This window comes from Teichococcus wenyumeiae, assembly GCF_003696345.1.
GTDB classification, from domain to species: Bacteria; Pseudomonadota; Alphaproteobacteria; order Acetobacterales; family Acetobacteraceae; genus Pseudoroseomonas; species Pseudoroseomonas wenyumeiae.
This window is the reverse complement of sequence record NZ_RFLX01000011.1, coordinates 57,672-172,171: the sequence shown is the minus strand read 5'-3', so window position 1 is coordinate 172,171 and position 114,500 is coordinate 57,672. Positions and strand designations below refer to the sequence as shown.

Here is a 114,500-nt window from a genome sequence, read left to right as displayed (position 1 = left end):
CACCTGCCGCCGGGTGAGGGCGCGAAGCAGCTCGCCTGGCTCTACGAACTCTTTCCGAAGCTCCAGGCGCGGGAGCGGCAGACGGCCAAGACCATGAGCGGCGGCGAGCAGCAGATGCTGGCCATCGCGCGGGCGCTGATGATGAAGCCACGTCTGCTGATCCTGGACGAGCCGACGCTCGGCCTGGCGCCCGTGATCATCGAGCAGATCTCGCGGGCGCTGGAAGTGCTGCGCAACACCACGCCGATCACGGTGCTGCTGGGCGAGCAGAACGTCACCTTCGCCCTGCCGCATGCGGACCGCGTCTATGTGCTGGAGCATGGCCGGATGATCTGGGAAGGTCCGCCGGGCCGCTTCGCGGCGGAAGCCGGCGAGGGTTATCTCTGATCGGCGGGCCATGCCGTGACGCGGCATGGCCCATGCTTTCTGGTCCGGTGGCAGCTCCTGCCTCAGAAGTTCACGTCGTGGCCGCCCTTGAGCGACAGCATCTCACGCGCCTCTTCCGGCCGCGCGATCTCCAACCCCAGGCCTTCGACGATCTGCCGGGCAAGGCGCACCTGCTCCGCATTCGTTTCCGCCAGCCGCCCGGCGCCAGCCCAGAGGCTGTCCTCCAGCCCCACACGGATATGCCCCCCCATGGCGGCGGCCATGGCGGCGATGGGCAACTGGTTACGCCCGGCACCCAGCACCGACCAGCGATAGTTGTCGCCGAAGAGCCGGTCCGCCGTCCGCTTCATGTGCATGACCTCGTCCGGATGCGCGCCGATGCCGCCGCGCAGGCCGAAGACCGTCTGGATGAACAGCGGCCCCTTCACGATGCCCTGGTCGAAGAAGTACTTCAGGTTGTGCAGGTGCGCGGTATCGTAGCACTCGAACTCGAAGCGCGTGCCGTTCGCGGCGCAGGTGGTCAGGATGTACTCGATATCCGCGAAGCTGTTGCGGAAGATGATGCTCTTGTCGGAGAGGTAGTCCTTCTCCCACTGATGCTGGAAGTCCTTGAAGCGATCCAGCATGCCGAAGAGGCCGAAATTCATGCTTCCCATGTTCAGGCTGGCGACTTCCGGCCTGTAGGTGGCGGCGGGGCGCACGCGTTCCTCGATCGTCATGGTCGGCGCGCCGCCGGTGGTGATATTCACCACGCAGTCGGAGCGTTGCTTGATGACGCTCAGGAACGGCGCGAAGGCCTCTGGGGACTGGTCCGGCTGGCCATTCTGCGGGTTGCGCGCATGCAGGTGCACGATGGCGGCCCCGGCCTCCGCCGCGCCAATGGCGGCGTCCGCGATCTGTTCCGCCGTGATCGGCAGGTGAGGCGACATGCTGGGGGTGTGGATCGCACCCGTCACGGCGCAGGTGATGATGACCTTCCGCTTCGCGGCCATGGATCAGTCCTCGTTCTTTTGCTGTTTATGGGCGCGCAGCGCGGCCAGACGGCGGTCGCGCCAGCGCATCTTGGCGGCCGGGTCGGCGGCCGGTTGCCATTGCGCCAGGATGGCGTCTGTCGCTGCCTCGCCATAGACGCTGGGCGGGGCGGGGTCGGCCGCCAGGCGCTTGTAGAAGCCGGTGTAGCGCGCGCAGTAATCCGGGATGCCGCCGGGGGCGTTCAACTCGATGGTCTCGAAAGGCCCCATGAAGGACCAGCGCAGGCCGAGCCCGTCCTTCACCGTGTGGTCCAGGTCCTGCGGCGTGACATAGCCTTCCGAGACCAGCCGGAAGGCTTCCGCCAGCAGGGCCCCCTGCAGCCGGTTGAGGATGAAGCCTTCCACCTCCTTCAGCACCGCGATGGGCACCTGCCCGATGGCGGCATAGATGGCGCGGGCCCGCGCGATGGTCTCCGGCGCCGTCCATTCCGCCCCGGAAAGTTCCACCAGCGGGATCAGGTGCGGCGGATTGACCGGATGCCCGATCAGGCAGCGCGCCCGCCCCGGCAGCGCCTCGGTAAAGAGGGAGCAGCGGATGGCGGAGGAGGAGGAGGCCAGGATCGCCTCCGGCGGCGCCGCCGCGTCGAGCGCGGCGAAAAGCGCCTGCTTCACCTCCAGTGCTTCCGGGCCGTTCTCCTGCACGAAGCTGGCTTCCGCCACCGCTTCCTCCAGGCTCGCCGCCGCCGTGATGCGGATGGCGGCCTCCGCCGGGGCAGGGCAGAGCCCGGCCTCGGCCAGATCCTGCAACCCGGTGGCGCAAAGGCCGACGGCGCCCGCCGCCACGCCTTCCACCGGGTCCCAGAGCCGCACCTGCCAGCCGGCGCGGGCAAAGATCATCGCCCAGGCACGGCCGATCAGGCCTGTGCCGATGATGGCAACCGTTTCCGTCACAGCCACAGCACCTTCCGACGCAGTTCCTGATCTTCGCGCAGCGCCCGGCTCTCGCCCGTCCACTGCACCGTGCCGCGCTCCAGCGCCACGGTCCGGTCGGACAGCGCCAGGGCGAGGTCGAGATGGTGGTCCACGATGATGATCGAGACTTCCTGGCGTAGTTGGTCGAAGGTCTCGAACAGTTCCTCCGTCACGGCGGGGGAGAGGCCCTCGAAAGGCTCGTCCAGCAGCAGCAGGCGCGTGTCGCCGGACAGGGCGCGGGCCACCGCGACCATCTGTTGCTCGCCGCCCGAAAGCCGGTCGGCGGCGACGTTCCAGCGCTCCCGCAGCCGGGGGAAGAATTGCAGGATGCGTTCCTCCTCCCAGTGCATCCCGGCGCCGGTGATGCGCTTGAGCCGCCCCAGCCCCAGGTTCTCCGCCACCGTCATGCTGGCGAAGAGCGCGCGGCCCTGCGGCACATAGCCGATGCCGCTGCGGGCGATGCGGTCGGTGCTGAGCCCGACCAACTGCTGCCCGGCCAGCGTGATGCTGCCGGAAGCCGGGCGTGGCGTGCCCATCAGCGTCTTCAGCAAGGTGGACTTGCCGGCGCCGTTGCGGCCGAGCAGGGCGATGATCTCGCCCCGGTCCACCCGCAGCGACACGTCGTTGAGGATGTGGGACTTGCCGTAGAAGGTATTCACCTTCTCCATCGCCAGCAACTGCTCGCCGGTCGCGGCGCTGGGGCGCGGCTTGGCGGCGATGGCCTCGGAGCCGGAGCCGAGATAGACGGCCTGCACCTTCTCGTCGTGGCGCGCCTCGTCCACGGTGCCATCCACCAGCACCTCGCCATCCGCCATCACCGTCACGCGGTCGGCCATGCGGAAGACGCGGTCAATGTCATGCTCCACCAGCAGCACGGGGATATCGGCGGAGAGCGTCTTGATCAGGTCGCCCACCCGCTGCCGCTCGGCGGCGGCGAGGCCGGCCAGCGGCTCATCCAGCAGCAGGATGCGCGGGCGCGTTGCCAGCGCCAGCCCCATGTCCAGCAGCCGCTGGCCGCCATAGGAAAGGCTGCCGGCCTCCGCCTGCTCCACGCCCGCCATGCCGGTCCAGCGCAGCAGCTCGGCGGTATCGTCGCGCAGGTCGCCGATGCGGCGGGCATCGCGGAACAGGCTGAACCGGGCCGGGTGCCGGGCCTGGACGGCAAGGCGGATATTCTCCTCCACCGAGAGCCCGGCAAAGAGATTGGTGATCTGGAAGGAACGGCCCAGGCCAGCCCGGGTAATGGCATGCGGCTCCATGCCATCCACCCGCTGGCCATCCAGCATCACCCGGCCGCTGTCGAGCGGGAACATGCCGGAGAGCAGGTTGAAGGCGGTGGTCTTGCCCGCGCCATTGGGGCCGATCAGGGCATGCAGCTGGCGGTCCTCCACGGCGAAGGAGACGTCGCGAACGGCCCGGACGGCGCCGAAGCTCTTGACCATGTGCTCGGCCACCAGCACCGGGCCGCTGCTATGGCCTTCGCGGATGAAGCGCTCCGGAATACGGCCGCTGTTGCCGGCCTGGCGTGCCGCCATGGCGGCGGCCTCTTCCGGCGGCTTGGGGCGGAAGGGCGCCAGCACGCGCTTGGCCACGCCTACCAGCCCGTCCGGTGAGAAGATGATGAAGCCGACAAAGAGCAGGCCGAAGATCAGCAGCCAGTTTGCCGTATAGGTGGAGAGCAGCTCCCGGAACATGATGTAGAACAGTGCGCCCAGCGCCGGGCCGAGGAAGGAGCGCATGCCGCCGATCACCACCATCGCCAGCAACTCGCCGGAGAAGGGAATGCCCATCGGGTCCGCGGAGGCGAAGCGGTGGTTGAAGACACTCAGCACGCCCGCGAAGCCGGTGATGCTGGCGGAAATGGTGAAGGCCAGCAGCTTGTAGCGGTTGGTGTGGTAGCCGATGAAGCCGGCGCGCTGCTCATTCTCGCGGATCGCGACCAGCACGCTGCCGGCTGGGGAGTTGTGGAAGCGCCACAGCCCGACCAGCACCACGAAGGCCAGGGCGGCGACCACGGTGTAGTAAAGGTTGGCATTGTCCAGCACCGCCCAGCGGCGGACATTGCCCAGCCCGTTCTCGCCGCCCGTCAGCTCCGTCCAGCGGAAGGCGATGGCGAAGAGCATGGCGGTGAAGGCCAGCGTCAGCAGCGAGAAATACACGCCGCGCCGCCGCAGGATCAGCGCCCCGGCCAGAGCCGAGAATGCCGCCACGATGACCACCGCGCCGATGGCCGGCAGCAGCATGTCATTGGGCAGGAAGTGGCGCTGGAGCAGCGCCGCCGCATAGGCGCCGATGCCGAACCAGGCGCCATGGCCGAAGGAGACCAGACCGGTCCAGCCGACGAGGATGTTCAACCCCATCACGGCCAGGGCGAAGACCACCACATCGGTGGCCGTGGTCATGGTCAGGCCGACCAGATCCATCAGGAAGGGCAGCGCCACCAGGCAGGCGAGCACCACCAGCAGGGGGCGGATCTCGCGCAGCAGGGACGGCCGGGGCACCGGAGTCATTGGCGAATCCTCGGCGGGAACGGGGGTTTGGGGGTCGTGATGCACAGGCGTCACTCGAACCTCTGGATGCGTTCACCCAGCAGGCCACGCGGGCGCAGCAGCAGCACCAGGACCATCAGCAGATAGACGGCGGCTTCCGTGGCGGGCGGGAAGGCATAGGCCGCGAGGCCGCGCACCACGCCCACCACGACGGCGGCCAGCACCACGCCCCAGAAGGAGCCCAGCCCGCCGATGACGACTACGACGAAGGCGAAGGTCAGGATCTCGGCGCCCATGGCCGGATGCACGCCGGTGACGGGCGCCATCATGGTGCCGGCGAGGGCGGCGAGGCCCACCGCGATCATCACCACCGCCGTCATGTAGGGCTTCAGCGAGATGCCGAGCGCCGCGACCATGTCGGGGTTCTGCACGCCCGCGCGCACCACGCGCCCGAAGGAGGTGCGGCGCAGCAGCACCCAGAGCGCGGCGACGCAGATCACGGCCACCGCCAGGATGATCAGCCGGTACTGCGAATAGATGAAGTCACCGAGGAAGATCTGCCCACGCAGCCAGAGCGGGATGGAGTAGGGCACCGGCGCCGCGCCGAAGATCATGCGCAGCGTCTGCTCGGCCACCATCGCCAGCCCGAAGGTCAGCAGCAGGCTGAGGATCGGGTCGCCGCGGTAGAAGCGGCGCAGCAGGAAGCGCTCCACCAACAGCCCCAGCAGTGCCACCAGCACAGGGGAGGCGATCAGCGCGCCGCCGAAGCCGATATGCGGAGAGAGTGCCACGGTGAGGTAGGCGCCAATGGCATAGAAGGCGCCATGTGCCAGGTTGACCACGCCGCCGAGGCTGAAGATCAGCGACAGGCCCAGCGCGATCAGCAGGTAATAGGCGCCGATGAGCAGGCCGTTGAGCACCTGCTCCAGAATAAACACGAGTTCCACGATACATGCTCCCGCATCCGGCGCCTCCGCCCCGAAGCGGGGCGGAGGCAGGGACTGGCTCGGCGACGGGCTTCAGCCCGGCGGCGTCAGCTCGGGAAGGTGCAGCTGTTCTCTTCCGGCGTGGAGGCCACGGCCTCCAGCGATTCATCCGCCGAGGGAATGGCGGCGGAGGAGGAGAAGATGTCCCACTGGTTCTTCACCTGCGAGGCCGGCAGCGCGGTGATGGCATAAAGCTCCATCATCAGCTGATGGTCGCGGGCGCGGAAATAGCCTTCGCGGGACTTAGAGATATCGAACTTGGCGCCCTTCTCAAGGTGTTCCACCACCTTGGTGGCATCGACGCTCTTCAGCTCGTTCATCGACTGCGCGATGATCTTGACGGCCGTGTAGTCGCTCCAGCCCTGGTTCTCCGGCGGGCGCTTCCAGCGGGCGCGATAGGCATCGGCGAATTTCTGCGCGGAAGGCGTCTGGATCAGGTGGTGCCAGACCGTCGGCCAAGTGCCGAGGAAGTTGCCGGGGCCCGCGCCCCAGGCCAGCGCCGTGTCGAAGCCGAAGCCCGCGACCGGGAAGCGCAACCCGAATTCGCTGTACTGCTTCAGGAAGTTCGTCACCTGCGCACCGGCGAGGTTCCCGATCACCACATCCGGCCGGGCCTGCCGGATCTTCAGCAGGAAGGGCGAGAAGTCGGTCAGCTCCGTCGGCACCAGGTCCTCGCCGGCCGGCGTGCCGCCATTGGCGCCGAGATAGGCCTTGGCGACACGCGCCAGGTCGTGGCCGAAGGCGTAGTCGGCGTTCAGCGCGTAATACTTCTTGCCCTTCACCAGACCCTGGTCGACCATGGCGCGACCTGCGGTCTTCACCATCATCGAGTTCTGGCTCTCGGTATGGAACATGTAGCGGCGGCAGTCGGAGCCGCGCAGCGCGTCCGAATTCGCGCCGGTATTGATGAACAGCGCCTTCTCCCGCTGCACCACCTGGCCGATGGCCAGCGCGGAGGCGGAATTGATCTCGCCCACGATGCAGGCGACCTTCTCGCGCTGGATATAGCGCTCCGCCTTGGCCGAGGCGGTCTGCGGATTGACGCTGTCCTCGAACAGGATTTCCAGCTTGCGGCCGGCGACACCGCCGGACGCGTTGATCTCTTCCATCGCCAGCGTCGCGGCCTGCACCGCGAATTCGCCCAGCGGGCCGAGGAAGCCGGTGCGCGGCGTCAGGTGGCCGATGCGCAGCACGTCGGACTGGCCCTGCGACAGGGCAGGGCGGGCCAGGGTCGCGGTGCCGAGCAAAGCGGCGCCGCCGGCCATCAGGCCGCGGCGGGTCATGGGAATGGCAGGCGGCATGAGGGGTATTCCTCCCGGTTAACTTCGATCCTGGACGTCGGGCCGCCTTGTGGCAGCTCCTTGTCGTTTCCTGATCCAGACCCCGTGCCGCGCTTCGACGCTTGCCGTAATCTGTGATCACAGCCATGCTGGCCCAGCCTGAAAGACTTTGTCCAGCCCCGAAATGTCCCGCAGCACCGCAGCCCTCGCCGACCTTCCCCAGTTGGAACACCGCACCCTGGCGGTGACGGTGCATGCGCATCTGCGCAGCCTGCTGGTATCCGGCCGTGTGGCGCCCGGGGAGCGGCTGTCGCTGCGCGCGGTGGGGCAGGCGCTGGGTGTGTCGGTGATGCCGGTGCGGGAGGCGGTGCACCGGCTGGTGGCCGATGGCGCGCTGGAAGTGGCGCCGAATCGCGTAGTGCAGGTGCCGGTGATGACCGCGCCCATCTTCCGGCAGATTTCCGAGGTGCGGATCGAGATGGAGGGCTTCGCTGCACAATGCGCGGCGGAGCGGCGCACGCCGGAGCATCTGGCACGGATCGGGGCCGCCGAGGCCGCCTTCCAGGCCGAGGCGGTGCGCCGCGGCCCCGACCCAGGCCGGGCCGTGGCGCTGAACCAGGAACTGCATTCCGCCATCTATGCCGCCGCCGGCCTGCCGGTGCTGGAGGAATTGATCGACCGGCTCTGGCTGAAGGTCGGCCCGGTGCTGAACCTCGACCTGCGTGCCAATCCGGACCGCCTGGCCAGCGGCGGCGCTGTCGGCTTCCACGCCAGGGCGGTCCGCGCGGTGCGGGAGCGGAATGGCGCGGCGGCACGGGCGGCGGTCGCGGAAGATATCGGCAATGCGCGGGACTTCATCCTCGCGCTCGGCGGCTTGCCGCCGGAATAACCGCCGGATTGGGAGGAAACGAGCATGGATCTGGGCATCACGGGGCTACGGGTGCTGGTCACCGCCGGCGCCAATGGCATCGGCCGTGCGGTGGTGGAGGCTTTCCTGGCTGAAGGCGCGCAGGTCTTCACCTGCGACCTGGATGCGGAAGGCCTTGGCACGCTGGACCCGGCGGTGGGCCACATGGTGGCCGATGTGGCGGACCGGGGGCAGGTGGCCGCGCTCTTTGCCCAGGCCACCGAGCGCATGGGCGGGCTGGACGTGCTGGTGAACAATGCCGGCATCGCGGGCCCGACCGGGCGGGTGGAGGAGATCGCGGTGGAGGACTGGGACCGCTGCCTTGATGTCTGCCTGACCAGCCAGTTCAACTGCGCCCGGCTGGCGATCCCGCATCTGCGCCGCAGCGGCAATGCCTCGATCGTCAATCTCTCCTCGGCCGCGGGCAAGTTCGGCTTCGCCATGCGCGCGCCCTATGCGGCGGCGAAGTGGGGCGTCATCGGCTTCACCAAGTCCCTGGCCATCGAGCTGGGCGAGGCGGGCATCCGGGTGAATGCTATCCTGCCCGGGCTGGTGGCGGGCGACCGGCAGCGGCGGGTGCTGGAAGCGAAAGCGCAGCAGCGCGGCATCGGCTTTGCCGAGATGGAGGCCCTGGCCTTCTCCTTCACCTCGATCAAGGACTACGTGACGCCGCAGCAGCTGGCGGACCAGATCCTGTTCCTGTGCAGCCCGCGCGGCCGCACCATTTCCGGCCAGGCCATCAGCATCGATGGCGATACGCGGATGCTGTCGTAACGACCGTGGCGGTTTTTGCGCGCGGCGCCGCCGCCTGCTAGGACAGGAAGCCTGCTGGGCCGCCGGCCCGTGGCGGAGGAGCAGGCATCATGGCCGATCAAGACAAGCCCATCACCCCACCCGCCGTGCCGTCCTCCGTGTTGCGGCTGGCGGCTGGGAAGCTGCCGGCCGAGACCCTGGCACTGATGTCGGGTCCGGTGGGGCAGGCCGTGGCGCAGGCCGCCGGCTATGCCGGCCGCGCCCTGTCCGAGAACACGCGGCGCGTCTATGCCTCCGACTGGAAGGCCTTCACCGCCTGGTGCCGCGACGGCGGCGTCTCGGCCCTGCCGGCGGAGCCGGTGGTGATCGCGGGGCACCTGGCCAGCCTCGCCACCTCGCTGGGCCGCTCCGGCCTCAAGCGGCGGCTGGCGGCCATCGCCCATATGCACCGGCAGGGCGGACACCCCTGGGAGCCCGGGCACCCCGCCATCCGCGCCACCCTCCGCGGCATCCTGGCCAGCCATGCCAAGCCGGTGCGCCCGGCGGCGGCGCTGACCTCCGTCGAGGTCAAGAAGCTGCTGAATGCCTGCGGCACCGACCTCGCCGGGCTGCGGGACCGGGCGATCTTCCTGGTGGGTTTCGCCGGCGCGCTGCGGCGGTCGGAACTGGTGGCGATCGACCGCGAGCATCTGCGCTTCACCACCGAGGGCATGACGATCCACATCCCCCGCTCCAAGCGCGACCAGGAGGGGGAGGGCGCGGACCTCGGCATTCCGCGCGGCTTGAACCCGCTGACCTGCCCGGTGCGCGCCGTGGAGCAATGGCTGCAACGCACCCGCATCGAATACGGCGCCGTCTTCCGCCGCGTCACCGCCGCCGGCACGCTGGAGGACCGGCTGAGCCCGCAGGGCGTCTGGCGCATCCTGCGGCGCCGGGCGGAGGTGGCACGGCTGGTGGTGGATGAGCGGGAGCGCCTGTCGCCCCACGGCCTGCGCGCCGGCTTCATCACCGAGGCCTATCTGAACGGTGCCCGGGACGAGCAGGTGATGCACCATGCCCGGCAGTCCGACTTCGCCACCACCCAGGGCTATCGCCGCCGCGCCAAGATCACCCAGGACAGCCCGGCCCGGCTGCTGGACCTGTAAAAGACGCCGCCGATGATCCTGGCGCCGCCTGCCCCGCCGGATGCCGCACCAGAGGCCCTGGCGCCGGCCCATACCGACTGGCTGCGCCATCTGCTGACCGTCAGCGGCCCGGCGGAGCCCATGGGCCGCTTCCGCGCCGCCGCCGCCGGGCCCGGCATCGTCCCCTGGGTGCTGGACCTCCCCGGCATGGAGGAGGACTGGCTGCTGCAACTGGCGGCGCCGGCGGATGAGAAGCCGGCCATCAGCCTTTCCGGCGCCCGCATCCTGGCGCGGCGGCTGCGGGACGCCACGGCGGCCAGCCACGCCGCCGCCCTGGCGCGGCTGGATACCGACCGCCGCTGCCCCTTCGACCTGCACCGGCTGGTGCCGGTGCCGCCCGCCGTCCTGGTGCTGGGGCCGGAGGATGCCGGGGCGCGTGCCTGGCTCTGGTCGCACTGGGGCACCACGCGGGCGCTGCGGCGGGTGCGGGCGCTGCCGGGCATGGCCGATGGCCGCAGCACCCGCACGGATCGGCTGGATGTCGAGTTCTGGTCGGCCGACTGGTCGCCCTGGCGGGCCCTGGCACGGCTCCGGCGGGACTGGCCCGTGCTGATCTTCGACCTGCGGCCGCAATACGCGGACCTTTCGGCGGAGAAGCAGGAGGCTTCCAGGCCGGCCCGGCGCGCGAGGACGCGGCGTGCCTGAGTCGCCCGCCGACCTTCCTCCGCCCTCGCGCGCGCCGGTGCTGGAGGTGGAGGGCTTCGCCGGGCCGCTGGACTTCCTGGTGGAGATGGTGCGCCGGGAGCGTGTGGACCTCCGCCAGTTGTCGATCCTGGCGCTGATCGACCAGTTCGTCGCGGCGCTGGAAACCAGCGCGGAGCAGGTGCCGCTGGAGCAGCGCGGCAACTGGGTGGTGCTGGCCAGCCAGTTGGTGCTGCTGAAATCCCAGATGCTGGCGCCCGCCAGCCGCGCCGAGGCGGAAGGGGCCGCGCAGGCGGCGCTGCGGCAGTTCGCCCGTCTGGAAGAACTGGCGGCAATGCGCGCGGCGGCGGGCTGGCTCGCCGCCCGGCCGCAACTGGGGCATGAGGTGCATGCACGCGGACAGCGGGAACAGCAGGGCCGCCCCAGGGCAGAGCGGATCCTGGCGTTTCTGGAAGCCACGCTGGTGATGCTGGAGGGCAGGATCGGGCGGGAAGCCGATCCGCCGGTGCCCTACCGCCCGCCCACGGTGGAACTCTTCCGCGTGCCGGAAGCCCTGGCGCGGCTGCGGCAGATGCTGGCCTTGCGGCCGGAGGGCGGCTCCCTCCAGTCCTTTCTGCCCCGGATGGCGGGGCCGCCGGGGTCCATGCGGCTGAAGCGCCGCTCGGCCCTGGCCAGCACCTTCCTGGCGGGGCTGGAACTGGCGCGGGACGGCGATGTGAGGCTGGAGCAGGCGGCGCCGTTCCAGGAGGTCCTGATTACGCCCCGGCCGGCACAAAGCTGAGGAAAGCCTGCGACCACAGGCTGGAACCGCGCCGGCACAATGCCATTATCCATGGCATGACCCAGCCACTGCACCCGCAGCCACCCGCCGCGCCGCTGCTCCGCGCCCTGCAATACGGGCTGCGCGGCGAATGGGAGCGGGCGCATGACATCGTTCAGGCCGAGGACGGGGCCGATGCCGCCTGGGTCCATGCCTGGCTGCACCGGATCGAGGGCGACGAATTCAACGCGGGCTACTGGTACCGCCGCGCTGGCCAGCCGGCCGCCAGCGGCGATACCCAGGAGGAAGGCGAGGCGATCCTGCGCGTCCTGTCCGCGCGCTAACCGCCCTCGCCCCGTCAGTCCAGCGTGGCGCCGGAAACCTCGACCAGCCCTTTCCAGACCTCTTCCTGCGCGCGCAGATAGTTCCCGAAGGCGGCAGGGGATTCGTCCCAGACGGGCGCGAAGCCCAGCGGTTCCATCTTGGCGCGGAAGGCATCCGACTGCGCCACCTGCCGCACGGCGCGGTGCAGGGTCGCGATCCGGTCGGCGGGCGTGCCGGCGGGGGCCATGACCGCGTACCAGGACTGGGCATCGATGCCGGAACCCGGCAGCAGTTCCGCCATGCCCGGCACATCCCGCAGCTCCGGCACATAGGCTACGCGCTCGGCGCTGCCGACCGCCAGGGCACGCATCCGGCCTTCGCGCACATGCGGCATCAGGGCGGGGATGACATCGAACATCATGTCGATATTGCCGGCCAGCAGGTCCTGGATGGCCGGCGCGCCGCCCCGATAGGGCACATGGGTGATCTCGACACCCGCCGCCTTGTTCACCGCCGCCAGGGACAGGTGGCTGACGGCGCCGGTGCCCGAGGAGCCCATGGTGACCCGCCCCGGCTTCTCCTTCGCCGCGGCGATCAGCTCGGCGAAGCTCTTCCAGGGGCGATTGGGATTGACCACCAGCAGCACCGTGCCGGTGGCGACGCGGCAGACCGGCGCGAGATCGGTGATGGGGTCAAAGGGCATCGACTTGCGGAACAGGAACTTGTTGGCCGCCAGGATGGTCGCGGTGCCCAGCAGCAGCGAATAGCCGTCCTTCGGCGCCTTGGCGACATTGTCGCCGCCCAGGTTGCCACCGGCGCCACCACGGTTCTCGACGATCAGGCTCTGCCCCAGGATCGGCGGCAGCATCTCAGCCAGCAGGCGGCCGGTCAGATCCACCGCGCCACCTGGCGTGAAAGGCACCACCAGGCGCAGCGGATGATCCGGGAAGGTTTCCTGCGCGCGCAGTGGTGCGGGCAGGGCGGCGACGAGGCCAGCGGCAAAGGGCGTGGCCAGGAGAGCGCGGCGGCTGGTCATGCGGGATTCCTCGGCGAACAATCAAAACTTGATGATCCAAGCGTTGCAGCAAGAAACGTTTCATGCAACGTTTATTTCATGCCAACGACGCCTCCCCTCGACCTGCTGCGGCGCGCGCTGCCCGATTTGCCGCCGCGGCTGCAGGAGGTCGCCCGCTTCGTCGCGCGGCACGACTTCGATGCCGCCACGCGCTCCATGCGGGATCTGGCCGCCGCCGCCGGGGCGCAGCCCGCCAGCTTCACGCGCCTGGCGCAGGCGCTTGGCTATACCGGCTGGGATGAACTCCGCGCCGCGCTGATCGAAGCGCACCGGCAGGCCGGGCAGGCTGCCGGCGGCCCCTTCTCGGCCCGCATCCGCCCGGTAACGCCTGAGGCGGCCGACCCGGCCACTGCCATGGCGGCGGAGATGCTTGCCGCCGATGCCGCCGGCCTGTCACGGCTGGATGCGCAGCGGATCGGCCCGGCGGCGGAGGCGCTGCACCGCGCGCCGCGCCTCTGGGCCGTGGGCTTCCGCTCCTGCCGCGCCGTGGCGCAGTTGCTGCACTACCAGCTCAGCCTCTTCCGGCCGCATGCGGTGCGGCTGGTCGGCGCCGACCGGCCGGAGGACATGGACCTGGGCGCCTTCCAGGCCGGTGACGCGGTGCTTCTGGTCACCTTCGCGCCCTATTCCCGCGCCAGCCTGCTGGCAGCGCAGGCGGCGCGCGCCGCCGGCTGCGTGGTGATCGCCCTGGCCGACCGCGCCGATGCGCCGGTGGTCGAGGGCGCCGACCATCTTCTGCTCTTCGAGGCCGCCTCGGCGCCCGGTTTCTTCCCCAGCCTGACCGGCGCCCTGGCCACCGCCCAGGCGCTGGTCGCCGCCTCCTTCCTGCTGGGCGGCGAGGCCGCGCTGGCGCGGCTGCGCGAGGCGGAGGAACGGCTGGCCGCCCTGTCCCAGTATCTCCCCAGCGAGGATCTTCCGGCATGACCCGCATCCTGCACCGCAGCTCGCGCAGCGCACCGCCCGTGGCGGTCAGCGCCCAGGGCGCCTGGATCACCCAGGCCGATGGGCGGCGGGTGCTGGACGCCTGCGGTGGTGCCGCCGTTTCCTGCCTCGGGCATGGGCATCCGCGCGTGGTGGAGGCGATCCGCCGGCAGGCCGGGCAACTGGATTACGTGCATTCCGGCGCCTTCTCCAACCAGGCCGCCGAGGAACTGGCGGAAGTGCTGGTGGGGCATGAGCCGGGCGGGCTGGCCGGCGCCTATTTCGTCTCCAGTGGCTCGGAGGCCATGGAGGCGGCGCTGAAGCTGGCGCGGCAATACTTTCTGGAACGTGGGCAGGCGCGGCGGCAGCGCTTCATCGCCCGGCGGCAGAGCTACCACGGCAACACCCTGGGCGCGCTGGCGGCGGGCGGCAATGCGCTGCGCCGCGCGCCCTACGCGCCGCTGCTGGCGGATGCCTTCAGCCATGTCTCGCCCGCCTATGCCTATCGCGGCCAGCAAGCCGGGGAGGGAGAGGCCGCCTATGCCGCCCGCCTCGCCGCCGAGCTGGAAGCGGAATTCCAACGCCTCGGGCCCGATACCGTCGCCGCCTTCATCGCCGAGCCGGTGGTGGGCGCCACCCTCGGCTGCGTGCCCGCCCCGGCCGGCTATTTCCGCGCGGTGCGCGAGGTCTGCGACCGCCACGGCGCCCTGCTGATCCTGGATGAGGTGATGTGCGGCATGGGCCGCACCGGCACCCTGCACGCCTGGGAACAGGAAGGCATCGCACCCGATATCCAGACCGTGGCCAAGGGCCTCGGCGGCGGCTTCCAGCCCATCGGCGGGCTGCTGATCGCCGGACATGTTCTCGATGCCATCCGCGACGGGTCCGGCAGCTTCAAGCACGGCCATACCTATGTCGCGCATCCCATCGCCTGCGCGGCGGCGCTGGCGGTGCAGCACGTCATCCGGGAAGAAGGGCTGCTGGCACAGGTGCAGTCCCTCGGCCAGCGGCTGCGGCAGGGGCTGGAGGCGCGGCTCGGCCAGCACCCGCATGTGGGCGATATCCGTGGGCGTGGGCTGTTCCAGGCGATCGAGCTGGTGGCCGACCGCGACAGCAAGGCCACCTTCGACCCCGCGTTGCAGATCAACCTGCGCGTTCGCGACGCCGCCCTGGAGGCGGGCATGATCTGCTACCCCGGCGGCGGCACCGCCGACGGCCTGCATGGCGACCACGCGCTGCTGGCGCCACCCTATAACGCGAGCTCTGCCGAGATCGACCTGATCGTGGAAAGCATGGCAACCGCCGTGGAAACCGTCACGGCCTCCCTGCCGCGCGAGGCGCGGGCATGACGCGGCTGGCCATCGCCCGGCTCTGGCATGAGGGCAATTCCTTCAGCCCGGCCCCGACCGGCATCGAGGACTTCCTGGCTTCCGAATGGGTTGCCGGAGAAGCGGCGCGCGAGATCTACCGCGATACCGAGACGGAGATCGGCGGCGCGCTGGATTTCCTGGCGGCGCATCCGGACTGGGAGGCGGTGTTCCTGCGCCAGGCCGCCGCCATGCCCAGCGGAATCCTGCGGCGCGATGTCTTCGAGCAGTATTGCGCGGAACTCGTCGGGCAACTGCGGGGCGGCGGCTTCGATGCCGTCTATCTTTCCCTGCATGGTGCCATGGTGGTGGAGGATCTGCCGCTGGCCGATCTTGAACTGATCCGCCGTGTGCGCGCGACCATCGGCCCTGCTGTGAAGCTGGCGGCCAGCTTCGACCTGCATGCCAATATGCACCCCGAGATCGCGCGGCTGATCGATGTCGGCACCGCCTATCGCAGCTATCCGCATATCGACATGCGCCCCACCGGCCGCCGCGCGCTGGACCTGCTGCGGGAGGCGGTGGAAGGCCGCACCCGCCCGGTCGGCACCATCCTGAAGCTCGGCGCCATCCTGCCCAGCATCAACATGCGCACCGCCGCCGGGCCAATGGCCGAAATGGAAGCCGCCGCCCGTGCCGCCGAGGCACTGCCCGGCGTGCTGGATTGCAGCATCTTCGGTGGCTTCACCTATGGCGACACGCCTTCCGCCGGCGCCAGCGTGATGGTCTTCGCCGATGCGGACGCCGCCGTGGCGGAGCAGGCGGCGGCATCGCTGCTCCGCGATTATGCCGCGCGGCGCGACGCTTTCTTCATCCGCCTCCCGAGTGCCGAGGAGGGGCTGAGGCAGGCTCTGGCCGGCGGCCCGCTGCCGGCCGCCATCGTGGATGCCGGCGACAACCCTTATTCCGGCGGCATCGGCGACACGCCGGAACTGATCCGCGCCGTGCTGGCGCACCAGCCGGAAGTACCCACGGTGGTCGCCTTCTACTGCAACCCCGCGCTGGTGCAGCAGGCCGTGGCGGCGGGCCTTGGCGCACCGCTTTCCGGCAGCTTCGGCGCGCGGCTGACGCGCGATTACGGTGAGCCTGTGCCCTTCACCGGCACCGTCTCGCTGCTGACCGACGGCCGCTTCCGCAACCGTGGCCCGGTGCTGGGCGGCATGGCCGTGGAACTGGGCCCCACAGCGGTGATCAGCATTGGCCAGGTGCGGGTGATCGTCACCTCCCGCTGCGTGTCGCCCAGCGACCCGGGCTTCTTCGACCTGCATCAGGTCGATGTGACGCAGCCCGGCCTGCTTTGCGTGAAGGCCAAGAACCACTTCCGCGCGGCCTTCTCGCCGCTGCTGCCGCGCATGATCGACGTGGATGCGCCCGGCCCGGCGGCGCTGGAGATCCGCTCCTTCCGGTTCCGTCACGCCCCCGCGACGCTGTATCCGCTGGACACGCCCTTGCACCGATGACGGGTTTTCCGGAGAGGCCTGGATGGTTCGCAGGCCTGCGGCGGATCCAGGGCAGGGGGATGTTTCCTGTGCCGTGGGGTGGAACAGTGGCCGGCACAGACCTTCCATGTGGTTCAGCCGCCTCCGCCGCCGTCAGGCGACGCGACGCCTGGCTCTTGTATCAGGCGCGCCATCGCAGCGGGTGACCTGGCCCCCCATATGCCAAGGCAGCCGTGGCCTGAGAGCCGCGTCAGCACAGGGAGAGCCAGCCATGACACATGTCGTCACCGGCCTTTTCGACAGGCGCCGTTCGGTGGACGCGGTGGTCGAACACCTGGTCCAGGAGTTCGGCGTCCCGCGGGAGCGCATTCAGGTCCATGGCGCGGACCCTGCCAGTGGGGAAGAGACCCGCTCTCCACAGGATGATGACCAGGAGGTCGCGCTGCCGGACCTGGGTCTGCCGGAGGCAGCCGTGAAGGCTTATGGCGAGGGCATGCGTCGCGGCGGAGTTCTCCTGGTGGCATGGGTGGATGAGGGGCATGTCGACCGTGCCCTGGCCGCCTACCGTGAATACGGTGCCGAGGGCCCTGAGGCCCGCCAGGCGGAAGGCACCGGCCAAGCCGGCTACCCGGAGCACGCCATCCGGACCCGGGCCTATTACCTGTGGGAGCAGGACGGGCGCCCTGAGGGCCGGGACCTTGAGTTCTGGTATCGAGCCTGTGCGGCCGAGGGGGAGCCCAGCGCCAGGGCGCCGCAGGAGTTCGCTGGCGAAACCGGCGCCGCGCCCCTTCCGGAGGGCGATAAGCCCGCCGTTGATTGACCTCCCGAAGCGGAGACACTAGAGCCTCTGCATACGCATGCATGAAGGGGCGGGCCGCCTCGCGAAACCATGCGCGGCGGCCGGATAGCAAGATGAGCAAGGGGCGCGAGATCTTCCGGCGCGTGACGGCAACCGATGTGGCACGCTTGGCGGGAACATCGCAATCCGCGGTCAGCCGCGTCTTTACGCCGGGCGCCAGTGTCTCGCCCGAGACACGGGAGAAGGTGACGGCCGCCGCTGCCCAGCTCGGCTACCGGCCCAATGCCATTGCCCGCTCCTTGATCACCCGCCGCTCCCGCATCGTCGCGGTCGCCATGGCCTACCTGAACAACCAGTTCTATCCCGATGTGCTGGAGGCGCTGTCCGACCGCCTGCAGGCACAGGGCTACCAGATCCTGCTCTTCACCGCCGACCGCCACGCCGCCGCCGACCCGGTGCTGGAACAGGTGATGCGCTATCAGGTGGATGCGATCGTTCTGGCTTCCACCAGCCTGTCCTCCGCCTTCGCGCGGGAATGCCGGCAGGCGGGCGTGCCGGTGGTGATGTTCAACCGCACCACCGACGACCCGGACCTGCTGAGCGTGACCGGGGACAATGAGCAGGGCGGCCACGCCATCGCCCGCTTTCTGGCAGCGGGCGGGCACCGGCGGCCAGCCTTCATCGCCGGGCTGGAAGCCTCCTCCACCAACCGGGACCGGGAACTCGGCTTCACGCGCGGGCTGGCCGAGGCAGGGCAGGCCGCGCCGCTGCGCGCCGTCGGCCACTACTCCTACGAGGGTGCCGTCGAGGCAACGCGCCAACTGCTGCGGCGAGACGACCGGCCGGATGCCATCTTCTGCGCCAACGACCACATGGCCATCGCCTGCATGGACGTGGCACGCCATGAATTCGGGCTTGCGGTGCCGGAGGACCTTTCCGTCATCGGCTTTGACGATGTCGGGCCGGCGCGCTGGCCCAGCTATGACCTGACGTCCTATTCGCAGCCCTTGCTGCCGATGGTGGATGCCACGGTCGAAATCCTGATGGAATGCATGGAAGATCCGTCGCGCCCAGCGCGCGGCGTGGTGCTGAAGGGCAGCCTGATGGTGCGTGGCTCCGCCCGCCGGCCCATGGACTGGGGCGGATAGAAGAACGCCGGGCGCGGCAGCATGCCACGCCCGGCCATGCCGTCAGCCCCGGTCCGGCCGCAGATGCTGCGCCAGGAAGCTGGCGACGCCCAGATAAACACGGCGGCGGTTGTCGCGCTTCAGGAATCCATGGCCTTCGTCGGGGAAGGTCAGGTACTCCACCGGCACGTTGCGGCGCTTCAGCGCCTGCACGATCTGCTCGCTTTCATGCGGCGGCACGCGCGGGTCGGTCATGCCCTGCGCCACCAGCATCGGGCAGCGGATCTCCTCCGTTTTGTGCAGCGGGGAAAGCCGTTCCAGCAGTTCCATGTCCCGCACCGGGTCGCCGTACTCGGCGGCGCGGTGTCCGACACGCCAGGGCCCGGTGCGCTCGAAGAAGGTCTTCCAGCGCGCGATGCCGTAGTAGTCCACGCCCGCCGCCCAGAGTTCCGGATATTCCGTCACGGCGGCCAGCACCATCCAGCCGCCATAGCTCTGGCCCATGATGCCGATGCGCTGGCCGTCGAACTGCTGCTGGCCAGAGAGCCAGGCATGCGCCGCCGCCAGGTCCCGCACGCTGTCCAGCCGCAATTCACGGTCGTCCAGCGCGGCATAGGCGCGGCCATAGCCGGTGGAGCCGCGCACATTCGGCACCAGCACCGCGATGCCGAGGGAGAGCACCATCTGCAGGTCGGGCCGCCAGTTCGGCAGTGCCTGCATGGCCGGGCCGCCATGCACCCAGACCAGCACCGGCCAGCCGCCTGCCGGCGCCGTGCCTTCCGGCAGGGCCAGGAAGCCGGGCAGGTTGCGACCGTCGAAGGTGGGGAAGGAGATCAGCTGCCAATCCCGCAGCACCGCAGGAGGCTCGCTGGCGGCGAAGAGCAGTTCCGCCGCCGCTTCCCCAGGCCGGTAGTGCCAGAGTGTCGAGGGACGGGTGGGGCAGGCGAGGTCGAAGGCCAGGGCGGTGCCGTCCGGGTGCCATGTCAGCTTGGTGATGACGCCCGCCGGGTGCTGCGGCGTATCCAGCACCGCGCCCGTCTCCGCCTCCAGCACATGCAGCCGGGAATAGCCGTCCTGGTTGACCACCACGGCCAGCCGCGTCTGGTCCGGCGAGACTTCCAGCTTCTCGACATCCGCTTCCGGCGCGAAGAGGAAGCGCGGCGCGCCACCCGAGTGCTGGAAGGCGACCCCGAGGAATTCCGAACCTTGGTCGCAGAGCAGCCAGAAGCCCTGGCCGTCGCGGCGCCAGCGCGGGTTCATGTGCCGGCGGTCGCCTTCGTGCGGCGTCAGGTCCGTGCTGCGGCCGGTGAGATCGACGCCGATCAGGTTGCTCTCGAAGGTGCGGGGCGCGGTGGAGAGGATGACGGCGCTGCCACCCGGATACCAGCCCGGCAGTTCGTGCGGCCCCTCCACCTCCAGCAGGCGCGTGAAGGCGCCGGTGGCGATGTCGATGACGCAGGGGTCGGCATGGGCGGGGTTGCGGTCATTGGCGGTGCAGGCCAGCCGCGTGCCATCGGGCGAGAAGGCGCCCCAGGCGTGGATGGTCTTCGGGTCCGCCGTCAGCGCTCGCGGCGCGCCCCGTTCCGGCAGGTGGTAGAACTGGATGCGCTCATCGCCCGCCTGGTCGCGGCCGAAGACGGCGCTGCCATCGGCCGGGCTGCCTGCCACGAAGGAGACGGCATCGCGGTGCTCGCTGCGCGGCCGCGCCGCGCCGCCGCCGGCCGGCAGTTCCCAGACCTGGGCGGAGCCGCCGGCATCGCAGAGGAAATACAGCCGGCCATCGGCGGCATAAGAGGGCCCGCTGGCCGCGGGCGCGGCCAGGAGGGTATCGAGGCGAGTCTCGGTATCGGTCATGGTGCCCATGTCAGCGCCAGCGGGGAAAGGGATCAAGCCGCCGGGCGCTGGCTGCGGCTGGCCGCCAGCAGGGTTCGGCTATAGGGATGCTCGGCGCGGCCGGCGCGCAGGTCCGCCACCGGCAGTTCCTCGACGATCTCGCCCTGGCTCATGATGGCGACGCGGCCGCAGAGATGCGCCACCACCGCGAGATCGTGGCTGACCATGATGTAGGTCAGGTTCCGCTCCTGCCGCAGCCGCGCCAGCAGGTTCAGGATCTCGGCCTGCACGGAGACATCCAGCGCGCTGGTCGGCTCATCCAGCAGCAGGACCTCGGGCTCCAGGATCAGGCAGCGAGCGATGGCGACGCGCTGGCGCTGGCCGCCGGAGAGTTCGTGCGGGTAGCGGTAGCGGAAGGAGGGGCCGAGGCCCACCGCCGTCAGCGCCTCATCCACCCGCTGCTGCGGCCGGTCCAGGCCATGGATGGTCAGGGGCTCCAGCAGCACCTTGTTGACCATCTTGCGCGGATGCAGCGAACCATAGGGGTCCTGAAAGACCATCTGCGTGTGGCGGAAGAAGGCCTTATCGCGCCGGTGCGGCAATTCGCGGCCATGCAGCAGCAGCGAGCCCTCGTAATGCTCGTTGAGGCCCGAAAGCGCCCGCAGCACCGTGGACTTGCCGGAGCCGGATTCACCGATCAGCCCGAAGGCTTCGCCTTGTCCCACGCGGAAGGACGCGTCGCGCACCGCCCGGGTGGTCCGCGCGCCATGCCCGAAGCTGATATTGAGGCCGATCGCCTCGATCGTCGGAGGGTTGCTCACGCCGCCAGTTCTCCGAAGCGGTAGGTGGGACCATCGCGCCAGGAGGGGTCGCGTGTCGGTACGGCGAGGACCTCCGCCGGCTCCTCCAGCCGCGGCAGGCTGCGCAGCAGCGCCTGGGTATAGGGATGCCGTGCCTCATGCAGCGAGGATGCGTGCAGCTCCTCCACCACGCGGCCGGCATACATCACCAGCACGCGGTCGCAGAATTCGGCGACGAGATTGAGGTCGTGGCTGATGAAGACGAGGCCGGCGCCGCGCCGTGTCACCAGTTCATCCAGCACGGAGAGCACTTGGCGGCGCACCGTGACATCCAGCGCCGAGGTCGGCTCATCCGCCACGATCAGGTCGGGTTCCGTCACCAGCATCATGGCGATCATGATGCGCTGGCCCATACCGCCCGAGACCTCGTGCGGGAAGAGGTCGTAGACGCGTGCGGGCTCGCGGATATGCACCGCCTCCAGCATCGCCATGGCCTTGTCGCGGGCCGCTCGCCTGGAGACATTCTGGTGCAGCCGGCAGGATTCCGCGATCTGGGCGCCGACCCGGATCAGCGGGTTCAGCGAGTATTTCGGGTCCTGCAGGATCATGGAGATGCGGGCGCCGCGGATAGCGCGCAGTTTGCGCTCGGAAGCCGCCATCAGGTCGATGCCGTCGAAGCGCATCTCCGCCGCCCGCACCGTGGCGGCACGGGGAGACAGGCGCAGCAGCGCGCGTCCGGTCATGGATTTGCCGGAGCCGCTTTCGCCGACGATGCCGACCTTCTCCCGCCCGATATCGAAGGAGACGCCGCGCACCGCCTCCACCGGGCCACTGGAGGAGGGGAAGGAGACGCGCAGGTCGCGCAGGCGCAGCAGGGGTTCAACCATGGCGCGGGTCCAGGATATCGCGCAGGCCATCACCGAAGAGGTTGAAGGCCAGGCTGGTCAGCAGGATGGCGCAGCCGGGAATGGCGGCGATCCACCAGGCGTTCATGGCGAACTGCCGGCCGGTGGACAGCATCGCCCCCCATTCCGGGCTGGGCGGCTGCGCGCCGAGGCCGAGGAAGCCCAGGCCGGCGGCGGTGAGGATGATGGCCGCCATGTTCAGCGTGATGCGCACGATGACGGAAGGAATGCACATTGGCATGACATGATGCACGATGATGCGCATGCGGGAGGCACCCTGCAGCCGCACGGCGGCGATGTAGTCGGAATTGCGCACCGTCAGCGTCTCCGCCCGCGCCAGCCGCGCGATAGGCGGCCAGGCGGCGAGGGAGATGGCAATGATGGCATTCTCGATGCCCGGGCCAAGCGCCGCGACGAAGGCCAGTGCCAGGATCAGGCTTGGGAAGGACAGGAAGATATCCACCAGCCGCATCAGGATGGTGTCCGTCCAGCCGCCCAGATAGCCCGCCGTGGTGCCGATGATCAGCCCCAGCGGCGCCGCGATCAGCGCCGCCAGGAAGGCGATGTAGAGCGTGATGCGGGAGCCGTAGACGACGCGGCTGAAGATATCGCGCCCAAGGTCGTCGGTGCCCAGCCAGTGCGTCGCGGAAGGCTTCTGCAGACGGGCCGTGAGGTCCTGCGCCAGGATGTCATGCGTGGCGATCAGCGGCGCGAAGATGGCGACCGCCAGCAGCAGCACCAGCAGGATGGCGCCAGCCAGTGCCGGCGGATTGCCGCGCAGCCGCCGCCAGGCCTTCCAGAGCGCCTGCATGCGCGCCTGGAAGGGTGAGGCCGGAACCGGCGCCCGCAGCCAGACGCCGAAAGGAGTTGAGGCGCTCATGCTCAGCGGGTCCGGGGATCGAAGAGGCGGTAGAGAAGGTCGGTCAGCAGGTTGAGCGCGACGAAGATGATGCCGATCAACAGCGTGCAGCCGACCACGGCATTCATGTCGCCGGCCAGCAGCGCATTGGTCAGGTAGCGGCCGAAGCCGGGCCAGGCGAAGACCGTCTCGGTCAGCACGGCGCCTTCCAGCAGGAAGGCATAGGCCAGGGCCACCACGGTTACCACCTGCACCGCCACGTTGCGGAAGGCATGCACCCAGACCGTGCGCATCCAGGACAGGCCCTTCACCCGTGCGGCCACGACATATTCCTGGCTCAACTGCTCCAGCATGAAGGAGCGCGTCATGCGGCTGATATAGGCCAAGGCGCCGAAGCCGAGGATGGAGGCCGGCAGGATGATATGGCCGAAGACATCGCGGAAGATCTCCCACTGCCCTGCCATGGCGGTATCCAGCAGCAGCAGGTCCGTCACCGGCTCGATGTCCCACTGGAAGGCGGTGTCGATGCGCCCCGGGCCACCGACCCAGCCCAGCGTGGCATAGAAGAGCACCAGCCCCATCAGCCCCAGCCAGAAATTCGGGGTGGAATAGCCGAGCAACCCGAAGACGCGGACGAAGTAATCCACCGGCGTGTCGCGATAGGCCGCAGCCATCACACCCAGCGGAATACCAAGTCCGGTGCCGATGATAATGCCGACCGTCGCCAACTCGATGGTGGCGGGGAAGACGCGGGCGATATCCGCCAGCACCGGCTTGCCGGTGGTCAGCGCGGTGCCGAGGTCCAGCCGCACAACATCGCCGACATAGCGCGCGAACTGCACCCAGATCGGCTGATCCAGGCCAAGCTGCGCGCGCATCGCGTCGATGGCTTCCTGCGTGGCATTGTCGCCCAGGATGGCGGCCACGGGGTCCAGCGGCAGCATGCGGCCAATGAAAAAGGTCAATGCCATCAGGCCGAACAGCGTGACAGCGATGGAGACCACGACGCGCAGCGCCGTGCCGCTCCAGGAAGGCAGGCCGGGGGCGGCGACGCCCCCGGAACGCCGGGCGGGAACCGCCGCCTCAGCCATGCCGCTTATTCCTTCGAGACGAGGTCGTAGTAGGCCTGGAAGCCGTGCCAGGTCCAGTTCCGCACATTGCCGCGCAGGCCGGCCAGCATGACGCTCTGGAACATGATGGCGGAGGGGCCGCTCTGCATCATGTCCTTCTGCAGCTGGTGGTACATCTCGACGCGCTTGTCCTCGTCACGCTCCAGCAGGGCAGCCTGCGCCAATTTGTTGGCGGCCTCGGACTGGAAGGCATGGCGCCAGGAGGGGTACTGCGTCAGCTTGGCTTCCGGCCGGTTGTCCGGATTGGCGATCAGGCGCGAGGCATTGCCATGCGCATCCGGCACGCCGGTCTGCCAAGCCAGCATCGCAGTCTGGAATTCCCGCCCGCGATGCCGCGCGAAGAGCTGCGCATTGGCCATCTGTTCCAGCTTGATGCGCACACCGACCTTGGCGGCATTGGCCTGGATATGCTGCGCAATGGGCGGCGCATAGGGCAGGGTGCCGAAGATCAGCGTGGTCTCGAAGCCATCCGGGTAGCCGGCCTCAATCAGAAGCTGCTTGGCGCGGTCGAGGTCGAGCTTGAAGGGCTGGCCTTCCTTCTCATCCAGCGCACCGAAGGCGCCGAGCTGTGCGAAGCTGGCACGCGGCACGCCGTTATAGGCCATGATCGTCTTGCCGAGGCCTTCGTAGTCGATCAGGTAGCGCATCGCCAGGCGCACTTTCTCATTGGCGAAGATCGGGTTGGCGTTGTTGAAGCCCCAATAGACCAACTGCGGCTTCAGCGTACGGGAGAGCGCCAGGCCCTGGGTCTTCTCGACAGCCGCCATATCCTCGGGCGTCAGGTCGCGCGCCACGTCTACATCACCCTTTTCCAGCAGCAGGCGCTGGGTGCCAGCCTCGGCGACATGGCGGACAATGACGCGGCGCAGCTTCGGCGCGGGGCCCCAGTACTTCTCGTTGGCCTCCAGCACCACCGTCTCACCGGCATTCCACTGCCGCAGGCGGTAGGGGCCGACGCATTCGGTATGCGTGGCCAGATACTTGTTGCCCAGGTCGCCATTGACCTCGTTGGCCATGACGGTCTTGCGGTCCAGAACCGTCGCCACGCGGTTGGCCGCGATGGCCTGCAGGATCAGCCCGGTGGGATAGGGCTTGTCGAGCTTCATCACCAGCGTCCGGTCATCCGGCGCGGTGATCATCTGCTCCACATTCTCCTTGGTGAAGCCGTACTCGGTGAGCGATGCGGCGTTGCCGAAGCCCAGCTTCACCACGCGGTGCATGGACCAGGCGAGGTCCTGCGCCGTCGCCTTGTTGCCGGACGGGAACACGAGGTTATCGCGCAGGCGGAAGGTGATCTGCTGCCCGTCCTCGGAGATCTGCCAGCTTTCCGCCAGCCCAGGGATGACCTTCTTCTCGTCCTTGGGGTCGAAGGTCGCCAGCGAGTCACAGGTGTTCTGCAGCAGTTCGCTGGTCACCACCTCGCCGATCTGGGCGGGGTCGAAGGTGCTGATGGCGTCGATGTTCCAGGCCATCACAAGGGCATTCCCCGGCGTGGCCGCCTGCACCGCAGCGGGCAGGGCCAGAGAGGCCAGCAGGGCAGAGACCGTGAAAATACGGCGAGGCCCAGCGGATGAGCGGCGGGATCGGAGCTGGACCATCGTCAGATTTCCTCATCGGTTCGCGCTTGCGGTATTGCCTGGACCAAGCAAACCATGTGCCATTGCTGCCAAGTCTGGTACACCGCGTGAGGATTCGCAACTTGTCTATCGCGCAGAGCGAAACGGCTGATGAGGATTGCGGCAATTGGCCGCGTTGGGAGGCTGCGGCGGAGGCAGGTTGGTCCGCCTCAGGCCTGGAGGCGATGAGGCAGGAAGCCCTGAAGGGCGACACCGCCGCGCTCATGGTCGTGACGCGGGGCCGGGTGCTGCATGCCCAGGGCCATGTCGCCACCCGTTACAATGTCCACTCTATCCGCAAGAGCCTGCTTTCGGCCCTCATCGGCATCCATGTCGCGGAAGGCCGCATCGACCTCGAAGCCTCTCTGGATCAGCTTGGCATCGACGACAAGCTGGGGCTGACAGCGCGGGAGAAGCTGGCGACGGTGCTGGACCTGCTCTGCGCCCGCTCCGGCATCTATCATCCCAGCGGCTATGAATCGCCCTGGATGCTGTCCATCAAGCCGGCGCGGCACAGCGTCGGGCCGGGCACCACCTGGTGCTACAACAACTGGGACTTCAACGCGCTGGGCAGCATCTTCCGGCAACGCACCGGCGCCGACATCTTCACCGATTTCGCGCAGCGCATCGCCGCCCCCTGCGGCATGCAGGATTTCGAGCCTGCGCGTGACGGGCAGATCGTCGATCTGCCCGATTCGCAGCACCCTGCCTATCCCTTCCGCATGACGGCGCGGGACCTGGCCCGCTTCGGCCAGATGTTCCTGGAGGGCGGGCAGGGCATCGTGCCGGCGGACTGGGTGCAGATCAGCACCCTGCCGATCTCGGAAGCCGGGTATCGCGGCGCCTATGGCTACATGTGGTGGGTCTCGCGCGCCGGCATCCTCTTCCCGCAGGTGAAGGTGCCGGAGGGCAGCTACACCGCTTTGGGCGTCGGCGGCCATTTCGTGCTGGTGATGCCGGCGCTGGAGACCGTGGTGGTGCACCGCGTCGATACCGACCAGAAGGGCCGGGCCATCTCCATCGGCCACTTTGGCCGCCTGCTCTCCCTCCTGCTGGCCGCCGCGCCGCGCTGAACCGAAAGCATAGCCGAACCGATGACCAAGCCTCTCCGCATCGCCGTGATGAAGTTCTCGCACGAGACGGTGACCTTCCTGCCCTCAGACACCACGGTGGACGACTTCACCTACCAGGGCTCCCCGGCGCGTGGCGCGGCATTGCTGGCGCATGAGCCGCGCTCCTATGTCGGTGGCTTCGTGAAGGTGGCGCGCGAGTTCCCGGATGTGGAGCTGGTGGGCATCGAATCCCCGCTCGATTCCAAGCGGGGCACCGGCTCCGGCTGGATCACCAACGAGGCTTTCGAGACCTTCGTGGGCCGCATGGTGGAGGAGTTGCGGGAGCAGGGGCCTTTCGACGGTGCCTATCTCTCCTTGCACGGCGCCATGGGTGTGCGCGGCGTGCCGCGACCGGAGGCCGAGATCGCCCGCCGGGTGCGGGAGGCCATCGGGCCGGAGGCGCGCATCGCCGCCACCTTCGACCCGCATGGCAATGAGGACGAGGAGTTCCTCCGCCACGCCGACATGGCCTTCACGGTGAAGTACTACCCGCATTACGACAGCTATCTGCAAGGAGAGCGCGCGGCGCGGATGCTGGTGCGGTCCCTGCGCGGCGACTACGCGCCGGCGCATGTGACGCGGAAGGTACCCGTCATCTCGCCCACCGTGCTGCAATGGACCGGCGCCTCGCCCTGGATGGACCTGATCCAGCGTGCCCTGGTCTGGGAGGCGCGGGAGCCGGATACCTATGTGAATGTCTTCTTCGGCTTTCCGTGGTCGGACGTGCCGGATGTCGGCATCACTATCCAGGTGCTGACCAACGGCAAGCCTGACCTGGCCCAGAGCGTGGCGGAGGACATGGCGCAATTCGCCTGGCGTCAGCGCGAGGCCCTGCTGAACACCGCCAAGGTGCATTCCATGGCAGAGGGCGTGCGGCTGGCGAAGCAGGCCGTGGCGGACGGCGCCACGCCCGTGGTGCTGGCCGACCACAGCGACCGCTCCGGCGCCGCAACCTGGCTGCTGCGGGAGATCCTGGCGCAGAACTGCGCGGATACGCTGGTGGCCACCGTGATGGATGAGGAAGCGGTGGATGGGCTGCTCGCCCGTGGCGTGAAGCCGGGCGATGCCGTCGACATGTCCATCGGCGGCCGCTTCGATGAATCCGCGGGGGAGCCGGTGCGGGTGCAGGGCACCGTGCTGCATGTGAGCGAGGGGCTGCGGCGTGGCGCCGGTCAGAAGTGGGTGGCCGTCCGCTTCGGCGAGGGCAATGTGCTGGTGATCAGTCCGCGCCTGGTGCAGATCATTGAGTTGTCGGAACTGCGAGACCGGGGGCTCGAGCCGGGCGACTTCAAGATCATCGCCATCAAGTCCCGCGTGCATTTCCGCCGCGGCTTCCATGATACCGGCTTCGCGCCGACCATCCTGCTGGTGGAGCCGGACCAGCCCTTCCTCGGCACCGTGCGGCTGGAGGCGCTGCCCTACCAGCATGTGGTGCTGGAGAACTACTATCCCTACGGCCAGCCGGATTTCGCCTGACCGCATGGCCCCGGCACGCGACAGTGGCGCCGGGGCCTCCTGGTTTCAGCCGGTCTTGTTTCCGGCCTGGATGGCCTCTGCGAAGGAGGGGTCGAGCAGGTCCGCCGCCTTCACCGTCGTCCGCACGAGCCGGGCGCGGGTGTAGAGATCGATGTTCTTCTGCTCGTCCGTCACCACGCCATCGTCGATGGGCACGACGCGCGTCTGGGCGCGGCGGAACCAGAGTTCCGCCACCGGCTCAGGGATGTTCATCAGTGCGGACCAGGTGCGGGCATAGCCGGCCGGGTTGGCATTGGCCCAGGCCCGCGCGGTGGCCAGGCGCCGCACGAAATCCGCCAGTTCCGGCCGGCGGCTGGCGATGGCGTCGTTCCGCGCCGCCTGGAAGCCGAGGCCCGGAGTAATGCCGGCACCATTGGCCACGCGGCGGGCGCCATTGGTTACTTCCTCCTGCGCCACATAAGGTTCCCAGGTGGACCAGGCATCCACGGCGCCGCTGGAATAGGCTGCCTTGGCATCCGCCGGCAGCAGGAAGACCATTTGCACCGCGTCCAGCGGCAGCTTCGCATTCTCCAGCGCCGCCAGCACCAGCTGGTGCCCGATGGAGCCCCGCCCGGTGGCGATGCGCTTGCCCTTCAGGTCCTGCAGCGATTGCACCGGGCTGTCCTTCGGCACAAGGATGGCGAGGCCGTCGCGGTTCTCCCGCGTCGCGGCGATGGCCTTGATGGGCACGCCGGCGGCGGCACCAAAGGTGAAGGGCGCGTCGCCCACCAGGCCGGTGTCGATGGCATCGGCGTTCAGCGCCTCCACCAGCGGCGCGGCGGCGGGGAACTCGCTCCAGACAATGCGGCCTTCGAGGTCCTTCAGCACCCCGGCGGCTTCCATCACGGCGCGGGCATTGCCGCGCTGGTCGCCCACGCGCAGCGGCGACTGGGCGCGGGCCAGATGCGGCATGGCCAGCGTGGCGGCGGCGGCGCCCAGCAGCAGCGAGCGGCGGCGGAGGATCAGGGGATTGCTCATTCCGCCGCCACCTTGTGCGCCAACCGCTCGGCCACCAGCCGGCGGGTGAGGGGGAGCAATTCGCGACCGTAATCCACGGCATCCTCCAGCGGGTCGAAGCCACGGATCAGGAAGGTGGTGACGCCCAGCGCATGATATTCAAGAAAAGCCTCCGCCACCTGCTGCGGCGTGCCCACCAGGGCGGTGGTATTGCCCCGCGCGCCGGTTTCACGCGCGATGGCGGTGTAGAGCCGCCCCTCCGGCCGGTCCCCCTGCGCGGCGGCGGCCAGCAGGCGCTGGGAGCCGGTGTTCTGCGGCGAAGGCCCACGGCCCAGCGCCGCCTGCCCGCGCACCTCGCGCACGCGCGCCAGGATGCGTTCGGCCTTGGCCCAGGCGGCTTCCTCGGTTTCCGCCAGGATGGGGCGGAAGCTGAGGGAGAAGCGCACGTCATTCTCCCGGCCGTGCTTCGCGGCCTCGGCCCGCACGCGGGTGACGATCTCGCGCACCTGCGCCTGCGTCTCGCCCCAGAGGGCATAGACATCGGCGTGCTTGCCGGCCACGCGCAGCGCGGCCTCCGAGGCACCGCCGAAATAGATCGGCGGGCGCGGCCGCTGCACCGTCTTCACTTCGGGAGAGGCGCCCTTGATGCGGTAATACTGGCCCTCATGGTCCACCGGCTTCTCGCCGGTCCAGATGGCCTTCAGGATCGAGACGTATTCATCCGTGCGGGCGTAGCGCGCATCCTTGTCCAGCCAGTCGCCATCGCGCGCCTGGTCAGCGTCGTCGCCGCCCGAGATGACGTGGATGGCCGCGCGCCCGTTGGAAAGCTGGTCCAGCGAGGCGAAGGAGCGGGCAGCCGTCGTGGGAGACTGGAAGCCCGGCCGATGCGCCACCAGGAAGCCGACCTTCCTGGTATGCGCCGCCGCATGGGTGGCCAGCAGCAGCCCGTCCGGCCCGTTGCTGTACCAGCCGATCAGGATGCGATCGAAGCCGCCTTCGTCATGCGCCTGGGCGGAGGCCACCAGATAGCCCGGGTCGATCGCCGGTCCCTGCGCCGGATGGATCTCCGACTGCTGGCGCGGCTGGATCATGCCAATGAATTCGATGTTCTGCGATGCGGACATGATGTTTCCTCCTCAGCTCAGGCAGCGTGGCGGAGGACATCGTCCTCGACGCCCAGTTCGGACAGCAGGCGGCGGCGCAGGGTGGCGAAGGCGGGCTCGCCATGGCTGCGCGGGCGCGGCATCTCCACCGCGATGTCAGCGGCGATGCGGCCCTGGTCCAGCACCACTACGCGGTCGGCCAGCAGGATGGCCTCGTCCACGTCATGCGTGACGATCAGCGTGGTCGGGTTGTGGGCGCGCCAGAGGTCCAGCACCAGCGCATGCATCCGGATGCGTGTCAGGGCATCCAGCGCCGCGAAGGGCTCGTCCAGCAGCAGAAGCTGCGGCTCCCGCACCAGGGCGCGGGCGAGGGCTGCGCGCTGCGCCTCGCCGCCTGAGAGCGTAGCGGGCCAGGCTTCGCGGCGGTGGGATAGGCCAACCTCGGCCAGGGCGCGCTCCGCCCGCTCCTGCGCGCCAGCGGCGGGCAGGCCGATGGCGACATTCTGCCAGACCTTCTTCCAGGGCAGCAGGCGCGGCTCCTGGAAGGCGGCGGCCACGGCGGCGGGCAGGGTCAGCCGCGCATCGGCCGGCGCCGGGTCCAGCCCCGCCAGCGTCCGCAGCAGCGTGGTCTTGCCGGAGCCGCTGCGCCCCAGCAGGGCGGTGAAGGAGCCGGGCTCCAGCACAAGGTCGAGGTCGTGCAGCACCGTGTTCTCGCCGAAGCGGCGGGTGAGGCCCTCGATGACGACGTCGCGGGAGGATGTTTTGCTCATGATCCTCAGCCCTTCAGCAGGTTGGGGCGCCAGGCGAGGGCGCGGCGCTCCAGCGCCCGCACCAGGGCATCGGCGCCCAGGCCCAGCAGGGCATAGACCACCAGCCCGACGACGATGATGTCGGTGCGCAGGAAGTCCCGCGCGTCATTGATCAGGAAGCCGATGCCGGAGGTGGCGTTGATCTGCTCGGCGATCACCAGGCTCAGCCAGGCGGTGCCCAGTGCATAGCGCAGCCCCACCAGCGCGGAGGGCAGCGCCCCCGGCAGGATGACGTGCCGCACCAGCCCGCGCCGGTCGAGCCCGAACATCTTGCCGGCTTCCACCAGCTTCGGGTCCACGCCGCGGATGCCGGCGAAGAGCGTCAGGTAGATCGGGAAGGTGGTGCCCAGCGCCACCAGGGCAATCTTGGGCGTCTCGCCAATGCCGAACCACAGGATGAACAGCGGCACCAGCGCCAGGAAGGGCAGGGTGCGCAGCATCTGCAAGGGCGCGTCCACCACTTCCTCGCCAAGGCGGGACAGGCCCGCCACCAGCGCGAAGCCGGTGCCCAGCGCCAGGCCGATGGCGAGGCCGGTGACGACGCGGCTCAGCGACACCATCAGGTGGTGCGGCAATTCGCCCGAGAGCAGCAGCTCCCAGCCGGACAGGATCACCGTGGCCGGGGAGGCCAGGGTACGCGGGGAAATCAGCCCGAGGCTGGAAGCCGCCTGCCAGAGCAGCACCAGCACCACCGGGGAAAGGAAACGGCGCAGCTTGCGCAGGTCCGGCATGGCGCGGCCGGCCAGGGCCTGCCGTGCGCGGGGCAGCGACAAGGACTGCTTGGGAAGGCTGATGGCGTGCGTATCAGGCATGCGGGCTCCTTCACGGCTGGTGCCGTGGGAAGGGCGGACGGGAAGATCAGCGGGTCAGGTCAGCGCCGGCGGCAACATCGGCTGCAAGCGGCAGGGTTCCGGCAGCGGGGGCCGGTGCCGCGCAGGCGATGTCCGGTGCGGTGCGTCATAAAGGCAAAGATACGCAGCCGGAGAGCACTGTTAAATGGTTGTGTTTCCTGAAGTTCTCAGGGGAGGCGAAAGGTCTGTCCTCCCCCGGCCACGCGTGGGAGAAGTTTATTCTTCCTCTTCCGTATCGCTGGCCCGTTCACCCGGCTGGCCACGGTCCCGGAAGGCGCTGCGCTGCAAGGGATAAGCCGTGGTGTGCTTGATTCGCTCCATCGCGAATCGGGACGTCACGTTGCGCAGCGGCACCGCGGCAATGAGGCTTTTGTAGAAGATGTCGAAGGCCGCCATGTCGGCCACCGCCACGCGCAGCATGTAGTCGATCTCGCCAGCCATCCGGTAGACCTCCATCACCTCCGGCATTGCGGCGACGGTGCGGGCAAAGCGGTCCAGCCATTCCGGCGAATGGTCGGCGGCCTCGATGGCGACGAAGACGATCAGCCCGACGCCCACCTTCTCCGGCGCCACCAGGGCCACGCGCCGCGCCAGCACGCCGCGCGCTTCCAGCTTCTGCACCCGCTTCCAGCAGGGCGTGGAGGAAAGGCCGACCCGCTCCGCCAGCTGCGCCAGCGAAAGACTCGCATCCTCCTGCAACAGTGTCAGCAGCTTGCGGTCGATCTCGTCCATCATGGCCTGCGCACCCTGGTTCGGCCGGAAATCTGCGGGCGGGGCCGGGCTCCTGTCCACCCACGGCGGCGCATGAGACGGCTGGCACGGCAGATGCAGGGGGTGCGGCAGGAGCAGGGGCGGCAGCATGCCGCGGGCTCCCGAACCAGATGCGCCGCGGTGGCGCCGCCATTGTTTTGAGCAGGTCGCCGCCCCGCTGGGCGGTGAAGCCGGGAAGGATGTGACGAATGGACCGACGGAGTTTTCTGCGTGGTGCGGCGCTGACAGGCTCGCTGGTGGCGGGCGGCCTGTCCCGGCCGGCCCTGTCGCAGAGCGCGGCATCACGCACGCTGCGTTTCGTGCCCCAGGCCAACCTGGCGAATTTCGACCCGATCTGGGGCACCCAGCTGGTGGTGCGCAATGCTTCCGCGATGGTCTGGGACACGCTCTATGGCGTGGATGAGCATATCGAGCCGCAGCGCCAGATGGTGGAATCGGAGGAGGTCTCCGCCGATGGGCTCGTCTGGACCTTCAGGCTGCGCCCTGGCCTGAAGTTCCATGACAACGAGCCGGTGCGCGCCCGCGACGTGGTGGCCAGCCTGAAACGCTGGGCCGTGCGCGACCCTATGGGCCAGATGATCCGCGCACAGCAAAACGAGCTGGTGGCCGTGGATGACAGCACCTTCCGCTGGTCGCTGAAGAAGCCATACCCGAAGATGCTGCTGGCGCTGGGCAAGACCAACGCGCCTCTGGCCTTCATCATGCCGGAGCGCATCGCGCAGACGGACCCCTTCCAGCAGATCAAGGACTATGTCGGCTCCGGCCCCTACCGCTTCGTGCGGGAGGAATGGGTGCCGGGCGCCAAGGCGGTCTTCACGAAGTTCGACGGCTACGTGCCGCGCGAGGAACCGGCGTCCTGGCTGGCCGGCGGCAAGCGCGCCATGGTGGAGCGGATCGAGTGGGTGGTGATGCCGGACCCGGCGACCGCCGCCGCCTCCTTGCAGAGCGGCGAGATCGACTGGTGGGAGAACCCCATCGTGGACCTGCTGCCGGTGCTGCGGCGCTCACGCGACATCGCCATCGGCATCGCGGACCCCCTGGGCAACATCGGCACGCTGCGGATGAACCATCTGCAGAAGCCCTTCAGCGACGCGCGCGCCCGCCGCGCCCTGATGCTGGGCCTGAGCCAGGAGGACTGCATGACCGCCCTGGTGGGCGAGGACCGCAGCCTGTGGCAGCAGCTCGGCGGCTACTTCACCCCCGGCACGCCCTATTACACCGAGGAAGGCGGCGAGATCCTGAAGGGGCCGCGCGACATGGACAAGGCGCGCTCCATGCTGAAATCCTCGGGCTATGACGGAGAGCCGGTGGTGATGCTGGTGGCGCAGGACCAGCCCATCACCAAGGCCTTCGGCGATGTCACGGCGGAGGCACTGAAGCAGATCGGCTTCAATGTCGATTTCGTGTCCACCGACTGGGGTACCGTGGGCACCCGCCGCACCAGCAAGGCACCGACCTCGGAAGGCGGCTGGTCGATCTTCTTCTCCTGGCACGGCGGCGCCGACTGCGTCACGCCTGCCAGCTACAACGGGCTGCGCGCCCATGGCGACGGCGCCTGGTTCGGCTGGCCCAACCTGCCGGCCGTGGAGCAGGCCCGCGGCGAGTGGTTCGCCGCGCCGGACGAGGCCGCAGCCAAGGCCGCCATGGGCCGCATGAATGCGGCCGCGGTGGAAGGCGGCCTCTTTGCCCCCACCGGCTTCTTCAAGGGCTTCCAGGCCTGGCGCAAGAATGTCTCGGGCGTGGCCTCGGCGCCGCTGCCCCTGTTCTGGGGCGTTTCCAAGGGCTGACGGCCATGGTGCCTTCCCCCGGCTGGCGGCGCCGGGGGAGGGTCGCTCAGCCGCCCAGCCGCTCCCCCTACAGGGTTGAAGGCGTGGCGCCGGAAGCGCCCCGGCCGCGCTCTTCATGCTCGCCCAGCATCGCCACGTCTCTGTGTGCATACGGCTCCTGCATGCCTGCCCCTCCCTTACCAAAGGCATGTTGTTCGCTATTTATCGAACGACTGCCGGCTCAACGCCGGCGCGTGCGTCAGGAGAGTCACAGCCTATGCCGACCCTGTTTGACCCGGCCCGTTTCGGCGCGTTGGAGCTGCCAAACCGCATTGTCATGGCGCCGCTGACCAGGGCCCGTGCCACTGCGGACACCCGCGTGCCCACCCCCATCATGCGCGACTACTATGTCCAGCGTGCCTCCGCCGGCCTCATCATCTCCGAGGCGACCTCGGTGACCCCTATGGGCGTCGGCTATGCCAAGACGCCCGGCATCTGGTCCGCAGAGCAGGTGGAAGGCTGGAAGCGTGTCACCGATGCGGTGCATGCGGCGGGCGGCCGTATCATGCTGCAGCTCTGGCATGTCGGCCGCATCTCCGACCCCATGTTTCTGGACGGCGCGCTGCCGGTGGCGCCCAGCGCCATCGCAGCCAAAGGCCATGTCAGCCTGGTGCGCCCCCAGCGCCCCTATACGACACCCCGCGCGCTGGAAACCTCAGAGATCCCCGGCGTGGTCGAGGCTTTCCGCAAAGGGGCCGAGAATGCGCAGGCTGCCGGCTTCGACGGTGTGGAGGTCCATGGCGCCAATGGCTACCTGCTCGACCAGTTCCTGCAGGATTCCACCAACCTGCGCACGGATGAATATGGCGGGCCGGTAGAGAACCGCGCCAGGCTGATGCTGGATGTGGTGGATGCCGCCATCTCCGTATGGGGTGCCGACCGCGTCGGGCTGCATCTGTCGCCACGCGGTGATTCCCACACCATGGGGGACAGCAACCCGCTGGCCACCTTCTCCTATGTCGCGCGGGAAGCCGGGCGCCGGAAGCTGGCCTTCCTGTTCACGCGCGAACATGTCGGCGCCGACCGCATCAGCCCGCAACTGAAGCAGGCTTTCGGCGGCCCGCTGATCGCCAATGAGCAGTTCTCGGTGGAGGAGGCGGCCGCCGAACTCGCCGCCGGCCGCGCCGATGCCGTCAGCTTCGGCCTGAAGTTCATCGCCAACCCCGACCTGCCGCGCCGTCTGTCTCAGGGCGCGCCGCTGAACGAGGTCAATCCCGCCACCATCTATGGTGATGGCGCGGAGGGTTATACCGACTACCCCGCACTGCAGGCGGCGGCTTGACCCAGATGAGTCCGCGCGTCCCCTTTGGGCGCGCGGGCACAGCCGAGGCAGCCGGACGCTAGCGGAAGCGGGCGGCGGAAAACGGCTCCAACGGGATCTCCGGCGGCTGGCCGGACGACAGTTGCGCCACCACGCGCCCGGTGCGCGCCCCGGCCACCAGCCCGACATGGCCATGGCCGAAGGCATGGATGATGTCCTCCGAGCCACTGGCCCTTCCCAGGCAGGGCATGCCGTCCGGCGTGGCCGGGCGGTGCCCCATCCAGACGCTGACGCGGTCCGGGGGGAAGGGGTCGGGAAGGCCGGGGAAGGCGCGCCGCAGGTGGTCGTGCAGGATCTCCGCTCGCTTCCAGTTGGGCGGGGCGTCCAGCCCGGCGATTTCCACCTGGCCGGCGATGCGCAACCCGTCCCGCATCGGATTCACCACCGCATTGGCCGAGGCCAGCATCATCGAATGCACCGGCCCGAACTGCGTGCCACGCAGCATGACATGGTAGCCGCGCTCGGTTTCCAGCGGCACCGTGTCGCCGGCTTTCGCGGCCAAAGGCGCTGATCGGGCGCCACAGCAGATCACGGCGGCATCACAGTCCAGCAGGTTGCCATCGGCCAGGATAACGCCGCGCAGCCGGCTGCCCTCCAGCCGGAAATCCACCGCGGCTTGGCGCAGCAGCCGCGCACCCTGCCGCTGCGCATAGGCCGCCAGCGCCGCCACGTATTGTCCCGGTGACAGGCAGCGCCCGCCTTCCGGCAGCAGCACGCCGAAGCCGGCGGCGGGGCCGAGATCCGGTTCCACTTCCCGCAGCGCCGCGCCTTCCAGCTCCGTCCAGACAACACCGCAGTCGCGCCGGATGCGCCAGGCCAGCGACTGCGCCTCGAAATGCGCGCGCGAGGCGAAGACATGCATCACGCCCCGATGCTCGATCAGTTCCGGCACGCCGGCTTCCGCCGCCAGCCGCGCGTGCAGGCTCGGCGAATCCAGCAGCAGCGGCCGCAGCGCCTGGGCGATCCGCCGCACCCGCGCCTCGGTCCAGCCGGACAGCAGGTAGCGCGAGAGCCAGGGCAGCGCTTTCGGCAGGTAGCGCCACTGGATGGCCAGCGGCCCCAGCGGGTCGCGCAGATAGCCCGGCACCTGCCGCCAGATTCCGGGCGTGCTGGGCGGGATGATGGACATGGGGGAGAGCCAGCCGGCATTGCCATAGCTGGCCGCCTGCTCGCCTCCCGGCTTCGCCGGGTCCAGCAGGGTAACGCGATGGCCGGTGCGCAGCAGCTCTATGGCGCTGGCCACGCCCTCGATACCGGCGCCGAGGACGGCGACGTGACGCTCACGCGGCGGCATAGCGGCTCCCCGGCAGCCGGAGGCCGAGGTTCTCGCGCAGCGTCGCCCCCGCATAGTCGCTGCGGAAGACGCCGCGCCGCTGCAATTCCGGTATCACCAGCGTGGCGAAATCCTCCAGCCCGATCGGCAGGGCGGCCGGGCAGATATTGAAGCCATCGGCGGCTTCGGCGGCAACCCAGGCCTCCATCTCATCCGCGATCTGCTTCGGCGTGCCGATGACGATGCGGGAGCCGAAGCCGGCTGCGGTCTGGGTATAGAGCTGCCGGATGGTCAGGTTGTCACGCCGCGCCAGGGTCAGCAGGTTCCTGGCGATGCTTTTCACCTCGGCATCCATGGGTTCCGGCACCGGCCCGTCCAGCGGATAGCCGGACAGGTCGCCCATCTGGCCATAAAGGTAGGAGAGGCCGAGCAGCGGATCGACCAGCGCATTGAGCTGGTCGTATTTGTCGCGCGCTTCCTGCTCCGTGCGGCCCACGAAGGGGGTGAAGCCCGGCATCACCAGCAGGTCGCCGGGTGCGCGACCATACCTGGCCAAGCGAGCCTTCAGGTTGGCGTAATAGGCCTTGGCCGTGTCGATGTCGTGCGGCGCGGAATAGACCACATCCGCGCTGGCGGCGGCGATCTCCAGCCCCTGTTCCGAGGCGCCCGCCTGCACCAGCACGGGCCGTGCCTGCGGGCTGCGGGCGACGCTGAGCGGCCCCCGCACCTTGAAGTGCCGCCCCTGGTGGTTCAGCACATGCATCTTGCCGGGATCGAAGAAAATACCGGTGTCCTGGTCCCGCACGAAGGCATCCTCGTCCCAGGAATCCCAAAGGCCCTTGACGACCTCGACGAACTCGGCGGCGCGCTCGTAGCGCGTGTCGTAATCCAGGTGCTGGTCGCGGTTGAAGTTGCGAGCCTCGGCATCGGACCAGGAGGTCACGATGTTCCAGCCGGCACGCCCGCGGCTGATCCGGTCCAGCGAGGCGTATTTCCGCGCCACATGGAAAGGTTCGTTGTAGGTGGTGGAGGCCGTGGCGACGAGGCCGATATGCTTCGTCATCGGCGCGAGTGCGGAGAGCAGCGTCAGCGGTTCCAGCTCCGCTGTCTGGGCGGAACGGCAGAGCGAGCCTTCAGGCTCGTCCTTGGCGCGGATGCCGATGCCGTCGGCCAGAAAGACCATGTCGAACTTCGCGGCCTCGGCCAGCCGCGCCACATTCAGAAAGTGATCGTAGTCCGAGGCGCCGGCGGGATCGACCTGCGGATGCCGCCAGGCTGCGGCATGGTAGCCGAGGTAGCGCATCGACAGCCCGAGGCTCATCTGCTTGCGTGGGGTCATGCCGTGGTTCCTCGGACTGGCAGCAACTCCGCGTGCCGGTCAGCACGCGAAGGCAACGATGGAATGGCTGCTGGAGATCCGCCTGGCGGCCCGATCTCCAGAAGCTGGCCGAAATGTATCATGCCGGTACCGTGCCACAGGAAGCCGGCGGCGTGCAGACCGGGGGCGGTGAAAATGACCGCCGGACGCGGCTGTCGCGGCAAGGCCCGCAGCGAGGTGGGGTATCAACCGATGCGGGTATGGGCTGCAAATTCGTCGCTTCGGGACGCCGGGCGGTGGCCCCCACTCCAGGGATCGCGCTGGCTTGCGGCGGCGCTGGGATGCACGGACTGGTGGAGGAAGCCGCCGGCTGACTATAACCAGGCAGTGCCGCGCCATACGCCCGGGCAGGGCGCGGGCTTGGCGCCTGGAGGCCGGTCTATGCTTCCAAGGGAAATAACATCGGCCGGCTGTTGACCCGGCCGGCGACAGACAGGCCTCCCATGCAACAGCCCCAGTCCGCCCTGCGTGCCGGCTTCCTGACCGAGCTTTCCGTGACCGGGCGAAAGATGCGGACCCTGTTCGACGGTCTGGTGCGACAACAGGGGCTGAACCTCTCTCGCGCCCGGCTGCTGCTGCAACTGGCCAGGAACGAGGCCATCACGCAGAGCGAGCTGGCCGCGCGGCTGGAGCTGGAGCACCCCACCATCGTGCGGCTGCTGGACGGGCTGGAGAAGCAGGGGCTGATCCGCCGCAACACCGTGGATGGCGACCGCCGCGCCAAGCAGGTCAGCCTGACACCTGCGGCCGAGGGACAGGTGGCGGCGCTGGATGAGACGGTCAGCTCCATGCGCGGCCTGCTGCTGCAGGACGTGACGGAGGAGGAACTGGAGGTCGCCAGCCGCGTTCTGCGCAAGCTGGCGCGCAACATCGAAGCCCAGGCCCCCGGCATCCGTGCCGGAGAGGCGCCGCCGGAAGAGCCGGACTGACACCACCCGAGCCAGCCGGGTTGGCGCAGGCTCCGGCACCCTTCAGACTGGCATGCCCTGGCACGCCCAAAGAACCGGAACGCCGCATGAAGAAGCTGATCAACAATCCCCGCCGCGTCGTGCGCGAGATGCTGGAAGGCTTGGCCGACCTCAACCCCGCCCAGGTCCTGCTGGAGGCGGAGGACGTGATCCTGCTGGCGGAACTGCCCCCCGCCGCGAGCCGCCCGGTGGTGGTGCTGTCCGGCGGCGGGGCGGGACATGAGCCCGCCCATGCCGGCTATGTCGGCCCTGGCATGCTGGCAGCCGCTGTGGCCGGCGATGTCTTCACCTCGCCCAGCGTCGATGCGGTGCTGGCTGGCATCCGCGCCGTGGCGGGACCAGCCGGTGCCCTGCTGGTGGTGAAGAACTACACCGGCGATCGGCTGAATTTCGGCCTCGCCGCCGAGCTGGCGGCCGCCGAGGGCATCCCGACCGAGGTCGTGGTGGTCGCCGATGACGTGGCGCTGCGGGACACGGTGGAGCCGGCGCGGCGGCGCGGCATCGCCGGCACCGTGCTGGTCCACAAGGTGGCGGGCGCCGCCGCTGCCGCCGGCAGGCCGCTGGCCGAAGTGGCCCGCCTGGCGCGGGAGGCTGCGGCGGCCCTGGGCACCATGGGCGTCGCGCTCGGCGCCTGCACGGTGCCCGCCGCCGGCAAGCCGGGCTTCGAGCTAGCCCCGGAGGAAATCGAACTCGGCCTCGGCATCCATGGCGAACAGGGCGTGGCGCGGGGTGCCATGCAGGAAGCCAATGCGCTGGCAGCGCTGCTGCTGCGGACGATCGCCGCCGACCTCGACCTGAAGCCGGGCGCCCGTGTGGTGGTGCTGGTCAACGGGCTGGGCGGCACGCCGCCGATGGAACTGGCCATCATCGCCCGCGCCGCCCTGGGGTGGTTGCGGGGGCAGGGGCTGGTGGTGGAGCGTGCCTGGGCGGGCAATTACCTGACCGCGCTGGAAATGCCCGGGTGCTCCCTGTCCCTGATGGTGGTGGACGACGCGCGCCTGGCACTGCTGGACGCACCAGCCGAGGCACCGGCCTGGACCGGCGGCGGCAGGATCGCGCCGGAGCGCCGCGTCATCCCCGCCCCGGCGCCGCAACATGCGGCAGCGGCGCCTGCCAGCGGTCCGCTGGCCGAGACGCTGCGCCAGGCCATCCTGGCCGCCGCCGGTGCCATGGAGCAGAACGAGGCCGAGCTGACCCGCCTCGATAGTCAGGCGGGGGATGGCGACCTCGGCATCAGCATGGCTCGCGGCGCGGCGGCCATCCGCGCCCTGCCGCCCGGCAGCTTCGCCCATCCGGAGGAAGCGCTGCGGCAACTCGGCGATTGCCTGCGGCGGGCGATCGGCGGCAGTTCCGGTCCCTTCTACGCCACGGCGCTGCTGCGGGCCGCCCGCCGGCTGGGTCAGGCGCCGCGCGCGGCGGATTGGGCGGAAGCTTTTTCCCAGGCCGTGCAGGCCATCGGGGATCTCGGCGGCGCCCGGCCCGGAGACCGGACCATGCTGGACGCGCTGCACCCCGCGGCCGAGGCCTTCCAGGCGGCGCTCAAGCGCGGCGAGCCCGCCGCCACGGCCTGGGGCGCAGCGGTGCGGGCCGCCGAGGCCGGCGCGGAGGCCACCACCACCATGCGCCCCCGCCTGGGCCGCGCCAGCTACCTGGGAGATCGCGCCCTCGGCGCGCCGGATGCCGGCGCGGCGGCGGCGGTGATCTGGCTGCGGGCACTCTCGCCCTTCGTGAAATAGGCGCGGCGGCCTTCCGGCTGGAGGGCCGCAACTCCCTGGGCTATCCTGCCGCCAGAGCTGAGTGAAGGATGCGGCATGGCGCGGATTCTTCCGGTGGCATCGTTCGACTGCGTGGTGTTCGGTGCGACGGGCGACCTCACGATGCGGAAGCTGCTGGCGGCGCTGTACCACCGCTACCGCGACCGGCAGTTTCCCGACACCAGCCGCATCATCGCCGTGGCCCGCAGCGCGCTGGAGACCGATGGCTTCCGCATGCGGGCCGAGGCGGCGCTGCGGCAGCATGTGAGCCCCGCCAACCTCGACGAGGAGACCCTGGCCGCCTTCCTGGCCCTGGTGCATTACCGCCAGGTCGATGCCCTGTCGGACGAGGGATGGGAGGCGCTGGTCGCCACGCTCGACGAAAGGCCCGGCCAGGTGCGGCCTTTCTACCTGGCGACCTCTCCCGAGCTTTACGGGCCGATCTGCCAGCGGCTGGCCAGGCATGGCGGCTTCAGTGCCCTGTCCCGCGTGGTGCTGGAAAAGCCGATCGGCCACGACCTCGCCTCCGCCCGCGCCATCAACATGGCGGTGGGAGAGGTGCTGCCGGAATCGCAGATCTTCCGCATCGACCATTACCTGGGCAAGGAGACGGTGCAGAACCTGCTGGCGCTGCGCTTCGCCAACCCGATCTTCGAGCGGCTGTGGAACGCCGATGTCATCGACCATGTGCAGATCACCGTCTCCGAGGTGGTCGGGGCGGAAGGGCGGGTGGGCTATTACGACCGCTCCGGCGCGCTGCGGGACATGGTGCAGAACCACATGCTGCAACTGCTCTGCCTGCTGGCGATGGAAAGCCCGATCTCGCTGGATGCCGATGCGGTGCGCGACGAGAAGCTGAAGGTGCTGCGCGCGCTGCGGCGGTTCGAGCCGCATGAGATCAACAGCTTCTCCGTGCGCGGCCAGTATGTGGCGGGCGCGGCCGAAGGGCGGCCGGTGCCCGGCTACCTGGCCGATATCGGCAGCACCGAACGCAGCATGACGGAAACCTTCGTGGCGCTGAAGGCGCAGGTGAATTCCTGGCGCTGGGCGGGCGTGCCCTTCTACCTGCGCACGGGCAAGCGGCTGCCACGCAAGATGTCCGAGATCGTGGTGCAGTTCCGCAGGCCGCCCTTCAGCGTCTTCCCGCGCGACCAGCATGACCTGCAGCCCAACCGCCTGTTGATCCGCCTGCAGCCGGAAGAAGGCATGCGGCTGGAGATGATGACCAAGGAACCCGGCCCCGGCGGCCTGCACCTGCGCCCCACCGGGCTCGATATCAGTTTCGAGAAAACCTTCGGCCAGCGCTACCCGGATGCCTATGAGCGCCTGCTGATGGATGTGGTGCGCGGCAACCCCACCCTCTTCATGCGGCGCGACGAGGTGGAGGCCGCCTGGGACTGGGTGGAGCCGGTGCTGCATGCCTGGGCCGAGCGGCCGGAGGCGCCGCGCCCCTATGTCGCGGGCAGTTGGGGCCCCACGGCCGCCATCGCCATGATCGAGCGAGACGGCCGCACCTGGTACGAGGGTATCGAGTAGCGCTTACTGGGAGTTCCGGGCCTTCAGCGCCGCCATCAGCATGCGGTCCCGCCAGGCCACGCGCGCCTCCCATCCCTCGGCTGGCATCACAGCGCGGCGCTCGCGTTCCACCTGGGCCACGAGGTCCGGTGTCCAGGGCTCCCGCATTCCACGTTCCGCACCCATGCGGGCATAGGACGGACCCATCTTTTCCGCATGGGCGGCAATGCCGCCGCGCGTGTTCAGGTCCGCTGTCTCGAAGGGGCCAATGTGAGCCCATCTGCGGCCCAGGCCATCGCGCACCACCCGGTCCACGTCATCCACCGAGGCGATGCCGTCGCGCACAAGGCAATAAGCCTCCCGCAGCAGGGCACCCTGCAGGCGGTTGAAGATGAAGCCCTCGACCTCCCGCCGCAGGCGGACCGGCGAGAGGCCAACCTGGGTGAAGAGGGCCTCGGCCTTCGCCGCCGCGCCTTCCTCGGTGAAGGCCGCCGGCACGATCTCGATCACCGGGATGAGGTAAGGCGGGTTGCCAGGATGCGCCACAAGGCAGCGCCCCCGCCCCGGCAGCTCCGCCGCGAAGGCCGAAGCCGGCAGGAAGGAGGAGGAGCTGGCCAGCACCGCATCGGCTGGCGCCAGGCGGTCGAGTTCCGCGAACAGCGCCTGCTTCAGCGGCAGTTGCTCCGGCGCGCATTCCTGCACATGCCGCGCCTGGGCTACCGCCTTCGCCAGATCCTGTGTCACGGAGATGCGCGCGGCGATGTCCTCTGGCGCTTCGTCCAGGAGCCCATAGCTGGCCAGGTCCCGCAGTCGGGACAGGACTTCGCCCTGCACCGCCGCCAGCCGCGTCGGCTCCGGGTCCTGCACTCGCACCGGGAGCCCGGCGCGCGCGAAGACCAGCGCGAAGGCCACGCCAATGCTGCCGGCGCCGATAACGGCGACCGGGCCCTGCGCCTCGTCCATGCCGCTCATGCGCCGGCCGCGCCCACGGTCATGCCGCCGCAGACATACAGAGCCTGCCCGGTGACGAAGCCACTGCGTTCGTCGAGCAGAAAGGAAACAGCCTGCGCCACGTCCTCCGGCGTGCCGAGCCGGCGCACCGGAACAGCGTCGATGATCGCCTGGGTGCGCGGGCTGTTATGCGGATTGGCGCGGTCGAACAATTCGGTGCGGATCGGGCCGGGGCCAATCGCATTGGCGGTGATGCCGAATTCTCCCAGTTCCAGCGCCCACACTTTCGCCATGCCGATCAGCCCGGCCTTGGTGGCGGCATAAACCGTGCGCAGTTCCTTCCCCAGCGCGGCGCGCGAGGCCATGTTGACGACGCGGCCGAAACGCGCGTCCTTCATGCCGGGCAGGGTGGCCTGCAGGCATTGCATCGCGCAGCGCAGGTTCAAGGACACGACAAGATCGAGATCGGCGAAGCTCTGTTCCTCCACCGGACCCGGCCGCACCACCCCGACATTGTTGACGACGCGGGTGATGGGGCCGCCGCGCAGCGCAGCTTCCAGCGCGCGTGCCGTTTCTTCAGGATCGGACAGGTTGGCCTGGATGATGCCGCTGCCGGCGGTAGCCTCACGGTCGATCACCACGGGTTCGTATCCATCCGCGCGGCAGCGTTCCGCCACTGCACGCCCGATGCCAGAGGCACCACCCGTAATCAGAACCCGCTCAACCATGGCTGCAATCCTCCCTATCGGATTGCCTGAATCCGGCGCGCCGCGTCGTGCCTGAGCATTGCGGCGCCAACCATTCAGGCTTCCTCCCAACTGCCCGATCTTCGTGGCTCAGGACGCCGATGACAACCAGCCGCGGAGCGGATGCCATCGCAGGAGCCAGGGATGGAGCGCGGCGATGGCCATGCTGCCATCGCCGCGGCTCCGCCCCATGAAGGGCTCAGTCGATGGTGGCGCCGGCGCGGCGGCCGATCTCGCCCCAGCGCTTGGTTTCCTCCGCGATGAAGCGGCGGAATTCCTCCGGGGACCCGGGGGCCACGCGCGCACCCTGCTGCTCATAGGCCGAGATCAGCTCGGGGTCGCGCAGCGCCTCTGTCGCCGCACCGTGCAGCAGTTGCTGGATCGGCGCCGGCGTCCTGGCCGGAACCGCCAGCCCGTACCAGTTGACCGGCGCCACATCCGGATGGCCGGCCTCGGCGAGGGTCTGCACCTCTGGCAGCAACGGAGAGCGGGCGTCACCGGCGATGGCGATGGGCCGCAGGTCACCCGACTGCACCTGGGCGAGCATGGCCGGCATATCGGCGAACATCATCTGCACCTGTCCCGACATCAGGTCCGTCACCGCCGGCGCCGCGCCGCGATAGGGAACATGGACGATGTCGATGTCGGCGGAGAAGCGCAGGGACTCACCACCCAGATGCGGCATGCTGCCGTTGCCGGAGGAAGCGAAGTTCACCTTGCCCGGGTTCTTCTTGGCATAGGCGATCAGCTCGGCCAGGTTCTTGACCGGCAGCTTCGGGTTGACCGCCAGCAGCTCCGGCATCAGCGCCACGAGTGTGATGGGCGCCAGGTCCTTCTCGACATCATAGGGCATCTTCGGCATCAGCGTCGGAGAGATGGCGATGGCCCCGGCGCTCGTCAGCACCATGCTGGTGCCATCCGCCAGGCCCTTGGCCACCGCATCCGTGCCCACCACGCCGCCGGCGCCGGAGCGGTTCTCGATCACCACGTTGCGCTTCAGGCGCGGGCCCATCTTCTGCGCCAGCAGGCGTGCCAGCAGGTCATTGGGCCCGCCGGGCGGGAAGGGCACCACGAGCCGGAGCGGCACATCCGGCAGCGTGGCGGCGCCCTGCGCCAGCGCGGGGGCGGAGAGGGCAGGCTGCAGCAGCGCCGCCGCGCCGAATGCGGCGCCGAGCGCGGTGAACTGACGACGGTTCATCTTGAGTTTCCTCCTGGAAGCAGCGTGTCGGAATGAAAGGCCCTAGCCGCCCGATACCCCTTGGGTATTGACGTAGAGCGAATAGATGGAACGGCAGGAGGCCATGAACAGGCGGTTCCTGGCGGGGCCGCCGAAGCAAAGATTGGCGCAGCGCTCGGGCAGGGCGATATGGCCGATGGCCTCGCCGGCGGGGGAGAAGATGCGTACCCCGTCCAGCTCCTCGTCGCCCATGCCCCAGCCGCACCAGAGATTGCCATGCACATCGACACGGAAGCCGTCCGGCGTGCCGGGCCCGGCTTCGATCAGCACGCGCCGCGCACCGAGCCTGGTCCCATCCGCCTCAACATCGAAGGCCAGGATGTTGCGCGGGCGCGCACGGGATTCGATGACATAAAGCTGCTTCTCATCCGGCGAGAAGGCGAGGCCGTTGGGGCCGTTCACATCCGCCGCCACCACGGTCGCCTGCCCGGTGGCACCGTCGATGCGATAGATATTGGCCGGAAGTTCCTGCTCCGCTGCGGAGCCCTGGTAATGGCCGATGATGCCGAAGGGCGGGTCGGTGAACCAGATGGAGCCATCCGACTTCACCACCACATCATTGGGCGAGTTCAGGCGCTTGCCCTCGAAGCGGTCCAGCAGCACGGTGATGCTGCCATCGTATTCGGTGCGCGTGACGCGGCGCCCGCCATGCTCGCAGGTTATCAGCCGGCCCTGGCGGTCACGCGTATTGCCGTTGGCGAAGGTGGACGGGCTCCGGAAGGTGCTGACGGCGCCGGTCTCTTCCTCCCACTTCATGATGCGGTTGTTTGGTACGTCGCTCCAGAGCAGGTAGCGGCCATCGCCGAACCAGACCGGCCCTTCCGCCCAGCGGCAACCGGTGGCAAGGCGCTCCACGGCCGCCAGGGGCAGGCGGTAATGCTCGAATTCCGGCCGCAGGACGCGGATGGCCGGGTCCGGGTAGCGCTGGCTCGGTTCCCACATGGTCAGGCCAGCTCCGGCGCGAAAGCCTCGGGCAGGCCGATCTCGAAGGTGTTCAGCGTCATCGAGACCATACCGTAATAGCCCAGAATGCCCACCAGCTCGACCATGCCGCGCGCACCCAGGGCAGCGACACCCTCGGCATAGAGCGCTTCCGGCACGCCGCGCGTCTCCAGCAGGCTGGTGGAAATGGCATAGACGGCGCGTTCCTGCGCATCACGCAGCGGCGGCTCGCGCCGTGCCGCGATGGCGTCGATGGTGGCCGGGTCCATGCCGGCCTTCAGCCCCTCGCGCTTGTGCACCGTCCACTCGTAATGCGAGGTCCAGTAACGGGCGGTGATCAGGATGGCCAGTTCCGACAGGGTGGGCGGCAGCGTCGTCTGGTAGCGCAGCATCTCGCCCAAGCGCTGGCCGCGCCGGGCGAATTCCGGGCTCTGCACCCAGGCGATCATCGGCGCGGGCACACGGCCCCGGATGCCGGAGGCGGCTTCGGCGCAGACTTCCCGCTGCTCCGGCGTCATCGCGTCTTCGGCAGGCAGGGTGAGGCGGGGCATGGCGTTTCCTTCTCTTCTAGCGGGCCGGCAGATTGGGTGCCGCGGCGGCTTCGAGCCGGGCGGTGTCGCCACCCAGCTCACGCGTCAGTTGCAGCGCTTCCCGCAGCACCAGTCGGCGGCAGAGCATTTCGACCTCGGGCGTGAAGCGATAGAGCGGCACCGAGATGCCGATGGAGCCCACCACCTGCCCGGAAGGGCCAAGTACCGGGGCGGCGATCGCCGCCAGTTCCGGATGGCGCTCGCCCCTGGTGACCACCGGCAGTGCGGGCGGGGGCTCGGGGCCTTCGAAGGCCGTCAGGGCGTGCCCGTGCGCGCCGCGCCTCACGGGCTGCACCTCGCCGATACGGGCGTAGTCCCGCACGATCTGTGGTGAATCCAGGCGGAAGACGCAGCGGCGCTGTTCGTGCTCGCGCACAAAGAAGGTCGCGCTTTCGTCACTCTCCTGGCGCAGGCGTTCCAGCGCCGGCGGCACATGGTTATCCAGTCGCAGGGAGCGGCGGAAGATGTCGCCCAGTTGCAGCACCGTGGGGCCGAGCAGATAGCCGCCATTCGGCAGGCGCTGGATGAAGGCGTGGCTTTCCAGTGTCTGCAGCAGCCGCAGCGCGGTGGTCATGTTGAGGCCGACGCGGCGGGAGATCTCGGCCAGCCCCAAGGGTTCGTCCTCCTCCCGAAAGGCGCGGAGGAGGGCCAGGGCACGCTCCACGGCGCGCACATTGCCTTCGTTCAGGCCGGCCGGCTTCGCTGCCTCTGTGCTGGCGGCGGCGCGGCTGCGTGGTGCGCGGGTGGGGCTGGGTTGCTTGCTCACCCCCGCATCATAGCGGCCTTTCCGGTTTTCGGAAGTGTGTTGCGCCTAGTGGAAGTGACGTCTAGCTTGCGCTCTTCGCACGGGCCCGGATGGCAGGGAAGAACGATGTTGAACAGGTTCGCGGATAAGGTCGTGATCGTCACCGGCGCCGGCTCCGTCGGCAGCGGCTGGGGCAATGGCCGCGCCGCCGCCGTGCAGTTCGCGCGGGAAGGCGCCATGGTGTATGGCGCCGACCGCAACCTCGCCGCGATGGAGGAAACGGCGGCGCTGATCGCCGAGGCGGGCGGCCAGTTCGTGCCGGTGGAATGCGACGTGACGGACAGCGCCTCCGTGCGCGGCATGATCGAGGGCTGCCACACCCGCTTCGGCAGGATCGATGTGCTGGTCAACAATGTTGGCGGCTCGGCGCCTGGCGGCCCGGTCGAGATGCCGGAGGAAGTCTGGGACGCGCAGGTGGACTTCAACCTGAAGAGCGTCTTCCTGACCTGCAAATACGCGCTGCCGGTCATGGAGGCGCAGGGGCACGGCGCCATCGTCAACCTGGCTTCCACGTCCGGCATCCGCTGGACCGGTGCGGCGCAGGTGGCCTATGCGGCCTGCAAGGCGGGCATCATCCAGTTCAGCCGCGTGGTGGCCGTGCAATACGCGCCGAAGGGCATCCGCGTGAACACGGTGGTGCCGGGGCAGATGCATACGCCCATGGTGGAGGTCCGGCTGGCGAAGCAGCGCGCCGGCGGCGATGCCGAGGCGCTGATCCAGCAGCGCATCGCGCGCATTCCGCTCGGCTTCGCGGGTGACGGGCGCGATACCGCCAATGCCGTGCTCTTCCTGGCTTCGGACGAGGCTCGCTTCATCACCGGCACGGAGCTGGTGGTGGATGGCGGCATGTCGGTCCGCTGCGGCTGAGGCAGGGGGAGTCCGGCTGGCCGGCGCGGCGGCGGTCATGCCATGGCCTCCACGAAGCCGCGCGCGTCAGCGCCTGTCCTGCGCCAGGACGTCATCGTGGAAGGGGCGCAGGTGCCGCAGCAGGGCGGCAGGGGCCTCGGCGGCGGTGAAATGCGCGGCATCGGCCTCAACGAGGCGGCTGCCGGGGATAAGCTGCGCGGCGCGCCGCACCAGTTGCGGCGGGCGCACGGCATCGCGCGTGCCGGCCAGCAGCAACACGGGGCAGGTCAGGCCGCCCAGCAGGCCCTCGACCGCGACATCCAGCAGCGCCTCGTTCTGGCGGGCGAAGCCGTAGGGGTCATTGGCGAGGTAACGGCCCCGGTAGCGCGCGCGGGCCTCGGAGCCATCGGGGGGCCAGGAACGGTCCAGGGTCATGGCCAGGGTGGCGCGCAGGCCCTGTTCCTCGGTACGCCGAGCACGCTCCCGCATCAGGCCGGCCCGGGCGGGATCGACTTCCAGCGCCGGGTTCAGCAGCGCCAGCGAGGCCACCTGCCGGGGCCGCCGCGCCGCCAGCATCACCGCCTGCGCCGCCCCCATGGCCGCGCCGACCAGATGGAAAGGCGCGGGCAGGCTCAAGGCCGCCAGCAGCGCGTCGAGATCCTCAACCAGGGTCTTCAGGCCGAAGGGCTGGCGCGGCTTCTCGGAACCGCCGGCGCCGCGCTGGTCGTAGCGGAGCACGCGGAAGCGGCGGGCAAGCTCCGGCACCACGCCATCCCAGCTTTCCAGGCTGCCGCCGATCTCATGGACCAGCACCAGGACCGGCCCTTCACCCTCCAGCGCATAGCGCAGGGAAACGCCGTTCACCTCCACCCAGTCCAAGATGCTGCTTTCCTTCCCTGACGCCGCTCTCCAGCGGTGACCTAGTGCGGCGTGTTGCCATACACAAAAGCTGTTGGATTATGGCAAACCATGCCGCTGAGGCATAGATCGGGACGCGACGATGGACCTGCGGGCGCTGCGCTACTTCCTCTCGGTGGCCCAGCTGGGCGGCATCACGCGTGCCGCCCAGGCGCTGAACGTCGCGCAGCCGGCCCTGAGCCGGCAGATCCGCAAGCTGGAGGAGGAAGTGGGCGTCACGCTGCTGCTGCGCCGCCCGCGCGGAGTCGAGCTGACCCCCGCCGGCGCCCGGCTGCTGGAGCGCGCCGAGGCGGTGTTCCAGTCACTGCGGGAGACGGCGGAGGAACTCCGCTCCGAGACCCTGGCCGGAACGGGCCGCATTTCGCTAGGGGTGCCGCCGGCCATGGGCGTGATGCTGGTGCCGGAGCTGATGCGGCGGTTCCGCGCCACCCTGCCGCAGGCAGCGCTGTATGTGCGGGAAGGCGTGGGCCACTGGCTGGTGGAATGGGTGCTGGAGCAGCGGGTGGACTTGGCGCTGGTTCATAATCCACCCCGCCTGCCGGAACTGGAGGTGGAGCCGCTGGTCGTGGAGCGCATGGTGCTGGTGCTGCCGCCCGCCGGCACCGCGACGGACTGGCCGCTTCCGCCTGACGGAGAGATCAGCCTTGTGCAGGCGCTGCAAGTGCCGCTGATCCTGCCAACCCACCCGCATACCAACCGCCTGCTGCTGGACAGTGTCTTGGCACGCGGCATGCAGCCGGTGCGCCCGGCGATGGAGGTGGACAGCGTCAGCATCACCAAGGCGATGGTCGGCGCTGGACTCGGCGCCACCATCCTGACCCATGCCGCCGTGCATGGGGATGTCCTTGCCGGGCGGCTGCGCGCTATGCCGATCGGGCACCCGCCCCTGATCTCCAGCCTCGCCCTGGTCCGCCTGCGGCGGCATGCGGCGGATCTTTTGCCAGAACGCACGAAAGGGCTGATTCGCGAAACCCTCTCGCGCCTCGCCCGGCAGGGAGTCCTGCACGGTGCTCTGGCGACATCGCGTGTGCTGGGCGGCGGCGGGGCAAAAGGCTAGCGGGTGGCGCAGATCGTGGCGAAGCGTTGCGGCAGGCCAGCAGATGGCATTGACGCTCCGCCAAGGCCTGCCAGACTACCAAGGCCGGCACCGCAACTTCATGAGTGTCGGAGCAACATCCCGAAGGGAACATCCGAATGCAGCGCAACGCGGTCTATCCCGACCTTGCCGGCCGGAGCGTCTTCATCACGGGTGGAGGCACCGGCATCGGCGCCGCACTGACCCGCGCCTTTGCCCACCAGGGCGCCAAGGTCGCCTTTGTCGATATCGCGGAAGAAGACAGCGCGGCGCTGGTGCGCCAGGTCGGCAGCGAGGGGGCGACGCATGTACCGAAATTCATCCGCTGCGACCTGCGCGATATCGCAGCACTACGCGCCGCCGTGCAAGAGGCGCAACAGGCGCATGGCGACATCACCGTGCTGCTCAACAACGCCGCCAACGACCAGCGCCACAAACCCGAGGATGTGACGCCGGAATACTGGGATGACCGCATGGCCATCAACCAGCGCCCGATGTTCTTTGCCGCCCAGGCCATCATCCCGCAGATGCAGCATGCAGGCGGCGGTGCCATCGTCAACTTCGGTTCCGTGAGCTGGAAGCTGGGGCAGGGCGGGATGCCCGCCTACACGATGGCAAAGGCCTCGGTGCACGGCCTGACACGCGGGCTGGCGCGGGACTACGGCAAGCAGAATATCCGCGTGAACACGCTGGTGCCTGGCTGGGTGATGACCAAGCGGCAACTGACGCTCTGGGTCACGCCCGAGGCGGAGAAGCAGATCGATGCCGGCCAGTGCCTCGCCGGGCGGGTGATGCCGGAGAATATCGCGGATATGGCACTGTTCCTCAGTTCCGCGGCTTCCTCCATGTGTTCCGCCCAGGAATTCGTGGTGGATGGCGGCTGGACCTAACGGCTGCCTTTCCGAAAAATGACGGAGACGTGAAGTCCGAAGCGTCTTCTTCCCACTCTCCTGAATGCTCTGCTAGCCTTCCTCGCAACAGCCGAACCGGCTGCCAAAAGGCCCCGCTTGAACAGGGGCCATGAGGACGTTCAGGAGAGAGCATGAAACGGCGCAGTTTGCTTGCCGCACCGGCGGCGCTTGCCCTGGCGGGCGCCCCCCGCATCCTGCATGCGCAGGAGAAGAAGACACTGGCCTTCGTTGTCAATGTTTCCGCCGATTTCTGGACCATCGCCCGGCGCGGTATCGAGAAGGCGAACCGGGAACACCCCGAGTTCAACATGGAGATGATTGTCCCTGGCCAGGCCAGCGCCGCCGAGCAGCGTCGCATCGTGGATGAGCTGCTGGCGCGCAAGGTGGCTGGCATCGCCATCTCCGCCATCAACCCTGGCAATTCCACGGAAATGTTGAACCGCGCTGCTTCCCAGGCGGTGCTCTTCACCACGGACAGCGATGCGCCGGCCAGCAACCGCGTGGTCTATATCGGCACCGACAATGTCGCCGCCGGGCGGGAGGCCGGGGCGCAGATGAAGAAGGCGCTGCCGAGTGGCGGCAAGGCCATGCTCTTCGTCGGCACCATGGACGCGGACAATGCGCGGGAACGCGTGCAGGGCATCCGTGAGGCGCTGCAGGGCGGCAATATCGAGATCGTCGATATCCGCACGGACGAATCGGACATGGCCCGCGCGAAGCGGAATGTCGAGGATGTGCTGGCGCGCTATGCCGACATCGATCTGCTGGTCGGCCTCTGGGCCTATAACACGCCGCAGATCTACCAGGCGGTGAAGGGTGCGGGGCGTGAGAACCGCGTGAAGATCGTCGGCTTCGACGAGGACGGGCTGACGCTGCGCGGCGTCGCCGACGGCACCATCTATTCCACCGTGGTGCAGCAGCCCTTCGAATTCGGCTACCAGAGCATGGTCGGCATGGTGAAATACCTGAACAACGACCGCAGCTTCATCCCAGCCAGCAAGCAGATCATCATTCCAACCCGCATCATCGACAAATCGAATGTCGAGGAGTTCCAGAAGCAGATGCGGGATCTGCTGCGCACGCGGTAGGAATGGGCGCGAGCATGGCGCCGGACCTTCCGCTGCTGGAACTGGAGGGAATCGGCAAGAGCTATCCCGGCGTGCGCGCCCTGGATGGCGTCGACCTGCGCCTGCATGCGGGCGAGGTCCTTGGGCTTGTCGGCGAGAATGGCGCCGGCAAGTCCACCCTGATGAAGATCCTGGGCGGCGTGGTGCCGCCCAGCGAGGGGCGGGTGCGGATCGGTGGCCGCGAATACCCGGCGCTGACGGTCTCGGAAGCCGGCGCCGCCGGCATCGCCTTCGTGCATCAGGAACTCAATCTCTTCGACAACCTCGATGTCGCGTCCAACGTCCTGTTTGGGCGCGAGCCCCTGCGCGGCGGGCCGCTGCGGCTGCTGGACCGGGCGGCGGCGCGCGCGCGCGTGGCGCCGCTGCTGCAAAGGCTGGGCGCGGATTTCGGGCCGGATGCGCGGGTGGCGGAACTCTCCATCGCCCAGCGGCAGCTCGTGGAGATCGCCAAGGCCCTGGCGGCCGAGGCGCGCATCATCATCCTCGATGAGCCGACCTCCTCCCTGACGCTGTCGGAGACCGCGCGGCTGCTGTCGCTGGTGCATGAGCTGCGTGCCGGCGGCACCGGCGTCATCTACATCACCCACCGCCTGGGCGAGATCATCGACTGTGCCGACCGTGTCGTCTGCCTGCGGGATGGCCGCATGGTAGGCGCGCTGGCGCGGGAGGAGATCAGCCACGCCGCCATGATCCGGCTGATGATCGGGCGCGACCTGCGCTCGCTCTATACCCCGCCCGCCCGCGCGCCGGGTGAGGGCGGGCTGGAACTGCGCGGGCTGCGCACCACCGCCTTTCCGGAGCGCGCGGTGGACCTGCATATCCGTCCGGGCGAGATCCTGGGCCTGGCAGGGCTGGTGGGTTCCGGCCGCACCTCGCTGGCCCGCACCCTTTTCGGCATCGACCCGGCGCTGGGTGGTGACATCCGGCTGCATGGCAAGGCGCTGAGGATCACGGAGCCGGCGCAGGCGGTTGCCGCCGGCATCTATCTGGTGCCGGAGGACCGCAAGGCCGCCGGGCTGGTGCTCGACCTTTCCATTGTGCAGAACGTCACCCTCGCCAACCTGCCGGCCTATGCGCGCCTGGGGCTGGTGGACCGCGCCAGGGAAGAGGTGGCAAGCGAGGCGCAGCGCCAGTCCCTGCACATCAAGGCACCCTCCTGCGCCGTCAAGGCGGGCACGCTGTCGGGCGGCAACCAGCAGAAGGTGGTGCTGGGCAAATGGCTCAGCATGTCTCCCCGCGTCATGCTCTTCGACGAGCCGACGCGCGGCATCGATGTCGGTGCCCGTGGCGAGATCTATGCACTGATGCGGAAACTTGCCGATTCCGGCGTGGCCATCCTGATGATCTCCTCGGACATGGAGGAGGTGATCGGCGTCAGCGACCGCATTGCCGTGATGCACGAGGGCCGCGTGAGCGGGATGCTGGAGCGCAATGCCTTCAGCGAGCAGGCAGTGCTGCGGCTGGCCATCGGCCAGACCGAGGAAACCCATGCCGGCACGGAGGCGGCACATCCATGAGCAAGAAGGAACTCGGCCTCGGCCTGCTGCTGATCGTCATCGGCGGCATCACGGCGGCACTGAACCCGCTTTTCCTTTCGGGCACCAACCTGCTGAACATGGCCAACCTGATCGGCCTCTTCGGCGTCTTCAGCATTGGCCAGGGCATCATCATCATCACCGGCGGCATCGACCTTTCCGTGGGCTCGATGTTCGCGCTGCTGGGCGTGATCCTGGTGGACCTGCTGGTAAATTTCGAGCTGCCCTGGCCTCTGGCGGTGCTGGTGATCCTGGCGGCCGGCGTGGCGCTGGGCCTGCTGCACGGCCTGTTGGTGACGCGGCTGCGGCTGCAGCCCTTCGTGGTCACGCTCTGTGGCCTGCTGATCTACCGCGGCATCGCTCGCTACTACACGCAGGACGGCACCATGGGCTTCGGCTATGCCGCCGGGGACCTGGATACGCTGACATGGCTTGCCTCCGGCCGCAGCTTCGGCGTGCCTAATCCCTTCATCATCCTGCTGGTGGTGGCGGCCTGCATGGCGGTGCTGCTGCACCGCTCGGTCTTCGGGCGCTATCTCTACGCGGTGGGGCGGAACGAGGAAGCGGCGCGGCATTCCGGCATCCGCACCAATGCCGTCATCGCCGGGGCCTATCTCATCGGCGGCGGGCTGGCGGGGCTCTCGACGGTGCTGCTGGTCTTCTACACCAGCTCCGTCTCGCCATCCTCCTTCGGCAATTTCTACGAGCTTTATGCCATCGCCGCTGCGGTGCTGGGTGGCTGCTCGCTGCGCGGCGGGGAGGGCAGCATCCTCGGCATCGTGCTGGGCACGGTGCTGCTGCAGATCCTGCAGAACCTGGTGAATATCCTGGGCATCCCCTCCTCGCTCAACTTCGCGGTGATGGGGAGTGTCATTCTGCTCGGCGTCATCGCGGATCAGCAACTGAGCCGGCGGAAACAGGTGGGGGCCCTCAGCCGTAGCCCGGCGCCGGTCGCGTCCCCGGCGGAATAGCCAGGAAGCACGGGAGTGGTGATGCCCCAGCGGGCTGGGGCATCACCGGCAGCCTACTCGGCGGCCACGGAAGCAGCCCGGCGGGCTGGCTGACGATCCAGGATCAGGATCAGCAGGATCGACATCACCGGCAGGGCGGCCATGAAGAGCAGGCCGTAATAGTCGCCGCCGCTGGCATCCTTGATGATCCCGAAGACCTGTGGGCCGAAATAGCCACCCAGGTTGCCAACGGAATTGATCCAGGCAATGCCGGCCGCCGCGGCGGTGCCGCTGAGGAAGGCGGTGGGCAGCGACCAGAAGATCGGCAGCGCCGCGAAGATGCCGTAGCTGGCCAGTGCGAGGCCCAGCAGCTTCAACACCAGCCCATCATTGCTGGCAGCGATCAGCAGCCCCGCCGTGGCGCAGGCGGCGGCGAAGATGGTGGTCCATTTCCGTTCCCGCAGGCGGTCGGAGAAGATGCCCCAGAGCACCATGGTCACCGCGCCTACCGCGTAGGGGAAGGCGTTCAGGAAGCCGAGCTGAACGTTGGAAACCTCGCCCAGCGCCTTGATGATCTGCGGCTGGAAGAAGCCCAGGGTATAGAGCGGCGACACCAGGCCGAGATAGACCAGGCCATAGCCAATCACGCGCGGGTTCAGCAGCGTCTGCCACCATTCGTAGCGGACCACGGCCTCGCGCTGGCGCTCTTCCTCGCGCAGCGTGGTCTCCAGCCAGTCCTTTTCCGCCTGGGTCAGCCAGTTCGCCTCAGCGGGGCGGTCGGTCAGGTACCACAGCACGCCGAAGGTCAGCAGGATCGCCGGAATGGCCTCGATGATGAACATCCACTGCCAGCCGTGCAGGCCCCAGATGCCGTCCATGTTCAGCAGGTAGCCGGACACGGGCGAGCCGAGCGCGGAGGAGAAGGGGATGGCGAACATGAACCAGCCGACGATCCGCCCGCGATAAGCCGTGGGGAACCACAGCGTCAGGTAAAAGATCACGCCGGGGAAGAAGCCCGCCTCAGCAGCGCCGAGCAGAACCCGGACGATGTTGAAGCTGGTCTCGCCCGTCACGAAGGCCTGGGCGCCGGAGAGCAGGCCCCAGGTGATCATGATGCGGGCGATCCACCTCCGTGCACCGAAGCGGTTCAGCGCGAGGTTGCTGGGCACTTCGAAGACGAAATAGGCCAGGAAGAAGATGCCGGCGGCGGTACCGAAGGCCGTGGCGGAAAGGCCCAGTTCCGCACGCATGGCCGGGCCGGCGAAGCCGACATTCACCCGGTCCAGGTATGAGACGAAGTAGCAGACGATCAGAAAAGGCAGCAGGCGCCATGCAATCTTCCGCATGGCGCTGCGCTCGACATCGCTGATCACGCTTGGTGAACTGCCCGAGGCAGGCTTCTGGCCATAGGCTGCGGCCATGGCGTTTCCCCTAGATAAGCTTGTTCTCACTCCGGCACAGTGCCGGCGGGGGATTTTGAAGCGGATCAGCCCAAGCGTCGATAGCAGTTGTTCGCGGAAAGAAGCCGGATTGTTCGTTTTGAACAAAGCTGGGGCCTTGGGCGTAAGGACCTTTCTCGCATCGCGGCGTTAATTCTTCAGAATCGCGCAACACAGCGACTTTTTTTAACCGGGTGTAAAGGCTGGTGCCATGGCCATGACCCAGCCGTCAGAGGAGGCCGGAATGACGGCGGAAGGTCATTGCCCGGAGACGGCGGCGCCCGGCCTTCTGGCCATGTGCCGCCATCAAGACTGGCGATCCCGTGTTGCAGTCTCGCCAGTAGGCTGCTGTCAGCCGTGCCGGATGGCGATGGTCTTCAGGGAAGCGAAGCTGTACAGCGCCTCGAACCCCTTCTCCCGCCCATGGCCGGAACGCTTCACGCCGCCGAAGGGCAATTCCACACCACCGCCGGCACCGTAGTTGTTGACGAAGACCTGCCCGGTTTCGATGCCACGCGCCATGCGCATCGCACGGCTGCCATCGGCGGTCCAGACGCCGGCGACCAGGCCGTAGTCGGTGCCGTTGGCGATGCGCAGCGCGTCGGCTTCATCCTCAAAGGGAATAACCACCTGCACCGGGCCAAAGATCTCTTCCTGCGCCAGGCGGCTGCTGCCCTGCGCGCCGGAGATCAGCGTGGGCGGCACATAGTAGCCGCTGGACGGCGCATCCGCGCCGATGCGGCCCTGCGCGGCGATCTCCAGCCCGTCCTGTCGGGCGGCCTCCAGGTAGCCCTGCACGATCTCCTGCTGCCGGCCGGAGACCAGCGGCCCCATGTCGAGGTCGGACATGGCGGTGCCGACGCGCAGGGCGCTGTAGCGCTCCGCCATGGCGGACAGCACGCGGTCATGCACCGAGCGCTGCACCAGGATGCGGGAGGCGGCGGAGCAGGTCTGACCCGCGTTCTGGATGCCGGCATTGACCAGGAAGGGCAGGGCGTCGTCGAGGTTCGCATCCTCGAAGACGATCTGCGGCGACTTGCCGCCCAGCTCCAGCGTCACCGGCACCGCGTTCTTCGCCGCTGCCGCCTGCACCAAGCCGCCGACCACCACGGAGCCCGTGAAGGAAATGTGGTTGATGCCGGGATGCGCCGCCAGCGCCGCGCCAGCTTCTTCGCCAGTGCCGGAGACGATGTTGATGGCACCGGCCGGGAAGCCCGCTTCCTCGGCGATGCGGGCATAGGCGAGGGCGGTGAGGCAGGCTTCCTCCGCCGGCTTGATCACCACCGCATTGCCCATGGCGAGTGAGGCGGTGACGGAACGGCCGATGATCTGCATCGGATAGTTCCAGGGCACGATATGGCCCGTGACGCCAAGCGGCTCATAGATCGTCAGCACAGTATAGCCATCCATGTACGGGATGGTGTCGCCATGCAGCTTGTCGGCGGCGCCGCCGTAGAATTCCAGGTAGCGGGCCAGGGCCAGCGCATCCGCCTTGGCCTGGCGCAGCGGCTTGCCGACGTCGAGGGCTTCCAGCCGCGCCAGCTCATCCGCCCGCTCCAGCACGATGCGGGACATGGCGGACAGCAGCCGTCCACGCTCGGTCGCCGTCATGCGGCCCCAGGCGCCTCGGCGGGCCTCCTGCGCGGCGGCCACGGCGCGGTCGATGTCGGCGGCGTCGCTGCGCGCGATCTCGGCGAGGCGGGTTCCGTCGGAGGGGTTCAGCAGCGGCATGGTCTCGCGGCCCAGGGGCTCGCGCCATTCACCACCGATGAGGTTCTGCCGCGTGTCGAACGAAACGGCTGCCATGAATTCTCCTCCGGATACTGGGGCAGGCAGGCGCCGCCCGGCGGAGGAAGTATCGCTAAAGGCACAACTTGACCATACCAGGGGGTCGCCGCCCCGGCGCCTCAGCCTGGCGGGTGCTTCCGGTCGGCCAGGACCACTCTCCACCGCTTCCCGCAACTGCCTGCCGTGCAGGATGGCGGCTTCGGTCTACCCGTTGATGGCCGCGATGATCACGGGCGGCACGCTATCCATGCCCCGGCGGCTGAACAGCTTCCTGGCGAATGCGGGGGCTTTGCAGGACGCGCAGCTCTTCCGCCAGTTCCGCCTCTCAGCCGCAGCGCCGGGGCGCGCTTGCAGGCAGACAGATGCGCTGGACGTCGACGCTCTCGGGCTCGATCAGCACCAGGGCGGCCCAGGGCAGCAGGGGGAGAGCGTGAATGGCCGCCCGCTCTCCGCCCGCGATGCGCGTTGCAACCTGGGCAGGGCCAGCGCACGGGTGATGCGCGCGATGGGCTCGGCGGCTGCATCCGTCACGGTGTCGGCGGGGCCTTCCAGCACCATGGCCAGCACGGCCTGCTCCAGAGAGCAGGTGCTGTGCCAACCGGCTTGCAACAGCCGCTGCCGGCCGATGGCCGCAACCTGGGCCGCACCGAAGAGATTGACGGTCCAGATGGCCGGCGGCACCCGCACCGGGCCGATCTGGTCCTGCAACAGAAGGCCGAGGTCCAGCGCGCCATGGGAAACCTGGGGTTCGGGCACAGAGCCGCGCAGCGCCTCGGGCATCGTGTCGAGGTCAGGCTCGGCGACGGTGAAGAACAGGGACTGGAGCGCCTCATGCTCCACGCAGGCGTGGAAGGGCGCGATGCGGCGGCCCAGCGCGCCGACCAGCGCCAGCAGCGCCCCGGTGCCGCAGCCACGCCGGTCGCCGCCAAAGGAAATCCAGAGGCGGTGGAAGCGGCGCCCGGTCAGCGCCGCGTGCTCCAGCACGATCATCACGCTGGGGTCTTCGGGGCCGTCGGTGGCCTGGATCGGTTCCGCCTGTCCCTGCCGCCAGCGTTCCAGCCGCTGCGCGACATGGACAGTGGCCGCTGCCGGCAGCGGACCTTGGACGGGAGAATCGCCAAGGTGGCGCACGCTCAGCCCCGGCGCTCAGGCTTCCACGGCCTCGATGGTCTGGGCCAGCAACTGGGCCGGCGCCATGTCGCCTGTCAGCACATCGGCCACCACCCTCCAATGGGCGGCGGTGCGGGTGGGGCGGCTGAACATGGCGCTATCCCGGCTTGGCCAGCACCGGAGGCAAGACGCCCAGCGCACCCCAGGCTGCGGCTTCCGTAAGGTGCCGGACCAATGCTCCCTGCAAGGCGCGCTCATGGCAGGCATGGTGGGTGGGCACTTGCTCTTCCAGCACCAGCGGCGTGAGGGAAAGCCGCAGGTGCCGCGTCATGGCGCGTCTCCGAATTCCGCTGGTGTTATCGGCTTCTCCAACTTGGCGTATTCGCGACGCGCGGCGGCCAGCAGATGGTGGGTGCCCACCGGCTCGCCAGCCTCGGCCGCCAGGAAGGCGGCATTGAGGGCGATGCCGCGGATGGTTCCGCCCGCGATGGCGAGCCGCGCCAGCCGGTCATGGTCGACCTCCGCGACCGGCGTGCCCGGCGGGATGACGCGCTGCCAGAGTTCCCGACGCTGCGCAGCATCGGGAAAGGGAAAATCCACCACGAAGCGCAGCCGCCGCAGGAAGGCAGGGTCCACGGCGCTCTTCAGGTTCGTGGTCAGGATGGCAAGGCCGCGGTAAGTCTCCATCCGCTGCAGCAGATAGCTGATCTCCAGGCTGGCGTAGCGGTCGTGTCTGTCCTTCACCTCGGCGCGCGGGCCGAAGAGCGCGTCGGCCTCATCGAAGAGCAGGATGGCGCCGCTGGCTTCAGCCGCGTCGAAGATGCGGCGGAGACCTTTCTCAGCCTCATCGATATGCCGGGAAACTACCTGCCTGAGGTCAACGCGGAAGAGGTCGAGCCGTAGCGCACTCGCCAGCACCTCCGCCGCCATGCTCTTCCCGGTGCCGCTCGGCCCGGCGAAAAGCACCGCAACGCCCAGGCCGTGCTCCCCTCGCGCCGCCCAGCCCCATTCCTCGTGCACCTGCCGGGCGTGATGCAGTTGCGCGGCGATCTCGCGCAACTGGTCCAGCCGGTCTGGCGGCAGTGTCAGATCGTCCCAGCCAGCGCGGGGCTCGATCCGTTCCGCCAGCCCGTCCAGCCGCCGTCGCGCCTGTATCCGCGCGGCCTCCCAGGCCTCGCTGAAGAGAGTGTCTTCATCGCCCACATCCTTCGTCACCAGGGCGGCGGCGGCCTGCACGCCGGCGGCATTCAGCGCGAATTGCCCGGCAAGACGGTCCAGATGCCCGCCGAGGGTGCCGATGGCGGGCAGGACGGCCCGCCAGAGCGCCCGGCGGCCGGCGGTGGTGGGCGGCGGCATGTCGATGCGGATGGAGCCAGGCCGTTCCAGCGCAAGCGGCTCCCGCCCGGCCAGGATCAAGGGGCCCAGCAACAGATCGGCGAAGGCGGCGGCGTTGCGGCGCTGGGCTTCCTCCGCTTCGTCGCCCTCGGCCAGCAGCACGCCATCCGCCAGGGCCATTTCGCGGTCGATCAGCCGGGCCAGGGCATGGCGCGCGGCGGGCTGCGGCGGCAGGTCGGCGCGGGCGAGACGGAAGAGGCGCTGGCCCCGGCTGGCGCAGAGCGCAGCGGCGGCGGCGCGGATGGCCGCCGGGTCAGGCCCGCAGCATTGCAGCACAGGCCAGCCGGTGGTGCCCTCAGCAGCCCAAAGGCGCTGCAGCCGGGACAGCAGGGCGGGGTCTTCCTCCGGCCCGCCCGAGGCCGGGGGCAGCGGCGCCACCAGCCCGTCCAGGCGCGGGTCGAGGTAATCGATGCCCAGAAGATGGCTCAGGATGCGTTCGTCCAGCACCAGTGGCCGGTCGGGGAGGGGGCCGGCGCCATCCGGCTCGACCATGTGCCAGCGGCGCAATGGCGACCGTGGGCAGAGCGCCAGCCAAACGTCCTCGCCGACCAGGGCCAGCGCGAGCCCCAGGGCGGGGCGCCGGCCCCGCAGTGCCTCCGGCCGGAGATGCGGCGCAGCAGCCAGGAGCAGCAGCACACGCTCCGCCGGCCCCAGGCCGAACAGCGCGGCGAGGTTCTCCAGCCGTGGCGGCGCCTCCTCCTCCGACAGCGCCGCGCCGTCCAGCGCGGCATCGATCGCCATCTCCAACTGGCGGCGGGTCATGGTGGCGTGGTCGTCCGGCGGCAGCAGGTTCATGGCACCGTCACCGTTTGGCTGGGGTCGGAGTGCGGCGGCGTCGATCAACAGGCTGTCGATACCGGTCACCCGCGGCCGCACCGGTAGGATGGTGCCCCGCGGCAGTTCCGGGAGCGGAGTGGAAACCTTGTCCATCTCGGCGCTGGGGTCCGGCAGCGGCTGTTCCACCCGCCCGGCCAGGAAGGTCAGCGCCATCCCTTGTTGCAGCCGGGGCTGGTAGCCGATGCGGAGGTGCGCGCCACGCAGGCCTGCACGCCACCCTCAAGAAAGAAGCAGAAAATGGCACAGGAAACTTTGCTATCGGCATGCAGCCCGCCGAAGCGGCGCTCGAAATTCACGAGATTGGAGATCTGAACCAGCTGGTTGTTGAGTCTGTGCACGATATGCCCGACGAAGGCGGCAACTGGTATGGAAACCCCCGGCGATGCTGTACACCGCGCCTGGAACTTCCTTGATAGAGACAGCGGGAAAAGAGACACTCGTCGCCATCCGAGCCTCCTCGCCTTTGATCAGACTTCTGGATCCGGCCAGGCGAAAGCCGGACGTACCCGCGACAGGGACGGCTTGCTGGCAACCACGAGATCACATCTCGTACGAAGTTCCGTCTGATCCTAACTATTCGATTTGAATTCAGAACTTAAATTCGCTGTGATAGCGAGCAATGAACTTATTTCAGGCCCAACCATTGCTGGGCCTGTGCCGGCTTCGCAGCGCATGCCTGATGAATACGGATAATCGGAATACTGAGGCCGGATCGGCTATCCGCTTGCGACAGGTGGCGCGGCTTCAGCGCAGGAAGGCAGATAGGGCGGAGAGCGTGTTCACCCAGCCCAGCACGCCAGCCATGTCGGGCGTGTCGAAGGCTACTGTCACTGGGTCCAGTCGCTGCGCGACGGGGATGATGGCCGCCAGATCGGCAAGGGCCGGGCTGGCCAGCGTGACCTCCAGCCGGAAGGGGGCGGCCAGAGTGAAGGGCGGAATGCGCGATGCGCCGGCCGCGCGGGTCGCGGCTTCCGCCGCCGCGCGCAGGCGCTCCCGCGCCAGGCTGGGCGCGATGGCGCGTGCGGCGCGGGCACCCAGCGCCTGCTTCGTCACCACGCGATGCGCCTGCGGAAACTGGGTGCAGCATTCCTCGGCCGTGAGGTCATCGCCGGAGAGCAGCAGCACCGGCACGTCCAGGCTGCCGGCATAGGCGCCGTTGAGCGTCGCCTCCGAGCAAAGCTGGCCGTTCACGCGGATGGCGCCGAAGGCGAAGCCGTTCACCGTATGCGCCAGCACCCCGTGGCGGCGTGCGCCTGTATGATAGCCAAGAAAGAAGGCGCCGGCGAAGCTGGCATCCAGGCCAGCGCACATATTGGCCACCTTGGGCTTGCCCAGGATCAGCTCCGCCCGCGGGTCGAGCAGCTCGGGGATGATGTTGGTCATCGGCCCGTGGCTGTCGTTGACCAGCACCTCGGCGGCGCCGCCGGCGAAGGCACCGTCGATGGCGGCGCTGACCTCTTCCGTCATCAGCCGGCGCGCCCGCTCATATTCGGGGTTGCCGGGCTGCCCCTGCTGCGGGGACACGACGCCGGCAACGCCCTCGATGTCGGCCGAGATGTAGATCTTCATGACCGGTGCCTCAGGGGCGCAGCTTCTGGTCCAGCGCGTCGCGCAGCCCATCGCCCAACAGGTTGAAAGCCAGCACGATCAGGAAGATCGCCAGGCCGGGGAAGAAGGTCAGGTGGTCCGCCACGCCCAAATAGGAACGCCCATCCGCCAGCATGGCGCCCCATTCGGGGGAGGGTGGCTGCGCGCCGAGGCCGAGGAAGCTCAGGCCCGCCGCCACCAGGATCGCCGTGCCCATGCGCAGCGAGGTGGTGACGATGATGCCGGGCAGCGTGCCGGGCAGGATATGCCGCAGCACCAGCTTCAGCCCCTTCACGCCAATGCTGCGCGCCGCCTGCACATAGAGCGTCTGCTTCACCGCGAGGGTGCTGCCGCGCACCACGCGGGCATAGATCGGGATGCTGAAGACCGCGACGGCATAGATCACGTTCGCCACGCCCGGCCCCAGCAGCGCCACCACGGCGATGGCCAGCAGGATGCCGGGGAAGGCCAGCATCACGTCGCAGAGCCGCATGACCAGGTTGTCCACCCAGCCGCCGAAATAGCCGCTGACCAGGCCCAGGGTCACGCCCAGCACGCCGCCCAGCGCCACGGACAGGAAGCCGACCGAGATGGAGATGCGGGCGCCCCAGATGATGCGGCTGAAGATGTCGCGGCCATAGGCATCGGTCCCCGCCCAGTGCAGGGCAGAGGGGCCGGCGAGGACATTCTCGTAGTCGGGCTCCGCCGGGTCGAAAGGCGCGATCCAGGGGGCCGCGACAGCCGCCACGATCACCACCAGGATCAGCAGCCCGGCCACCAGCGCAACCCGCTGGCGCAGCAGCCGGCGCCAGAATTCGGCCAGGGGGGAGCGGATCTCCAGCGGCACCGAGGTGCCGCTGTCGAGATCCGCCTCGGTGATGTCGTCGATGCGGGCGTCGATCATCGCAGACGGATCTCCGGGTTCACGACGGCGTAGAGCTGGTCCACGACGATGTTGATGATCACGAACTCAAGCGCGAAGAGCAGGATCAGCGCCTGGATCACGGGGTAGTCGCGGTAGGAGACGCTGTCGATCAGCAGCCGCCCAAGGCCCGGCCAGGCGAAAACCGTCTCGATCACGATAGCGCCGCCCAGCAGCGAGCCGAATTCCAGCCCCGTCATGGTGATGACCGGGATCAGCGCGTTGCGCAGCGTGTGGTGCCAGACCACCCGCCGCTCCGGCACTCCCTTCATGCGGGCGGTGCGCACGTAATCCTCCTGTGACACCTCGACGAAGGCGGAGCGGGAGAAGCGCGCCAGGATGGCGGCCACCGTGGTGCCCAGGGTGAAGGAGGGCAGGATCAGGCTCTTCCAGTCGGTGTAGCCACCGGTCGGCAGCCAGCCCAGCCGTACCGAGAAGACGTTGATCAGCAGAAGCCCCATCCAGAAGGAGGGGAAGGAGATGCCCGACACGGCGAAGACCATGCCGAGCCTGTCCTGCCACTTGCCGCGCTTCACGCCCGAGATCACGCCGATCAGCACGCCGATCGCCGTGGCCCAGACCATGGCCACCACCGTCAGCCAGAAAGTCGGCATGAAGCGCTGGCCGATTTCCTCGGCCACCGGAAGCTTGGTCTTGGTGGAGCGGCCGAGATCGCCCTGGAGCGTCTGGCCGACATAGCGCAGGTACTGCTCCCAGATCGGGCGGTCCAGGCCCATCTCCTCACGCACCAGTGCCACGTCCTGCGCCGTCGCGTCCGGCCCGGCCACCAGGCGCGCCGGGTCGCCCGGCAGCAGGCGGACAAAGGCAAACACAAAGATCGACACCGCAACCAGGACGGGTACGGCGCCGGCCAGTCGGCGCAGGGCGTAGCCGAGCATCAGGAGAGCGCCGCTTCCTCGATGAGCAACCCGCCGTCAGGGATGCGGTACATCCCGCTCAGCCGCTTGCTCTGCGCCGAAAGCACGTTCTCCACGCCCAGGAAGATCCAGGGCGCGTCCTTCCAGATCAGCGCCTGGGCCTGCTTGTAGAATTCCTCGCGCTTGGCCGGGTCGGCCGTCGCGATGGCGGCTTCCAGCGCCTTGTCCACCTCGGGGTTGCTGTAATAGGCGGTGTTGTAGAGCTTGGGCGGGAAGCCCTGGCCCCACAGCAGCGGACGCAGGCCCCAGTCGGCATCGCCGGTGGAGGAGGACCAGCCGCCGTAATACATCTTGAGCTGTGCGTCTTCCGGCTTCTGCACGGACCAGATGCGGTCGTTCAGCACGCCCGATTCCATCGGCAGAACGGTGACCTTCACGCCCACGGCCGCCAGCTGCTGCTGCATGAACTGCATGCCGCGCTGGGAGAGCGTGTTGTTGTTGGCCCACATCTCCGTCTCGAAGCCATTCGGGTAGCCGGCCTCGGCCAGCAGCTTCTTGGCCTTCGCGACGTCGTAGGGGTAGGGGTCCTGCTTGCTGTAGAAGCCCAACTTGGGCGGGATGGGCGCGTCCAGCGGGCCGGCAAAGCCGTTGTAGACGATCTTGGCGTAGGCTTCCTTGTTCACCGCATGGTTCAGCGCCTGGCGCACGCGCACGTCGTTGAACGGCTTCTGCATGCAGTTCATCGAGACGTAGCGGGCGATGATCGAGGGCTTGTCCACGATCTCGACATTCGGGCTGCGCTGCACCACCGGCGCCATCTCGGTCGGCAGCGGGTAGATGAACTGTGCCTCGCCGGCCTGCAGCATGGCGATCCGCGCGCCGTTCTCGGGCACCGAGCGGAAGGTCACGCTCTGCACCTTGGGCAGGCCCTGGCGCCAGTACTTCTCGTTCTTCTTGGTCCGCAGCGTATCGGCGTTCCAGGAGACGAAGGTGAAGGGGCCGGTGCCGACAGGGTTGCGGTTGATCTCCTTGCCGAACTGGGCGATCGCCTTCGGGCTCAGCATCATGCCGGCAGGGTGGGCGATGGTGTTCACGAAGGCGCCGAAGGGCTCCTTCAGGTGAACGCGCGCGGTCTGCGGGTCCACCACCTCGACGCGGTCGAGCATGGCCAGCAGGCTCTGCCGCTTCAGGCGGTTGTCGGGGTTGGCGACACGCTCAAAGTTCACCTTCACGGCCTCGGCATTGAAGGGCGTGCCGTCGTGGAAGGTGACGCCCTGGCGCAGCTTGAAGGTGAAGACCTTGGCCGTCTCATCCGCCTCGTAGCTCTCGGCCAGCACGGGCACGAGCTTCATGTCGGGATCGAAGCCGTAGAGGCCCTGGAAGATCAGCCGGCAGGCGGATTGCGAGAGGGTGTCGTTGACATCCGCTGGGTCCAGCCCGGTCAGGTTGTCCGGCACGCCGACGGTCAGGTCGTTGGCGGCGGCCAGGGCAGGCGTCACATGCCCCAGCCAGGGCAGGGCGGCGGTGACGCCCAGCGCCGCAATCAGGCTACGACGGGGAAGAGAGGGAGAATGAGTCACAGGGTCCTCCTAGTTCAATACAAGCCGCCGATACGGTGCCGCGCGACGTAATGGTCAGGGCCGACGGGCACCAGGGGCGCCACTTCCGGCATGTCGTCCGGCCGGCGCAGCGGGCTTGGCACCTCGCTGTCGTCCAGGCCACGGTCATGGCCGCGCCGGGCGGGGTCAGGCACTGGCACGGCCGCCAGCAACCGCTTGGTATAGGGATGCTGCGGGTCGTTCATGACAGCCTGGCGCGGCCCGATCTCCACCACCTGGCCCAGGTACATGACCGCAACCCGGTGGCTGATGCGCTCCACCACCGCCATATCGTGTGAGATGAAGAGATAAGCCAGACCCATCTCCTGCTGCAGCCGCATCATCAGGTTCACGACCTGGGCGCGGATGGAGACATCCAGCGCCGCCACGGCTTCGTCGGCGATGATCAGGCGCGGCTCGGAAGCCAGGGCGCGGGCGATACAGACACGCTGGCGCTGGCCGCCGGAAAGTTCATGCGGGTAGCGCCGGGCATGCTCGGGGCCCAGGCCCACCTGGGTCAGCAGCTGCGCCACCCGGTCCTGCACCGCGCGGCCCTGCAGCAGGTTATGCGTCAGGATCGGCTCTGCCACCGAGAAGCCGACGGTCAGGCGCGGGTCCAGCGAGGCAAAGGGGTCCTGGAAGATGAACTGCACCCCACGGCGCAGCCGGGCTTCCTTCTGCCGGTCCAGCACCGTTACATCCTCTCCGGCGAAGCGGATCTCGCCGGACTGCGGCTGTTCCAGACGGATGATGGAGCGGCCCGTGGTGGACTTGCCGCAGCCGGATTCACCCACCACCGCCAGGGTTTCGCCTGGACGGATGCTGAAGCTGACCTGCTCCGCGGCATGGATGCGCCCCACGACGCGCCCGAGCCAGCCCCGCCGCACATCGAAGCGGGTGGTCAGCCCGCGCAGCTCCAGCACCGGCTCAGCCTCGGGCCGCACGGTGTCCAGCGGCTGCGGCGGCGGCGCGTCCGGCATGGGGAAGGGGACGGGCAGCGGCTGGTCGGCCAGGCTGCCCAGCACCGGCACCGCGGCCAGCAGCCGCTTGGTATAGGGGTGCTGCGGCGCGGCGAAGATGCGGTTGACCTCGCCTTCCTCCACCTTCCTGCCGCGGCGCATCACCACCACACGGTCCGCGATCTCGGCCACCACGCCCATGTCATGGGTGATGAAGATCATGCCCAGGCCGGTTTCCTGCTGCAGCGAGCGGATCAGCCGCAACACCTGTGCCTGCACCGTCACGTCCAGCGCCGTGGTCGGCTCATCCGCGATCAGCAGGCGCGGGCGGCAGGAAAGCGCCATGGCAATCATCACGCGCTGGCGCATGCCGCCTGACATCTGGAAAGGGTAGCGCTCAAGTTGCCGCGCCGCCTCAGGGATGCGGACCTTCTCCAGCAGCCGCCTGGCCTCGGCCAGGGCGGCGGCGCCATCCATCCCCTGGTGCAGCCGGATGGCCTCAGTGATCTGCTCGCCAACCTTGAGCACCGGGTTCAGGCTGGTCATGGGTTCCTGGAAGATCATGGCGATCTCCGGGCCGCGCAGGCGCCGCATGGCTTCCGGCGCCTCGGTGGTCAGCTCTCGCTGGCGCCCTTCCCGGTCCTGGAAGGTGATTTGCCCGGACACGATCCGCCCGCCGGCATGGTCGAGCAGCCGTGTCACCGCCAGGGAGGTCACGGATTTGCCGGAGCCGCTTTCCCCCACCAGCGCCACGGTTTCCCCAGGCGCCACCGCGAGGTCCAGGCTCTCCACCGCGGTGAAATCGCCGAAGCGCACCGTGAGGCCGGAGATGCGGAGGAGCGTCGGGTTGGCGGCGGAGGATAGTGACACTGGTTGAACTCGTCCCCTGAAGTGGGGCGCCTATAGATCCAACTGCCACCCGGCGACAAATACCTTGACTGATCCGGTTCTATTCGAGCCGGATGCCGGCCTTATCGATCACCCTGCGCCACTTGGCGGATTCCGAGCGCAGGATCTCCCCAAGCTCCTCCGGTGTGCTCGAAACCGGTGGGCTGCTACCAGCCAGCCGCATGGCTTCCTTGAGCCCAGCATCTGCGAGAACCTTGACCAGCGCGGTATTGAGCCGATCGATGATCGGCCGGGGCGTGCCGCTGCGGACGCAGATGTAGTTCACCACCGTCACCTCGAAGCCCGGCAGTGTTTCCGCGATGGTCGGGATCTCCGGCAGGTCCGGCATCCGCGTCGCGCTGGTCACCGCGATGGGGCGCAGATTGCCTGCCTGGATCAGCGGGATCATCGCCCCGTAAGTATCGATGGACATGGTGACTCGGCCGCTGGCCACATCCTGCACGGCCAAGCCTGTGCCGCGGTAGGGTACATGCGTCATGCGCAGGCCCGCCTCCATGCAGAGCAGCTCCCCCGCCAGATGGCTCCCCGCGCCGATGCCGGAGCTGGCATAGGACAGCTGTCCCGGCCTGGACCTGGCCAGCGCGACCACCTCCGCCACCGTCCGCGCCGGCACATCCTTGTTGACGGCCATCAGGTAGGCGCCCTGGGTCAGCAGGCTGACCGGCGCGAAGTCGGCGGCCGCGTCATAGGGCAGGGAGGGCATCAGGATGGGATTGGTGATCAGCGGCCCCGGTGTGCCGTAGAGCAGCGTGTAGCCATCGGCCGGCGCCTGCGCCACAGCGGCCGTGCCGATGGCGCCCCCGGCGCCGCCCCGGTTCTCGATGACCACGGACTGCCCCAGTTCCACCCCCAGTGGCGCCGCGACGAAGCGCGCTGTGGCATCGGCGCCGCCGCCGGGCACGAATGGCACGATCATGCGGATGGAGCGCGCCGGGTAAGACTGAGCCTGCACAGGACTTATGCGCCATGCGGCAGCCATGCCAGCCGCTCCTGCCATGGCCAAGCGGCGCGAAATGCCGCCGCTCATCGGCGATCTTCCTGAAGCAGGCACGATCCTAGACGCCATGTCTTCGGCATGGTCATGGCAATTCCTCCTTCTTTGGCCGTGTGATCCGGCCTTGTCCCGGCTCTTGGAGCCGTTGATGGCCGGAACGATACCGCCCCTCCTTTCAGGGGTGCAACGGAAAGCGGCCCCGGCGCCTTGCAGCGGCGGGCGGAAGCATCCTAGGCTGGGACCGAACGATCGGTCAGTCGGCCATCGCAGAGAGAGTGCCTTGAAGGGTGCCGCTGGAGGATGCTTCCAATGCCACGTCAGGATTGGCCGAAAGGCCAGGCCCGCCAAGCATGTTGCCTGTTGCTCGCGACCCTGGCCCTGCCGGCCGGCGCGGCGGCGCAGACATTGACGATGGGCGTGGGCTCGCCCGTGTCTTCCCTCGACCCGCATTACCATCAGCTCCGCTCCAACAGCGAAGTGTCGCAGATGCTGTTCGACACGCTGATCGTCAGCGATGCGCAGGCGCGGATGCGGCCGGGGCTGGCCGAGAGCTGGAAGCCGCTGGGCAGCGACGGCTGGGAATTCAAGCTGCGCCCTGGCGTGAAGTTCCACAACGGCGCCCCCTTCACCGCCGATGACGTGGCCTTCACGCTGGAGCGTATTCCGCAGATCAGCGGGCCGGGCGCTTCCTTCAACACCCATGTTCGCCCGGTGCGCGGCGTGGAAGTGGTGGATGAGCACACCATCCGCCTGCGCACCAGTGGCCCGAACCCGCTGCTGCCAATCTATTTCAGCCAGGTGATGATGCTGAGCCGGCAGGTGCACGCCAATGCCGCCACGGCCGACTTCAACAATGGCAAGCTGGCCATCGGCACCGGCCCCTTCCGGCTGGTCTCCTATACACCGGGCGACCGCATCGTAGTTGCGCGGAACGGCAACTACTGGGGCGAGGCTTCTCACTGGGCGCAGGTGAACTACCGCTTCATCACCAACAGCGGCGCGCGCATGGCGGCGCTGATGGCGGGCGATGTCGATTTCATCGACCAGATCCCGACCGGTGACATGGAGCGCATCCGCAAGGACGAACGCTTCCGCGTGGCGGAAACCACCAGCCTGCGCAGCATGTACATCACCCTGGATGCCACGCGCGCCGGCAAGGTGCCGCTGCTGACCGACAATGCCGGGGCGCCGATGGAGCGCAACCCGCTGGCGGACCCGCGGGTGCGCCGGGCGCTCTCGCTGGCCATCGACCGGCCGACGCTGGTGGGAAGGGTGATGCAGGACATGGCCGTGCCCACCGGGCAATTCATGCCCCCTGGCAGCTACAGCTATATTCCCGACCTTCCCGTGCCCGCCCCCGAGCCAGAGGCTGCAAAGCGGCTGCTGGCCGAGGCCGGCTATCCCCAGGGCTTCCAGATCACCCTGGCAGGTTCCAACGACCGCTATATGAACGATGCCCGGGTGGTGCAGGCGGTCGGGCAGATGTGGACGCGCATCGGCGTGCGCACCACGGTGGAAGCGCAGCCCTATGCCACCTTCATCGGCCGCGCGACACGGCGCGAGATGCCGGCGGCCCTGCTGAGCTGGGGCAATTCCACCGGCGAGGTCTCGGTGCTGTTGAGTTCCGTCTTCAGCACCGTCGATGCCGCCAGGGGGCGCGGGGCGGCCAACCGTATCCAGTACTCCAACCCGGCCATGGACCGGACGCTGGAGGAAGCCGAGGTGGAACTCGACGACGCGAAGCGCGAGGCGCTGCTGCAGGAAGCCAGCCGCATCGTCATCAAGGATGGCGCAGTCGTGCCGCTCTACATCCAGAAGGCCCTCTGGGCGATGCGCGCCGGCCTGACCTACGAGGCGCGCGTGGACGAGCGCAACGACCCCAACGGCGTGCGCCCGGCGCGCCCTTGATGCCGCGGAAGCGGCTCGCCTGCCGCTGAAGCATGGATTTCGTGGCCGGCCTGGATGCCGGCCGTCTGTCACGCCTCAAGGAGATCACTGGTGCACAGGCTTGAGAAGCTGTTCCGCCCGGGTTCCATTGCCGTGGTCGGCGCCTCCGGCGACCCGGCGAAACTGGGCGGCCGCGTGCTGCGGCACCTGACGAGCTTCGGCTATTCCGGCCGCATCTTTCCCATCAACCTCAGCGGCAAGCCCGTGCAGGGCCATCCATCCTGGCCGAATGTGCTGGACCTGCCGGAGGTGCCGGACAGCGCCCTGATCGTGCTGCCGGCGCCGCTGGTCGGCAAGGCGCTGGAGGACTGCGCCGAGAAGGGCATCCTGCAGGTGCAGATCCTGTCCTCCGGCTTTGCCGAGGAAGGCGGCGAGGGCATCGCCATGCAGGAAGAGCTGGCGCGGATCGCCAGCCGCCACGGCATGCGCTTCACTGGCCCGAATGCCCTGGGCAGCATCAGCCCGGCGGATGGCTTCTTCGGCACCTTCTCCAGCCTGCTGGACACCGCGCGTCCCGGGCCGGGGCGCATCGGCGTGGCGACCCAGAGCGGCGCCTATGGCTCGCATGTCTATGCCGCCGCCAGCTTCCGTGGCCTCGGCATCAGCCGTGCCATCGCCACCGGCAACGAGGCCGACCTCGATGTCGCGGATTGCATCGACTATCTGGTGGAAGATGCGGGCACCACCGTCATCTGCGCCGCCCTGGAAGGCTGCCGCGACGGCGGCAAGCTGCGCCGCGCGTTGCTGAAGGCGGCGGCGGCAGGCAAGCCCGTCATCATCATGAAGGTCGGCAGCACCGAGGCTGGGGCAGCAGCGGCGGCGACCCATACCGGCTCGCTGGCCGGCGAGGACCGGATCATCGACACCGTCTTCCGGGAATGCGGCGCCTATCGCGCCGCTTCCATCGAGGAGATGATCGACATCGCCTATGTCTGCGCCATCGGCCTGCGGCCGCCCTCCGGCGATGTGGGGATTCTCACCCTCTCCGGCGGCATCGGCGTCCTGATGGCCGATGCCTGCATCGGGGCCGGGCTGGCGCTGCCGCCGATGCCGGCCCCGGCGATGGAAGCCATCCTCAAGATCCAGCCGGTGGCGGGAGGGCGCAACCCGATTGATACCACCGCGCAGCTGAATGGCGGTTTGCAGATCTTCGAGGGCATCAGCCAGGAGATGATGCGCGGCGCCGATCTCGGCACGGTCATCGCCTATATGGCGCATCTCGGACGCAACCTGGAACGTTTCCCGCCGCTGGAACAATCGCTGGCCGCGCTGCGCAGGAACTTCCCGGACCGGCTGGTCGTGGCCGTCATGACGCATATCGAGGAGATCCGCCTGCGGCTGGAGGCACTCGGCATCCCGGTCTTCGAGGACCCGACGCGAGCAGTGCGGGCGGTGGCTGGCGCTACCTTCTCCCGCGTCCTGCAACAGGCGGCCAGGGCCGCCCCACCCGTTGCCGCGGCGCCGCCCCTGCGCCTGGAGACCGGCAACGAGGCCACAGCGAAGGCGGCGCTGCGGGCCGCCGGCATTCCTGTCCTGCCAGAGCATGTCTGCACCAGTGCCGAGGAAGCGCGGGCGGCCGCCGAGGCACTGGGCTTTCCCGTGGTGATGAAGATCCTCTCCGCTGACATCCCGCATAAGACGGAAGTCGGCGGTGTGCTGGTTAACGTGGCTGACGCCGCGGCCGCGACCGAGGGCTTCCACGAACTGCTGCGCCGTGCCCGCTCCGCAAAGCCTTCTGCCAGGCTCGATGGAGTGCTGGTCGCGCCGATGGTTCGCGGCGGCCTGGAAACCATCATCGGCGTGCAGCGCGATCCGGTCTTCGGGCCGATGGTGATGTTCGGCCTCGGCGGCGTTGCCGTGGAACTGTTCAGCGACGTGGCTTTCGCCACCGCGCCGCTGACCCCGGTACGGGCGGAAGCGCTCATCGATGCGGTCAGGGGCGCCAGACTGCTCCAGGGCTGGCGTGGTTCTCCCCCGCTGGACCGGCAGGCTTTGGCGGAGGCGCTTTGCCGCCTTTCAGAATTCGCGGTGGCGCATGAGGATTCCATCGCCAGTGTCGAGATCAATCCATTCCTGGTGCGGGAGGAAGGCGGCATTGCGCTGGATGCGCTGATCTCGCCGCGTGAGGAGGCAGCGCGGGCCACCGCCATGGCGGATTAGGCCCGCCACGCCGCTATGGCTGGCGGGAGAAGGATGCGTCCATGAAATCCAGGAACACCCGCACCCGCTGGCTCAGGTGCCGCTTGCTCTGATAGACGGCGTAGATCGTATCCTTCATCAGGGCATCGTGGTCAGGAAAGAGCCTGACCAGGCGCCCGGCGGCCAGATGCGCGCCGATCTGGAAATCCGCCAGCCGGGCGATGCCCGCCCCGGACAGCGCCAGCGCCATCAGCATCTGCCCCTGGTTGGCGGTGACGCTGCCCCGGGCCCGGATGCGCTGGGTGGAGCGGCCGCTGCCATGCAGTGTCCAGGTGCTCCAGGGCATCTGCTTGTTGAAGTTGAGGCAGTCCCTGTTGGCCAGTTCGGCGGGGCTGCTCGGCATGCCGTGCTCCTCCAGATAGGCCGGTGCGGCGCAGATGACCCAGCACATGTCCATGATGGGGCGCGCCACCAGCGATGAATCCGGCAGGTGGCCGATAGAGATGGCCAGATCAACGCCGCCCTCCAGGAGGTTCCCGGGCTCGTTGCTGAGCAGGAATTCGAGGCGCAGCGCCGGGTGCAGGCGGCGGAAGCCCGGCACCAGGGGCGCCAGCTTGTGCACCGCGAAAGTCGGCACGGAGCGGATGCGCAGCAGTTCATGCGCCGTCACCCCGGTGACGGCCATGGCCTCCGCATCCTCGACCGCCGCGATGGCGCGTCGGGCGGCGGGGAAGAAGGCCTCCCCTTCCGGCGTCAGCGCCAAGCTGCGGAGGGAGCGGTTGAACAGCACCACTCCCAGCCGGTTTTCTAGGCGTGCGATCAGCTTGCTGACGGCGGAGGGCGACAGCGAGAGCGAGCGGCCGGCGGCGGAGAAGCCGCCATCCTCCACGGCGCGGACAAAGACAAGCATCTCTCCCAGACGGTCCACGGCGTGTCCTGTGACAGAAATTCACATCTGTTTGGAAGCTTCGGAAATTGCCGAGCCGGGGGCAAGCCCCTAACTTTTCATCCGGCCTGGCAGATGCCTCAGCATCGCCGGGCCTGAGACGTCCAAAGTGAAGCAAGAACAATCAGGGAGTTGCGCATCATGACCAGCGCGCAAGCCACGCTCGACCGGCCGGTGGCCCAGGATTCGGGGATTCTCGACGCGATCATCGTGGGGGCCGGTTTCGCTGGCCTGTACCAGTTGCATTCACTGCGCGACAAGCTGGGGATGAATGCCAGGGTGCTGGAAGCCGGCGAAGGCGTCGGTGGCACCTGGTACTGGAACCGCTATCCAGGCGCGCGCTGCGACTCCGAAAGCTATTACTATTCCTTCTCCTTCTCCGACGAGTTGCAGAAGGAATGGGACTGGACGGAGCGCTACCCGAAGCATTTCGAGATCCGCCGCTACCTGGATTTCGTGGCCGACAAGTTCGACCTGCGGCGCGACATCCAGTTCAGTACCCGCGTGACCCGTGCCGCCTTCGATGAGGCGGAAGGGCTCTGGCAGGTCGCCACCGAGGCGGGAGAAACGCTGCGATCGCGCTTTCTGATCACGGCGGTGGGCTGCCTGTCCTCGGCCAATGTGCCGCGCATCCCGGGGTTGGAGAGCTTCAAGGGGCAGTGGTACCACACCGGACGCTGGCCGCATGAGGATGTCGATTTCACCGGCAAGCGCGTGGGCCTGATCGGCACCGGCTCCACCGGCATCCAGGCCACGCCGGTCATCGCGGAAGCGGCGGCGCATCTGACGGTGTTCCAGCGAACCGCCAATTACAGCGTGCCCGCCCGCAACTGCGCCGTGAGCCTGGAGGAGCGCCAGCAGATCAAGGCCGATTATGCCGCGATCCGCGAGATGGCGCGTTCCACCATGAATGGCTATCCCTTCGCGCCACCGCCGGTCTCGGCCATGGACCTGACGGAAGAGGAGAGGCTGGCGCGTTACGAGGCGGCCTGGGAGCGGGGCGGCATGCGCTTCCGCGCCACCTTCAACGATATCCTGACCAACAAGGAATCGAACAACACCGCCTCGGAGTTCATCCGCGCCAAGATCCGCAGCATCGTCAAGGACCCCGAGGTCGCGGAGAAGCTGACGCCGAAGGACCACCACTTCGCCACCAAGCGGCCGCCGATCGACAGCCACTACTTCGAGACCTTCAACCGCGACAACGTGACGCTGGTGGATGTGAAGGCCTCGCCGATCCTGGAGATCACGCCCGACGGCATCCGCACCCAGGACGGTGAACACAAGCTGGACATCATCGTCTTCGCCACCGGCTTCGATGCCATGACGGGGCCGCTGCTGGCGCTGGATATCCGTGGGCGCGATGACCTGGCGCTGAAGGAAGCCTGGGCGGCGGGGCCGCGCAGCTATCTGGGCCTGCAGGTGGCGGGATTCCCCAATCTCTTCACCATCACCGGCCCGGGCAGCCCGTCTGTGCTGACCAACATGCCTGTCGCTATCGAGCAGCATGTGGAATGGATTACCCGCTGCATCGACGACATGCGGCAGCAGGGCCTGCGCCGGATCGAGGCCGATCCTGCGGCGGTGGAGAGCTGGGTGACGCATGTCAACGAGGCCGCCAACGCGACGCTGCTGCCGCAGGCGGAATCCTCCTGGTATCTCGGCGCCAATATTCCCGGCAAGCCGCGCGTCTTCATGCCTTACGCGGGCGGCATGGCGCGCTATGCCAGGATCTGCGAGGACGTGGTGCAGAAGGGTTACGAGGGCTTTGTCCGCAGCGCCTGACGAACAGATCCAGCAGCACTGGCCACCGTAACCACGTCACCAGGCCGCCGGGCCTTCGCCCGGCGGCCTCTCGCTATAGGGAGAGAGGATGCCCGCGCTTCATCCGGACCTGATCAACCTGCTGCAACTGATGCGGCAGAACAACAGCCCGACCTATGAAAGCCTGCCACCCGCCGAGGCCCGCAAGGCCCATGCCGCCCGCGCGAAGGCCTTGCAGACGCCGGGCGACCCGCTGCCTTCCGTGCAGGATCTGCGGGCGGCACACGGCGGCACCGAGGTTCCGGTGCGGCTCTATCGCGCCGAAGATGCGCCGGAGCACTCGCCCTGCCTGCTCTTCATGCATGGCGGCGGCTGGGTGCTGGGAAGCCTGGAGACGCATGACTGGGTCTGCCGCCGGTTGGCGCGGGAACTGGGCGCCTGCGTGTTGGCAGTGGATTACCGGCTGGCACCGGAACATCCTTATCCGGCCGCGGTGGAGGATTGCGTCGCGGCGCTGCACTGGCTGGTGGCCGAGGCACCTTCGCTCGGCATCGACCCGGCGCGCATCGCGCTGGGCGGAGACAGCGCCGGCGGCAACCTCGCCGCCGTGCTGGCGCTGATGGGGCGGGATGGCGCGGTGCCACCCACGGTGTTCCAGTTGCTGTTCTACCCGGCCATGGACCTGGCACTGCGCGCGGAGAGCTATGGGCCGCCCACCGAAGGCATGGTGCTGACGCCGGCCACCATGCGCTACTTCATCGGCCACTACCTGCCCTCGGCCGGGGCGGGGTTGGACTGGCAGGCCTCGCCGCTGCGGGCCGCCAGCCTGCATGGCACGCCGCCGGCGCTGGTGATGACCTGCGGCCATGATCCGCTGCGGGAGGAAGGTCTGCGTTACGCCGAGAGGCTGGAACAGGATGGTGTCCGTGTCACCCGCCTGGACCTGAACGACCAGACCCATGCCATCCTGACCATGGACAAGGTCAGCAGCACCGTGCCCGCGGTACTGAGCTTCGCCGCCGGATGTCTGCGGCAGGCCTGGGCGCCCTGAAGATTTTGGTGCCCGGGACCGGGTTCCGGGCAGGTGAAGCTGGCGGCCACCCAAGGCCGCCGCGCGCCTCATGGATTTCCAGACCTTCCTTGCACGGCAAGCGGATGAGGCCGCGTTCCTTCCCGCGACCTCGCCGCCTGCCGTGGTTCCACCAAACGCCTATTCAGGGCTGACGCGCAGCATGATCTTGCCGATGTGCCGGCTGTCTTCCATCAGCCGATGCGCGGCAGCGGCCTCGGCCAGAGGCAGGACCTCGTGGATCTCCGGCCCGCATTCGCCCCGCTCGAGCAAGGGCCAGACCTGCGCGCGCAGTTCCGCTGCGATGCCGCCTTTCTCCTCCGCCGTGCGGGGCCGCATGGTGGAGCCCGTGATCACCAGCCGGCGGGTGGCGATGCGCGCCAGATCGATCCCGTCAGCCATCCTGCCGCCCATGAAGCCGATGACGACCAGCCGGCCGCGCGGCGCCAGGCAGCGCAGGTTCGCGGCGGCGTAATCCGCGCCCACCATGTCCAGCACCACATCGACGCCGCGGCCATCGGTCAGCCGCTTGATCTCTTCCTCGAAGCTGGCGCTGCGGTAGTTGATGGCCGCATCGGCGCCGAACCCGCGGCAGGCCTCGCATTTCTCCTCGGAGCCGGCGGTGACATAGACCGTCGCGCCGAAAGCCTTCGCCAGCTTGGTGGCCGTGACACCGATGCCGCTGCTGCCGCCATGCACCAGCACGCTCTCGCCCTTGGCGAGTTGCCCGATCTGGAACAGGTTGGCCCAGACGGTGAAGTAGGTCTCCGGCAGTGCGGCCGCACGCAGGGCGTCATAGCCCTTGGGCCAGGGCAGGCACTGCGTCGCGGGCACGGCGCAGTATTCGGCATAGCCGCCGCCATTCGCCAGAGCGCAGACCCGGTCGCCCAGGCTCAGCCCTGCCACGTTGTCGCCCAGGGCCACGACTTCGCCGGCTACTTCCAGGCCCAGGAGCGGGCTCGCGCCGGGCGGCGGCGGATAGAGCCCGCGCCTCTGCTGCACATCCGGCCGGTTCACGCCGGCAGCGAGGACGCGCAGCAGAACCTCACCTGGCCTGGGACTGGGCAGGGGGCCGGTGGCGAGTTGCAGGACCTCCGGCTCACCGGGCGCGGAAACCTCGATGAGGCGCATGGTTCCAGGAAGTGACACGGCTTCTCCTTTCTTGAACGTACTCCGGCAGGCGGCTCAACATTCCGGCGCCACCCTGCACGATGCCCCCGATCCTGATGGCACGCCAGCATCGCCGATGGCTGGGCGAAGCGGCGGGAGGGCCGATGCCTCAGGCGGCGATCATGCCGCGAATCCGCAGGGCCAATGCCTCCAGGGAGAAGGGCTTGGTCAGCACCGCCATGGCATGGGGCAGGCCCCCATCGCCGATCACGGCATTTTCGGCATAGCCGGTGATGAACAACACCTTCAGCCGCGGTCTCAGGGCCCTGCCTGCATCGGCGAGTTGCCGGCCATTCATGCCGCCCGGCAGGCCGACATCGCTCACCAGAAGGTCGACGCGGGCGGAGGAGCGGAGAATCTCCAGGCCAGCGTGCCCATCCGGTGCCTCGATGGCCTCGTAGCCAAGGTCCTGCAGCACCTCGACCACCAGCATGCGCACCGTGGCTTCGTCGTCCACCACCAGCACCGTCTCGCCGGGCTCGGCCCGTGGTGCGGGCGGAAAAGCCGCCGGTGCTTCGGCAGCCGGCGCTCCGGCCGTGTGGCGCGGCAGGTAGAGCCGCACCGATGTGCCCCGGCCCGGTTCCGACTGCATCCTGACATGGCCGCCGGACTGGCGGACAAAGCCATAGATCATGGAAAGCCCGAGCCCCGTGCCCTGGCCGATGGGCTTGGTGGTGAAGAAGGGGTCGAAGGCGCGCTCCATGATCTCGGGCGTCATGCCGATGCCGGTGTCGCTGACGCAGAGCGCGACGTAATCGCCCGCCGGCACATCGCCCTCGCGCGCCGCATCGGCATCGATGCGGATATTCGTGGTCTCGATCAGCAGCCGCCCGCCATCGGGCATGGCGTCGCGCGCGTTGATGCAGAGATTCAGCAGCGCGTTCTCAAGCTGGTTGGGATCGATCAGCGTGGTCCAGAGTTCCGGCTCGCCTGTCAGCCAGACCGAGATGGAAGGGCCCACCGTGCGGGTGATCAGTTCCTCCAGCCCGCTCGTCAGGTTGTCGAGGGCGGTTGGCTTCGGGTCCAGCGTCTGGCGGCGGGAGAAGGCCAGCAGCCGGTGCGTCAGGGCCGCAGCCCGTGTCGCGGCCGTCTGGGCCGCGCCCACGAAGCGGTCCAGCTCCGCCGTGCGGCCCTGCTCCAGGCGTTGACGCAGCAGCTCCAGGCTGCCGCTGATGCCGGCGAGGAGGTTGTTGAAGTCATGCGCCAGACCGCCTGTCAGTTGGCCGACTGCTTCCATCTTCTGCGACTGGCGCAGCTGCTCCTCGGCCTGCCGGCGCTGCGTGGCCTCGGCCAGCATGGCATCATGCGCCTGCCGCAGCTCGGCGGTGCGGACGGCGACACGCTCCTCCAGCGTCTCATTCATCTGGCGGAGCCAGTCTTCGGCCCGCTTGCGGTCGGTGATGTCGAGCGACACCCCGACAAGCCGCCGGTTGCCGCTGGTCCGGTCCCGCACCAGGCGCGCGCGGATCTCCGCCCAGTGGATGCTGCCATCGGGCCAGAGGGTGCGGTACTCCACGGCGTAATCGATGCCGTTGCTGACGCAATGGCGCACGCTCGCCTGCACACGTTCCAGGTCCTGCGGGTGGATGGCCTGGACCAGTTCCGCGTAACCAAACGGCGCATTGGGGGGAAGGCCGAAGATCGCCCTGCAGGTGGACGAGGTGGTCAGGGCCCGGGTCTCGACATCGTATTCCCAGGTGCCCAGCCGGCCGGCAAGCAGTGCCGTGCGCAGCCGGTCCTCGCTCTCGTGCAGTTCCTCGATGCGCGTGCGTGCCTCGTACTGCCGGTGCCGGCCCTTGAGCGCGGAGCGCGCGACGCTGACAAATGTTGTCGGGTGGAACGGGCGCTCGAGGAAGGTGACATTGCCCAGCAGTTCCGAGAGCTGCGCGGCATCCGGGTTCCGCTCGGGGCCGCCGCCGCCGCCGCGCGTCAGGACGATGAAGGGCAGATCCGACCAGGCCGGCTGCGCCGCGATCCAGGCGACGATGCCGCGCAGGTCGGCGCCCCGCAGGGCTTCCTCCGTCAGCACGACGAAGCAGGCCCGATCGCCAAGCGCCGCCTCCAGGCCCGGGAGGCTGTCATGGACGGCGCAGGCGATGCCGGCTTCCCGCAGCAGCATCTCCCCGATGATGGCATCGCGGCCATGCGGCATGAAGATCAGCGCCTGTGGCTCCTGGCCGCCGGGGGCGGCCGTCACTTGGGCGCTGGCGTGTCGAGAAGTGGCGCGGTGCCACCGACGAAGGTGGGCACGCCGCGCAGCACGCCCTGGAAGTCGCTCAAGGGCTCACCGAGTCTGATACCGTCCTGACCGATGCGGTATTCGCGAATGGTGTCCTCATGCGCCCCGGTGCGCTTCTTGATGATGGAGATGGCACGCCGGACTTTCCCGATGGCTTCGAAATACCTCAGCAGGATCACCGTATCGGCGAGGTAGGTGATATCCACTGGCGACTTCATGTCGCCCACCAGCCCATGCTGCGCCACCGTCAGGAAGGTCGTGGCGCCCTGCCGGTTGAGGTATTGCAGCAGCTCGTGGATATGCAGGATCAGCGCGTTCTCATCCGGCATGGCCGCCTGGTAGCCGTTGAGGCTGTCGATCACCACGGTCTTGGCCTGAGCGAAATCGACTCGGTCCCGAACGCGGTGGGCGAACTCGCCGGGCGACAGTTCGGCGGCATCGAGCTGCTCGATATGCAGCAGGCCCTCGTCGCGCCACTGCTCCAGGCCATAGCCCATGGTGCGGGTACGGTTGAAGAGCAGGCCCAGTTCCTCATCGAAGACGAAGATGGCCGCCTTTTCCCCCCGCCTGATGGCGGCCGTGACGAATTGCAGCGCGAAGGTGCTCTTGCCTGTGCCGGCGGGGCCCAGCACCAGCGTGCTCGACCCCTTTTCGACACCCCCGCCCAGCAGTGCATCCAGCCGCGGGATATCACTGGTCATGCGGCGGCGCTCGAAGCCGATGCGGTGCTCGGAGGCCACCAGGCGGGGAAAGACCTGCACGCCGCCGGGCCTGATGGTGAAGTCATGGTAGCCGCCGCGGAAACTCTGGCCGCGATACTTGGATACGCGCAGCCGGCGCCGCTCCGCGCCATAGTCGGGCGCAAGCTCCTCCAGCCGGATAACACCATGAACGACGCTGTGCACGGTCTTGTCCAGCGTGTCCGAGGTCAGGTCGTCCAGCAGCAGCACCGTGGCGCCGAAGCGGGCGAAGTAATGCTTCATCGCCAGGATCTGCCGCCGGTAGCGCAGCGAACTCTGCGCCAGCAGGCGGATTTCCGAGAGGCTGTCCAGCACCACGCGGGTCGGGCGGGTCCGCTCGAAGATCTCGAAGATCTGGCGCGTGGCCTCGCCCAGCTCCAGGTCCGAGGAATAGAGCAGGCTTTGCTGCTGCGCCGCGTCCAACAGGCTTTCCGGCGGCACCAGCTGGAAGACCGTCACCTCTTCCGGGATGTCCCAGCCATGGGACCTGGCGCCATCCCGCAATTCCTGCTCGGTCTCCGAGAGGGTGATATAGAGGCCGAGTTCCCCGCGCTTCGCGCCTTCCAGCAGGAAGCTGAGCGCGATGGTGGTCTTGCCGGTGCCAGGACTGCCTTCCAGCAGGAAGAGATGGCCGGTGGCAAGCCCGCCTACCAGGATATCGTCGAGTCCGCTGACGCCGGTGCGGGCCTTCGGAGCGGCTTGTTGATCGTCCATCAGTCGCTCCGGCACGGTCGGGAAACGGGAAGGGGGCAGGGGCTATCCGGACCGGCCTCGGTCCTGGCGGCATGGTGGGAGTGGGCGGCAGTCCTCGGCACCGCCGGGAAGGCCCTCAGCCAGCGTGCTGTATCCCCGTAGCGTGGCGGTCCTCGGCAGGGCTCCGCCCCGCCGCCTGCGCTTCGCCGTAAATCCTGTTCATTGCCCACCGCTCGATGTGTAGGGCCGGGGGCAGCGGTCGGCAATGAAAGGATGGCCGGCCACGGCCCCGCTGCCTGACGGGAGCGTGGCCGGCAAGGCGGGTCAGGCCCTGGCGGTGGCCGGCCGGGCCGCCTTGCGCTTCACCACGCGGAGCAACAGGTAGCCCAGCAGCCCTGCCAGGATGGAGCCGCCGAGGATGCCGAACTTCACCTCGGACTGCAGCAGCGGCTGCTCGGCGAAGGCCAGCAGGCCGATGAACAGGCTCATGGTGAAGCCGATGCCGCAGAGGATGGCCACGCCGAAGAACTGCGCCCAGCTCGCCCCGCTGGGCAGGTCCGCCAGCTTCAGGCGGATCATCAGGGCGGAAAAGCCGAAAACGCCGACCACCTTGCCCAGCAGCAGGCCCAGCGCCACGCCCAGCGTCAGCGGCGCCAGCAGGATGTCGGAGGACAGGCCGGCGAAGGAAACGCCGGCATTGGCGAAGCCGAAGACCGGCACGATGATGAAGGCCACCGGCTTGCTCAGCGCGTGTTCCAGCTTGTGCAGGGGCGAGAGGTCGCCATGTGCTTCCGGCGCGCCGGGAGTCTTCTGGATCGGGATGGTGAGGGCCAGCAGCACGCCTGCCACGGTGGCATGCACGCCCGAGCGGAACACCAGCACCCAGAGCACCACCCCGAGCAGCAGGTAGGGCACCAGCGAGCGGACGCCGCCCCTGTTGAGGCCGTAGAGTACCGCCAGCAGCACCGCCGCGCCGGCCAAGTCCGGCAGCGACAGGTTGCTGGTGTAGAAGATCGCGATGATGACCACCGCGCCGAGGTCGTCGATGATCGCCAGCGCCGCCAGGAACACCTTGAGGGAGGCCGGCACGCGGCTACCCAGCAGCGACAGCACGCCAAGCGCGAAGGCGATGTCGGTTGCGGTCGGGATAGCCCAGCCGCGCATGGCTTCCGGGCTGTCGTGGTTGAAGGCGGTGTAGATCAGCGCCGGCACCAGCATGCCGCCGGCCGCGGCCACGCCCGGCAGCACACGCCGGCTCCAGGAGGAGAGCTGGCCGTCCAGCATCTCCCGCTTGATCTCCAGGCCGACCAGCAGAAAGAACACCGCCATCAGCGCGTCGTTGATCCAGTGCGAGACGGAGAGCGGCCCCGCATAGATGTGCAGCAGGTGGAAGTAGCTTTCCGCCAGCGGCGAATTGGCGACCAGAATAGCCGCCGCCGCGACCGCCATCAGCACCAGGCCGCCCGAGGCCTCGCTGTCCAGGAAGCGTCGCATGACAGATCGGATCAGGCCGGGGCGGGCTGTTGTCATGGCCGGAGGTTCCTTGGCTGCTGTGTCGTTGCGCGATGGGTCAGCGCCAGGCCGGGCCACCGCCGCCCATCTGTGCCGTGGCCACCCTGGTGTGGGAAGCCGGGTTGGTATCCTGTCAAAAGCCGGCGCGCGGCCCCCGGGTTTCCGGGCGCCACGCGGCAGGCGATCCGGGCTCCATGCCCGGACCGTGGCATTCAGGCGCCCGCGCCGCCCTGCGTCAATGCGGCGGAGGAGCGGCGCCGCTGCCGCAGGATGGGCAGCAGCAGCGTCACCAGGGCCAGCAGCAGCAGGCCCACGGTGATGGGCCGGGTCCAGAGGAAGTCGTAGCTGCCGTTGGAAAGGGACAGCGCGCGGCGGAAGCTAGACTCCGCCATCGGCCCCATGATCAGCGCCAGCACGACGGGCGAGGCCGGGAAGTCCCAGCGCTGCATGAAGTAGCCGACCACGCCGGCTGCCAGCATGATGCCGATGTCGAAGATGCTGTTGTTGATGGCATAGGTGCCGACGATGCAGAGCACCAGGATCAGCGGCGTCAGCACCGACTTCGGCATCATCAGCACGCGGCCGATGAAGCGCAGCGAGCCCAGGCCCAGCACCAGCAGCATCACGTAGCAGAAGAGCATGCCGGCGAAGAGGGTGAAGACCAGGTCGCTGTGGTCCTTGAACAGCAGCGGCCCCGGCTGCAGGCCCTGCAGCGTCAGCGCGCCCATCATCACGGCGGTGACGGCATCGCCCGGTATGCCCAGCGTCATCATGGTCAACAGCGCGCCGCCGGTGCAGGCATTGGCGCCGGCCTCGCAGGCGGAAATGCCGGCCAGCTCGCCCTTGCCGAAGTTCTCCGGATTGCGGCTGAAGCGCTTCGCCTCGTTGTAGCTGACATAGGCCGCGATGTCCGAGCCCGCGCCCGGCACCGCGCCGATGAAGGCGCCGAGGCCGCTGGAGCGCAGCAGGGTGCCGATGATGCTGCGGAACTCCGCCCCGTTCGGCAGCAGGCGGCCCAGCTTGGCGCCCGCATCGGCGCGCAGCTCGGAGCCTTCCATGGCCTTGAAGGCCTCGGCGGCGGCGAAGAGGCCGATCATCACCGGGATGAAGGGCACGTTGAACAGCTCGGTATAGCCGCCGGTGAAGCGGGGAAAGCCGCCCATCGGGTCCAGGCCGATGGAAGCCACCAGCAGGCCCAGGAAGCCGGCGATCAGCCCCTTCACCAGGGAGCCGGAGGAGATGCTGGCGATGATGGAAAGGCCGAAGCAGGCCAGCGCGAAGGTCTCGGAGGCGCTGAATTCCAGCGCGATGCTCGCCAGCACCGGGGCCAGGAAGATCAGGATCATCACGCTGATCGTGCCGCCGATGAAGGAGGATAGCGTCGCCACGCCCAGCGCCACGCCCGCCTTGCCCTTCAGCGTCAGCGCGTAGCCGTCCATGGCCGTTGCCGCCGCCGCCGGCGTGCCCGGGATCTTCAGCAGGATGGCGGTGATGGAGCCGCCATAGACACCGCCGAAGAAGACGCCCGAGATCATCAGCAGGCCGGAGACGGCATCCATGCCGAAGGTGAAGGGCAGCAGGATGGCGACGCCCATGGTCGCCGTCAGCCCCGGCAGCGCGCCGATGACGATGCCGACAGCGACGCCGAAGATGGAGAGCAGGATGGCCATCGGGTGGGAGGCCAGCGTCTGCATGCCCCCCAGCAGCAACTGCAGATTTTCCATGAGAATGATTCCGGCGGGGCTGTTATTCGAACAGGCTGCCGGCCGGCAAGGGCACGTTCAGCGCATAGTCGAAGAGGAAGTAGATGACCGTGGTGACGGCGAGCGCGATCACCGGGTTCCACACCGGGCTGCGCTGCCCCATCAGGAACATCAGCGCCATCAGCAGCACGAGCGCGGAGGGGAAGTAGCCGACATAGCCAATGGCCAGCAGGTTCACGAGCATCAGCAGCATGCCGATGGCGACACGCGCGTAATGCGGCTTTTCCACCGGCGGCACGGCGGCGGCCACCGGCTTCGCCAGGGTCTGCGCCAGCAGGATGGCCGTCAGCCCCAGCAGCGCCACGGCATAGATCAGCGGAAAGCGCGCGGCGCCGACGTCGCTGCCGCCCAGCATGGGCGCGGGGAAGCCCCAGGCGGTGACGATAACGGCTGCGGAAATGGCGCAGAGCAGCGCCACGATGACCAAATGGGCCATCCGGTCGAAACCGGTCTGGCCCTGGGCGGCCTGATCATGGCCGGTGGGAAGACTGCTCATGGGGGGCGTGTTCTCGTTAGGAATAGGTCGCCTGGGGCCGCCCGACATCACCCTGCGGGGTGTGGCGGGCGGCCTCGCGCTCAGCGAGCCAGGCCGATCCGCTTCATCAGGGTGGCGAAGGTGGCGTTCTGCGCCTTTACCTGCTCGCTGAACTCGGGGCCGTCCAGATAGGCCCAGTTCAGGTTCAGCTTCTTCAGCGTGTCCTTGAAGGACTGCTCGTTCGCCGTCTTGCGCGCGGCCTCGCGCAGGATCTCGACCACGTCATCCGGCGCGCGCTTCTGCACGAAAATGCCGCGCCAGGTGCCGACGGAAATATCGGTACCGCTTTCCTTGAAGGTCGGCACATCCGGGAAGGCCGCCAGGCGCTCATCGGCCATGACGCCCAGGATGCGCAGCTGGCCGGCCGCCACCTGGGCGCTGACCTCGGCGGGGCTGACGCCGACCGCCTCGATATGCCCACCCAGCAGCGCGGTCACGGCCGGCGCGGCGCCGTCATAGGGAATGCTGTTGAACTTGACGCCGGCCTTGTCGGCCAGGGCCTCGGTGGACAGGTGCCAGATGGCGCCGGTGCCGGAATTGCCGACGCGCACCTTGCCCGGATTGGCCTTGGCGTAGTCCAGGTACTCCTGCAGCGTCTTCCAGGGTGCATCGGCCTTCACCGTCACGGCGGCCGGGTCGGCGTTCAGGCGCGCGACCGGCAGGAAGTCCTCCGCCTTGAAGCTGACGAGCCCCATATGCGGCAGCATGGTCAGCTCAACCGTGCCGAGGCCAAGCTTATAGCCGTCCGGGCGCGCAGCCATGATCTCCGACAGGCCCACCGCGCCGGCGCCGCCCGTGCGGTTCACCACGCCGATGGCCTTCTCCAGATGCGGCTTGGCCGCCTCGGCGAAGGCGCGGGCGAGGAGATCGGTGCCGCCGCCGGGGGCATAGGGCACGATCAGCTCGATCGGCCGGCGCGGATAGTTGCTGGCGGCCTGGGCCTTGGCGCCGAAGAGGGTGGCGGCGCCAAGGCCAGCCATCAGGTGCAGTCGGTTGCGGTAGGTCAGCATGAAGATATCCTTGCGTCTCGCCCCGCCAAAATCGGGGCAACGGCGTGGAAGGCCGGGCAGGGCAGGGCCTCCGCCTGTTCCGCCTCCCGTTCCGGTAAGTTGTGGCCGAGGGTCAGTGTGGCCGGAGGGTGCGCCATGCCGCCTTGAAGCGGGCGGCGCGTGCCGCGACATCGGCGGCGGTCATGCCGGGCTTGAACAGTGCCGAACCCAGCCCGAAGCCGGCCACGCCCGCTTCCAGGAAAGGCCCCATGTTGTCCGGCGTGATGCCGCCGACCGGCAGCAGGCGGGTGCCCGCCGGCAGCACGGCCCGCATCGCCTTCACGACGCTGGGGCCGACCAGTTCGGCGGGAAAGATCTTCAGCGCGGCGGCGCCAGCGGCAAGCGCCGCGAAGGCTTCCGTCGGCGTGGCGACGCCAGGGGTGCAGAGCAGGCCGGCCTGGGCGGCGGCGGAAATCACGGCCGTGTCGGCATGCGGCATCACCACCAGCTCGGCACCCAGATCCGCCAGCCGGCCCACATCGGCGGCCTGCAGTACGGTGCCGGCGCCCACCAGCGCGTCCTGCGGCAACAGGCGGCGGATGGCCTTGATGCTGTCGAAAGGCTGCGGCGAGTTCAGCGGCACCTCGATCAGCCGGAAGCCGGCTTCGTAGAGGGCGGTAGCCACCGGCTCCGCCTCCTCCGGCTTCAGGCCACGCAGGATGGCGACGAGGGGCAGGCTCTCGAAGGCCGCATCGAGGCGCGCCTGCAAGGGGGATGCGGTCATCGGGCGGGTTCTCCGGCCGCGGCGACACGGCCTGCGGCAATGGCGAAATGGAAGAGGCCGGCGGGGGCCGTGTTGCCGAGTTGCAAGGCCGGCACGGCGCCGAAGCGTTGCAGCACGCCGGCGTAACGGCGGCAGAGTCCTTCCTCCCCGATCAGCGCCAGCGGCGTATCGGCCTGGGCGGAATGACCGAGGGCGGAAAGAACCTCCTGCCCGATCAGCAGGCCCGACAGGAAATCCCTCAGCGCGGCGGCAGGCATCTCACCGGTCAGGCCCAGCGTGCGGGCGGCGAAGATCTGGTGCGCGAGGTCGCCGGGGCGGCTGTGCCGCGCGGCCTCGACCCCGCGCGTGAAGGCGGCCTCGGCAACCTCCGGCGCCGCTGCTTCCGCCGGCATCAGGCGGCCGAGCAGCGAGTGGCGGCACAGCACCGCGAAAAGCTCGCCGGTCATGTAGGTCTCGAAGCCAGTGATGCGGCCGTCCCGAACATCCACCCACTTGGAATGGGTGCCGGGCATCAGGAAATGGCCGCGCTCCGCCAACTGCGGGTGCAGCCGCAAGGCGCCCGCGATCTGGATTTCCTCGCCCCGCATCACGTCCGGCGCTCCGCCGGAGGGATGGGAGAGCACGCCGGGGGCGATCAGGATGGAAAGGCCGCGCCGGGTCGGTACCTCCATCGCCTCGGCGGCCAGGCGGCTGACATCGGCGGGGCTGCGGACATATGGCGCCTCCCGCCAGCCCTGGCTGCTACCCACCATGCCGCCCGCCACCACCGGCAGGGCGGGCCAGCGGTCCAGCCATTCGCCGCAAAGGGCCTCGAAGGCGGCCTCGAAGCCGGCGGTGCCGGGCTCGGGCAGGGCGGTGATGCCATGCGGGCTGCCGCGCTGCTCCAGCACCGCGCCATTCGCACCCATCAGGAAGCCACGCAGGCTGGAGGTTCCCCAGTCCAGCGCGATGAGCTTGGGGTTCATGGCTGTCATTCCGTCCAACCCAGTTCACGGGACACAGCCAGGGCGGCGTCCCGCACCAGCGGCGCCACCTCCTCCAGCCGCGTCTCCGGCATAAAGGGCGATGCGCTGGCCAAGCTGACCGCCGCCACCACGCGCCGGTCCATGTCGCGCACCGGTGCGCCGGTGCAGCGGATACCGGCCTCGTTCTCTTCCAGGTCGAAGACGAGGCCGCGTTTCTGGTAGCCGCGCATCCGCTCCAGAAAGAGATCCCAGTCGGGGATGGGCGGGCGCTCCGGGTTCCGGGCATTGGCGGCCGCTGCGGCGTCGTAGAGGCTGCGCCAACGGGATTCCGGCATGTCCAGCATCAGCGCCTTGCCGACGCCGGTGGTGGCAAGCGGCATGCGCTGCCCGACGCGCGAGCGCATCTCGAAGCCGCGCGTGCCGGAGATCTTCACGAGGTAGACCACCTCGCTGCCATCGACGATGCCGAGATGCACGGTGTCGCCAGTCTGCCGCGACAGCGCCTCGCAATATGGCTGAGCGATGGCCACCAGCGGGCGCTGCTCCAGCGCGCGGTTGCCCAGGTGGATCGGCATGGGGCCCAGCAGGTAGCCCTTATGGGGCATGTGATGCAGGTACCGGGCCGCCACCAGGCTGCTGAGGATACGATGGGTGGTGCTGCGCGGCGTGCCGAGCGCGGCCGCGATGCCCTGGACGTCGCTGACGCCGGCGGCCACGCATTCCAATACCTTCAGGCCACGCAGCAGGGTCTGCGTGCCGGCGGCACTGGCGGAAGAACCGCCAAGCTCGGTCTGCGCTGCTCTCGGCACGGTGTCCTGCTTCCCCGGTCACGGCTGGGCGCGAGCCTTATTGCGCGGCAAAGCTTGTGTCAAATAGGGGATGACAATCCCAAATAGTGAGAGTTCATCGGTACGCTCTTGGAGGCGGTTCCTATCCTTGTTTCGGGGGAGGCGGACCTTTGCTGGCCTGCTGGAAGAAGGAAAGGTTGGTCAGCAAGGCCTCAGCAGAGATCGCGAGGCTTTCCGCCGCTGGCCGGAAACCGTGGAACAGACGTCTCGCCGTGGTAGCCAGGGACCGCTGCGCGCGCACAGGGTCCTGGCCGATGCGCTGCAACCGGCGCAGCGTGGCATCAAGTGCTCTTCCGATTCCTGGCGGCAGTCCAGGCTGCCGCAGCAGCGCCTGCATCTGCACGATGGCGCTTCCGACCTGCATCACCGCCAGGCTGCCATTCGCGACCGGCAGCGGCTGCTCCCCCGTCTTCTCGGCCCAGCGCACCAGCCGCAGCAGGCGGTGATAAAGGCGGGCCTGCCAGATACCGTCATGCATGATGGCCGGGCGGTGCGCGGCCATGTCCTGCAACTCATGCACCATCATGCCCATCAGCACCCGCATGCGCCGCCGGGCATCGGCGGGGAAGGCGAAGCGGAAGGCAGCCATGGCGATCAGCGGCGCCGCCACCACCGCTGCCGCCGTGGTCAAGGAGTTGGAGAAGCTGCCCACCAGCGGAAAGGACGGTTGCAGCAGCAGGAGCATGATCATGTTGTAGTCAAGGGCACCAGCAATGGTACGCCGGTGCGACGACGGCAAAACGCCCATAATAATGAAGGGCATCGTCAGCAGGATCATCTGGAATTCGCTGCCGGCCAGAGGCCAGGCCAGCCAGCGGCAGATCAGTGCCGCTGTGGCACCAAAGACCTGCCCGAGGAAGATGGCGCGCATCGTCAGCGCCGGGTTCTCGGCGGTGGAGAAGACCGTGATCATCACGGATGTGCCGAGCATCACATAAGGCCCGCCGCCCCAGCCGCTGAGCAGCCAGCCCAGGCCCAGCAGCAGCAAGGTGCCTGCCGCGCGCAGTCCCGCCTGACGGGCGCCGACCCAGTCACGATGCACCACCACCCGGTACAAGGTACTCGGGCGCTCCAGATGCTTCTCGCCTGGCCGCAGCCGCGCGTGGAGCGCCGCATGCAGGCCCGCAATGACTTCATGCAGTGGTGGCTGGCCTGCCGAGAGTTCTTCGGCCTGCTGCAGCGCCGGGAGTACCGTATCCACTGGCGCGGCACTTTCCAGGGCATCGGCCGCGCGCGCCAGCGCGTGGGCCACGGCGGCATCGCTGCCCACATGGCGGGAGTTCCTGAGCCAGAGCAGCGCCGGGACCTGCGCGGCCAGAACCCCGCGCAACAGCCGCGCCGAACGGCGTGTCCGCAGTGAGCCAGCGCCGTGCCGGTCCAGCGCCTCGTCAATGCTGGCCATTTCGGAAAGTGTCGCGCGCTGGTCCAACCCATCGGCTTCACCGGACAACCGCGCCGCCATGGCCCGCAGCAGCCGCGCCAGCAGCCGGCGGGTGCCGCCCACCACGGCGTCCTCCGCCTCACGCGGGGTCAGCGCCAAGCCGACCAGCGTCGCCACGAGGACGCCAAGCAACACTGTCAGCAGGCGGTCGATCCCCAGCAGCAGAACGCTGCCAGGGTTGGCGGCATCCAGCAGCGCCACCATGGAGGCGGAATAGCCGGCCAGGATGGCGCCATAGGACATGAAGCCGTGCAGCACATTGCCAAGACCGGCGCAGATGCCGATCCAGATCGACAGGCCCAGCACCATCAACAGTGGGTGCCCTTGCGAAGCCAGGATCAGCAGCAGCCCGACAATGACGCCCACCACGGTGCCACCGGCGCGGAAGAAGCCTTTCTCGATCAGCAGGCCGCGCGTGGGCTGGGAAGCCGCCCAGACACTCATGGCCGTCCATTGCGGATGCTCCAGCCCCATCAGCCAGGCCAGCAGCAGGCCCAGGCAGGCCCCTAGCGCGGTGCGCAGCGCAAAGCTCATCCGGGCCGGGTCGAAGCCCAGGCGAGCCAGCCCCGGGGATGTCACGGCTGCGGCCTTTCCAGCCGCAGCCGGCGGTCGATGCGCGCGAAGGCATCGAGCAGGGCCGCGATATCCTCGTCGCTGAGGTCCACCAGCATCTCCGCCTCTCCGCGCGAGAGTTCACGCCGGATGCGGGCCACGGCGGCGCGGCCGGCCTTGGTGAGGAAGATCAGCCGGGCGCGGCGGTCATTCTCATCCATCCGCCGCTCCACCAGCCCTTGCCCCACCAGGAGATCGAGCAGCCGCACGAGGCTGGAGCCGTCGATGCCGACCAGCGCGGCGAGATCCTTCTGGCTTACTCCATCGCCGGATTCCGAGAGATGCACCAGGGGCGCCCAGGTCGCATCCGTCAGGCCCACCATCGCCAGCCTCTGGTCCAGCGCGCGGCGCCAGCGGCGGGCGAGCAGCACGAATTCGATTCCGAAGCGGGAGCGGGGCGATGCGGGGCTTGGTGGCATCGCGATGCATTACCATCACAATGATTGGGCATTCAATGCAATTGGTCACAGCGGGGTGCCGGGGCTTGCGATGGGAGGCGATGCCGTGTCTGATCCGCCGAAATTCGCCGGCGGCGGGCGGGGCTTCCGCAACCGCCGCCCCGGCCAAAGGATGACGGAGACGCTTGTGGACACTGGCTTCCAACAGATCGACGTGAACGGCCTGACCTTCCGTTGCCGCCTTGATGGGCGGGAGGGCGCGCCCTGGATGGTGTTCAGCAACTCGCTGCTGACCAACCTGAGCCTCTGGGATGCCCAGGTCGCCGCCTTCGGGGACCGCTTCCGCATCCTGCGCTACGACCAGCGCGGCCATGGCGGGACAGCCGTGCCGCCCGGCCCGGCCTCGCTGGACCAGCTGACCGAGGATGCCGCCGCGCTGATGCGGCATTTCGGCATCTCCGGCGCCATCTTTGTCGGCGTGTCCATGGGCGCGGCCACGGCCTTCTATATGGCGGCGCGGCATCCGGATCTGGTGGCGGCGGTGGTTGCGTCGGACGGCCAGTCGCGCACCGCGCCGGGCGGCGCCCAGGCCTGGCAGGAACGCATCGACTTCGCCCGGCAGAACGGCATGCCGGCCTTCGCCGACGCCACGCTGAAGCGCTGGTTCTCGCCGGCCGCGCTGGCGGCGCAGGGGCCGGCACTTCCCCTGGTGCATGAGATGGTCCTGAACACGCCGGAGAACGGCTTCGTGGCCTGCGCCCAGGCGCTGCAATCCTACGACATCCATGGCGCGCTGCCGGGGCTGCGGCAGCCCGTCCTGCTGATCGCCGGGGAGAAGGACGGCGCCATGCCCAAGTCCATGCAGGAACTGGCCGGCATTATTCCGGACTCCTCCTATGTGGAAATTCCGGGCGCGGGCCATCTGCCCTGCATCGAGGAGCCGGAAGCCTTCAACACGGCCATGCGTCGCTTCCTGGATGAGAAGCTGGCGCCGGCAGGCCGAGGCTGAAGCTAGGTGGAAGGGAAGGGGGTGGCCAGGAACCCTTGGCTGCCCCCCACGCAATAATCTTTTTAGAACAAGTGTTTAATTACTGCAGCCCTGTGCCTGCGCATGCACGCCGCCACGATGCCGGCGGAAAAGAACGTGAAGCCTTGCCGAACCTCCTCCCCAAGGCCTATACCCAAAAGTAACAATAATCAGCTTTATGGCCTTTGGCCGTGACACAAGGGAGCGAGGCGAAGGTGGCGATCACCTACGAGCTGATGAAGAGCATCACGGCCCAGCTCTATGACTGGTCCCTGAAGAAGGTGCCGGACGACACCAAGGATGCCCTGCGCCGCGCCGAGGCCGCCGAGACCAACCCCCTGGCCAAGCGAACGCTTGGTATCCTGCTGCGCAGCGCCGAGATGGCGGAGCAGTCGGAGCGGCTGGTCTGCTCTGACTCCGGCGTGCCGGTCTATTTCGTGCAGCTCGGCACCGGCGTCCGGATCGAGGGCGACATCAAGCAGGCGATCAAGGATGGCTTCGACCATCTGGTCGAGACCATCAGCCCGCCCATCCTGAAGCATGTCACCAACCCGCTGACCAACGAGCGCAGTTATCGCGGCAAGGACATGCCGCTGGTCACCTGGGATGTGCTGAGCGGCGCGGACTACATCGACATCACCTGCCAGCCGAAGGCACTGGGCTCCGGCCGCTGGGCGGCGCTGGAGATTTTCACCAGCCCCAGCCTGGAACAGATCGAAGCCTTCGTGATGGATTGCGTGCTGAAGGCCGGCTCGCAGCATTGCCCCCCGGTGGTGATGGGCGTGGGCATCGGCGGCAGCTTCGATCACTGCACCAAGCTGGCGAAGCTGGCGACGCTGCGCCCGCTCGGCTCGGTGAACCCCGAGCCCATTCTGGCCGCCATGGAAGCCCGGCTGACCGAGGCCACCAACAAAACCGGCTTCGGCCCGATGGGGACGGGGGGCGATACCACCACCCTCGGCGTGCACATTGAATATGCCGCCGGGCACGGCTTCACGCCCGTCGCGGTCTGCTTCAACTGCTGGATCAACCGCCGCACCCGCGCCCGCGTCTACAACGACGGGCGCATAGAGCGGGTGGAGTAGGGCGGATGTCCGACGAGATCCGCCGCCTGCGCCTGCCGCTGGATGTCGAGGAGATCCGTTCGCTGCGTGCGGGCGAGATGGTGCTGCTGAGCGGCGACATCATCCTCACCGCCGGCCTGCCGACGCATAAGCGTATCGAGGAATACCTCGATGCCGGCCGCGAGCTTCCGCTGGACCTGCATGGCCAGACACTGTTCCACCTCGGCAGCTATTCGCGCGACGCGGCGGATGGCGGGCTGGAGGTGCTCTATATTAACCCCACCACCAGCACGCGCTTCAACGGCTACATGCCGCGCTTCATCCGCCACTTCGGCCTGCGCATGGTGGGCGGCAAGGGCGGCCTGGACGCGGCCAGCGCGGCGGCGATGAAGGAAGTGGGCTGTGTCTATCTCTCCTTTGTCGGCGGCGGCTCGCCCCTGCTGTCGGATGCGGTGAAGGGTGTGGTCTCGGTCCATTGGCCCGACCTGATCGCGCATTTCCGGCTGGTGAAGCTGCGGGTGGAGGATCTGGGGCCGCTGACCGTGGGCATCGATGCCCATGGCAACAGCCTTTATGACTCGTTGCAGCAACAGGCCGCCGAGAGGATGCCGGAGATCATGGCCGGGCTCGCGGCGCGCCGCGCGGCGACGACCCCGTGACGCAGGAGAATGCCGCGATGATACCCGAACCCATCCTGTTGCTGGCGCCCATTCCGGCCGATCTGCGCGCCGCGCTGGCGGAGCATTACACGCTGGTGGAGAAGGGCGCCGGGCCTGCGGAAGGCATTCGCATCGCCATCACCACCGGCATGACCGGGGCCGATGCGGCACTGATGGAAAGCCTGCCGGACCTGCGGCTGATCGCTTCCCAGGGCGTGGGGCTGGACAAGATCGACCTCTCCGCGGCAGGACGCCTGGGCATCGCCGTCTGCCACACGCCGGATGAACTGACCGAGGACGTGGCCGATTTCGCCATCGGCCTGATGTATGCCGCCGCCCGCCGCATCGTGGAGGCCGACCGCTTCGTCCGCGACGGCCGCTGGGGGCCTGAGCGCATGGGCCTGGGCGTCGGCCTCTCCGGCAAGACGGTGGGCGTCTTCGGCATGGGCAAGATCGGCCAGGCCATCGCCCGCCGCGCTGCCGGCCTGGGCATGGCGGTCGCGTGGAGCGGCCCGCGCCCCAAGCCGGAACTGCCCTGGGCCTTTCTGCCCGATATCGCCGCCCTGGCCACCGTCGCCGATGTGCTGGTGCTGGCCTGCCCCGGCGGGCCCGCCACCCACCATGCCGTCGATGCGCGGGTGCTGGCGGCGCTGGGGCCGCGTGGCTTCCTGGTGAACATCGCCCGTGGTTCGGTGGTGGATGAGGCGGCCCTGCTGGCGGCGCTGGAGGGCAGGACCATCGCCGGTGCCGGGCTGGATGTCTTCGCCACCGAGCCGAAGCTGGACCCGCGCTTCCTGCCGCTGGAGAACGCCGTGCTGGCACCGCACTACGCCTCCCTGACGGGGGAGACGCGGCAGGCCATCATTGGCCGCCTGCTAGCCGATATCGGGCGTTTCCGTGCGGGCGAGCCCTTCCTGAACGTCGCCACGCCGGCCACGGTCGGCGCCGGGTAGCGCGGCGCCCCCGGGGTATGAGAGAAGGCGGCATGGACCCGATCACCACCCGACCCTCCGGCGGCGCCACCACGACCGGCAAGGTCGACCTCAGCCGCAGCGCCGTCTCCCGCTACATCCAGTTGGCCACGCTCTTCCGTCGGCGGATCGAGCAGGGGACCTGGAAGCTGGGCCAGCAGATCCCCACGGTGGACGACCTGGCCGCAGAATGCGGCGTGGCCCGCGCCACCATCCGGCAGGCGCTGGGGCAGTTGGAGCAGGAAGGGCTGATCGAGCGCTACCGCGCCAAGGGGACCTTCGTGCGCAAGGGGCCGGAAAGCCCGATCTGGTGCGCGGTGGAGACGGACTGGAACGGCCTGCTCCGCTCCCGCGAAGGCGCCGAGATCGAAATCCTGGGCGAGGAGGGCGACGTGCCCGGCAGCACGCTGCCCGACACCATCGGGGAACCGGCGCCGGCCTACCGCCATATCCGCCGCCGCCACTGGCGCGATGGCCGCCCCTTCCTGCTGGCCGATGTCTATCTGGATGAGCGGCTGGCGCCGCTGGTGACGCCGGAGGACCTGCGCAGCAAGACCGCGCTGCGGCTGGTGGCGGGGCTGGAGGGGGTGAAAATCGTCGATGCCCGCCAAACCCTGACCATCGGCACCGCCGATGTGGAAACCGCCGCAGCCCTGCAGGTGCCGCTGAACGCCCCGGTGGCGCTGGTGCATCGCGCGGCGGTGGATGCCAATGGCGTCCTGGTGCTGGTGGCGGACGGCATCTATCGCGGCGACACCGTGCGGATCGATATCAAGTTGAAGTAGCGGGCCTGGACCTAGCCATCCTCCGCGTCTAAAGGTTATAAAAATGACCTAAAGACCTTTTGGAGGATGCGGCCTGATGCCTGCCGATTCAAGCCTGACGCTGCACTGGTCCCCACGCTCCCCCTTCGTCCGCAAGGTGATGGTGGCGGCGTATGAGCTGGGGCTGGAAGACCGGATCGCGCGGGTGCGCACCGTGGTGCGCATGGGCATGCCCAACCAGGACCTGCTGCCCGACAACCCGCTGAGCAAGATCCCGACCCTGGTGCTGCCGGATGGCTCGGCGATCTTCGACTCCCTGACCATCTGCGAATACCTGGACAACATGGCTGGCGGCGGCCTGTTTCCGCCGGCCGGGCCGGAGCGCTGGGCGGCGCTGACGCGGCATGCCCTGGGCACCGGCTTCCTGGACCTGCTGATCCTCTGGCGCAACGAGCGCGACAAGCCCGCCGCGCAGCAGACCGAGGAATGGCTCAAGAGCTTCGCCACCAAGGCCGAGGCCACCCTGGCGCGGCTGGAAAAGGACGCGCCCGCCCTGGCGGCGCTGCCCTTCGACATCGGCCATATCGGCATCGGCTGCGCGCTCTCCTACCTCGATTTCCGCTTCCCCGACCTCGGCTGGCGCGAAGGCCGCCCGGCGCTGACCGCCTGGCACGACACCTTCCGCGCCCGTCCCTCCGCCCAGGCCACGGAAGCCGTCGATGACTGAGGCACCGAAGCGCCAGGGACCGCTGGCGCATGTGCGGGTGCTAGACCTCAGCCGCATCATGGCCGCGCCCTGGGCCACGCAGATCCTGGCCGATCTCGGCGCCGATGTGATCAAGGTGGAGCGCCCGGGCGCCGGCGACGACACCCGCTCCTGGGGCCCGCCCTTCCTGAAGGACCAGGATGGCCAGCCGACGCGGGAGGCCGGCTATTTCCTGTCCGTCAACCGCGGCAAGCGTTCCGTCACCGTAGACATGGCCAAGCCCGAGGGGCAGGCCATCATTCGCGAACTGGCCAAATCCGCCGATATCGTGCTCGAGAACTTCAAGGCCGGCGCCCTGGCGAAGTATGGGCTGGATGCCGCCTCGCTCCGCGCCGTCAATCCGCGCCTGATCTATTGCTCCGTCACGGGCTTCGGCCAGGACGGGCCGCGTGCCGATCAGGCGGCCTATGACTTCGCCATCCAGGCCATGGGCGGGTTGATGAGCGTGACCGGCGAGCGGGACGACATGCCCGGCGGCGGCCCGCAGAAGGTCGGCGTGCCCATCGTGGACCTGATGACCGGCATGTATGCGGCCGTATCCGTCCTCGCCGCCCTGGCGCGGCGGGCGGAGAGCGGGGAGGGCGAGACCATCGACCTCGCCATGCTGGATGTGCAATCCGCCTTCCTGGCCAATCAGGCCATGAACTGGCTGGTCTCCGGCCGCACGCCGAAGCGCGGCGGCAACCGCCACCCGAACATCCAGCCGCAGGATGTCTTTGCCTGCGCCGACGGGCATCTGGTGCTGGCTGTGGGCAATGACGGGCAGTTCGTGAAGCTTTGCGAGGCGCTGGGCCGGCCGGAATGGGCCACCGACCCTCGCTTCGCGAAGAACCCTGACCGCGTGCGCAACAACGCGGAACTGACGCCGTTGCTGACCGCCCGCTTCGCGGATTTCTCGCGCGCCGAACTTGCGGCGAAGCTGGATGCCGCCGGCGTGCCCTGCGCGCCGATCAACGAGATCCCGCAGGTCTTTGAGGACCCGCAGATCCAGCACCGGCAGATGCTGCGGCACCTGCCGCACCCGCTGGCCGGCACCGTGCCGCAGGTGGTCAGCCCGATGCGCTTCGCTACCAACCCGCTGGCCTTCGAGCGCCCGCCGCCGCTGCTGGGCCAGCATACCGCCGAGATCCTGGAAGAGCTGGGCCTGGATGCCGCCCGCCTCCAGGACCTCCAATCCCGTGGAATTGTCTGAGGCCGAGGAAGAAACACCGATGCCGCGTATCCCCTTGCCCTCGCCGGCCGAGATGTCGCCGGAACAGCGCCGCGTGCATGACGCCGTGGTGTCCGGCCCGCGCGGGCAGATGATCGGCCCGCTGCGCGCCGTGATCCATAGCCCGGACCTCGCCGAACGCTGGTCGAAGCTGGGCGAGTTCCTGCGCTTCGGCACCTGCCTGCCGCCGCGGCTGAACGAGCTGGCCATCATCGTGACCGGCCGCCGCTGGAGCAGCCAGATCGAATGGTGGGTGCATGCCCGCGCCGCCGCCGCCGCCGGCCTGCCGGATGCGGTGATCGAGGCGATCCGCATCGGCGAGGCGCCGCTTTTCGACGATGCCGATGACGCCGCCATCTATGAGTATGCCCGCCAGTTGCAACTGCATGGCCGCGTGGATCAGGCCGCCTATCACGCGGTGGAGCGCCGCTGGGGCGCGCGCGGCGTGGTCGAGCTGACCGGCGTCATCGGCTATTACACCATGGTCTCCATGACGCTGAACGCGCATGAGATCCCGCTGCCGGACGGCGTGGCGGAACCGGTGCAGGCGCCGGCAGAGGGCCTCTTCCCGCTGCCGCCCGCCCGCAGCCACGCGGATGCCGCCGAATGAGCGCCGCGACGATCAAGGGCCTTGAGGGCCTGCAGCGCTTCTCCGTAACGCTGGAGGACCATGTCGCCACCGTCACCATGACGGCGCCGCCGGTGAACGCGCAGGACCGCATCTTCCGCGACGAGTTGCCGCGCATCTTCGACGTGCTGCACGACACGCGCGAGGTGCGCGCCGTGGTGCTGACCGGCGAGGGCCGCGCCTTCTCCGCCGGCGCCGACCTGCGGGAGCGGCCGAACCTAGCCGGCGAGGCCGGTGCCTATCCCGGCCACAACCGCCGCGTGCGCGCTGCCTTCGATGCCGTGATGGAATGCGGCAAGCCGGTCATCGCCGCCGTCAACGGCCCTGCCATCGGCGCCGGCTGCGTGCTGGCGCTGTGCTGCGACATCGTGCTGGTGGCGGAAGAAGCCTTCTTCGCCATGACCGAGGTGGATGTCGGCCTCGCCGGCGGCGTGCGGCACATCCTGCGCTTCTTCAGCCAGTCCGATGCGCGGCTGATGATCTATACCGCCCGCCGCATCCCGGGTCCGGAGCTGCTGCGGATGAACGTGGCCTCCGCCTGCCTGCCCAAGGACAGGCTGCTGGCGGAAGCGCAGGCCATCGCCAAGCAGATCGCGGCCAAGAGCCCGCTGGCGGTGCAGGCGGCCAAGCGCTCCTTCTTCCTGACCGAGGAAATGCCGCTGCACGAAGGCTACCGCTTCGAGCAGACGCAGACGGCAGCACTCTCCAGTGCCGAGGATACCAAGGAGGCGCAGCGCGCCTTCATGGAAAAGCGCCCGGCCGTCTTCAAGGGAGTCTGACAGCATGGACCAGGACACGCTGCCGCCCGAGGCACTGGACCAGATGGAAGACAACGCCTTCCGCCTGCATGTGCGGAACTGGATCGAGGCGAACTATCCGCCCGAGATGCGCTTCCCCCGCCGCCGCATGCACTGGCATGAGAACGAGCCCTGGTACATGGCGCTCTCCCGCCAGGGCTGGCTGGCGCCGAACTGGCCGCGCGAATATGGCGGCATGGGCCTCGGCGCCACCAAGCAGCTCATCATGATCGAGGAGTTGGAGCGCCACGGCTGCGCCCGCGTCAGCGACATGGGCCTGATCATGCTCGGCCCGATGCTGATCAAGCACGGGACCGAGGAGCAGAAGCAGCGCTTCCTGCCGCGCATCCTCTCGGGCGAGGATATCTGGTGCCAGGGTTATTCCGAGCCGAACGCCGGTTCCGACCTCGCGGCGCTGCGGCTGGATGCGGCGGATGCCGGTGACCACTGGGTGCTGAACGGCCAGAAGACCTGGATCACGCTGGCCAACGACGCCAACTGGATTTTTGTTCTCGCGCGCACGGATAAGTCGGGCAAGAAGCAGCAGGGCATTTCCTTCCTGCTGCTGCCGATGGATGCGCCGGGCGTCTCGGTGCGGCCGATCATCAACCTCGACCTGCATGACGAGTTCTGCGAGGTCTTTTTCGACAATGTCCGCGTGCCCAAGGACATGGTGGTGGGCGAGGTCAACCAGGGCTGGACCTATGCCAAGGCGCTGCTGGGCTTCGAGCGCATCGCCATCGGCTCCCCCAAACTCTCCTCCAACGGGCTGGCGCGGCTGAAGGCCATCGCGGTGGCGGTGGGCAAGGACCAGGACCCTGCCTTCCTGGACCAGTATGCCCGCTTCAGCATGGAACTGGCGGACCTGAAGGAACTCTATGAATCCTTCGTGGCGAAGCTGAAGCGCGGGGAAACGCTGGGCCCCGATGTCTCGATCCTGAAGATCGTGCAGACGGAACTCTTCCAGCGCATCACGGACGCCATGCTGGAGATCGCGGGCGAGAATGCGGGCCTGCTGGACCCCATGCCGGGCGAGGGCCTGCACCCCGCCGGGCAGTTCCTGCTGGCACGGCCTTCCACCATCTTCGGTGGTTCCTCCGAGATCCTACGCAACATCCTGGCGCGCAACGTGCTGGACCTGCCGGCATGAGCGGCCCGCTGCCGCGCATCCGCGTGCTGGACATGACGCGCATCTTCGCTGGCCCCTGGGCGGCGCAGATCCTGGCGGACTTTGGCGCGGAAGTCGTGAAGGTCGAGCACCCCAAGGGTGGCGACGACGTGCGCCGCATGGGCTTTCCGCAGAAGGACGCGGAGGGCAGGGAGACCGGCGATACCTCCTCCTTCCTGGCGATGAACCGCGGCAAGCGCTCGGTGGCGCTGGACATCGCGACGCCGGAGGGGCAGGCGGACCTGCGTGCCCTGGCCAGCAAGGCGGATGTCTTCATCGAGAACTTCAAGGCCGGCGGCCTCGCGCGCTACGGGCTCGATTACGCCTCGCTGGCCGAGGTGAATCCCCGGCTGATCTATTGCTCCATCACCGGCTTTGGGCAGGACGGTCCCTACGCCGCGCTGCCCGGCTATGACCCGATCTTTCAGGCCATGAGCGGCTTGCTCAGCGTCACCGGCAATCCGGACGGCGCGCCCGGCGCCGGGCCGGCGCTGGTGGGCTACAGCGTCTCGGACATCAATGCCGGCTTCTATGCCACCATCGCCATCCTGGCGGCGCTGCACCACCGGGATACCGTCTCCGGCAAGGGCCAGCATATCGACCTGGCGCTGCTGGACGCGCAGGTGGCGGCGCATTCGCATATCGCGATGAACTACATGGTGTCGGGGAAGATGCCGGTGCGCGCCGGCACCGCCTCGCAGATCAACACGCCGTGGCAGAGCTTCGACACCGCCGATCGGCCGCTGATGGTGGCGGTAGGCAATGACCGGCAATTTGCGCAGTTCTGCACCGTGCTCGGCCTGCCGGAAGTGCCCGCCGACCCGCGCTTCGCGACCAACCGCCAGCGCATGGCGCATAAGCCGGAACTGCTGCCGCTGCTGCAACAGGCGCTGCTGGCCCGCACCGCCGGCGAGTGGGTGGAACTGCTGAACGCCGCCGGCATTTCCTCCGGCCCGCTGAATGACTTTGGCGCGGCAGTGCAGGACCCGCAGTTGCGCCACCGTGGCATGTGGCAGGAGATGCCGCATCCGCGTGCGGGCACCATGCCCTTCGTCGCGAACCCGGTGCGCTTCTCCGACACGCCGGTTGAATATGGCCGGGCGCCGCCGCAGCTGGGCGAGCATACGCGGGAAGTGCTGGAGGATTGGCTGGGCGCCGGGGCGGCCGCCGAACCGTGACGCGCCCCTTGCCGCCCCATGCCGCGCTGCGGCGCCTGCTGCATCCCGGCAGCATCGCCGTGGTGGGCGCCAGCACGCGCGCCGGTGCTTTCGGCGCACGGGTGCTGGAGAATCTGGAAGGATTCACTGGCGAGATCTGGCCGGTCAACCCGCGCTACGAGACCCTGGGCGGGCGGCGCTGCTATCCTTCGCTGGCCGCGTTGCCAGCGGCGCCGGACTGCGTCGCTATCGCCGCACCTCGGGAAGGTGTCGTGGCGGTGCTGGAGGATTGCATCGCGCAGGGTGCCGGGGGCGCGGTGGTCTTCGCCGCTGGCTATGCGGAAACCGGCCTGCCAGACCGTGTGGCGGAACAGGAGGCCGTGGCCGCATTGGCCGGGCGCCTGCCGCTGCTGGGGCCGAATTGCCTGGGCTTCGGCAATTTCCTGCTGGGCGCTGGCGTCACCTTTTCCGCCGGGCCGAAGCCGGTGGTGCCGCGGGGGCGTGCCATCGGCATCGTCAGCCAGTCCGGCGCCCTGGGCTTCGCGCTGGCCCAGGCGGTGGAGCGTGGTGTTGCCGTCAGCCATGTGCTGACCTCGGGCAATGCGGCCGGGCTGGATACCGCCGATCTGGTCGCCTACCTAGCGGATGAGCCCGGCTGCTCCGCCATTGCCTGCGTGCTGGAGGGACTGGCCGAGCCGCGCCGGCTGCTGGCGGCCGCCGCGCGCGCGGCGCGGGCAGGCAAGCCGCTGCTGGTGCACAAGATGGCTTCGGGCGAGGGGGGTGCGGCCGCCGCGCTGTCCCATACCGGGGCCGTGGCTGGCGGCCATGCCGTGTGGCGAGCCGCGCTGGCGGAAGCGGGGGCCATCCTGGTCGATGACTTCTCGGCGCTGGCCGAGATGGCAGCCTTCTTCGCCAAGGCCCCGGCGGTGCCGCGAGGTGCCGGGGTGGCGGTGGTCTCCACCTCCGGCGGCGCCGGCATCCTGGCCGCCGACGCGGCGGAGCGGCACCATGTGTCCCTGCCGCAGCCGGAGGCGGCCGCTGCGGCGGTATTGGCCGCGCGCATCCCGGAATACGGCTCCACCCGCAACCCCTGCGACCTGACGGCGCAGGTGCTGAACGATGCCGAGGCCCTGCTGGCCTGCACCGATGCCCTGGCCTCCGACCCCGGCTATGGCGCGCTGCTCTATCCCAACACGCACGGCTATGCCTTCTCGGCCAACCGCATTCCGGTGATGGCCGGGATCGCCGCCCGCCATGGCCGCTTCCTCTGCGTGCCCTGGCTGGCCGAGCGGCGGGAGGGCGACGTGCTGCGCGCGGCGGAGGCGGTGCAGGATGCCGCCATCTTCTCCTCCATGGAGCATTGCTTCGCAGCCCTTGCCGCCTGGCGGGAGCGCGCCGCCTGGGCCGCCCGCCCGGCGGAGCGGCCGACCCGGCTGCTGGATGCGGCGCCGCTGGCGCGGGCCAGGGCCCTGCTGGCCTCGGCGCCCGGTTCAATGCTGCCGGAATCGGCGGCCAAGGCGGTGCTGGCTGAATGCGGGCTGCCGGTGGTGGCCGAGGAACTGGTACCCGACCTCGATGCCGCGCTGCGCGCCGCCGACCGCCTCGGCTATCCGGTGGTGCTCAAGGCCGAGAGCCCGGACCTGCCGCACAAGACCGAGGCCGGCGTGGTGCGCCTGGACCTGCGTGACGCCGCCATGCTGCGGGAAGCCTATGGCGGCATCGAGGCCGCGCTCTCCGTCATCCGGCCAGCGCCGCGCCTGCGCGGCATGCTGGTGCAGCCGATGGTGCCGCGCGGCGTGGAACTGATCATCGGCGCGCGGCGCGACCCGGTCTTCGGCCCGGTGGTCGCCGTCGGCCTGGGCGGCGTGCTGGTGGAACTGTTGCAGGACACCGCCGTCGCCCCGGCGCCGCTGGGCCTGGAGCAGGCCGGGAGGATGCTGCGCGGCCTGCGCGGCTATCCGCTGCTGGCGGGGTTCCGTGGCGGCGCGGGCGTGGATCTTGAGCAACTCGCGGCCATCCTGTGCCGGGTGGCGGAACTGGTCGCGGCGGAGCCGGGGATCGCGGAACTGGATATCAATCCGTTGATCTGCGCCCCTGGACGCATCCTGGCGGTCGATGCGCTGATCGCCCTCTCGCCAGGTCTGAAAGCCATGGACGCCGCAAGCGCGGCATCCTAAAAAGCCAATAAGCTAGTTGATTGAAGAAAACCGCCCCGCGAAGGGCGTGGAGGAGATCCAGGATGCTGACCCGACGCCAGAGCCTCGCCCTGCTCGCTGCCGGCTGCGCGATGCCGCTGGCGCCAGCTGTGGCGCAGCCTGCTTTCCCCGACCAGCCGGTGAAGATGATCGTGCCCTTCGCGGCGGGTGGCCCGGCCGACATCATCGCCCGCATCATCGGGCAGGTGATGAGCACGAAGCTGGGGCAGCCGGTGGTGGTGGACAGCCGCTCCGGCGCCGGCGGCATGGTGGGCGTCGAGGCCGCCGCGCGCAGCCGCCCGGATGGGCTGACCACGGTGCTGGCCTCCACCGGCGCGCTGGTGGTGCTGCCGCAGCTGATGCCGCGCATGGCCTATGACGTGCAGAAGGACCTGGCACCCATCACGCATGTGCTGTCGGTGCCGCAGATCCTGGTGGTCAGCAAGAAGAAGGGCGTGAAGTCCGTCGCCGAACTGGTGGCGCTGGCCAAGAAGCAGCCGGGGCAGCTGACCTATGGTTCCGCCGGCAATGGTTCCTCGCTGCATCTGGCGGGCGAGCTGTTCAAGCTGAAGACCGGCATCGACATTGTGCATGTGCCCTATCGCGGCGCCGCGCCGGCGGTGACGGATCTGCTCTCCGGCACCATCGACATGATCCTGGCCGACGTGCCGGTGGTGCTGCCGCATATCCGGGGTGGCGAGCTGCTGGCGCTGGGTGTCACGGCGAAGGAGCGCGCCGCCATCCTGCCCGATGTGCCCACCATGGCCGAGGCCGGGGCGCCGGATGTGATCTCCGAGACCTGGTACGCCATGTTCGCGCCTTCCGGCACGCCGGCGGACCGCATCCGCATCCTGCACGACGCTGCCGTCGCGGCCTTGCGGGACAATGACGTGCGCCGCAGCCTGGCCGACCAGGGCGGCACCATCGCCGGCGGCACGCCGGAGCAGCTTGGCGCCTTCGTGCAGGCGGAACGCACCAAGTGGGGCGAGCTGATCCGCCTGGCCAATGTGAAGCTGGATTGAGGTTGCCCGGATGTCTGCCAGCATGATCGAGGACCCCGCCGAATCCCTGCGCATGATCCGGGACAGCGCCGCCGCCGTGGTGCCGCAGGATGGCAGCCTGGAGCGGGTGCGCCGCCTGCGCTACGGCCTGCCCGGCACCGACCCATCGACCTGGGCCGAGATGGGCGCGCTAGGCTGGATCGGGCTGCGGCTGCCGGAGGAGACGGGGGGCATCGGCCTCGGCATGTCCGAGGCCTGCGCGCTCTATGAGGAACTCGGCCGCGCCCTGGTGCCGGAGCCGCTGGTGGCGGGCGCGCTCTCCGCCCGCCTGCTGGCCGCGATCGGCGACGAGACGCTGCTGCCGGCGCTGCTGGCTGGCGAAAGCCTCGTCCTGACCGCGTGGCAGCAGCAGCCGGATACGCTGGAGGCACCGGGAGACGCGGAAGCGCCGCGCCTGTTCCTGCCCATGGCCGCCGCCGCCAGCCACGTGCTGCTGCCGGTGCGGGAAGGGGCGGCGATGGTCCTCTACGCCGCCGAAGCCCCGGCGGCCGAGATCCAGAAGACCCAGGACGGCGGGCATTACGGCACGCTGCGCCCGGACCTCGCCACCGCCCGCCGGCTGGAAGGCGATGTCGCCGCTGTGCTGCCGGAGGCGCTGGATGAGGCCGCGCTGGGCACCGCCGCCTATCTGCTGGGGCTGATGGAACGCTCCTTCGGCATGACGCTGGATTACCTGCGGGCCCGCCACCAGTTCGGCAAGCCGTTGGGCAGCTTCCAGGCACTGCAGCACCGAGCGGCGGACCTGAAGATCCAGCTCGCCCTGACCCGCGCCAGCGTGGAAGGTGCCGCCGCCGCGCTGGACGACGGCGCCAGCGGGCCGGCGCGGCAGGCCGTGGTCTCCCGCGCCAAGACCCGCGCCGCCGAGGCTGCGATGAAGGTGACGCGGGAAGCGGTGCAGATGCACGGCGCCATTGGCTATACCGACGAGTACGACGTGGGGCTTTTCCTGCGGAAGGCGATGGTGCTGGCCAACCAGTTCGGCTCCGCCGCGCTGCACCGGGCCCGCTTTATGCAAAGCCAGCCAGCGGAGGCTTGAGCGGACGGAGGCGCGGTTGCATCGCGGGTGGCGGCATGTCACGTCTCCGCCCATGCTGAACCGTCGCCTCATCCTCACCGGCACTGGCGCCCTGCTTGCGGGTTGCTCCACCGCCGCTCCCCCGGCCCCCGGCTTGGCGCCGGTGATGCCCGCCGCCCGCCCCGTGGCAGCCGCGCCCACCCCGGCGCCTGACGCCCCGGCGCTCGACACCACCGGCTTCGATACCTTCCTGGCCGGCGTGCGCGCCGATGCGGGGCGTGCCGGTGTCTCTCAGGCCATCCTTCAGCGCGCCCTGGGCAATATCCGCCCGCTGCCGCGCGTGCTGGAACTGGACCGCAAGCAGCCTGAGGGCGTGCTGACCTGGGAGCAGTATCGCGATCGCATCGTCTCCTCCACCCGCATCGAGAACGGCCGCCGCGCCTACGCCGAGAACCGCGCGCTGCTGCAGTCCATCGAGGCGCGCTACAATGTCTCCCCCCGCGTGATCGTCGCGATCTGGGGCATGGAAACCAACTACGGCAGCAATACCGGCGGCTTCAACGTCGTGGAGGCGCTGGCGACCCTGGCCTGGGAAGGCCGCCGCGCCGAGTTCTTCCGCAAGGAGCTGATGGCGTCGCTGCGCATCCTGGATGCCGGCCACGTGACGCCGGAGCGGATGCAGGGCTCCTGGGCCGGCGCCATGGGCCACCCGCAGTTCATGCCGACCAGCTTCGAGCGGCTGGCGGTGGATTTCGATGGCGATGGCCACCGCGACATCTGGGACAACAAGGCCGACGCCCTGGCTTCCATCGCCAATTACCTGGCCCGCAGCGGCTGGCAGGAGGGGCAGGGCTGGGCCATCGAGGCACGCCCGCCCGCGGGCTTCGACATCCAGCGGGTGGATACCGAGAGCAAGCGCTCCATGGCGGAATGGAGCCGGCTGGGCTGGCGCCGGGCGGATGGCTCGCCCTTGCCGGCCAGCGGCCCGGAAGCCAGCCTGGCGGTGCCGACGCGTTCCTCCGGCCAGGTCTTCCTGGGCCTGCCGAACCTGCGGGTGATTCGCCGCTACAACTCGCCCATGAACTACGGCCTGGCGGTGGGGCTGCTGGCCAATAGCGTGGCCTGAAGCCGCCGGGCGCGGCGGCCGGTGGCTGCCGCGCCCAGGCTGACGGACAGCAAGGCTGACCCATCAGAACCCAGGCGCATGGGTGGAATGATAAGCCAAAGGGAAGTCTGCCGCAGGGGAATTGCGGCAGAATAGGGTAAGACGCAACAAAGCTGCGAGCACCGGCACCATGACCGCATCCAATGAGACCCAGATCAGCGTGACCCGGACCCGGACGCCGGGTCAGCGCCCGGCGGACGCCTCGCTGTCCTTCGGCAAGGTCTTCACCGACCATATGTTCGTCATGAACTACACCGAGGGCAAAGGCTGGCACGATCCGCGCGTGGTGCCTTATGGCCCGCTGACGCTCGACCCCGCCACCTCGGTGCTGCATTACGGACAGGCGGTCTTCGACGGGCTGAAGGCCTTCCGTGGCGCCGATGGCCAGATCCGCCTGTTCCGTGCCCAGCGCCATGCCGAGCGCCTGAACAAGTCCTGCCGCGCCCTCTGCATCCCTGAGATGCCGGTGGACCTGGTGCGCCGCTCCTTCGAGGCGATCGTGGCCGCCGACCATGAATGGGTGCCCTCCACCCAGGGCACCTCGCTCTACATCCGCCCGACCGTGATCGCGACGGACGTGATGCTGGGCGTGCACCCGGCGCACAGCTACACCTATTTCGTGATCTGCTCGCCCGTTGGCGCCTATTACAAGGAAGGCGTGAAGCCGGTGCGCATCCTGGCCACCGACTCCCATGTCCGCGCCGTGCAGGGCGGCTTGGGCGAGGCCAAGACGGCCGCCAACTACGCTGCCTCCCTGTCCGCGCAACAGGAGGCCGAGCAGGCCGGCTACACGCAGGTGCTGTGGCTGGACGGCGTCGAGCGTAAGTATATCGACGAGGTCGGCACCATGAACATCATGATGCAGATCGGCGACGAGGTGATCACGCCGCCGCTGGCCGGCACCATCCTGGATGGCGTGACGCGTAATTCCATCCTGCAGTTGCTGCGCGACTGGGGCCACAAGGTCTCCGAGCGCAAGATCAGCATCGACGAGGTGATGGAAGCCGGCCGCAACGGCACCCTGCGCGAGATGTGGGGCACGGGCACCGCGGCCGTCGTCTCCCCGGTGGGCGAGCTGGGCTACAAGGGCGAGAAGATCAGCATCGGCAATGGTCAGACGGGCCTGCTGACCCAGAAGCTCTATGATGCCATCGTTGCCATTCAGTACGGCCAGGCGACCGATGCGCATGGCTGGACCAGCACCGTGCGGGTGCCGGCGGCGGTCTGATACGCTCGGGCCGGGCGCCAGCCCGCCCGTCCAGGATCATGGGGCGGCCTGCCCGGCCGCCCGGGCAGCCGCCCGGCAGCACCTGCCGCGCGGCTGCCTTGCCATGGCCGCCGTTTTGTGGCCATGCGCTTCCGCAGCACCAAGAAGGACGGTTCGTGGGCAAATTCCTGTGGGGCATCGAAGTCGCCCTTGCCCGCTGTGCGATAGGGCTGTCGCGCGCCGTGCCGCCGCGATGCGCCTCCTGGCTCGGCGGCACGGTGACCCGCTGGGTGGGGCCATGGCTGCCGGCCTCCCGCATCGCGCTGCGCAACCTCGCCCTGGCTTTTCCCGAGATGCCGCTTCCCGAGCGGCGGCGGATCATGCGCGCCGCCTGGGAGAACCTGGGCCGCACCGCGCTGGAGCTGCCACATGTGCAGGCGCTGGGGCGGACCGCCTCCGGCCCGGGTTGGGAACTGGAAGGCGAGCAACACCTGCCGCGCGCCGGCCGCGCCGTGCTGGTCTCGGCGCATCTGGCCAACTGGGAATTGCTGCCGAAGGCGGCCATGGCCGCCGGGCTTTCCATGGCGGGGCTGTACCGCGCCGCCAATAATCCGGGCGTGGATGCCTTGATGCGGGAGGTGCGCGGCTCCGGCCCCAGTCAGCAGCTCTTTCCCAAGGGCGCGCGCGGCACGCGGCTGGCGCTGAAGCATCTGGCCGGGGGCGGCGCGCTGGGCCTGCTGACGGACCAGAAGTTCAACGAAGGCGTTGCCCTGCCATTCTTTGGCGAGCCGGCCATGACCACCACGGCGCCGGCGGAGCTGGCCCTGCGCTTCGATTGCCCGCTGATCCCGGTGCGGGTGCTGCGGATCGGCCCCTGCCGCTTCCGCATCATCGTGGAGCCGCCGCTGACGGTGGAGAAGACCGGCGTGGCGGCCGATGACGTGCTGAACCTCACGCGCCAGATGAACGCCCGCATCGAGTCCTGGATTCGTGAGCGGCCGGAGGAATGGCTCTGGATGCACCGGCGGCTGCCGAAATCCTTCTATCAGAGGACACGCGCCGGGAAGGGGTGAGACGCCCGGCGGGCGAAAGACTTCCATCCTCCCCGCTGCGCCGCTAGGCGCGGCAGGAAAGCAGGCCTTCCAGTGCCTCGACCAGATCCGCAGGGTTGTAGGGCTTGGCCAGCACCGGCACCTCCTGGTGCGCATCAAGGTCATGGTGGGTGCCGTAGCCGGTGGCGTAGAGGAAGGGCACGCCCTGCTCCCTCAGGGCAGCGGCCAGCCTGGTGGTGCGGTGCTGACCGAGCCTGAGGTTGATCACCGCCGCGCTGACCCCGCCGTCCGCCTTGGCGGCATCCAGCAGGCCAAGGGCATCGGGCACGGAGATCACCGGGCCCAATACCATTCCGCCCGCATCGATGATGGTGTCCTCCATCATCATGGCCACCGGCACTTCGTCCTCGGCCACGAGGATGCGGTGGCCGTTCAGGGCCGCGCGGCGCTCGTCATCAGGACAATCTGTCATGGCGCCAGATATTTCGGCCTTCCCCGAGCCGTCTGTACGCCTGCGCACTCAGGTTCGGTCGGCGAGGCCCAGCTCACGCTTTTGCTATGAGGCCGCGGCCGCGATGGCGGCCCCCACATCGGCCAGGACGGCGTCACGTGCCGCGATCTCGGACGCGCCACCGGTCAGGTAGGCAGCGACCAGCATGGGCGCGCCGCCACCCGGAGGCCAGAGCAGGGCCACGTCGTTGCGGGTCCCGTTCCCGCCGGAGCCGGTCTTGTCCTCGACCACCCAGCCCTGTGGCAGCCGGGCCTTCAGGCAATTGTCACCGGTGCTGCTGGCCCGCATCCAGCCACGCAGCCGCGCGCGGGAAGCGGGGGAAAGCGCATCGCCCAAGGTCACGGCCTGCAGATGCCTCAGCATGGCCGCCGGGCTGGTGGTGTCGCGCGGGTCGCCGGGGCTGGCTTCGTTCAGGTCGGTTTCCATCCGGTCCAGCCGGCTCACCGCGTCGCCCTGCTGGCGCAGCCAGGCGGTCAGGCCCGCCGGGCCGCCCAGGACGTTCAGCAGCAGATTCCCCGCGGTATTATCGCTGAGCGTGACGGCTGCCCCGGCGATCTCGGCCAGGGTCATGCCATCGGCGCCGGCATGCTGGCCGGTGGTGGGGGAGTAGGTCACCAGATCCTCGCGCTTGAAGCGGATGCGCCGGTCCAGGTTGTCCTGCCCCGCATCCACCCGCGCCAGCACCGCCGCGGCCGCCAGCAGCTTGAAGGTGCTGGCGAGGGGGAAGCGCTCATCCTGCCGGTAGCCGGTGCCCTGGCCGCTGCCGGTGTCCAGCACCGCGACGCCCAGCCGCCCGCCCCGCGCCGCCTCGATCTGCGCGAAGGCGGCGGGCAGGCCGGCGAAGCCGCTCTGCGCCCGCACGGCCCGGGCACCGCAACCAGTTAGGGCCAGTGCCATCCCCATCGTCATCCGCCGCCTGCCAATCATGCATTCTCTCCTGTCCGGGTGGCCGGACACTGCGCGTGGAGCGGGGGCTCGGCAAACGATCATCCTTCGCAACTCGCCCTAGAAAAACTAATCCTGACGCATGACGCTTTCGCACCTCCCCCTGAATGCCCTGCGCGCCTTCGAGGCCGCCGCCCGCCAGCTCAGCTTCACCCGGGCGGGGCTGGAGCTCCGTGTGACCCAGGCGGCCGTTAGCCATCAGGTGAAGGCGCTTGAGGAAATCTTGGGTGTGCCGCTGTTCCGCCGCCTGCCGCGCGGCCTGGCGCTGACCGAGGAAGGGGAGGCGCTGCTGCCGGTGCTGACCGACGCCTTCCGCCGCATCGCCGGCACGCTCGACCGTTTCGAGGGCGGGCGGCTGCGGGAGGTGCTGACGCTGGGTGCCGTCGGCACCTTCGTCACCGGCTGGCTGCTGCCCCGGCTGCCGGAGTTCCAGGCCGCGCATCCCTTCGTGGACCTGCGGTTGCTGACCAACAACAACCGCGTGGATCTGGCCGGGGAGGGGCTGGACTACGCCATCCGCTTCGGCGATGGCGCCTGGCATGGCACGGAGGCCTTGCCGCTCCTGACCTCGCCTCTGTCGCCGCTTTGCGCCCCAGGGCTGGCGCGGCGGCTGCGGCAGCCGGCGGACCTGATGCGGGAGACCTTGCTGCGCTCCTACCGCACCGATGAATGGGCGCACTGGTTCGCGGCGGTGGAACTGCCCGCGCCGAATATCCGTGGCTTTGTCTTCGATTCCTCCCTCACCATGGCGGAAGCGGCGGTGCAGGGGCTCGGCATCGGCCTGCTGCCGGCACGGATGTTCGAGCACGATCTGCGCCAAGGCCGCCTCGCGCGGCCCTTCGCGGCGGAGGTGACACTGGGTGGATACTGGTTGGCGCGGCTGAAGTCCCGCCGGGAGACCCAGGCCATGACAGTCTTCCGGGACTGGCTGCTGGCGCAATCCCGCAGCATGCCGGATGCGCCGTGACCTGGCACCTCCGCCAAGGCTTGGCGCAACGTCAGCGCGCTTTACACTTTTAGCAAAGAACCAGGTGGGATTTCTCTAATGCCTTGAACTTTAGCGTTATTCTTGCACGGCACGAAGTTTGCTCCCGGTCTTACGCGCCGCCCGCGCGACGCGGAAGGCGCGGTGGAAATGTCCAAACTTCGGAGAAGAACATGATATCCTTGCACTTCGGCAGATCAGCACTGGCGGCAGCCGGGCTGGCCTTGGCGCTGCACTGCAATCCGGCATCTGCGGATACCATTCTTTTCGTCGGCAACAGCTTCACCTACGGCGACCCGGCCGGTGGCCCGCCGACCGTCCGGAACTACCAGACCAATACGGTCACTGACCTGAACGGCACGAATATCGGCGGCGTGCCCGCCCTGTTCAAAGCACTGACGGATCAGGCCGGCCTCGACTATACCGTCAGCCTGGAGACGGTCGGCGGCACCGGCCTCGACTACCACTACACCAACAAGCTTCCGCTGCTGGACAAGCCCTGGGACCATGTGGTGCTGCAGAGCTACAGCACGCTGGACTCGGCCGCGCCCGGCAATCCGACGAAGCTGATCCAGTACGCATCCCTCTTCGCGGATGTGCTGACGGCGCAGAACCCCGACGTGAACATCAACCTGATGGCGACGTGGTCACGCGCTGACCAGACCTACCAGCCCGGTGGGGCCTGGTACGGCCAGCCCATCAGCGCCATGCAGGCGGATGTGCAGGCCGGCTACGAAGCCGCCAAGGCGAATAACTCCAAGATCGACGCCGTCATCCCTGTCGGCGCGGCCTGGAACGCGGCGATGGAGGCGGGCATCGCCGACCCGAACCCGTATGACGGCATCGCGCCCGGCCTGATCAACCTCTGGGCCCCCGATAACTACCACGCCAGCGCCTATGGCTATTACCTGGAGGCGCTGGTGGTCTTCGGCAGCATCACCGGCATCGATCCGCTGAGCCTGGGCGAGAACGAGAGGGTGGCCAGGGATCTCGGCTTCACCTCCGAGCAGGCGCTGGCGCTGCAGCAGATCGCACATAATCAGGTCGCGGTGCCGGAACCTGCCAGCATCCTGCTGCTGGCTTCCGGCATTGCCGGGCTGGTTTGTATGCGCCGCCGCTCACGGGCCACGGCCGCTCAAGGGTGAAGCTGTTATCCGGGGCGGCACCGCTGCCCCGGCTGTTCCTCGACCTTGGGGTAAGTATGGCGGCCTTGTAGCGGCGGGGCGAAGTTATCATAACCGGTAGATTCCTGGCGGCAGGCCAGGACGCTTCAGTCTCCAAGGCACCGGTCGTGAGTCAGCAGAAGCCTGGGCGTGGCAAGGTCAGCCGACTGCGGGACGTCGCGGCCGCCGCCGGGGTGACCCCGATGACGGTCTCGAATGTCCTGAATGGCCGTCCCGGCGCCAGCGCCGAGACGAGAGCGCGGGTGCTGCGCGAGGCGGAACGGCTGAGCTACCGCCCCGACGCCAATGCGCGGCGCCTGCGGCTGGAGCGCACCGGCGCCATTGGCGTGGTGGTGCTGGACAGCGCGCCGGATTACCTGCGCGATCCCTTCATCACCAATGTCATCGCGGGCCTCGGGAATGTCGCGGCGGAACGCGCTTTCTCGCTGGTGTTGCAGGGCGTGCGGCCACAGGCGGAGAAGATGGCGCCGTTACTGGCGCAGTCGGAGACGGATGCGCTCTGCCTGCTGCTTTCCGGCCCCAGGTCTGCGCGGGAACGGCTGATGTCGCAGGTGGAGCGGCTGCGTCAGCCCGTAGTGCTGGTGCAGGAACGCGAGGCCGGCGGGCTGAAGGATATCTGCCTGATCCGGCAGGACGACCACGCCGGCGGACAGATCCTGGGCACCCATCTCCGTGGCCGCCTGCCGC

Annotated in this window: 102 protein-coding genes (2 of these 102 cut by a window edge); 49 read left to right on the top strand and 53 right to left on the bottom strand. The window is 68.8% G+C overall.

The features are described 5' to 3' along the window. Positions 1-387: the end of an ATP-binding cassette domain-containing protein gene (locus EBE87_RS15745; RefSeq protein ID WP_120637517.1), read on the top strand. Its footprint begins 1,101 nt before the window's first position; only the last 387 of its 1,488 coding nucleotides appear in the window; the start codon falls outside the window, past its left edge; it ends in the stop codon at positions 385-387. A 62-nt stretch (positions 388-449) separates the two neighbouring features. Here EBE87_RS15745 and EBE87_RS15740 read toward each other — a convergent pair whose 3' ends face one another. The 5 genes from EBE87_RS15740 to EBE87_RS15720 all read right to left on the bottom strand — a co-directional run bounded on the left by EBE87_RS15740 (position 450) and on the right by EBE87_RS15720 (position 7,106). Then, on the bottom strand, positions 450-1,379 hold the full coding sequence (locus EBE87_RS15740; protein ID WP_120637516.1) for a BKACE family enzyme: 930 nt from the start codon (positions 1,377-1,379) through the stop codon (positions 450-452). A gap of 3 nt (positions 1,380-1,382) precedes the next feature. Then, positions 1,383-2,309, bottom strand: a complete 927-nt coding sequence (locus EBE87_RS15735; protein WP_120637526.1) for a 3-hydroxyacyl-CoA dehydrogenase — start codon at positions 2,307-2,309, stop codon at positions 1,383-1,385. Then, complete coding sequence (locus tag EBE87_RS15730) at positions 2,306-4,840, bottom strand: branched-chain amino acid ABC transporter ATP-binding protein/permease (protein WP_120637515.1); 2,535 nt, start codon at positions 4,838-4,840, stop codon at positions 2,306-2,308. The genes EBE87_RS15735 and EBE87_RS15730 overlap by 4 nt, the downstream gene beginning before the upstream one ends. A gap of 50 nt (positions 4,841-4,890) precedes the next feature. Beyond that, the gene (locus EBE87_RS15725) at positions 4,891-5,766 is read right to left on the bottom strand and encodes a branched-chain amino acid ABC transporter permease (RefSeq protein ID WP_120637514.1); all 876 of its coding nucleotides are present in this window, start codon (positions 5,764-5,766) and stop codon (positions 4,891-4,893) included. 86 nt (positions 5,767-5,852) lie between these two features. Next, positions 5,853-7,106: an ABC transporter substrate-binding protein gene (locus tag EBE87_RS15720; protein WP_120637513.1), complete on the bottom strand. Its 1,254-nt coding sequence runs from the start codon at positions 7,104-7,106 to the stop codon at positions 5,853-5,855. A gap of 148 nt (positions 7,107-7,254) precedes the next feature. Here EBE87_RS15720 and EBE87_RS15715 point away from each other — a divergent pair, with 148 nt between their 5' ends. From EBE87_RS15715 to EBE87_RS15690, 6 genes are all read left to right on the top strand, one after another. Beyond that, entirely contained in the window at positions 7,255-7,974 is a 720-nt protein-coding gene (locus EBE87_RS15715) for a GntR family transcriptional regulator (protein ID WP_233553120.1), read from the top strand. Positions 7,975-7,998: 24 nt separating this feature from the next. Continuing rightward, positions 7,999-8,766 (top strand): SDR family oxidoreductase, encoded by a 768-nt coding sequence (locus EBE87_RS15710; protein WP_120637511.1) that lies wholly within the window; start codon positions 7,999-8,001, stop codon positions 8,764-8,766. An 89-nt stretch (positions 8,767-8,855) separates the two neighbouring features. Then, the gene (locus EBE87_RS15705) at positions 8,856-9,890 is read left to right on the top strand and encodes a site-specific integrase (protein WP_120637510.1); all 1,035 of its coding nucleotides are present in this window, start codon (positions 8,856-8,858) and stop codon (positions 9,888-9,890) included. Between the two features lie 12 nt (positions 9,891-9,902). Further along, positions 9,903-10,574, top strand: coding sequence for a hypothetical protein (locus EBE87_RS15700; protein WP_120637509.1), 672 nt, complete (start codon positions 9,903-9,905; stop codon positions 10,572-10,574). Next, complete coding sequence (locus tag EBE87_RS15695) at positions 10,567-11,352, top strand: segregation and condensation protein A (RefSeq protein ID WP_120637508.1); 786 nt, start codon at positions 10,567-10,569, stop codon at positions 11,350-11,352. The genes EBE87_RS15700 and EBE87_RS15695 overlap by 8 nt, the downstream gene beginning before the upstream one ends. A 56-nt stretch (positions 11,353-11,408) precedes the next feature. After that, positions 11,409-11,675: a hypothetical protein gene (locus tag EBE87_RS15690; RefSeq protein ID WP_120637507.1), complete on the top strand. Its 267-nt coding sequence runs from the start codon at positions 11,409-11,411 to the stop codon at positions 11,673-11,675. Positions 11,676-11,689: 14 nt separating this feature from the next. Here the strand turns inward: EBE87_RS15690 and EBE87_RS15685 are convergent, their stop codons facing one another. Next, on the bottom strand, positions 11,690-12,691 hold the full coding sequence (locus EBE87_RS15685) for a Bug family tripartite tricarboxylate transporter substrate binding protein (protein WP_120637525.1): 1,002 nt from the start codon (positions 12,689-12,691) through the stop codon (positions 11,690-11,692). A gap of 78 nt (positions 12,692-12,769) precedes the next feature. Between EBE87_RS15685 and EBE87_RS15680 the strand changes: the two genes are divergently transcribed. The 5 genes from EBE87_RS15680 (at position 12,770) to EBE87_RS15660 (ending at position 18,404) form a co-directional block, all read left to right on the top strand. Next, positions 12,770-13,654: a MurR/RpiR family transcriptional regulator gene (locus EBE87_RS15680; protein WP_120637506.1), complete on the top strand. Its 885-nt coding sequence runs from the start codon at positions 12,770-12,772 to the stop codon at positions 13,652-13,654. Next, positions 13,651-15,000: an aspartate aminotransferase family protein gene (locus tag EBE87_RS15675; RefSeq protein WP_120637505.1), complete on the top strand. Its 1,350-nt coding sequence runs from the start codon at positions 13,651-13,653 to the stop codon at positions 14,998-15,000. The genes EBE87_RS15680 and EBE87_RS15675 overlap by 4 nt, the downstream gene beginning before the upstream one ends. After that, positions 14,997-16,478, top strand: a complete 1,482-nt coding sequence (locus EBE87_RS15670) for a M81 family metallopeptidase (protein ID WP_120637504.1) — start codon at positions 14,997-14,999, stop codon at positions 16,476-16,478. The genes EBE87_RS15675 and EBE87_RS15670 overlap by 4 nt, the downstream gene beginning before the upstream one ends. Before the next feature lie 250 nt (positions 16,479-16,728). Next, positions 16,729-17,277 (top strand): DUF2934 domain-containing protein, encoded by a 549-nt coding sequence (locus EBE87_RS29715; RefSeq protein WP_233553119.1) that lies wholly within the window; start codon positions 16,729-16,731, stop codon positions 17,275-17,277. A gap of 92 nt (positions 17,278-17,369) precedes the next feature. After that, on the top strand, positions 17,370-18,404 hold the full coding sequence (locus EBE87_RS15660; protein WP_199707231.1) for a LacI family DNA-binding transcriptional regulator: 1,035 nt from the start codon (positions 17,370-17,372) through the stop codon (positions 18,402-18,404). A gap of 42 nt (positions 18,405-18,446) precedes the next feature. On the opposite strand, the gene EBE87_RS15655 is transcribed toward EBE87_RS15660, so the two are convergent. Genes EBE87_RS15655 through EBE87_RS15630 form a run of 6 tightly spaced genes read right to left on the bottom strand, consistent with a single transcriptional unit; the run spans position 18,447 to position 25,508 of the window. Beyond that, on the bottom strand, positions 18,447-20,237 hold the full coding sequence (locus EBE87_RS15655) for a S9 family peptidase (RefSeq protein ID WP_233553118.1): 1,791 nt from the start codon (positions 20,235-20,237) through the stop codon (positions 18,447-18,449). Between the two features lie 32 nt (positions 20,238-20,269). Further along, complete coding sequence (locus EBE87_RS15650; protein ID WP_120637502.1) at positions 20,270-21,037, bottom strand: ABC transporter ATP-binding protein; 768 nt, start codon at positions 21,035-21,037, stop codon at positions 20,270-20,272. Then, complete coding sequence (locus EBE87_RS15645) at positions 21,034-21,903, bottom strand: ABC transporter ATP-binding protein (protein ID WP_120637501.1); 870 nt, start codon at positions 21,901-21,903, stop codon at positions 21,034-21,036. Before EBE87_RS15645 ends, EBE87_RS15650 begins: the two co-directional genes overlap by 4 nt. Beyond that, on the bottom strand, positions 21,896-22,801 hold the full coding sequence (nikC, locus tag EBE87_RS15640) for a nickel transporter permease (protein ID WP_120637500.1): 906 nt from the start codon (positions 22,799-22,801) through the stop codon (positions 21,896-21,898). Before nikC ends, EBE87_RS15645 begins: the two co-directional genes overlap by 8 nt. A gap of 2 nt (positions 22,802-22,803) precedes the next feature. Beyond that, positions 22,804-23,871 carry an ABC transporter permease gene (locus EBE87_RS15635; protein WP_120637499.1) on the bottom strand — a complete coding sequence of 356 codons (1,068 nt, stop codon included), beginning with the start codon at positions 23,869-23,871 and terminating at the stop codon, positions 22,804-22,806. Between the two features lie 5 nt (positions 23,872-23,876). After that, positions 23,877-25,508, bottom strand: coding sequence for an ABC transporter substrate-binding protein (locus tag EBE87_RS15630; protein ID WP_120637498.1), 1,632 nt, complete (start codon positions 25,506-25,508; stop codon positions 23,877-23,879). A 203-nt stretch (positions 25,509-25,711) separates the two neighbouring features. Between EBE87_RS15630 and EBE87_RS15625 the strand changes: the two genes are divergently transcribed. Both EBE87_RS15625 and EBE87_RS15620 read left to right on the top strand, forming a co-directional pair. After that, positions 25,712-26,599, top strand: a complete 888-nt coding sequence (locus tag EBE87_RS15625; RefSeq protein ID WP_233553117.1) for a serine hydrolase domain-containing protein — start codon at positions 25,712-25,714, stop codon at positions 26,597-26,599. Between the two features lie 21 nt (positions 26,600-26,620). Next, positions 26,621-28,114, top strand: coding sequence for a M81 family metallopeptidase (locus tag EBE87_RS15620; protein ID WP_120637497.1), 1,494 nt, complete (start codon positions 26,621-26,623; stop codon positions 28,112-28,114). A 45-nt stretch (positions 28,115-28,159) separates the two neighbouring features. Here EBE87_RS15620 and EBE87_RS15615 read toward each other — a convergent pair whose 3' ends face one another. The 5 genes from EBE87_RS15615 to EBE87_RS15595 all read right to left on the bottom strand — a co-directional run bounded on the left by EBE87_RS15615 (position 28,160) and on the right by EBE87_RS15595 (position 32,608). Further along, positions 28,160-29,131, bottom strand: a complete 972-nt coding sequence (locus EBE87_RS15615; RefSeq protein ID WP_120637496.1) for an ABC transporter substrate-binding protein — start codon at positions 29,129-29,131, stop codon at positions 28,160-28,162. After that, positions 29,128-30,234 (bottom strand): LLM class flavin-dependent oxidoreductase, encoded by a 1,107-nt coding sequence (locus EBE87_RS15610; RefSeq protein ID WP_120637495.1) that lies wholly within the window; start codon positions 30,232-30,234, stop codon positions 29,128-29,130. The genes EBE87_RS15615 and EBE87_RS15610 overlap by 4 nt, the downstream gene beginning before the upstream one ends. 17 nt (positions 30,235-30,251) lie before the next feature. Further along, positions 30,252-30,983: an ABC transporter ATP-binding protein gene (locus tag EBE87_RS15605; protein ID WP_120637494.1), complete on the bottom strand. Its 732-nt coding sequence runs from the start codon at positions 30,981-30,983 to the stop codon at positions 30,252-30,254. A 5-nt stretch (positions 30,984-30,988) separates the two neighbouring features. After that, positions 30,989-31,834 carry an ABC transporter permease gene (locus tag EBE87_RS15600; RefSeq protein ID WP_120637493.1) on the bottom strand — a complete coding sequence of 282 codons (846 nt, stop codon included), beginning with the start codon at positions 31,832-31,834 and terminating at the stop codon, positions 30,989-30,991. Between the two features lie 255 nt (positions 31,835-32,089). Continuing rightward, complete coding sequence (locus EBE87_RS15595) at positions 32,090-32,608, bottom strand: Lrp/AsnC family transcriptional regulator (RefSeq protein WP_199707229.1); 519 nt, start codon at positions 32,606-32,608, stop codon at positions 32,090-32,092. Positions 32,609-32,832: 224 nt separating this feature from the next. On the opposite strand from EBE87_RS15595, the gene EBE87_RS15590 reads away from it, so the two are divergent. Both EBE87_RS15590 and EBE87_RS15585 read left to right on the top strand, forming a co-directional pair. After that, the gene (locus tag EBE87_RS15590) at positions 32,833-34,431 is read left to right on the top strand and encodes an ABC transporter substrate-binding protein (protein WP_120637492.1); all 1,599 of its coding nucleotides are present in this window, start codon (positions 32,833-32,835) and stop codon (positions 34,429-34,431) included. A gap of 256 nt (positions 34,432-34,687) precedes the next feature. Continuing rightward, positions 34,688-35,752 carry an alkene reductase gene (locus EBE87_RS15585; RefSeq protein ID WP_120637491.1) on the top strand — a complete coding sequence of 355 codons (1,065 nt, stop codon included), beginning with the start codon at positions 34,688-34,690 and terminating at the stop codon, positions 35,750-35,752. 58 nt (positions 35,753-35,810) lie between these two features. Here the strand turns inward: EBE87_RS15585 and EBE87_RS15580 are convergent, their stop codons facing one another. Together EBE87_RS15580 and EBE87_RS15575 are read right to left on the bottom strand one after the other, a co-directional pair. Next, entirely contained in the window at positions 35,811-37,085 is a 1,275-nt protein-coding gene (locus EBE87_RS15580; protein ID WP_120637490.1) for an NAD(P)/FAD-dependent oxidoreductase, read from the bottom strand. Then, positions 37,072-38,403, bottom strand: coding sequence for an LLM class flavin-dependent oxidoreductase (locus tag EBE87_RS15575; RefSeq protein WP_120637489.1), 1,332 nt, complete (start codon positions 38,401-38,403; stop codon positions 37,072-37,074). The genes EBE87_RS15580 and EBE87_RS15575 overlap by 14 nt, the downstream gene beginning before the upstream one ends. Before the next feature lie 482 nt (positions 38,404-38,885). On the opposite strand from EBE87_RS15575, the gene EBE87_RS15570 reads away from it, so the two are divergent. From EBE87_RS15570 to zwf, 3 genes are all read left to right on the top strand, one after another. Beyond that, on the top strand, positions 38,886-39,371 hold the full coding sequence (locus tag EBE87_RS15570) for a MarR family winged helix-turn-helix transcriptional regulator (RefSeq protein ID WP_120637488.1): 486 nt from the start codon (positions 38,886-38,888) through the stop codon (positions 39,369-39,371). 86 nt (positions 39,372-39,457) lie between these two features. Then, entirely contained in the window at positions 39,458-41,146 is a 1,689-nt protein-coding gene (locus tag EBE87_RS15565; protein ID WP_122140062.1) for a dihydroxyacetone kinase family protein, read from the top strand. A gap of 75 nt (positions 41,147-41,221) precedes the next feature. Then, on the top strand, positions 41,222-42,700 hold the full coding sequence (gene zwf / locus EBE87_RS15560) for a glucose-6-phosphate dehydrogenase (protein ID WP_120638781.1): 1,479 nt from the start codon (positions 41,222-41,224) through the stop codon (positions 42,698-42,700). A gap of 3 nt (positions 42,701-42,703) precedes the next feature. Here zwf and EBE87_RS15555 read toward each other — a convergent pair whose 3' ends face one another. The 6 genes from EBE87_RS15555 to EBE87_RS15530 all read right to left on the bottom strand — a co-directional run bounded on the left by EBE87_RS15555 (position 42,704) and on the right by EBE87_RS15530 (position 47,911). Next, positions 42,704-43,651: a 3-hydroxyacyl-CoA dehydrogenase gene (locus EBE87_RS15555; RefSeq protein ID WP_120638782.1), complete on the bottom strand. Its 948-nt coding sequence runs from the start codon at positions 43,649-43,651 to the stop codon at positions 42,704-42,706. Further along, the gene (locus EBE87_RS15550) at positions 43,648-44,358 is read right to left on the bottom strand and encodes an SDR family oxidoreductase (protein ID WP_120638783.1); all 711 of its coding nucleotides are present in this window, start codon (positions 44,356-44,358) and stop codon (positions 43,648-43,650) included. The genes EBE87_RS15555 and EBE87_RS15550 overlap by 4 nt, the downstream gene beginning before the upstream one ends. A gap of 217 nt (positions 44,359-44,575) precedes the next feature. Next, positions 44,576-45,574 (bottom strand): Bug family tripartite tricarboxylate transporter substrate binding protein, encoded by a 999-nt coding sequence (locus EBE87_RS15545; protein WP_120638784.1) that lies wholly within the window; start codon positions 45,572-45,574, stop codon positions 44,576-44,578. 42 nt (positions 45,575-45,616) lie between these two features. Then, complete coding sequence (locus EBE87_RS15540; RefSeq protein WP_456316280.1) at positions 45,617-46,561, bottom strand: SMP-30/gluconolactonase/LRE family protein; 945 nt, start codon at positions 46,559-46,561, stop codon at positions 45,617-45,619. Further along, complete coding sequence (locus EBE87_RS15535) at positions 46,558-47,106, bottom strand: carboxymuconolactone decarboxylase family protein (protein ID WP_199707439.1); 549 nt, start codon at positions 47,104-47,106, stop codon at positions 46,558-46,560. The genes EBE87_RS15540 and EBE87_RS15535 overlap by 4 nt, the downstream gene beginning before the upstream one ends. Before the next feature lie 16 nt (positions 47,107-47,122). Next, positions 47,123-47,911 carry an IclR family transcriptional regulator gene (locus EBE87_RS15530; protein WP_120638786.1) on the bottom strand — a complete coding sequence of 263 codons (789 nt, stop codon included), beginning with the start codon at positions 47,909-47,911 and terminating at the stop codon, positions 47,123-47,125. Between the two features lie 105 nt (positions 47,912-48,016). Between EBE87_RS15530 and EBE87_RS15525 the strand changes: the two genes are divergently transcribed. Next, a complete protein-coding gene (locus tag EBE87_RS15525; RefSeq protein ID WP_120638787.1) occupies positions 48,017-48,817 on the top strand; it encodes an SDR family NAD(P)-dependent oxidoreductase in 801 nt (266 codons plus the stop codon). A 66-nt stretch (positions 48,818-48,883) separates the two neighbouring features. On the opposite strand, the gene EBE87_RS15520 is transcribed toward EBE87_RS15525, so the two are convergent. Then, positions 48,884-49,666 (bottom strand): alpha/beta fold hydrolase, encoded by a 783-nt coding sequence (locus tag EBE87_RS15520; RefSeq protein WP_233553259.1) that lies wholly within the window; start codon positions 49,664-49,666, stop codon positions 48,884-48,886. Between the two features lie 130 nt (positions 49,667-49,796). Between EBE87_RS15520 and EBE87_RS15515 the strand changes: the two genes are divergently transcribed. The 5 genes from EBE87_RS15515 to EBE87_RS15495 all read left to right on the top strand — a co-directional run bounded on the left by EBE87_RS15515 (position 49,797) and on the right by EBE87_RS15495 (position 55,333). Beyond that, on the top strand, positions 49,797-50,771 hold the full coding sequence (locus EBE87_RS15515; protein WP_120638789.1) for a LysR family transcriptional regulator: 975 nt from the start codon (positions 49,797-49,799) through the stop codon (positions 50,769-50,771). Between the two features lie 137 nt (positions 50,772-50,908). Beyond that, the gene (locus EBE87_RS15510; RefSeq protein WP_120638790.1) at positions 50,909-51,679 is read left to right on the top strand and encodes an SDR family NAD(P)-dependent oxidoreductase; all 771 of its coding nucleotides are present in this window, start codon (positions 50,909-50,911) and stop codon (positions 51,677-51,679) included. Positions 51,680-51,831: 152 nt separating this feature from the next. Next, positions 51,832-52,788 (top strand): sugar-binding protein, encoded by a 957-nt coding sequence (locus tag EBE87_RS15505; RefSeq protein WP_120638791.1) that lies wholly within the window; start codon positions 51,832-51,834, stop codon positions 52,786-52,788. Positions 52,789-52,802: 14 nt separating this feature from the next. Beyond that, positions 52,803-54,344 (top strand): sugar ABC transporter ATP-binding protein, encoded by a 1,542-nt coding sequence (locus tag EBE87_RS15500; protein WP_120638798.1) that lies wholly within the window; start codon positions 52,803-52,805, stop codon positions 54,342-54,344. Beyond that, positions 54,341-55,333 carry an ABC transporter permease gene (locus EBE87_RS15495; RefSeq protein ID WP_120638792.1) on the top strand — a complete coding sequence of 331 codons (993 nt, stop codon included), beginning with the start codon at positions 54,341-54,343 and terminating at the stop codon, positions 55,331-55,333. Before EBE87_RS15500 ends, EBE87_RS15495 begins: the two co-directional genes overlap by 4 nt. Positions 55,334-55,386: 53 nt before the next feature. Here the strand turns inward: EBE87_RS15495 and EBE87_RS15490 are convergent, their stop codons facing one another. The 12 genes from EBE87_RS15490 to EBE87_RS15440 form a co-directional block, all read right to left on the bottom strand. Beyond that, positions 55,387-56,733, bottom strand: a complete 1,347-nt coding sequence (locus EBE87_RS15490; RefSeq protein ID WP_233553257.1) for an MFS transporter — start codon at positions 56,731-56,733, stop codon at positions 55,387-55,389. A 369-nt stretch (positions 56,734-57,102) separates the two neighbouring features. Further along, positions 57,103-58,557, bottom strand: a complete 1,455-nt coding sequence (locus EBE87_RS15485; protein ID WP_120638793.1) for an aldehyde dehydrogenase family protein — start codon at positions 58,555-58,557, stop codon at positions 57,103-57,105. A 375-nt stretch (positions 58,558-58,932) separates the two neighbouring features. Next, positions 58,933-59,670: a hypothetical protein gene (locus EBE87_RS15480; RefSeq protein ID WP_120638794.1), complete on the bottom strand. Its 738-nt coding sequence runs from the start codon at positions 59,668-59,670 to the stop codon at positions 58,933-58,935. A 136-nt stretch (positions 59,671-59,806) separates the two neighbouring features. Then, positions 59,807-59,980, bottom strand: a complete 174-nt coding sequence (locus EBE87_RS29010; RefSeq protein ID WP_158600902.1) for a hypothetical protein — start codon at positions 59,978-59,980, stop codon at positions 59,807-59,809. Continuing rightward, positions 59,977-62,034: an ATP-binding protein gene (locus EBE87_RS15475; RefSeq protein WP_120638795.1), complete on the bottom strand. Its 2,058-nt coding sequence runs from the start codon at positions 62,032-62,034 to the stop codon at positions 59,977-59,979. The genes EBE87_RS29010 and EBE87_RS15475 overlap by 4 nt, the downstream gene beginning before the upstream one ends. After that, positions 62,025-62,318 carry a hypothetical protein gene (locus EBE87_RS15470; RefSeq protein WP_147426083.1) on the bottom strand — a complete coding sequence of 98 codons (294 nt, stop codon included), beginning with the start codon at positions 62,316-62,318 and terminating at the stop codon, positions 62,025-62,027. Before EBE87_RS15470 ends, EBE87_RS15475 begins: the two co-directional genes overlap by 10 nt. Before the next feature lie 307 nt (positions 62,319-62,625). After that, positions 62,626-63,450 carry a M55 family metallopeptidase gene (locus EBE87_RS15465; RefSeq protein WP_122140061.1) on the bottom strand — a complete coding sequence of 275 codons (825 nt, stop codon included), beginning with the start codon at positions 63,448-63,450 and terminating at the stop codon, positions 62,626-62,628. A gap of 10 nt (positions 63,451-63,460) precedes the next feature. Next, positions 63,461-64,372, bottom strand: a complete 912-nt coding sequence (locus EBE87_RS15460) for an ABC transporter permease subunit (RefSeq protein ID WP_120637657.1) — start codon at positions 64,370-64,372, stop codon at positions 63,461-63,463. After that, positions 64,369-65,289 carry an ABC transporter permease subunit gene (locus tag EBE87_RS15455; RefSeq protein WP_120637658.1) on the bottom strand — a complete coding sequence of 307 codons (921 nt, stop codon included), beginning with the start codon at positions 65,287-65,289 and terminating at the stop codon, positions 64,369-64,371. The genes EBE87_RS15460 and EBE87_RS15455 overlap by 4 nt, the downstream gene beginning before the upstream one ends. Then, positions 65,289-66,848, bottom strand: a complete 1,560-nt coding sequence (gene gsiB / locus EBE87_RS15450; protein ID WP_233553137.1) for a glutathione ABC transporter substrate-binding protein GsiB — start codon at positions 66,846-66,848, stop codon at positions 65,289-65,291. The genes EBE87_RS15455 and gsiB overlap by 1 nt, the downstream gene beginning before the upstream one ends. Before the next feature lie 14 nt (positions 66,849-66,862). Next, positions 66,863-68,695: an ABC transporter ATP-binding protein gene (locus EBE87_RS15445; RefSeq protein ID WP_120637659.1), complete on the bottom strand. Its 1,833-nt coding sequence runs from the start codon at positions 68,693-68,695 to the stop codon at positions 66,863-66,865. A 79-nt stretch (positions 68,696-68,774) separates the two neighbouring features. Next, on the bottom strand, positions 68,775-69,713 hold the full coding sequence (locus EBE87_RS15440) for a Bug family tripartite tricarboxylate transporter substrate binding protein (RefSeq protein WP_158600847.1): 939 nt from the start codon (positions 69,711-69,713) through the stop codon (positions 68,775-68,777). A gap of 375 nt (positions 69,714-70,088) precedes the next feature. On the opposite strand from EBE87_RS15440, the gene EBE87_RS15435 reads away from it, so the two are divergent. Both EBE87_RS15435 and EBE87_RS15430 read left to right on the top strand, forming a co-directional pair. After that, complete coding sequence (locus EBE87_RS15435) at positions 70,089-71,636, top strand: ABC transporter substrate-binding protein (protein ID WP_233553138.1); 1,548 nt, start codon at positions 70,089-70,091, stop codon at positions 71,634-71,636. A gap of 90 nt (positions 71,637-71,726) precedes the next feature. Continuing rightward, positions 71,727-73,835, top strand: a complete 2,109-nt coding sequence (locus EBE87_RS15430; RefSeq protein WP_120637661.1) for an acetate--CoA ligase family protein — start codon at positions 71,727-71,729, stop codon at positions 73,833-73,835. A gap of 13 nt (positions 73,836-73,848) precedes the next feature. Here the strand turns inward: EBE87_RS15430 and EBE87_RS15425 are convergent, their stop codons facing one another. Beyond that, complete coding sequence (locus EBE87_RS15425) at positions 73,849-74,742, bottom strand: LysR family transcriptional regulator (RefSeq protein WP_147426003.1); 894 nt, start codon at positions 74,740-74,742, stop codon at positions 73,849-73,851. A 159-nt stretch (positions 74,743-74,901) separates the two neighbouring features. On the opposite strand from EBE87_RS15425, the gene EBE87_RS15420 reads away from it, so the two are divergent. Further along, complete coding sequence (locus tag EBE87_RS15420) at positions 74,902-76,545, top strand: flavin-containing monooxygenase (protein ID WP_120637686.1); 1,644 nt, start codon at positions 74,902-74,904, stop codon at positions 76,543-76,545. Between the two features lie 88 nt (positions 76,546-76,633). Continuing rightward, entirely contained in the window at positions 76,634-77,575 is a 942-nt protein-coding gene (locus tag EBE87_RS15415) for an alpha/beta hydrolase (protein WP_120637663.1), read from the top strand. 159 nt (positions 77,576-77,734) lie between these two features. On the opposite strand, the gene EBE87_RS15410 is transcribed toward EBE87_RS15415, so the two are convergent. The 12 genes from EBE87_RS15410 to EBE87_RS15355 all read right to left on the bottom strand — a co-directional run bounded on the left by EBE87_RS15410 (position 77,735) and on the right by EBE87_RS15355 (position 92,303). After that, complete coding sequence (locus EBE87_RS15410) at positions 77,735-78,742, bottom strand: NAD(P)H-quinone oxidoreductase (RefSeq protein WP_233553139.1); 1,008 nt, start codon at positions 78,740-78,742, stop codon at positions 77,735-77,737. A gap of 130 nt (positions 78,743-78,872) precedes the next feature. Then, positions 78,873-80,960 (bottom strand): hybrid sensor histidine kinase/response regulator, encoded by a 2,088-nt coding sequence (locus EBE87_RS15405; RefSeq protein WP_233553140.1) that lies wholly within the window; start codon positions 80,958-80,960, stop codon positions 78,873-78,875. Continuing rightward, on the bottom strand, positions 80,957-82,456 hold the full coding sequence (locus EBE87_RS15400; protein ID WP_120637665.1) for an ATPase domain-containing protein: 1,500 nt from the start codon (positions 82,454-82,456) through the stop codon (positions 80,957-80,959). Before EBE87_RS15400 ends, EBE87_RS15405 begins: the two co-directional genes overlap by 4 nt. Positions 82,457-82,759: 303 nt before the next feature. Continuing rightward, positions 82,760-83,965 (bottom strand): Na+/H+ antiporter NhaA, encoded by a 1,206-nt coding sequence (gene nhaA / locus EBE87_RS15395; RefSeq protein WP_199707259.1) that lies wholly within the window; start codon positions 83,963-83,965, stop codon positions 82,760-82,762. A gap of 194 nt (positions 83,966-84,159) precedes the next feature. Continuing rightward, positions 84,160-85,671 carry a tripartite tricarboxylate transporter permease gene (locus EBE87_RS15390; protein WP_120637667.1) on the bottom strand — a complete coding sequence of 504 codons (1,512 nt, stop codon included), beginning with the start codon at positions 85,669-85,671 and terminating at the stop codon, positions 84,160-84,162. Positions 85,672-85,693: 22 nt separating this feature from the next. Continuing rightward, positions 85,694-86,206: a tripartite tricarboxylate transporter TctB family protein gene (locus EBE87_RS15385; protein ID WP_158600848.1), complete on the bottom strand. Its 513-nt coding sequence runs from the start codon at positions 86,204-86,206 to the stop codon at positions 85,694-85,696. 80 nt (positions 86,207-86,286) lie between these two features. Beyond that, the gene (locus EBE87_RS15380; protein WP_120637669.1) at positions 86,287-87,255 is read right to left on the bottom strand and encodes a tripartite tricarboxylate transporter substrate binding protein; all 969 of its coding nucleotides are present in this window, start codon (positions 87,253-87,255) and stop codon (positions 86,287-86,289) included. A 112-nt stretch (positions 87,256-87,367) separates the two neighbouring features. Continuing rightward, positions 87,368-88,018 (bottom strand): 2-dehydro-3-deoxy-6-phosphogalactonate aldolase, encoded by a 651-nt coding sequence (locus EBE87_RS15375; protein ID WP_120637670.1) that lies wholly within the window; start codon positions 88,016-88,018, stop codon positions 87,368-87,370. Beyond that, positions 88,015-88,983 (bottom strand): 2-dehydro-3-deoxygalactonokinase, encoded by a 969-nt coding sequence (locus EBE87_RS15370; RefSeq protein WP_367604882.1) that lies wholly within the window; start codon positions 88,981-88,983, stop codon positions 88,015-88,017. Before EBE87_RS15370 ends, EBE87_RS15375 begins: the two co-directional genes overlap by 4 nt. A gap of 5 nt (positions 88,984-88,988) precedes the next feature. After that, positions 88,989-89,792, bottom strand: a complete 804-nt coding sequence (locus EBE87_RS15365; protein ID WP_120637672.1) for an IclR family transcriptional regulator — start codon at positions 89,790-89,792, stop codon at positions 88,989-88,991. 121 nt (positions 89,793-89,913) lie between these two features. Further along, on the bottom strand, positions 89,914-91,851 hold the full coding sequence (locus EBE87_RS15360) for an FUSC family protein (RefSeq protein WP_120637673.1): 1,938 nt from the start codon (positions 91,849-91,851) through the stop codon (positions 89,914-89,916). Beyond that, positions 91,848-92,303 carry a MarR family winged helix-turn-helix transcriptional regulator gene (locus EBE87_RS15355; protein ID WP_120637674.1) on the bottom strand — a complete coding sequence of 152 codons (456 nt, stop codon included), beginning with the start codon at positions 92,301-92,303 and terminating at the stop codon, positions 91,848-91,850. The genes EBE87_RS15360 and EBE87_RS15355 overlap by 4 nt, the downstream gene beginning before the upstream one ends. A gap of 85 nt (positions 92,304-92,388) precedes the next feature. Between EBE87_RS15355 and EBE87_RS15350 the strand changes: the two genes are divergently transcribed. From EBE87_RS15350 to EBE87_RS15270, 17 genes are all read left to right on the top strand, one after another. After that, on the top strand, positions 92,389-93,291 hold the full coding sequence (locus EBE87_RS15350; RefSeq protein ID WP_158600849.1) for an alpha/beta fold hydrolase: 903 nt from the start codon (positions 92,389-92,391) through the stop codon (positions 93,289-93,291). Positions 93,292-93,524: 233 nt separating this feature from the next. Then, complete coding sequence (locus EBE87_RS15345) at positions 93,525-94,394, top strand: fumarate hydratase (protein ID WP_120637688.1); 870 nt, start codon at positions 93,525-93,527, stop codon at positions 94,392-94,394. A 5-nt stretch (positions 94,395-94,399) separates the two neighbouring features. Continuing rightward, positions 94,400-95,032, top strand: coding sequence for a fumarate hydratase C-terminal domain-containing protein (locus EBE87_RS15340; protein WP_120637676.1), 633 nt, complete (start codon positions 94,400-94,402; stop codon positions 95,030-95,032). Between the two features lie 17 nt (positions 95,033-95,049). Continuing rightward, on the top strand, positions 95,050-95,985 hold the full coding sequence (locus EBE87_RS15335) for a 2-hydroxyacid dehydrogenase (RefSeq protein ID WP_120637677.1): 936 nt from the start codon (positions 95,050-95,052) through the stop codon (positions 95,983-95,985). 32 nt (positions 95,986-96,017) lie between these two features. Further along, positions 96,018-96,788: a GntR family transcriptional regulator gene (locus tag EBE87_RS15330; protein ID WP_120637678.1), complete on the top strand. Its 771-nt coding sequence runs from the start codon at positions 96,018-96,020 to the stop codon at positions 96,786-96,788. A gap of 76 nt (positions 96,789-96,864) precedes the next feature. Further along, positions 96,865-97,494, top strand: a complete 630-nt coding sequence (locus EBE87_RS15325) for a glutathione S-transferase family protein (protein ID WP_199707261.1) — start codon at positions 96,865-96,867, stop codon at positions 97,492-97,494. Then, a complete protein-coding gene (locus EBE87_RS15320; protein WP_120637679.1) occupies positions 97,487-98,725 on the top strand; it encodes a CaiB/BaiF CoA transferase family protein in 1,239 nt (412 codons plus the stop codon). Before EBE87_RS15325 ends, EBE87_RS15320 begins: the two co-directional genes overlap by 8 nt. Before the next feature lie 19 nt (positions 98,726-98,744). After that, the gene (locus EBE87_RS15315) at positions 98,745-99,353 is read left to right on the top strand and encodes a carboxymuconolactone decarboxylase family protein (protein WP_120637680.1); all 609 of its coding nucleotides are present in this window, start codon (positions 98,745-98,747) and stop codon (positions 99,351-99,353) included. Then, positions 99,350-100,150 carry an enoyl-CoA hydratase/isomerase family protein gene (locus tag EBE87_RS15310; protein ID WP_120637681.1) on the top strand — a complete coding sequence of 267 codons (801 nt, stop codon included), beginning with the start codon at positions 99,350-99,352 and terminating at the stop codon, positions 100,148-100,150. Before EBE87_RS15315 ends, EBE87_RS15310 begins: the two co-directional genes overlap by 4 nt. A 4-nt stretch (positions 100,151-100,154) precedes the next feature. Then, the gene (locus EBE87_RS15305) at positions 100,155-101,318 is read left to right on the top strand and encodes an acyl-CoA dehydrogenase family protein (protein WP_120637682.1); all 1,164 of its coding nucleotides are present in this window, start codon (positions 100,155-100,157) and stop codon (positions 101,316-101,318) included. Next, positions 101,315-102,514, top strand: coding sequence for a CaiB/BaiF CoA transferase family protein (locus EBE87_RS15300; RefSeq protein ID WP_199707263.1), 1,200 nt, complete (start codon positions 101,315-101,317; stop codon positions 102,512-102,514). Before EBE87_RS15305 ends, EBE87_RS15300 begins: the two co-directional genes overlap by 4 nt. Beyond that, positions 102,511-104,670 carry an acetate--CoA ligase family protein gene (locus tag EBE87_RS15295; RefSeq protein ID WP_122140063.1) on the top strand — a complete coding sequence of 720 codons (2,160 nt, stop codon included), beginning with the start codon at positions 102,511-102,513 and terminating at the stop codon, positions 104,668-104,670. Before EBE87_RS15300 ends, EBE87_RS15295 begins: the two co-directional genes overlap by 4 nt. A gap of 62 nt (positions 104,671-104,732) precedes the next feature. Then, entirely contained in the window at positions 104,733-105,710 is a 978-nt protein-coding gene (locus EBE87_RS15290) for a Bug family tripartite tricarboxylate transporter substrate binding protein (RefSeq protein ID WP_120638989.1), read from the top strand. Between the two features lie 10 nt (positions 105,711-105,720). Next, complete coding sequence (locus EBE87_RS15285) at positions 105,721-106,785, top strand: acyl-CoA dehydrogenase family protein (protein WP_120638990.1); 1,065 nt, start codon at positions 105,721-105,723, stop codon at positions 106,783-106,785. Between the two features lie 52 nt (positions 106,786-106,837). Further along, positions 106,838-107,890, top strand: coding sequence for a lytic murein transglycosylase (locus EBE87_RS15280; RefSeq protein WP_233553274.1), 1,053 nt, complete (start codon positions 106,838-106,840; stop codon positions 107,888-107,890). Positions 107,891-108,059: 169 nt separating this feature from the next. Continuing rightward, positions 108,060-109,157, top strand: coding sequence for a branched-chain amino acid aminotransferase (locus EBE87_RS15275; protein WP_120638991.1), 1,098 nt, complete (start codon positions 108,060-108,062; stop codon positions 109,155-109,157). 155 nt (positions 109,158-109,312) lie between these two features. Continuing rightward, a complete protein-coding gene (locus EBE87_RS15270; protein ID WP_233553275.1) occupies positions 109,313-110,209 on the top strand; it encodes a lysophospholipid acyltransferase family protein in 897 nt (298 codons plus the stop codon). A gap of 43 nt (positions 110,210-110,252) precedes the next feature. On the opposite strand, the gene EBE87_RS15265 is transcribed toward EBE87_RS15270, so the two are convergent. Both EBE87_RS15265 and bla read right to left on the bottom strand, forming a co-directional pair. Continuing rightward, positions 110,253-110,660 carry a response regulator gene (locus EBE87_RS15265; protein WP_120638993.1) on the bottom strand — a complete coding sequence of 136 codons (408 nt, stop codon included), beginning with the start codon at positions 110,658-110,660 and terminating at the stop codon, positions 110,253-110,255. Between the two features lie 84 nt (positions 110,661-110,744). Next, positions 110,745-111,596: a class A beta-lactamase gene (gene bla, locus EBE87_RS15260; RefSeq protein ID WP_233553276.1), complete on the bottom strand. Its 852-nt coding sequence runs from the start codon at positions 111,594-111,596 to the stop codon at positions 110,745-110,747. 130 nt (positions 111,597-111,726) lie between these two features. Between bla and EBE87_RS15255 the strand changes: the two genes are divergently transcribed. From EBE87_RS15255 to EBE87_RS15245, 3 genes are all read left to right on the top strand, one after another. Next, positions 111,727-112,611, top strand: coding sequence for a LysR family transcriptional regulator (locus tag EBE87_RS15255; protein WP_120638995.1), 885 nt, complete (start codon positions 111,727-111,729; stop codon positions 112,609-112,611). 191 nt (positions 112,612-112,802) lie between these two features. Continuing rightward, entirely contained in the window at positions 112,803-113,774 is a 972-nt protein-coding gene (locus EBE87_RS15250; RefSeq protein ID WP_120638996.1) for a PEP-CTERM sorting domain-containing protein, read from the top strand. A 146-nt stretch (positions 113,775-113,920) separates the two neighbouring features. Next, positions 113,921-114,500 carry the 5' portion of a LacI family DNA-binding transcriptional regulator gene (locus EBE87_RS15245; RefSeq protein ID WP_120638997.1) on the top strand. It continues 458 nt past the right edge of the window, so only the first 580 of its 1,038 coding nucleotides appear in the window; its start codon is at positions 113,921-113,923; its stop codon lies beyond the right edge, outside the window.

Bases quoted from the DNA above. Each gene is read 5' to 3' on its own strand.
- EBE87_RS15250 (WP_120638996.1), top strand. From the start codon at position 112,803: ATGATATCCTTGCACTTCGGCAGATCAGCACTGGCGGCAGCCGGGCTG.
- EBE87_RS15625 (WP_233553117.1), top strand. From the start codon at position 25,712: ATGAGGCAGGAAGCCCTGAAGGGCGACACCGCCGCGCTCATGGTCGTG.
- EBE87_RS15600 (WP_120637493.1), bottom strand. From the start codon at position 31,834: ATGCCTGATACGCACGCCATCAGCCTTCCCAAGCAGTCCTTGTCGCTG.
- EBE87_RS15355 (WP_120637674.1), bottom strand. From the start codon at position 92,303: ATGCCACCAAGCCCCGCATCGCCCCGCTCCCGCTTCGGAATCGAATTC.
- EBE87_RS15610 (WP_120637495.1), bottom strand. From the start codon at position 30,234: ATGTCCGCATCGCAGAACATCGAATTCATTGGCATGATCCAGCCGCGC.
- EBE87_RS15285 (WP_120638990.1), top strand. From the start codon at position 105,721: ATGTCTGCCAGCATGATCGAGGACCCCGCCGAATCCCTGCGCATGATC.
- EBE87_RS15710 (WP_120637511.1), top strand. From the start codon at position 7,999: ATGGATCTGGGCATCACGGGGCTACGGGTGCTGGTCACCGCCGGCGCC.
- EBE87_RS15500 (WP_120638798.1), top strand. From the start codon at position 52,803: ATGGCGCCGGACCTTCCGCTGCTGGAACTGGAGGGAATCGGCAAGAGC.
- EBE87_RS15705 (WP_120637510.1), top strand. From the start codon at position 8,856: ATGGCCGATCAAGACAAGCCCATCACCCCACCCGCCGTGCCGTCCTCC.
- EBE87_RS15455 (WP_120637658.1), bottom strand. From the start codon at position 65,289: ATGCTCGGCTACGCCCTGCGCCGACTGGCCGGCGCCGTACCCGTCCTG.
- EBE87_RS15330 (WP_120637678.1), top strand. From the start codon at position 96,018: ATGGACCCGATCACCACCCGACCCTCCGGCGGCGCCACCACGACCGGC.
- EBE87_RS15545 (WP_120638784.1), bottom strand. From the start codon at position 45,574: ATGAACCGTCGTCAGTTCACCGCGCTCGGCGCCGCATTCGGCGCGGCG.
- EBE87_RS15720 (WP_120637513.1), bottom strand. From the start codon at position 7,106: ATGCCGCCTGCCATTCCCATGACCCGCCGCGGCCTGATGGCCGGCGGC.
- EBE87_RS15325 (WP_199707261.1), top strand. From the start codon at position 96,865: ATGCCTGCCGATTCAAGCCTGACGCTGCACTGGTCCCCACGCTCCCCC.
- EBE87_RS15740 (WP_120637516.1), bottom strand. From the start codon at position 1,379: ATGGCCGCGAAGCGGAAGGTCATCATCACCTGCGCCGTGACGGGTGCG.
- EBE87_RS15320 (WP_120637679.1), top strand. From the start codon at position 97,487: ATGACTGAGGCACCGAAGCGCCAGGGACCGCTGGCGCATGTGCGGGTG.
- EBE87_RS15590 (WP_120637492.1), top strand. From the start codon at position 32,833: ATGGACCGACGGAGTTTTCTGCGTGGTGCGGCGCTGACAGGCTCGCTG.
- EBE87_RS15730 (WP_120637515.1), bottom strand. From the start codon at position 4,840: ATGACTCCGGTGCCCCGGCCGTCCCTGCTGCGCGAGATCCGCCCCCTG.
- EBE87_RS15280 (WP_233553274.1), top strand. From the start codon at position 106,838: ATGCTGAACCGTCGCCTCATCCTCACCGGCACTGGCGCCCTGCTTGCG.
- EBE87_RS15465 (WP_122140061.1), bottom strand. From the start codon at position 63,450: ATGAAGATCTACATCTCGGCCGACATCGAGGGCGTTGCCGGCGTCGTG.
- EBE87_RS15555 (WP_120638782.1), bottom strand. From the start codon at position 43,651: ATGAGCGGCATGGACGAGGCGCAGGGCCCGGTCGCCGTTATCGGCGCC.
- bla (WP_233553276.1), bottom strand. From the start codon at position 111,596: ATGGCACTGGCCCTAACTGGTTGCGGTGCCCGGGCCGTGCGGGCGCAG.
- EBE87_RS15585 (WP_120637491.1), top strand. From the start codon at position 34,688: ATGCCGACCCTGTTTGACCCGGCCCGTTTCGGCGCGTTGGAGCTGCCA.
- EBE87_RS15275 (WP_120638991.1), top strand. From the start codon at position 108,060: ATGACCGCATCCAATGAGACCCAGATCAGCGTGACCCGGACCCGGACG.
- EBE87_RS15645 (WP_120637501.1), bottom strand. From the start codon at position 21,903: ATGGTTGAACCCCTGCTGCGCCTGCGCGACCTGCGCGTCTCCTTCCCC.
- EBE87_RS15460 (WP_120637657.1), bottom strand. From the start codon at position 64,372: ATGATCGACGCCCGCATCGACGACATCACCGAGGCGGATCTCGACAGC.
- EBE87_RS29715 (WP_233553119.1), top strand. From the start codon at position 16,729: ATGACACATGTCGTCACCGGCCTTTTCGACAGGCGCCGTTCGGTGGAC.
- EBE87_RS15265 (WP_120638993.1), bottom strand. From the start codon at position 110,660: ATGACAGATTGTCCTGATGACGAGCGCCGCGCGGCCCTGAACGGCCAC.
- EBE87_RS15630 (WP_120637498.1), bottom strand. From the start codon at position 25,508: ATGGTCCAGCTCCGATCCCGCCGCTCATCCGCTGGGCCTCGCCGTATT.
- EBE87_RS15490 (WP_233553257.1), bottom strand. From the start codon at position 56,733: ATGGCCGCAGCCTATGGCCAGAAGCCTGCCTCGGGCAGTTCACCAAGC.
- EBE87_RS15515 (WP_120638789.1), top strand. From the start codon at position 49,797: ATGGACCTGCGGGCGCTGCGCTACTTCCTCTCGGTGGCCCAGCTGGGC.
- EBE87_RS15475 (WP_120638795.1), bottom strand. From the start codon at position 62,034: ATGGCGCTGACCTTCCTGGCCGGGCGGGTGGAACAGCCGCTGCCGGAC.
- EBE87_RS15335 (WP_120637677.1), top strand. From the start codon at position 95,050: ATGATACCCGAACCCATCCTGTTGCTGGCGCCCATTCCGGCCGATCTG.
- EBE87_RS15685 (WP_120637525.1), bottom strand. From the start codon at position 12,691: ATGACCAGCCGCCGCGCTCTCCTGGCCACGCCCTTTGCCGCTGGCCTC.
- EBE87_RS15605 (WP_120637494.1), bottom strand. From the start codon at position 30,983: ATGAGCAAAACATCCTCCCGCGACGTCGTCATCGAGGGCCTCACCCGC.
- EBE87_RS15420 (WP_120637686.1), top strand. From the start codon at position 74,902: ATGACCAGCGCGCAAGCCACGCTCGACCGGCCGGTGGCCCAGGATTCG.
- EBE87_RS15565 (WP_122140062.1), top strand. From the start codon at position 39,458: ATGAAGAAGCTGATCAACAATCCCCGCCGCGTCGTGCGCGAGATGCTG.
- EBE87_RS15595 (WP_199707229.1), bottom strand. From the start codon at position 32,608: ATGATGGACGAGATCGACCGCAAGCTGCTGACACTGTTGCAGGAGGAT.
- EBE87_RS15340 (WP_120637676.1), top strand. From the start codon at position 94,400: ATGTCCGACGAGATCCGCCGCCTGCGCCTGCCGCTGGATGTCGAGGAG.
- EBE87_RS15510 (WP_120638790.1), top strand. From the start codon at position 50,909: ATGCAGCGCAACGCGGTCTATCCCGACCTTGCCGGCCGGAGCGTCTTC.
- EBE87_RS15305 (WP_120637682.1), top strand. From the start codon at position 100,155: ATGGACCAGGACACGCTGCCGCCCGAGGCACTGGACCAGATGGAAGAC.
- EBE87_RS15385 (WP_158600848.1), bottom strand. From the start codon at position 86,206: ATGAGCAGTCTTCCCACCGGCCATGATCAGGCCGCCCAGGGCCAGACC.
- EBE87_RS15485 (WP_120638793.1), bottom strand. From the start codon at position 58,557: ATGGCAGCCGTTTCGTTCGACACGCGGCAGAACCTCATCGGTGGTGAA.
- EBE87_RS15315 (WP_120637680.1), top strand. From the start codon at position 98,745: ATGCCGCGTATCCCCTTGCCCTCGCCGGCCGAGATGTCGCCGGAACAG.
- EBE87_RS15400 (WP_120637665.1), bottom strand. From the start codon at position 82,456: ATGGACGATCAACAAGCCGCTCCGAAGGCCCGCACCGGCGTCAGCGGA.
- EBE87_RS15575 (WP_120637489.1), bottom strand. From the start codon at position 38,403: ATGACCCCACGCAAGCAGATGAGCCTCGGGCTGTCGATGCGCTACCTC.
- EBE87_RS15505 (WP_120638791.1), top strand. From the start codon at position 51,832: ATGAAACGGCGCAGTTTGCTTGCCGCACCGGCGGCGCTTGCCCTGGCG.
- EBE87_RS15255 (WP_120638995.1), top strand. From the start codon at position 111,727: ATGACGCTTTCGCACCTCCCCCTGAATGCCCTGCGCGCCTTCGAGGCC.
- EBE87_RS15440 (WP_158600847.1), bottom strand. From the start codon at position 69,713: ATGGCTGCCGCATGGCGCATAAGTCCTGTGCAGGCTCAGTCTTACCCG.
- nikC (WP_120637500.1), bottom strand. From the start codon at position 22,801: ATGAGCGCCTCAACTCCTTTCGGCGTCTGGCTGCGGGCGCCGGTTCCG.
- EBE87_RS15675 (WP_120637505.1), top strand. From the start codon at position 13,651: ATGACCCGCATCCTGCACCGCAGCTCGCGCAGCGCACCGCCCGTGGCG.
- EBE87_RS15495 (WP_120638792.1), top strand. From the start codon at position 54,341: ATGAGCAAGAAGGAACTCGGCCTCGGCCTGCTGCTGATCGTCATCGGC.
- EBE87_RS15570 (WP_120637488.1), top strand. From the start codon at position 38,886: ATGCAACAGCCCCAGTCCGCCCTGCGTGCCGGCTTCCTGACCGAGCTT.
- EBE87_RS15535 (WP_199707439.1), bottom strand. From the start codon at position 47,106: ATGCCCCGCCTCACCCTGCCTGCCGAAGACGCGATGACGCCGGAGCAG.
- EBE87_RS15310 (WP_120637681.1), top strand. From the start codon at position 99,350: ATGAGCGCCGCGACGATCAAGGGCCTTGAGGGCCTGCAGCGCTTCTCC.
- EBE87_RS15375 (WP_120637670.1), bottom strand. From the start codon at position 88,018: ATGACCGCATCCCCCTTGCAGGCGCGCCTCGATGCGGCCTTCGAGAGC.
- EBE87_RS15655 (WP_233553118.1), bottom strand. From the start codon at position 20,237: ATGACCGATACCGAGACTCGCCTCGATACCCTCCTGGCCGCGCCCGCG.
- EBE87_RS15660 (WP_199707231.1), top strand. From the start codon at position 17,370: ATGAGCAAGGGGCGCGAGATCTTCCGGCGCGTGACGGCAACCGATGTG.
- EBE87_RS15390 (WP_120637667.1), bottom strand. From the start codon at position 85,671: ATGGAAAATCTGCAGTTGCTGCTGGGGGGCATGCAGACGCTGGCCTCC.
- EBE87_RS15380 (WP_120637669.1), bottom strand. From the start codon at position 87,255: ATGCTGACCTACCGCAACCGACTGCACCTGATGGCTGGCCTTGGCGCC.
- EBE87_RS15370 (WP_367604882.1), bottom strand. From the start codon at position 88,983: ATGAACCCCAAGCTCATCGCGCTGGACTGGGGAACCTCCAGCCTGCGT.
- EBE87_RS15615 (WP_120637496.1), bottom strand. From the start codon at position 29,131: ATGAGCAATCCCCTGATCCTCCGCCGCCGCTCGCTGCTGCTGGGCGCC.
- EBE87_RS15300 (WP_199707263.1), top strand. From the start codon at position 101,315: ATGAGCGGCCCGCTGCCGCGCATCCGCGTGCTGGACATGACGCGCATC.
- EBE87_RS15415 (WP_120637663.1), top strand. From the start codon at position 76,634: ATGCCCGCGCTTCATCCGGACCTGATCAACCTGCTGCAACTGATGCGG.
- EBE87_RS15700 (WP_120637509.1), top strand. From the start codon at position 9,903: ATGATCCTGGCGCCGCCTGCCCCGCCGGATGCCGCACCAGAGGCCCTG.
- EBE87_RS29010 (WP_158600902.1), bottom strand. From the start codon at position 59,980: ATGACGCGGCACCTGCGGCTTTCCCTCACGCCGCTGGTGCTGGAAGAG.
- EBE87_RS15690 (WP_120637507.1), top strand. From the start codon at position 11,409: ATGACCCAGCCACTGCACCCGCAGCCACCCGCCGCGCCGCTGCTCCGC.
- EBE87_RS15620 (WP_120637497.1), top strand. From the start codon at position 26,621: ATGACCAAGCCTCTCCGCATCGCCGTGATGAAGTTCTCGCACGAGACG.
- EBE87_RS15635 (WP_120637499.1), bottom strand. From the start codon at position 23,871: ATGGCTGAGGCGGCGGTTCCCGCCCGGCGTTCCGGGGGCGTCGCCGCC.
- EBE87_RS15525 (WP_120638787.1), top strand. From the start codon at position 48,017: ATGTTGAACAGGTTCGCGGATAAGGTCGTGATCGTCACCGGCGCCGGC.
- EBE87_RS15290 (WP_120638989.1), top strand. From the start codon at position 104,733: ATGCTGACCCGACGCCAGAGCCTCGCCCTGCTCGCTGCCGGCTGCGCG.
- EBE87_RS15670 (WP_120637504.1), top strand. From the start codon at position 14,997: ATGACGCGGCTGGCCATCGCCCGGCTCTGGCATGAGGGCAATTCCTTC.
- EBE87_RS15550 (WP_120638783.1), bottom strand. From the start codon at position 44,358: ATGGTTGAGCGGGTTCTGATTACGGGTGGTGCCTCTGGCATCGGGCGT.
- nhaA (WP_199707259.1), bottom strand. From the start codon at position 83,965: ATGACAACAGCCCGCCCCGGCCTGATCCGATCTGTCATGCGACGCTTC.
- zwf (WP_120638781.1), top strand. From the start codon at position 41,222: ATGGCGCGGATTCTTCCGGTGGCATCGTTCGACTGCGTGGTGTTCGGT.
- EBE87_RS15580 (WP_120637490.1), bottom strand. From the start codon at position 37,085: ATGCCGCCGCGTGAGCGTCACGTCGCCGTCCTCGGCGCCGGTATCGAG.
- EBE87_RS15680 (WP_120637506.1), top strand. From the start codon at position 12,770: ATGCCAACGACGCCTCCCCTCGACCTGCTGCGGCGCGCGCTGCCCGAT.